The organism is Enterobacter sp. MGH 33, assembly GCF_000534535.1.
Lineage (GTDB): Bacteria > Pseudomonadota > Gammaproteobacteria > Enterobacterales > Enterobacteriaceae > Enterobacter > Enterobacter hormaechei_C.
Genome location: NZ_KI973212.1, coordinates 1,885,254 through 2,000,596, shown reverse-complemented (window position 1 = coordinate 2,000,596; position 115,343 = coordinate 1,885,254). Strand labels below are relative to the sequence as shown.

95 protein-coding genes and 1 tRNA gene (1 of these 96 only partly in view) are annotated in these 115,343 nt (G+C 55.2%); 42 read left to right on the top strand and 54 right to left on the bottom strand.

Features of this window, described 5'->3' with window-relative positions; translation table 11 throughout:
• Positions 1–153, top strand: the end of a protein-coding gene (locus L379_RS14570) for a LuxR C-terminal-related transcriptional regulator (protein ID WP_003858117.1). It extends 366 nt beyond the left edge of the window; the window shows 153 of its 519 coding nt (coding positions 367–519); the start codon falls outside the window, past its left edge; the stop codon is at positions 151–153.
• Positions 154–193: 40 nt separating this feature from the next.
• Here L379_RS14570 and L379_RS14575 read toward each other — a convergent pair whose 3' ends face one another.
• Positions 194–1,807, bottom strand: coding sequence for a mechanosensitive ion channel family protein (locus L379_RS14575; RefSeq protein ID WP_032653172.1), 1,614 nt, complete (start codon positions 1,805–1,807; stop codon positions 194–196).
• A 173-nt stretch (positions 1,808–1,980) separates the two neighbouring features.
• Between L379_RS14575 and L379_RS14580 the strand changes: the two genes are divergently transcribed.
• Genes L379_RS14580 through L379_RS14590 form a run of 3 tightly spaced genes read left to right on the top strand, consistent with a single transcriptional unit; the run spans position 1,981 to position 4,774 of the window.
• A complete protein-coding gene (locus tag L379_RS14580) occupies positions 1,981–2,988 on the top strand; it encodes an ABC transporter substrate-binding protein (RefSeq protein WP_032653170.1) in 1,008 nt (335 codons plus the stop codon).
• A complete protein-coding gene (locus L379_RS14585; RefSeq protein WP_032653168.1) occupies positions 2,985–4,016 on the top strand; it encodes a FecCD family ABC transporter permease in 1,032 nt (343 codons plus the stop codon). Before L379_RS14580 ends, L379_RS14585 begins: the two co-directional genes overlap by 4 nt.
• Positions 4,013–4,774 (top strand): ABC transporter ATP-binding protein, encoded by a 762-nt coding sequence (locus L379_RS14590; protein ID WP_032653167.1) that lies wholly within the window; start codon positions 4,013–4,015, stop codon positions 4,772–4,774. The genes L379_RS14585 and L379_RS14590 overlap by 4 nt, the downstream gene beginning before the upstream one ends.
• A 60-nt stretch (positions 4,775–4,834) precedes the next feature.
• Here the strand turns inward: L379_RS14590 and L379_RS14595 are convergent.
• Positions 4,835–4,922: transfer RNA gene (locus tag L379_RS14595), tRNA-Ser, on the bottom strand.
• A 144-nt stretch (positions 4,923–5,066) separates the two neighbouring features.
• On the bottom strand, positions 5,067–6,695 hold the full coding sequence (locus L379_RS14600) for an ABC transporter substrate-binding protein (protein WP_032653165.1): 1,629 nt from the start codon (positions 6,693–6,695) through the stop codon (positions 5,067–5,069).
• Between the two features lie 270 nt (positions 6,696–6,965).
• Here L379_RS14600 and yccA point away from each other — a divergent pair, with 270 nt between their 5' ends.
• The gene (gene yccA / locus L379_RS14605; RefSeq protein ID WP_003858127.1) at positions 6,966–7,625 is read left to right on the top strand and encodes an FtsH protease modulator YccA; all 660 of its coding nucleotides are present in this window, start codon (positions 6,966–6,968) and stop codon (positions 7,623–7,625) included.
• An 88-nt stretch (positions 7,626–7,713) separates the two neighbouring features.
• Positions 7,714–8,043, top strand: coding sequence for a sulfurtransferase TusE (gene tusE, locus L379_RS14610; protein WP_003858129.1), 330 nt, complete (start codon positions 7,714–7,716; stop codon positions 8,041–8,043).
• Here tusE and yccX read toward each other — a convergent pair.
• The gene (gene yccX / locus L379_RS14615; RefSeq protein WP_017693676.1) at positions 8,040–8,321 is read right to left on the bottom strand and encodes an acylphosphatase; all 282 of its coding nucleotides are present in this window, start codon (positions 8,319–8,321) and stop codon (positions 8,040–8,042) included. The two genes, tusE and yccX, sit on opposite strands and share 4 nt — an antisense overlap.
• Positions 8,322–8,414: 93 nt before the next feature.
• Here yccX and rlmI point away from each other — a divergent pair, with 93 nt between their 5' ends.
• Positions 8,415–9,605: a 23S rRNA (cytosine(1962)-C(5))-methyltransferase RlmI gene (gene rlmI, locus L379_RS14620; RefSeq protein WP_017693677.1), complete on the top strand. Its 1,191-nt coding sequence runs from the start codon at positions 8,415–8,417 to the stop codon at positions 9,603–9,605.
• A gap of 60 nt (positions 9,606–9,665) precedes the next feature.
• Entirely contained in the window at positions 9,666–9,983 is a 318-nt protein-coding gene (gene hspQ, locus L379_RS14625) for a heat shock protein HspQ (RefSeq protein WP_003858136.1), read from the top strand.
• Positions 9,984–10,015: 32 nt separating this feature from the next.
• On the opposite strand, the gene L379_RS14630 is transcribed toward hspQ, so the two are convergent.
• Positions 10,016–10,429: a CoA-binding protein gene (locus tag L379_RS14630; RefSeq protein WP_006809337.1), complete on the bottom strand. Its 414-nt coding sequence runs from the start codon at positions 10,427–10,429 to the stop codon at positions 10,016–10,018.
• Positions 10,430–10,600: 171 nt separating this feature from the next.
• Here L379_RS14630 and L379_RS14635 point away from each other — a divergent pair, with 171 nt between their 5' ends.
• Positions 10,601–11,263 (top strand): curli synthesis inhibitor, encoded by a 663-nt coding sequence (locus tag L379_RS14635; RefSeq protein ID WP_032653163.1) that lies wholly within the window; start codon positions 10,601–10,603, stop codon positions 11,261–11,263.
• Positions 11,264–11,343: 80 nt separating this feature from the next.
• A complete protein-coding gene (gene mgsA, locus L379_RS14640; protein ID WP_003858146.1) occupies positions 11,344–11,802 on the top strand; it encodes a methylglyoxal synthase in 459 nt (152 codons plus the stop codon).
• Between the two features lie 53 nt (positions 11,803–11,855).
• Here mgsA and helD read toward each other — a convergent pair whose 3' ends face one another.
• Positions 11,856–13,910, bottom strand: a complete 2,055-nt coding sequence (gene helD, locus L379_RS14645; protein WP_032653161.1) for a DNA helicase IV — start codon at positions 13,908–13,910, stop codon at positions 11,856–11,858.
• A gap of 122 nt (positions 13,911–14,032) precedes the next feature.
• Here helD and L379_RS14650 point away from each other — a divergent pair, with 122 nt between their 5' ends.
• Complete coding sequence (locus L379_RS14650) at positions 14,033–14,479, top strand: YccF domain-containing protein (protein ID WP_003858149.1); 447 nt, start codon at positions 14,033–14,035, stop codon at positions 14,477–14,479.
• 18 nt (positions 14,480–14,497) lie between these two features.
• Positions 14,498–16,660 carry a YccS family putative transporter gene (gene yccS, locus L379_RS14655; RefSeq protein WP_032653159.1) on the top strand — a complete coding sequence of 721 codons (2,163 nt, stop codon included), beginning with the start codon at positions 14,498–14,500 and terminating at the stop codon, positions 16,658–16,660.
• Here the strand turns inward: yccS and L379_RS14660 are convergent.
• Positions 16,617–17,243 (bottom strand): TfoX/Sxy family DNA transformation protein, encoded by a 627-nt coding sequence (locus L379_RS14660; RefSeq protein WP_017384804.1) that lies wholly within the window; start codon positions 17,241–17,243, stop codon positions 16,617–16,619. The two genes, yccS and L379_RS14660, sit on opposite strands and share 44 nt — an antisense overlap.
• Before the next feature lie 217 nt (positions 17,244–17,460).
• On the opposite strand from L379_RS14660, the gene sulA reads away from it, so the two are divergent.
• Positions 17,461–17,970 (top strand): SOS-induced cell division inhibitor SulA, encoded by a 510-nt coding sequence (gene sulA, locus L379_RS14665; RefSeq protein WP_026094322.1) that lies wholly within the window; start codon positions 17,461–17,463, stop codon positions 17,968–17,970.
• Positions 17,971–18,326: 356 nt separating this feature from the next.
• A complete protein-coding gene (ompA, locus tag L379_RS14670) occupies positions 18,327–19,379 on the top strand; it encodes a porin OmpA (protein WP_017694761.1) in 1,053 nt (350 codons plus the stop codon).
• A gap of 65 nt (positions 19,380–19,444) precedes the next feature.
• On the opposite strand, the gene matP is transcribed toward ompA, so the two are convergent.
• The gene (gene matP / locus L379_RS14675) at positions 19,445–19,897 is read right to left on the bottom strand and encodes a macrodomain Ter protein MatP (protein WP_006809347.1); all 453 of its coding nucleotides are present in this window, start codon (positions 19,895–19,897) and stop codon (positions 19,445–19,447) included.
• A 186-nt stretch (positions 19,898–20,083) separates the two neighbouring features.
• Here matP and L379_RS14680 point away from each other — a divergent pair, with 186 nt between their 5' ends.
• Both L379_RS14680 and fabA read left to right on the top strand, forming a co-directional pair.
• On the top strand, positions 20,084–21,844 hold the full coding sequence (locus tag L379_RS14680; RefSeq protein ID WP_032653157.1) for an AAA family ATPase: 1,761 nt from the start codon (positions 20,084–20,086) through the stop codon (positions 21,842–21,844).
• A 68-nt stretch (positions 21,845–21,912) separates the two neighbouring features.
• Positions 21,913–22,431 carry a bifunctional 3-hydroxydecanoyl-ACP dehydratase/trans-2-decenoyl-ACP isomerase gene (fabA, locus tag L379_RS14685; RefSeq protein WP_000227926.1) on the top strand — a complete coding sequence of 173 codons (519 nt, stop codon included), beginning with the start codon at positions 21,913–21,915 and terminating at the stop codon, positions 22,429–22,431.
• Between the two features lie 71 nt (positions 22,432–22,502).
• On the opposite strand, the gene rmf is transcribed toward fabA, so the two are convergent.
• From rmf to rlmKL, 6 genes are all read right to left on the bottom strand, one after another.
• A complete protein-coding gene (gene rmf, locus L379_RS0123970; protein WP_003858162.1) occupies positions 22,503–22,670 on the bottom strand; it encodes a ribosome modulation factor in 168 nt (55 codons plus the stop codon).
• Positions 22,671–22,924: 254 nt separating this feature from the next.
• Complete coding sequence (gene pqiC, locus L379_RS14690; protein WP_017384809.1) at positions 22,925–23,491, bottom strand: membrane integrity-associated transporter subunit PqiC; 567 nt, start codon at positions 23,489–23,491, stop codon at positions 22,925–22,927.
• Positions 23,488–25,128, bottom strand: a complete 1,641-nt coding sequence (gene pqiB / locus L379_RS14695) for an intermembrane transport protein PqiB (RefSeq protein ID WP_032653155.1) — start codon at positions 25,126–25,128, stop codon at positions 23,488–23,490. The genes pqiC and pqiB overlap by 4 nt, the downstream gene beginning before the upstream one ends.
• Before the next feature lie 4 nt (positions 25,129–25,132).
• The gene (gene pqiA / locus L379_RS14700) at positions 25,133–26,386 is read right to left on the bottom strand and encodes a membrane integrity-associated transporter subunit PqiA (protein WP_017693685.1); all 1,254 of its coding nucleotides are present in this window, start codon (positions 26,384–26,386) and stop codon (positions 25,133–25,135) included.
• A 13-nt stretch (positions 26,387–26,399) separates the two neighbouring features.
• Entirely contained in the window at positions 26,400–28,307 is a 1,908-nt protein-coding gene (locus tag L379_RS14705) for an ABC transporter ATP-binding protein (protein ID WP_023296269.1), read from the bottom strand.
• A 12-nt stretch (positions 28,308–28,319) separates the two neighbouring features.
• Positions 28,320–30,428, bottom strand: coding sequence for a bifunctional 23S rRNA (guanine(2069)-N(7))-methyltransferase RlmK/23S rRNA (guanine(2445)-N(2))-methyltransferase RlmL (rlmKL, locus tag L379_RS14710; RefSeq protein WP_032655570.1), 2,109 nt, complete (start codon positions 30,426–30,428; stop codon positions 28,320–28,322).
• 98 nt (positions 30,429–30,526) lie between these two features.
• Here rlmKL and L379_RS14715 point away from each other — a divergent pair, with 98 nt between their 5' ends.
• Complete coding sequence (locus L379_RS14715; RefSeq protein WP_017384813.1) at positions 30,527–31,636, top strand: YcbX family protein; 1,110 nt, start codon at positions 30,527–30,529, stop codon at positions 31,634–31,636.
• Here L379_RS14715 and zapC read toward each other — a convergent pair.
• Positions 31,633–32,175, bottom strand: a complete 543-nt coding sequence (gene zapC / locus L379_RS14720) for a cell division protein ZapC (RefSeq protein WP_015570906.1) — start codon at positions 32,173–32,175, stop codon at positions 31,633–31,635. The genes L379_RS14715 and zapC overlap by 4 nt on opposite strands.
• A gap of 166 nt (positions 32,176–32,341) precedes the next feature.
• Positions 32,342–33,352, bottom strand: coding sequence for a quinone-dependent dihydroorotate dehydrogenase (gene pyrD, locus L379_RS14725; RefSeq protein ID WP_015570907.1), 1,011 nt, complete (start codon positions 33,350–33,352; stop codon positions 32,342–32,344).
• Between the two features lie 249 nt (positions 33,353–33,601).
• Between pyrD and ssuE the strand changes: the two genes are divergently transcribed.
• Genes ssuE through ssuB form a run of 5 tightly spaced genes read left to right on the top strand, consistent with a single transcriptional unit; the run spans position 33,602 to position 37,842 of the window.
• Positions 33,602–34,177, top strand: coding sequence for an NADPH-dependent FMN reductase (gene ssuE / locus L379_RS14730; RefSeq protein WP_003858180.1), 576 nt, complete (start codon positions 33,602–33,604; stop codon positions 34,175–34,177).
• Positions 34,170–35,132 carry a sulfonate ABC transporter substrate-binding protein gene (locus tag L379_RS14735; RefSeq protein WP_032653153.1) on the top strand — a complete coding sequence of 321 codons (963 nt, stop codon included), beginning with the start codon at positions 34,170–34,172 and terminating at the stop codon, positions 35,130–35,132. The genes ssuE and L379_RS14735 overlap by 8 nt, the downstream gene beginning before the upstream one ends.
• The gene (gene ssuD, locus L379_RS14740; protein WP_017384817.1) at positions 35,129–36,274 is read left to right on the top strand and encodes an FMNH2-dependent alkanesulfonate monooxygenase; all 1,146 of its coding nucleotides are present in this window, start codon (positions 35,129–35,131) and stop codon (positions 36,272–36,274) included. The genes L379_RS14735 and ssuD overlap by 4 nt, the downstream gene beginning before the upstream one ends.
• Positions 36,275–36,283: 9 nt before the next feature.
• Complete coding sequence (gene ssuC, locus L379_RS14745; RefSeq protein ID WP_003858185.1) at positions 36,284–37,075, top strand: aliphatic sulfonate ABC transporter permease SsuC; 792 nt, start codon at positions 36,284–36,286, stop codon at positions 37,073–37,075.
• Entirely contained in the window at positions 37,072–37,842 is a 771-nt protein-coding gene (ssuB, locus tag L379_RS14750; protein WP_032653150.1) for an aliphatic sulfonates ABC transporter ATP-binding protein, read from the top strand. The genes ssuC and ssuB overlap by 4 nt, the downstream gene beginning before the upstream one ends.
• 101 nt (positions 37,843–37,943) lie before the next feature.
• On the opposite strand, the gene pepN is transcribed toward ssuB, so the two are convergent.
• Positions 37,944–40,556, bottom strand: coding sequence for an aminopeptidase N (pepN, locus tag L379_RS14755; protein WP_023296264.1), 2,613 nt, complete (start codon positions 40,554–40,556; stop codon positions 37,944–37,946).
• Positions 40,557–40,810: 254 nt separating this feature from the next.
• Between pepN and pncB the strand changes: the two genes are divergently transcribed.
• The 4 genes from pncB to L379_RS14775 all read left to right on the top strand — a co-directional run bounded on the left by pncB (position 40,811) and on the right by L379_RS14775 (position 46,622).
• Positions 40,811–42,013 carry a nicotinate phosphoribosyltransferase gene (gene pncB / locus L379_RS14760; RefSeq protein WP_023296228.1) on the top strand — a complete coding sequence of 401 codons (1,203 nt, stop codon included), beginning with the start codon at positions 40,811–40,813 and terminating at the stop codon, positions 42,011–42,013.
• Positions 42,014–42,181: 168 nt separating this feature from the next.
• Positions 42,182–43,582 carry an asparagine--tRNA ligase gene (asnS, locus tag L379_RS14765; protein WP_015570955.1) on the top strand — a complete coding sequence of 467 codons (1,401 nt, stop codon included), beginning with the start codon at positions 42,182–42,184 and terminating at the stop codon, positions 43,580–43,582.
• Between the two features lie 606 nt (positions 43,583–44,188).
• On the top strand, positions 44,189–45,247 hold the full coding sequence (ompF, locus tag L379_RS14770) for a porin OmpF (RefSeq protein ID WP_015570956.1): 1,059 nt from the start codon (positions 44,189–44,191) through the stop codon (positions 45,245–45,247).
• 184 nt (positions 45,248–45,431) lie between these two features.
• Positions 45,432–46,622: an amino acid aminotransferase gene (locus tag L379_RS14775; protein ID WP_017384820.1), complete on the top strand. Its 1,191-nt coding sequence runs from the start codon at positions 45,432–45,434 to the stop codon at positions 46,620–46,622.
• Positions 46,623–46,675: 53 nt separating this feature from the next.
• On the opposite strand, the gene L379_RS14780 is transcribed toward L379_RS14775, so the two are convergent.
• The 7 genes from L379_RS14780 to cmoM form a co-directional block, all read right to left on the bottom strand.
• Positions 46,676–47,323 carry an MBL fold metallo-hydrolase gene (locus L379_RS14780; protein ID WP_017693691.1) on the bottom strand — a complete coding sequence of 216 codons (648 nt, stop codon included), beginning with the start codon at positions 47,321–47,323 and terminating at the stop codon, positions 46,676–46,678.
• Between the two features lie 20 nt (positions 47,324–47,343).
• Positions 47,344–47,895, bottom strand: coding sequence for a peptidoglycan L,D-endopeptidase MepK (locus L379_RS14785; RefSeq protein ID WP_003858202.1), 552 nt, complete (start codon positions 47,893–47,895; stop codon positions 47,344–47,346).
• A 175-nt stretch (positions 47,896–48,070) separates the two neighbouring features.
• Entirely contained in the window at positions 48,071–49,894 is a 1,824-nt protein-coding gene (ldtD, locus tag L379_RS14790) for a L,D-transpeptidase (protein ID WP_032653149.1), read from the bottom strand.
• A 179-nt stretch (positions 49,895–50,073) separates the two neighbouring features.
• On the bottom strand, positions 50,074–54,522 hold the full coding sequence (gene mukB, locus L379_RS14795; protein ID WP_017693693.1) for a chromosome partition protein MukB: 4,449 nt from the start codon (positions 54,520–54,522) through the stop codon (positions 50,074–50,076).
• Positions 54,522–55,226, bottom strand: coding sequence for a chromosome partition protein MukE (gene mukE, locus L379_RS14800; RefSeq protein ID WP_017384823.1), 705 nt, complete (start codon positions 55,224–55,226; stop codon positions 54,522–54,524). The genes mukB and mukE overlap by 1 nt, the downstream gene beginning before the upstream one ends.
• Positions 55,207–56,529 (bottom strand): chromosome partition protein MukF, encoded by a 1,323-nt coding sequence (mukF, locus tag L379_RS14805; RefSeq protein ID WP_015570962.1) that lies wholly within the window; start codon positions 56,527–56,529, stop codon positions 55,207–55,209. Before mukF ends, mukE begins: the two co-directional genes overlap by 20 nt.
• Before the next feature lie 3 nt (positions 56,530–56,532).
• Entirely contained in the window at positions 56,533–57,312 is a 780-nt protein-coding gene (gene cmoM, locus L379_RS14810) for a tRNA uridine 5-oxyacetic acid(34) methyltransferase CmoM (protein ID WP_003858212.1), read from the bottom strand.
• 120 nt (positions 57,313–57,432) lie between these two features.
• Here cmoM and elyC point away from each other — a divergent pair, with 120 nt between their 5' ends.
• Positions 57,433–58,212 (top strand): envelope biogenesis factor ElyC, encoded by a 780-nt coding sequence (gene elyC / locus L379_RS14815; protein ID WP_032653146.1) that lies wholly within the window; start codon positions 57,433–57,435, stop codon positions 58,210–58,212.
• Here the strand turns inward: elyC and L379_RS14820 are convergent.
• From L379_RS14820 to L379_RS14880, 13 genes are all read right to left on the bottom strand, one after another.
• A complete protein-coding gene (locus L379_RS14820; RefSeq protein WP_003858216.1) occupies positions 58,189–59,082 on the bottom strand; it encodes a YcbJ family phosphotransferase in 894 nt (297 codons plus the stop codon). The two genes, elyC and L379_RS14820, sit on opposite strands and share 24 nt — an antisense overlap.
• Before the next feature lie 142 nt (positions 59,083–59,224).
• Positions 59,225–59,971 (bottom strand): 3-deoxy-manno-octulosonate cytidylyltransferase, encoded by a 747-nt coding sequence (gene kdsB, locus L379_RS14825; protein ID WP_015570964.1) that lies wholly within the window; start codon positions 59,969–59,971, stop codon positions 59,225–59,227.
• Positions 59,968–60,150, bottom strand: coding sequence for a protein YcaR (gene ycaR / locus L379_RS14830; RefSeq protein WP_003858220.1), 183 nt, complete (start codon positions 60,148–60,150; stop codon positions 59,968–59,970). The genes kdsB and ycaR overlap by 4 nt, the downstream gene beginning before the upstream one ends.
• A 45-nt stretch (positions 60,151–60,195) precedes the next feature.
• Positions 60,196–61,425, bottom strand: a complete 1,230-nt coding sequence (locus L379_RS14835) for a winged helix-turn-helix domain-containing protein (RefSeq protein ID WP_032653144.1) — start codon at positions 61,423–61,425, stop codon at positions 60,196–60,198.
• Positions 61,426–61,468: 43 nt separating this feature from the next.
• Positions 61,469–62,446 carry a tetraacyldisaccharide 4'-kinase gene (lpxK, locus tag L379_RS14840; RefSeq protein ID WP_032653143.1) on the bottom strand — a complete coding sequence of 326 codons (978 nt, stop codon included), beginning with the start codon at positions 62,444–62,446 and terminating at the stop codon, positions 61,469–61,471.
• Positions 62,443–64,191 carry a lipid A ABC transporter ATP-binding protein/permease MsbA gene (gene msbA, locus L379_RS14845; protein WP_003858227.1) on the bottom strand — a complete coding sequence of 583 codons (1,749 nt, stop codon included), beginning with the start codon at positions 64,189–64,191 and terminating at the stop codon, positions 62,443–62,445. Before msbA ends, lpxK begins: the two co-directional genes overlap by 4 nt.
• Before the next feature lie 36 nt (positions 64,192–64,227).
• Positions 64,228–66,492 (bottom strand): ComEC family protein, encoded by a 2,265-nt coding sequence (locus L379_RS14850; RefSeq protein ID WP_032653141.1) that lies wholly within the window; start codon positions 66,490–66,492, stop codon positions 64,228–64,230.
• A 211-nt stretch (positions 66,493–66,703) separates the two neighbouring features.
• A complete protein-coding gene (ihfB, locus tag L379_RS14855; RefSeq protein ID WP_003858233.1) occupies positions 66,704–66,991 on the bottom strand; it encodes an integration host factor subunit beta in 288 nt (95 codons plus the stop codon).
• A 170-nt stretch (positions 66,992–67,161) separates the two neighbouring features.
• Positions 67,162–68,835 (bottom strand): 30S ribosomal protein S1, encoded by a 1,674-nt coding sequence (gene rpsA / locus L379_RS14860; RefSeq protein WP_003858235.1) that lies wholly within the window; start codon positions 68,833–68,835, stop codon positions 67,162–67,164.
• Between the two features lie 111 nt (positions 68,836–68,946).
• On the bottom strand, positions 68,947–69,630 hold the full coding sequence (cmk, locus tag L379_RS14865) for a (d)CMP kinase (protein WP_015570968.1): 684 nt from the start codon (positions 69,628–69,630) through the stop codon (positions 68,947–68,949).
• 185 nt (positions 69,631–69,815) lie between these two features.
• The gene (gene aroA, locus L379_RS14870; protein WP_017384828.1) at positions 69,816–71,099 is read right to left on the bottom strand and encodes a 3-phosphoshikimate 1-carboxyvinyltransferase; all 1,284 of its coding nucleotides are present in this window, start codon (positions 71,097–71,099) and stop codon (positions 69,816–69,818) included.
• A gap of 68 nt (positions 71,100–71,167) precedes the next feature.
• Positions 71,168–72,256 carry a 3-phosphoserine/phosphohydroxythreonine transaminase gene (gene serC, locus L379_RS14875; RefSeq protein ID WP_032653139.1) on the bottom strand — a complete coding sequence of 363 codons (1,089 nt, stop codon included), beginning with the start codon at positions 72,254–72,256 and terminating at the stop codon, positions 71,168–71,170.
• 162 nt (positions 72,257–72,418) lie between these two features.
• Positions 72,419–73,111: a DUF421 domain-containing protein gene (locus tag L379_RS14880; protein ID WP_017384830.1), complete on the bottom strand. Its 693-nt coding sequence runs from the start codon at positions 73,109–73,111 to the stop codon at positions 72,419–72,421.
• Between the two features lie 127 nt (positions 73,112–73,238).
• On the opposite strand from L379_RS14880, the gene ycaO reads away from it, so the two are divergent.
• The 4 genes from ycaO (at position 73,239) to pflA (ending at position 79,540) form a co-directional block, all read left to right on the top strand.
• On the top strand, positions 73,239–74,999 hold the full coding sequence (gene ycaO / locus L379_RS14885) for a 30S ribosomal protein S12 methylthiotransferase accessory factor YcaO (RefSeq protein WP_032655568.1): 1,761 nt from the start codon (positions 73,239–73,241) through the stop codon (positions 74,997–74,999).
• A gap of 405 nt (positions 75,000–75,404) precedes the next feature.
• A complete protein-coding gene (gene focA / locus L379_RS25820) occupies positions 75,405–76,262 on the top strand; it encodes a formate transporter FocA (RefSeq protein ID WP_017384832.1) in 858 nt (285 codons plus the stop codon).
• Between the two features lie 51 nt (positions 76,263–76,313).
• Entirely contained in the window at positions 76,314–78,596 is a 2,283-nt protein-coding gene (gene pflB, locus L379_RS14895; RefSeq protein WP_003858247.1) for a formate C-acetyltransferase, read from the top strand.
• Positions 78,597–78,799: 203 nt separating this feature from the next.
• Positions 78,800–79,540, top strand: coding sequence for a pyruvate formate lyase 1-activating protein (gene pflA, locus L379_RS14900; RefSeq protein WP_003858250.1), 741 nt, complete (start codon positions 78,800–78,802; stop codon positions 79,538–79,540).
• 36 nt (positions 79,541–79,576) lie between these two features.
• Here the strand turns inward: pflA and L379_RS14905 are convergent, their stop codons facing one another.
• The 10 genes from L379_RS14905 to lrp all read right to left on the bottom strand — a co-directional run bounded on the left by L379_RS14905 (position 79,577) and on the right by lrp (position 93,572).
• On the bottom strand, positions 79,577–80,098 hold the full coding sequence (locus L379_RS14905) for an anti-virulence regulator CigR family protein (protein ID WP_017384833.1): 522 nt from the start codon (positions 80,096–80,098) through the stop codon (positions 79,577–79,579).
• 122 nt (positions 80,099–80,220) lie between these two features.
• On the bottom strand, positions 80,221–81,369 hold the full coding sequence (locus L379_RS14910) for an MFS transporter (protein ID WP_003858254.1): 1,149 nt from the start codon (positions 81,367–81,369) through the stop codon (positions 80,221–80,223).
• A gap of 275 nt (positions 81,370–81,644) precedes the next feature.
• Positions 81,645–82,508: a dimethyl sulfoxide reductase anchor subunit family protein gene (locus L379_RS14915; RefSeq protein WP_017693703.1), complete on the bottom strand. Its 864-nt coding sequence runs from the start codon at positions 82,506–82,508 to the stop codon at positions 81,645–81,647.
• A 1-nt stretch (position 82,509) separates the two neighbouring features.
• Positions 82,510–83,127 carry a DMSO/selenate family reductase complex B subunit gene (locus L379_RS14920; protein ID WP_017384835.1) on the bottom strand — a complete coding sequence of 206 codons (618 nt, stop codon included), beginning with the start codon at positions 83,125–83,127 and terminating at the stop codon, positions 82,510–82,512.
• A 10-nt stretch (positions 83,128–83,137) separates the two neighbouring features.
• Entirely contained in the window at positions 83,138–85,582 is a 2,445-nt protein-coding gene (gene dmsA, locus L379_RS14925) for a dimethylsulfoxide reductase subunit A (RefSeq protein WP_032653137.1), read from the bottom strand.
• 211 nt (positions 85,583–85,793) lie between these two features.
• Positions 85,794–87,086, bottom strand: coding sequence for a serine--tRNA ligase (gene serS, locus L379_RS14930; protein WP_003858266.1), 1,293 nt, complete (start codon positions 87,084–87,086; stop codon positions 85,794–85,796).
• Between the two features lie 92 nt (positions 87,087–87,178).
• On the bottom strand, positions 87,179–88,522 hold the full coding sequence (gene rarA, locus L379_RS14935) for a replication-associated recombination protein RarA (RefSeq protein ID WP_032653135.1): 1,344 nt from the start codon (positions 88,520–88,522) through the stop codon (positions 87,179–87,181).
• A gap of 9 nt (positions 88,523–88,531) precedes the next feature.
• Positions 88,532–89,146: an outer membrane lipoprotein periplasmic chaperone LolA gene (lolA, locus tag L379_RS14940; protein ID WP_003858270.1), complete on the bottom strand. Its 615-nt coding sequence runs from the start codon at positions 89,144–89,146 to the stop codon at positions 88,532–88,534.
• Between the two features lie 127 nt (positions 89,147–89,273).
• Complete coding sequence (locus L379_RS14945) at positions 89,274–92,942, bottom strand: DNA translocase FtsK 4TM domain-containing protein (protein ID WP_032653133.1); 3,669 nt, start codon at positions 92,940–92,942, stop codon at positions 89,274–89,276.
• A 135-nt stretch (positions 92,943–93,077) separates the two neighbouring features.
• Positions 93,078–93,572, bottom strand: a complete 495-nt coding sequence (lrp, locus tag L379_RS14950) for a leucine-responsive transcriptional regulator Lrp (RefSeq protein ID WP_000228469.1) — start codon at positions 93,570–93,572, stop codon at positions 93,078–93,080.
• Positions 93,573–94,115: 543 nt separating this feature from the next.
• Here lrp and trxB point away from each other — a divergent pair.
• The 5 genes from trxB to infA all read left to right on the top strand — a co-directional run bounded on the left by trxB (position 94,116) and on the right by infA (position 99,939).
• Positions 94,116–95,084, top strand: a complete 969-nt coding sequence (trxB, locus tag L379_RS14955) for a thioredoxin-disulfide reductase (RefSeq protein ID WP_003858303.1) — start codon at positions 94,116–94,118, stop codon at positions 95,082–95,084.
• 114 nt (positions 95,085–95,198) lie between these two features.
• On the top strand, positions 95,199–96,965 hold the full coding sequence (gene cydD, locus L379_RS14960; protein WP_032653131.1) for a heme ABC transporter permease/ATP-binding protein CydD: 1,767 nt from the start codon (positions 95,199–95,201) through the stop codon (positions 96,963–96,965).
• Positions 96,965–98,686 carry a heme ABC transporter ATP-binding protein/permease CydC gene (cydC, locus tag L379_RS14965; protein WP_003858307.1) on the top strand — a complete coding sequence of 574 codons (1,722 nt, stop codon included), beginning with the start codon at positions 96,965–96,967 and terminating at the stop codon, positions 98,684–98,686. The genes cydD and cydC overlap by 1 nt, the downstream gene beginning before the upstream one ends.
• Positions 98,687–98,731: 45 nt before the next feature.
• On the top strand, positions 98,732–99,436 hold the full coding sequence (gene aat / locus L379_RS14970) for a leucyl/phenylalanyl-tRNA--protein transferase (protein ID WP_032647884.1): 705 nt from the start codon (positions 98,732–98,734) through the stop codon (positions 99,434–99,436).
• 284 nt (positions 99,437–99,720) lie between these two features.
• Positions 99,721–99,939 carry a translation initiation factor IF-1 gene (gene infA / locus L379_RS14975; RefSeq protein ID WP_002211347.1) on the top strand — a complete coding sequence of 73 codons (219 nt, stop codon included), beginning with the start codon at positions 99,721–99,723 and terminating at the stop codon, positions 99,937–99,939.
• Positions 99,940–100,374: 435 nt separating this feature from the next.
• Here the strand turns inward: infA and L379_RS14980 are convergent, their stop codons facing one another.
• The 3 genes from L379_RS14980 to clpS form a co-directional block, all read right to left on the bottom strand.
• On the bottom strand, positions 100,375–100,815 hold the full coding sequence (locus tag L379_RS14980) for a hypothetical protein (RefSeq protein WP_032653130.1): 441 nt from the start codon (positions 100,813–100,815) through the stop codon (positions 100,375–100,377).
• A 469-nt stretch (positions 100,816–101,284) separates the two neighbouring features.
• Positions 101,285–103,564: an ATP-dependent Clp protease ATP-binding subunit ClpA gene (gene clpA / locus L379_RS14985; RefSeq protein ID WP_006809407.1), complete on the bottom strand. Its 2,280-nt coding sequence runs from the start codon at positions 103,562–103,564 to the stop codon at positions 101,285–101,287.
• Positions 103,565–103,591: 27 nt separating this feature from the next.
• Positions 103,592–103,912, bottom strand: coding sequence for an ATP-dependent Clp protease adapter ClpS (gene clpS / locus L379_RS14990; RefSeq protein ID WP_006174393.1), 321 nt, complete (start codon positions 103,910–103,912; stop codon positions 103,592–103,594).
• Between the two features lie 267 nt (positions 103,913–104,179).
• On the opposite strand from clpS, the gene cspD reads away from it, so the two are divergent.
• Positions 104,180–104,401: a cold shock-like protein CspD gene (gene cspD / locus L379_RS14995; protein ID WP_006809408.1), complete on the top strand. Its 222-nt coding sequence runs from the start codon at positions 104,180–104,182 to the stop codon at positions 104,399–104,401.
• 70 nt (positions 104,402–104,471) lie between these two features.
• Here the strand turns inward: cspD and macB are convergent, their stop codons facing one another.
• Both macB and macA read right to left on the bottom strand, forming a co-directional pair.
• Positions 104,472–106,412 carry a macrolide ABC transporter ATP-binding protein/permease MacB gene (gene macB, locus L379_RS15000; RefSeq protein WP_032653128.1) on the bottom strand — a complete coding sequence of 647 codons (1,941 nt, stop codon included), beginning with the start codon at positions 106,410–106,412 and terminating at the stop codon, positions 104,472–104,474.
• Positions 106,409–107,524 (bottom strand): macrolide transporter subunit MacA, encoded by a 1,116-nt coding sequence (gene macA, locus L379_RS15005; protein ID WP_032653126.1) that lies wholly within the window; start codon positions 107,522–107,524, stop codon positions 106,409–106,411. Before macA ends, macB begins: the two co-directional genes overlap by 4 nt.
• 159 nt (positions 107,525–107,683) lie before the next feature.
• On the opposite strand from macA, the gene L379_RS15010 reads away from it, so the two are divergent.
• A complete protein-coding gene (locus L379_RS15010) occupies positions 107,684–108,640 on the top strand; it encodes a VirK/YbjX family protein (RefSeq protein WP_032653125.1) in 957 nt (318 codons plus the stop codon).
• On the opposite strand, the gene L379_RS15015 is transcribed toward L379_RS15010, so the two are convergent.
• Positions 108,637–110,295, bottom strand: coding sequence for an ATP-dependent endonuclease (locus tag L379_RS15015; protein WP_017693708.1), 1,659 nt, complete (start codon positions 110,293–110,295; stop codon positions 108,637–108,639). The two genes, L379_RS15010 and L379_RS15015, sit on opposite strands and share 4 nt — an antisense overlap.
• 291 nt (positions 110,296–110,586) lie before the next feature.
• On the opposite strand from L379_RS15015, the gene aqpZ reads away from it, so the two are divergent.
• The 4 genes from aqpZ (at position 110,587) to hcr (ending at position 115,134) form a co-directional block, all read left to right on the top strand.
• Positions 110,587–111,282, top strand: a complete 696-nt coding sequence (aqpZ, locus tag L379_RS15020) for an aquaporin Z (RefSeq protein ID WP_026080729.1) — start codon at positions 110,587–110,589, stop codon at positions 111,280–111,282.
• A gap of 176 nt (positions 111,283–111,458) precedes the next feature.
• A complete protein-coding gene (locus L379_RS15025; protein ID WP_015570988.1) occupies positions 111,459–112,358 on the top strand; it encodes a LysO family transporter in 900 nt (299 codons plus the stop codon).
• Between the two features lie 144 nt (positions 112,359–112,502).
• Positions 112,503–114,155 (top strand): hydroxylamine reductase, encoded by a 1,653-nt coding sequence (gene hcp / locus L379_RS15030; RefSeq protein ID WP_017384847.1) that lies wholly within the window; start codon positions 112,503–112,505, stop codon positions 114,153–114,155.
• Positions 114,156–114,165: 10 nt separating this feature from the next.
• Positions 114,166–115,134: an NADH oxidoreductase gene (gene hcr / locus L379_RS15035; RefSeq protein ID WP_032653123.1), complete on the top strand. Its 969-nt coding sequence runs from the start codon at positions 114,166–114,168 to the stop codon at positions 115,132–115,134.
• 11 nt (positions 115,135–115,145) lie between these two features.
• Here the strand turns inward: hcr and L379_RS26195 are convergent.
• Positions 115,146–115,343: hypothetical protein (locus L379_RS26195; RefSeq protein ID WP_032653121.1), on the bottom strand; the 198-nt coding region annotated here is incomplete at its 5' end.

Below are 115,343 nucleotides of genomic sequence, written 5' to 3'. Positions count from 1 at the left end.
CTGTTTCATTTGGAAAACCATGAGATCGCGAAAAAGCTGCAACTGTCACAAAAAACGACCAGCACCTACCGCGTGAGGATCCTCGAGAAATTAAATATGCGCTCAAAAAACATTCTGGCGATGACCCGTGTAAAATCGGCGATCGTCGATTAAAAGCTGTAACATATTGCCTTGCCACAAAAAAACCGGGCCGTCACGTTTCGCCCTGAGGGGGTTTGGCTGGCGCGGTATACCAGTTCTCTTTGGTAACCATTACGCTGCCCTCTGGCTGCATAACAAAATTCGGGGACATGATCTGCACGTTAAATTCGTTAAACACATCCTGTATCTGGCTATGCAGTTCATTGCGGGCAACCGCGAGGGACTGTTCGGGCAGCAGACGGACCTGCAATTCGTAAGCGATATACCAGTCCATTAACCCTAACTGGCGTACCAGCGGCGGCTCGGAAAGGTCAATCCCTTTTGCCCGTTTCGCGGCCAGCTCCAGCATGGCATGCACCTGACGCCATGGGGTGTCATAACCGATCGTGACGCTGACCGTCAGATTGAGGCTGCCATCGGGCTGTAGCGCGCTCAGATTGGTGATCTTACCGCTCACCACCACCGCGTTGGGCACGGTAACGACATAATTTTCCCGGGTAATAATTTTGGTCGCCAGCATGCCAATTTCACTGACCTTGCCTTCGTTATCCGCCACCCGAATGACATCGCCTTTGCGCAGAGCGCGGGAGTAAATCAGGACCAGACCGCTCATGGCATGGTTCATCACCCCTGCCGAGCCCAGCGTTAACATCAGGCCAAAGAAGACGCTAATACCTTTAAACGCCAGCGAGTTTGCACCGGGAAGAAACGGCCAGGCGGCGGAGAGAGCAAATAGCCAGACGGCAACGGAAATGAGCTTACGGGTAGCCCCCACGGTTTCCGGATGTACGCCGGGAAGTTGCAGACGACCAGCCTCCACCTGATTGAGCACCATCCTGAGAAGCTTCAGAATAAAAGCGGTAATGAGGAAAATGATCAGCACAATCGTCAGCCCCGGCAAGGCCGAGACAATCGCCAGGGCGATTTGCTGCACCACGCGAAGCGTCCAGTCTCCCAGCGACGTGCCCCACACCCGCGTCCACGGAAACAGACTGAATGCCCAGCTCAGCCAGACGTAAAAGCCGATCAACCCCAGCAGGAACATCAGCAAGGCGTAAAGCCGAATCTCAATGGCGCCAATGTATCGCCGCCAGCTTTGCGGCACCCGGCTGCGATTCTCCACAATACGCCGACGGTAGACGCGCCGGAACCAGCGCCAGGAACGCCACGCGCCATAGCAGAGCAGCAACAGCCCCAGCAGGCCAGCGGCAGTTTTTACCGTAGACAGCGCCAGCCAGCCGGTATCGTATTGATCGCGCAGCGCCATTCTCTGCGCTTCCATGCGCGCCAGCACGCGCTGTGCGGCCTGATCGAGGGTAAGATCGTCGCCTTCGTCCAAATCCCCTTCGGTCAGCAGCATCACAGGTTTACCGTTCATCACTATCAGCCGTCCCTGCTGGTTATAGCGGGTCACGGGGACGATGCTGAGCGGCTCACGCACATCCGCCTCGGTAAAATTGCGCAGGGTGTTGCGGATGCGTAAAACGCGCTCTTCCGGCGTGGTCAGGCCAAATTTCGCCTGTAGCATGACGATGGGCTGATGAAAGATATAGACCGTTCGGGCGCGCTCCTGCTCCGTAGGCGCCTGGCGGGGCTCTGCGGCATACGATGAGAAGGCGCTCAGGGCGGCAAAACAGAACGCAAACGCGAGCAGGATCTTTTTCATCCTTACTACCCCAGGTCAGAAATCTTGTTATTTTTCAGGCAACCCGCGAATGCCAGGTGGGTATGTTGAGAATAGTCCAGCCTTTCGTTTCTGCAACAAGCGACGGTGAGCGTGTTGCTCTCAGTCACAATATATGTATTATGTTATAACATAACAATTTCGGATTGCGTTCTATGTTACTTAAAAATAGGTTATTTCTGGCTTCACTGCTCTCCATGGCGCCTGCCGCTTTCGCCGCAACCACCTGGCCCCTCACGATTGAAAATTGCGGCGTTAAGCAGACCTTTACGCATGCTCCTCAGCGCGTCGTGACCGTGGGTCAGCATGAAACAGAATTACTGCTCGCACTTGGGCTGGAGAAAACGATCGCCGCGACGTCAGTCTGGTTCGGCAAGCTCCCACCCACGCTGGAGGATGCCGGGAAAAACCTCCCCCGGCTTGCGGATAATTCCCCCTCCTTTGAGGCCGTGGTAGGGCAGAAACCTGAACTCGTTCTCGCACAGTATCACTGGCACATTGGTCCGCAGGGAGAAGTGGGAACCCGTGAGCAGTTTGCGTCGCTGGGGATTAATACGTGGATCTCCCCTGCCGACTGCACGGATAAAACGGTAACGGAAACCTCAAACGCAGACGGAGCACGTAGCGCGCCGTTTTCACTGGCGGAAATTACACGGGAAGTGACAGATCTGGCGACGATTTTTGATGTTTCCGCGCGAGGTGAGCAGCTCAATCGTGCGCTGGCGGAGCGTATTAAAAAGGCCCAGGCGCGCGCCTCCGCGAAACCGCTTAGCGTTGTATTCTGGTTCTCCAGCAGCCGTCTGAATGGCGATCCCTGGGTGGCCGGGAATTACGGCGCGCCTGGCTGGATCAGCCGCACGCTGGGGTTGAAGAACATTATTGACTCTCACGACGAATGGCCCGCTGTAACGTGGGAACATATAGCCCGATCGCAGCCGGACGTGATTGTTATCGCCGGGATGTCCCGCAGGCTCTACCCTGCCGATGACGTTGAGGTAAAAAAAGCGTTCTTGCGCAGTGACCCGGTGACAAAGAACATGCCTGCGGTCAGGAACAACCACATCATCGTGGTGCCAGCGATGTCGTTAAACCCTTCATTGCGTAATGTCGATGCGGTTGAGCTTATCAGCGATCGGCTGGCTTCTTTCCAGGATGAACAATGAGTCATTTCGCTTTTGACCGCCGCCAGCAGGGTTTACTGGCAGCCGGTGCCATGGCGCTGCCGCTGATGCTGGTCTTTGCCGCCAGTATCGGTGATATGCCGGTGTCGTATGCCAGTACCGGGAAAGCGATCCTCAACGGACTGGGTTTGACCTCTTATGCGTTGCCGCAAACGGAGGAAGGTATCGTCTGGCAATATCGCATGAGCCGGGCAGTAATGGCCGCGTGCAGCGGCGGCGGCCTGGCGTTGTGCGGGCTGGTGTTGCAGTCGATCCTGCGTAACCCTCTGGCTGAGCCTTATCTGCTGGGGATTTCCGCGGGCGCATCGCTGGGGGCCGTCTGCGTGATGCTTCTCGGCATCGGGGGGAGCGTGATTGGCGTGAGCAGCGGTGCGTTTGTCGGCTCGTGCGCCGCCTTTGCGCTCATCATGGTGATTACAAACGGGATGAGTGAAAGCCCGTCGCGCATTTTACTGGCTGGCATTGCGGGCACCCAGCTCTTCAACGCCATGACCGCGTACGTCGTCAGCACGTCCGCCAATGCCGAGCAGTCCCGTAGCGTCATGTTCTGGCTGCTGGGAAGTCTGAGCGGCGTGCGCTGGCCTGACGCGCTGCTGGCGCTGGCCGTTACGCTTGCGGGTTTACTGGTGGTATTGCTCTTTTCACGGGCGCTGGACACCTTCACCTTCGGGGATGAGGTCTCCACCACGCTGGGGATCCCGGTTACCGCCGTGCGTATTGTCTTATTGCTGACCTGTGCCATTGTTACCGCAACGCTGGTGAGCGCCACGGGCGCAGTGGGGTTTGTCGGGCTGGTCATTCCCCATGTAACGTGCATGCTATGTGGGCCGGGCCATCGTCTATCTATCCCGCTGACGTTTCTTATCGGCGCCCACTTTATGATCCTCGCCGATATCGTCTCACGCACGCTGATTGTGCACCAGGTTCTGCCCATCGGGGTGGTGACTGCGCTGGTAGGCGCCCCCGTCTTTGTGGCGTTGCTTTATCAAAACCGAAAGGAGCATCCATGAATATTACTGTGGCCGGGTTAACCGTAACCCGACAAGCGCAGACGGTGCTTAAGGATATCGATCTCGACCTGCCATCCGGGCAGATTATCGGCCTGTTAGGGCCAAACGGCTCGGGCAAGTCGACGCTGCTGCGCTGTCTCGCCGGGCTGTTTCCACGACTCAGCGAACGCGTGGCGCTTAATGGCACCACGCTCGGCATGATGCCGCTGAAAAAACGCGCGCAGCACATGGCGTTTGTCCCGCAACATGCTGAGGTCGACGGAGAACTGACCGTTGAGGACATTGTCAGACTGGGGCGTACGCCCTACCGGAAAACATTCCAGAAAACCTCGCGCGACGATGAGGCTGCGGTTGAGCAGGCGATTGGCCTGATGCAGTTATGCCGCTTACGCCAGCGGCGATGGCACTCTTTGTCTGGCGGAGAGCGCCAGCGAAGCCAGATAGCCCGCGCGCTGGCCCAGCAGCCGCAGGTGCTGTTGCTCGATGAACCGACAAACCACCTGGACATTCAGCACCAGCTGGAGCTGATGCGGCTCGTTTCACAGCTGCCTCTTACGGTGGTGGTTGCACTGCACGATCTCAATCTTGCGGCCAATTATTGCCAGCGTCTGACCCTCCTGAAGGCCGGGCAGATCGCCGCCACGGGCGCGCCCGAAGCGGTTCTGACGCCGGCAAACATCGAGGACACCTGGTGCGTAAAAGCTCAGGTCTGCAAGGCCGACGCCGGGATCACGATAAGCTACAACATGGTGGCATGACGGAAGACTGGCGCAAAAACAAAAACCCCTGCGATATTGCTATCGCAGGGGTTTCGAATTTGGCGGAAGCGTAGAGATTCGAACTCTAGAACCCTTTCGGGTCGCCGGTTTTCAAGACCGGTGCCTTCAACCGCTCGGCCACGCTTCCTAAGTGAGGCGAACTATAAACACCTCACCGCGCGCTGTAAAGAGTGCGCGCATTCGTTCGCTTTAAAAATAGCCAAAATGCGTTTAATCGGTTGAATAGACGACAGATTGGCCGTTTTGGCAGCATAATATCCACCGCGGATCGTTAGTGCTTTTTGATGTACATATCTTTGGTGTAGTAGTACCCGAGCTTGTCTGGCGTGAACCCCCCTACCCACGGTTTCACCAGGTGCGTGCGCACGTAATGATAGACCGGGATCGCCGGTACATCCCGTCCCAGCAGATCTTCTGCCTGCTGGTAGAATTTACCGCGCTCCTCCGCCGTTTTCGATTTCGCCGCGTTCACCAGTGCCCGATCGTAGTCCGGATTGCTGTACTGAGTGGTGTTTTGGCTGTCCCCGGTACGGAAGTTGTTCAGGAAGGTTGCCGCATCGTCGTAATCGGCAATCCAGGCGTAGCGTACCGCGTCAAAGTTATGGGTGTGCATGGTATCAAGCATGGTTTTCCACTCCTGATTTTGCAGCTTCGCCTCCACGCCGAGGTTCTTCTTCCACATTGAGCTGGCGGCAATGGCAATACGCTGGTGCGATTCCGAAGTGTTATAGAGAAGATTAAAGCTGAGCGGATGGCTGTCGTTAAATCCGGCTTCGGCCAGCAGCTTTTTCGCCTCAGCAATGCGTTTATCCATCGGCCAGCTGGCGTAATCCGGGTTCTGAAGCTTGACGCCGCCAATATCCGGCTGGCTGATCAGCCATGCCGGGCGCTGGCCCTGCCCTAATACTTTCCCGGCGATGATGTCTTTATCCAGGGCCAGGTTCAGCGCCTTGCGCACGCGGGCGTCGTTGAACGGCGGCCGGGTGGTGTTGAACTGATAATAATAGGTGGCAAGCTGCGGTGAAACGTCCAGCTCGCTCCCCAGCGTTTTCTTCAGCTGAGCAAACTGGTTGATCGGCACCGTGTAGACAATGTCGATTTCGCCCGCTTTGTAGCGGTTGACGTCAGCAGCTTCAGAGGAAATGGGCAGATAGGTCACCTTGTTGATGACGGTATGTTCGTTATCCCAATATTTCGGGTTACGCACCGCGACAATGCGTTCGTTAACCACCCACTGTGACAGTTTATAAGCCCCGCTGCTGACGAAGTGCTCCGGTTTGGTCCACTTATCACCGAAACGGCCTACCAGGACTTTATCAATCGGCACCAGAGACGGGTGAGCCAGCATCGCCAGGAAAGCGGCGTTAGGTTGCGTGAGCGTAACTTCCAGCGTGCTGTCATTGATGGCTTTCACCCCCAGCGACTCGGGCGCTTTTTTGCCTTCTGCGATATCAGTGCCGTTGACGATACGCATACTACCGGGATAGCTGGCATACGGAGAGGCGGTTTTCGGGTCGACCAGCCGCTGCCAGCTCCAGACAATATCTTCCGCGGTGATGGGGGTTCCATCGCTCCAGGTAATGCCCGGACGCAGATGGAACGTCCAGACGGTGTTGTCTTTATTTTCCCATTTCTCCGCCAGGCGCGGCTGGATTTCACCTGCCGGAGAGACGCTGACCAGCCCGTCGAATAAATCGCTGATAATATTGAATTCGACATCGCTTTCGACTTTATGCGGGTCGAGCGAGGCGGGTTCACTGCCGTTGTTCCTGACCAGTTCCTGCTTTTCTGCCAGCTGGGTTCCTGCCGGCACGTTAGCCGCCCAGGTTGCCGTGCTGGCGCACAGGATCCCTGCGGTTAACAAAGAGAGTGTAAAGTGCGTGCGTGTTTGTGGTTTCATTTCCTTCGCCTTATTGTCTGTTTTTATGACGATCCGGAAATAACTCTTAGCGGCCTTAGGGAAATAACGCAATATTTTTCAGTGACCTATAAGAGGTTGATCTGAATACGCCCTACAAACCGCACTTCATTCTGAGTACAAAGGCTTTGCCAGAATAAAAAACCAGCATAATCCCTAAGGGGCTGAGTAAAGATGGGTAAAACCACTTTGCGTCTGCCGCGCCGTTTCCTATTCTTTGCGCTAATTACATCTGTCATAAGAGAGTGACTCATGGATCGTATAATTACTTCTTCACGCGACCGCACATCGCTACTCAGCACCCATAAGGTGCTGCGCAATACCTATTTCATGCTCAGCCTGACGCTGGCGTTTTCGGCGATCACCGCGACAGCCAGCACCGTACTGATGCTGCCTTCTCCGGGCCTGATCCTCACGCTGGTAGGTATGTACGGTCTGATGTTCCTGACCTACAAAACCGCGGATAAACCGGTGGGTATTCTCTCCGCGTTCGCCTTTACCGGCTTCCTGGGCTACATTCTGGGGCCAATCCTGAATGCCTATCTGTCTGCCGGAATGGGCGACGTAATTGGTATGGCGCTGGGCGGTACCGCGCTGGTGTTCTTCTGCTGCTCGGCCTACGTGCTGACCACCCGTAAGGACATGTCCTTCCTTGGCGGTATGCTGATGGCAGGTATCGTGATTGTGCTGGTCGGTATGCTGGCGAACATCTTCCTGCAATTGCCTGCGCTGCATCTGGCAATCAGCGCGGTGTTTATCCTGATTTCATCCGGCGCAATCCTGTATGAAACCAGCAACATCATTCACGGCGGTGAGACGAACTATATCCGCGCCACCGTGAGCCTGTATGTGTCGCTGTACAACATTTTTGTCAGCCTGCTGAGCATCCTGGGCTTCGCCAGCCGCGATTAACTCACCGTGCTGTGAACAGGGCCCCGCTTATGCGGGGCTTTGTTTTTTTGGTAGACTTAGGCGGTTTTTGACTAACGTGTGAATGAATATGTTGAGTTTTGAAGGCAAAGAGATCGAAACCGATAACGACGGTTATCTGAAAGAGAGCAGCCAGTGGAGCGAAGCGCTGGCGGAGAAAATTGCGGAAAACGAAGGAATCACCCTCTCTCCGGAACACTGGGAAGTGGTGCGCTTCGTGCGAGAATTTTACCTTGAATTCAACACCTCGCCGGCTATCCGCATGCTGGTCAAAGCCATGGCGAATAAATTTGGCGAAGAGAAAGGCAACAGCCGTTATCTGTATCGCCTGTTTCCGAAAGGCCCGGCTAAACAGGCGACTAAAATCGCCGGCCTGCCAAAGCCGGTAAAATGCATTTAATAGCGAATACTGAAGTCAGCGTATTCCCGGTCGGGTTGATGCGGTTCCGTTAGCACCTTATCAACCCGCGCGCTGCGCGGTCCGCCCGCTTTCAGCCACGCCACCAGCTTCTCTACCCGATCCGCCTCACCGCAGGCCACAACCTCCACGCTGCCATCATCCATGTTACGCGCATACCCTGTCAGCCCGAGCTGAAGGGCTTCGCGCTGGGTGCTGTAGCGGAATCCGACGCCCTGTACAAGGCCATGAACCCAGGCAATGGTGCAAACATTTGACATCATCCTTCTCCTTATCCGACTGGCGCGTTGCATTTCCTCACTGAAGTCGGGAAAATGGCGGCCATTTCATTGGAATCGACAGAATAGCAAATTATGAGTGTACGTTTAGTGTTAGCCAAAGGGCGCGAGAAGTCATTACTGCGCCGTCATCCCTGGGTCTTTTCCGGCGCGGTTGCCCGCATGGAAGGTAAAGCCAGCCTCGGTGAAACCATCGATATTGTTGACCATCAGGGGAAATGGTTAGCACGCGGCGCATACTCGCCAGCATCTCAGATCCGCGCGCGCGTCTGGACGTTCGATAAAGACGAAACCATCGATATCGACTTCTTTGTCCGTCGTTTGCAACAGGCGCAGCAGTGGCGCGAGTGGCTGGCAAAGCGTGACGGGCTGGACAGCTATCGTCTGATTGCCGGAGAGTCCGACGGGCTGCCGGGCGTGACCATTGACCGCTTCGGCAATTTCCTGGTGTTGCAGCTGCTGAGCGCCGGGGCGGAATACCAGCGTGCCGCGCTGATTAGCGCCCTGCAAACCCTGTTCCCGGAATGTGCCATTTACGACCGCAGCGACGTGGCGGTACGTAAAAAAGAGGGCATGGAGCTGACGCAAGGCCCGGTCACCGGCGAACTGCCGCCTGCCCTGCTGCCTATCGAAGAACATGGCATGAAGCTGCTGGTGGATATCCAGGGCGGCCATAAGACCGGTTATTACCTCGACCAGCGTGACAGCCGTCTGGCAACGCGCCAGTACGTTGCCGATAAACGCGTGCTGAACTGCTTCTCTTATACCGGCGGCTTTGCGGTCTCTGCCCTGATGGGCGGCTGTGCTCAGGTGGTGAGCGTCGACACCTCACAGGAAGCGCTGGACGTGGCGAAGCAGAACGTTGAGCTGAATAAGCTGGATCTGAGCAAAGCGGAGTTTGTGCGCGACGACGTATTCAAACTGCTGCGTAAATACCGCGACCAGGGCGAGAAATTTGACGTCATCGTGATGGACCCGCCGAAGTTTGTTGAAAACAAAAGCCAGCTGATGGGCGCCTGCCGTGGCTATAAAGACATCAACATGCTGGCGATCCAGCTGCTGAACCCGGGCGGCGTGCTGCTGACATTCTCCTGCTCTGGCCTGATGACGACAGATTTATTCCAAAAAATCATCGCCGATGCCGCAATAGATGCGGGTCGTGATGTACAATTTATAGAGCAGTTCCGTCAGGCCGCCGATCACCCGGTGATCGCTACCTACCCGGAAGGGCTGTATCTGAAAGGGTTTGCCTGTCGCGTCATGTAACTTGAAAAGAGAAATATTGCCCGCACATAGTGTGTATGTAATGTTTCCCGGGAGGTGACTATGATTGCCAGCAAATTCGGTATCGGCCAGCAGGTCCGCCACACCTTGCTTGGATATTTGGGTGTGGTCGTGGATATCGACCCGGAGTATTCCCTTGATGAACCGTCAGCAGACGATCTGGCCGTTGACGCAGAGCTTCGCGCCGCGCCCTGGTATCATGTGGTTATGGAGGGCGACGATGGTCAGCCTGTCCATACCTATCTTGCCGAAGCGCAGCTGAGTGGTGAACTACAGGATGAGCATCCGGAACAACCCACTATGGACGAGCTTGCTCAGACCATCCGCAAACAGTTACAGGCACCAAGACTGCGCAACTGAAGGTGTAAAAAAGCCCGTCAAACGGGCTTTTTTTATTTTGCCAGCCCCAGACGGGGAATATCGATTGCCGGACAGCGATCCATCACCACCTTCAGCCCGGCATCGCGCGCCAGCACGGCCGCCTGCTCATTAATCACGCCCAGCTGCATCCACAGCGTTTTCGCGCCGATGGCAATCGCCTCCTGCGCCACGCCCCAGGCCGCCTCTGAATTACGAAAAACGTCCACCATATCCACCTTTTCCGGCACGTCCGCGAGCGTCGCATAGCCCTGCTGGCCCAGCAGCGTTTTCCCCGCCACCTTCGGCGAGACCGGGATCACGTGATAACCCTGATCCAGAAGGTATTTCATGACCCGATAGCTTGGGCGATCCGGTTTATCGCTCGCGCCGACCAGCGCGATAGTACGCGTGGACGTCAGAATCTCGACAATGTCGTTCTCTTTCATGCTCTTCCTCCTGGCTTTTTTCAAAGTGTACGTCAAAGCGGACATCTCAACCACGCATCCCATACAGAAGTATGAGGGCAAAACGGCAGAATATGTCTATATGTTAGTAAACGTGTTTGTCGAAAACTTTTGATACATTCTTACCGGGTAGTTTGTCTACAGGAGTCTGCTATGAAAACCGACATTGCCTGGGCTATGGTTGCGTTAATCATGCCGGTTTGTGTTTTCGCAACCACCCTCAGACTCTCAACCGACATTGACCTGCTGGTGCTGGACGGGAAAAAAGTCTCCAGCTCCCTGCTGCGGGGTGCAGACAGTATCGAGCTGGATAACGGCCCGCACCAGGTGGTTTTTCGGGTGGAAAAGACCATTCGCCTCGCCGACAACGAACAGCAGGTGTACATTTCGCCTCCGCTGGTGGTCAGCTTTAATACCCAGCTTATCAGCCAGGTCAATTTTCGTCTCCCGCGCCTTGAGACAGAAAAGGAGTCACTGGCATTTGATGCCTCGCCGCGCATTGAACTGGTGGACGGGGACTCCATGCCCATCCCGGTAAAACTGGATATTCTGGCGCTGACAAAAAGGTCAAAGGGAACAGACTATGAAGCGGACACCGAGACCTACAACAGGGCCAGCAGGCGCGCCTCGCTGCCCCAGTTCGCCACCATGATGGCGGATGACAGTACCCTGCTTTCGGGCGTATCGGAGCTGGATGTACTCCCCCCTCAGTCGCAGACCCTTACTGAGCAACGCCTCAAGTTCTGGTTCCAGAATGCCGATCCGGACACGCGCGCCCGTTTTCTGCAATGGGCGAAGCAACAACCTTCGTCGTAAGCCACATTTTTTCGTCCTTTCTCTTGCAGCATCAGCCAGTTCCCGTCATCGTGTAACGAGGTAACCTCACGGATAAGATTATGGAACTGACAACACGCACACTTCCGGCGCGCAAGCACATTGCTCTGGTTGCGCACGATCACTGTAAACAAATGCTGCTTAACTGGGTTCGTCGCCATCAGCCTCTTTTACAGCATCATGCCCTTTCTGCCACGGGAACAACCGGCAACCTGATCCACCGCGAAACCGGTCTGGAAGTGAATGCCATGCTGAGCGGCCCGATGGGGGGTGACCAGCAGGTAGGTGCTCAGATTTCAGAAGGTAAAATTGACGTTCTGATTTTCTTCTGGGATCCGCTGAACGCGGTTCCGCATGATCCGGACGTTAAAGCGCTGCTGCGTCTGGCGACGGTGTGGAACATTCCGGTAGCCACCAATCTTTCAACGGCAGATTTCATCATTGAATCGCCGCAGTTTAACGATCCGGTGGAGATTTTGATCCCGGATTATCAGCGTTATCTTGCGGAGAGACTGAAGTAGTTTTTTGCCCGGTGGCGCTGCGCTTACCGGGCCTACAGAATTTGCCCGGCGCGTTACGGCTTTCTCGCCACCGGCACGTCAATACTTTTCAAAATATCGACAAACACCGACGGCTCCTCTTTGTTGAACAAGAGCCACACGCGATGGCGCGCGCGGGTTATCGCCACGTACAGTAAACGCCGCTCCTCTGCATCCGGGAAATCTTCCGGAACAGGTAATAACGCCTCTTCCATCACGGATTCCCGCGCCGGTGCAGGGAAACCGTCGCTCCCCTCTTTTAGCCCCACCACAATCACGTAGTCGGCCTGCTGCCCTTTACTGGCGTGAATGGTCATAAAATCGAGCTGAAGTTTTGGCCAGCGCGTCGCCGCTTTTTCCAGCGCCGTCGGCTTGAGGTGATGATAACGCGCCAGGACCAGAATGCGCTCATCCGGTTTCGCATAGCCGCTCAGTTTATCCAGCAGCGGTTCCAGCTGATCGTCCGCCAGCAGCGTGACGGCCTTTTTATCCCCCGACGTCAGGCTGTTAAGCGGTTTCGACAGCTGATGCGGGTTCTGCTGAATAAAACGGTTGGCTATTTCGCCAATCCGCGCGTTGAAGCGGTAGGTGGTGTCCAGATCGCTGCGATCGCCTTCCCCAAAATAGTGGTGGAAGGCCGTCGTGAGGGATAGTTGCGCCCCGCTGAAACGGTAGATAGCCTGCCAGTCATCGCCCACGGCAAACAGCGACGTGTGTTTATTCTGCGCCCGCAGCGCCGAAAGCAGCGCAGCGCGCTGCGGCGAGATATCCTGAAACTCATCCACCAGGATGTGTTTCCACGGGCTGACGAAGCGCCCTTTCTCCAGAATGATAATGGCCTGATGGATCAGCCCCGAAAAATCGACCGCGTTTTCGTCTTTCAGCGCGGTTTTCCACGCTTTCAGCATCGGCGCCATCAGCTTAACCCGTTTAGAAAACACAGCGCGGATCGACTCCGGTGCGCTTTCTATCATCTCCGCCTGAGAGCCGCCGTGCATGCGCATCAGGCTTACCCACCGGTCGAGACGAGAGCCCAGCCGGCGCGCCAGCTTTTCATCCTGCCAGAAGCTGCCCTCCGGCACCTCCCAGTTGAGTTCCTCTTCAAGCCACTGACGCCAGCCTTTCGCCTGCGCCTTTTTTTCACTGCACTGCTGACGCCATGCCTTGATAAACAGCGCCTGGCGAGCCTGAGCGTCGTTCTCCAGCTTGCTGACAACAGGAACTTTTTTGCTGCCCTGTTGAATGATGTGTAAAGCGAGGGAGTGGAACGTGCGTGCCGAGATATCCTGGGTATGCAAACGCGCCTGAATGCGCTCATCCATCTCCTGCGCAGCCTTGCGACCAAAGGCCAGCAGCAAAATCTGGTCTGCAACCGCCTCGCCCGTTGTCAGAAGCCAACCCGCGCGCGCCACCAGCACCGACGTTTTGCCGCTCCCGGCACCTGCCAGCACCAATAAAGACTGCTCGCCATTCACCACGGCGCGCGCCTGGGCAGGATTGAGGGGCGATGACTCCACCGTGCTGAAGAAGTCGGCATATTGCGTAAGCATCGCCTCAGTCCAGGCCTGGTTATGCGCCAGACGGCTTTTCTCGATATCGCTCAGCCAGGCCTGGCACTTTCGCCACGCGTCGCGGCAGTTATCAAATTCCTCAAGCCGCGCCACCGGTAAAGGCAATGCCGTCAGCGCCTGGGCGATTTTTTGCTGAAGCCCGGCGGTTTGCTGGCGCGTCAGCCACTTCTGCTGCGTATTGCTTAGCGCGATATCGTCCAGCACCTGTTGCAGAACCTGTGCGGCAATCACGCTCATCTCCTGGCTCCACTGCTGCCAGCGCGTGTTCAGATGATGGTGGAAGCGTTGGGTTTCCGCCCACTCGGTCCCGTGGAGTCGCACCACTTTGTCTGCCGGCAGGACGAACTCCAGCTCCCCCCATACCAGCCCTCGTTTACAATGAATGGCCAGTAGCTGATTAAACGGAATAAGGTATTCGTGGCGTTCACCGGAGACTTTCACTCCTGCATTGAGCAGGACAATCTTGTCGTAAGGGTGCTGCGCCAGGCGTTTGCCCATTGAAGTTGCTTTCAGTTCCATATCCTGCCGGATCCACGAGGTCATAATTTGTCAGACAGTTTAACTGCCAGTTTTAAGGTGCTCCAGCCCAAAAAAACGTTACAATCACCGGGCGTTAATCATATCGAAGGAAATGAGGGTTTATGCGTACCGTTCTGAATGTGTTGAATTTTGTCCTTGGCGGTTTTGCCACCACCCTTTCCTGGCTTTTTGCCACCCTGGTGAGCATCGTGCTCATCTTCACCCTTCCGCTGACGCGCTCCTGCTGGGAAATCACCAAACTGTCCCTCGTTCCTTATGGAAATGAAGCCGTACACGTGGATGAGCTGGAGCCGGAAAGAAAAAACGCCCTGATGAATACCGGCGGCACGCTGCTGAATATTTTATGGCTGATCTTCTTTGGCTGGTGGTTGTGTCTGATGCATATCTTCGCCGGTATCGCCCAGTGCATCACGATTATAGGCATTCCGGTTGGCATCGCTAATTTCAAAATTGCTACCATCGCCCTGTGGCCGGTAGGACGCCGTGTTGTCCCGGTCGAAGTCGCGCAAGCCGCGCGTGAAGCCAACGCCCGTCGCCGTTTTCAGTAATAAGGACTGGCCGCACTCATGCTAAGCCCCCTGCTTCGTCGCTATACGTGGAACAGTAACTGGCTGTATAACGTCAGGATCTTTATCGCCCTCTGCGGCACCGTCGCTCTGCCGTGGTGGCTAAATGACGTGAAGCTCACCATCCCCCTCACGCTTGGGGTGGTGGCCGGCGCGCTGGCGGATCTCGACGACCGCCTGGCCGGTCGTTTGCGTAATCTGGTCATTACGCTGGTCTGCTTCTTTATTGCTTCCGCCTCCGTTGAGCTGCTTTTCCCCTGGCCCTGGCTGTTTGCCTTAGGGCTGACGGTGTCCACCAGCGGCTTCATTTTGCTCGGCGGCCTCGGGCAACGCTACGCCACTATCGCGTTTGGCGCCCTGCTGATTGCCATTTACACCATGCTGGGCGTCTCTCTTTACGATCAGTGGTATCAGCAACCGGTCCTGCTGCTGTTGGGCGCTATCTGGTATAACCTGCTGACCTTAACCGGACATCTTATTTTTCCGGTTCGTGCCTTACAGGACAACATTGCCCGCAGTTACGAACAGCTGGCCCACTATCTGGAGCTGAAATCCCGGCTGTTTGATCCGGATATTGAAGAGGACAGCCAGGCGCCCCTGTACGATCTGGCGCTGGCAAATGGCCAGTTGGTCGCCACGCTGAATCAGACCAAAGCGTCTCTGCTCACCCGTCTGCGCGGCGATCGCGGTCAGCGCGGTACCCGGCGCACACTGCACTACTACTTTGTTGCCCAGGATATTCACGAGCGCGCCAGCTCCTCGCATGTGCAGTACGCTGACCTGCGCGAGAAATTCCGCTACAGCGACGTGATGTTCCGTTTCCAGCGCCTGCTGTCGATGCAGTCTCAGGCCTGCCAGCAACTTGCGCGCTCAATACTGCTGCGCACGCCCTATCAGCACGATCCTCGCTTTGAACGCGCATTCAGTCATCTGGATGCGGCCCTCGATCGCGTTCAGGCCAGTGGGACATCGCCGGAACAGTTCAAAGCCCTGGGATTCTTGCTCAACAACCTGAGAGCCATCGATGCTCAGCTCGCCACCATTGAGTCTGAACAGGCGATGGCAATGCCGGGCAATGACGCCGACAACCAACTTGCCGACGACAGTCTCAACGGTTTCAGCGATATGTGGCTGCGCCTGAGCCGTCATTTTACGCCGGAATCCGCCCTCTTTCGCCATGCGGTAAGGATGTCGCTGGTTCTGTGCGTCGGCTATGCATTTATCCAGATAACAGGATTGCACCACGGTTACTGGATCCTGCTGACCAGCCTGTTTGTCTGCCAGCCGAACTATAACGCTACCCGCCATCGGCTCGCGCTGCGTATTGTCGGGACATTAGTCGGGGTCGCCATCGGGCTGCCGGTGCTCTACTTTGTGCCATCCGTAGAAGGGCAACTGATCCTGATTGTGATTACCGGTGTACTGTTTTTCGCCTTCCGCAATGTGCAGTACGCCCACGCCACGATGTTCATCACGCTGCTGGTGCTGCTCTGCTTCAATCTGCTGGGTGAAGGCTTTGAAGTGGCCCTCCCCCGCGTTATCGACACGCTAATCGGCTGCGCCATTGCCTGGGCGGCGGTGAGCTTTATCTGGCCGGACTGGCGTTTTCGTAACTTACCGCGCGTGTCCGACAGAGCAATGATCGCCAACTGCCGCTATCTGGATGCTATTCTTGAGCAATACCATCAGGGTCGCGATAACCGTCTGGCCTATCGGATTGCCCGTCGCGATGCGCATAACACGGACGCAGAGCTGGCTTCCGTTGTCTCGAATATGTCAACTGAGCCGCGCGCCACGGCAGAAATCCGGGAGACAGCCTTCCGCCTGCTGTGTCTGAACCACACGTTCACCAGCTATATCTCTACCCTTGGCGCCCACCGTGAGAAACTGACAAATCCGGGCATCCTGGCGCTGCTGGACGACGCCATTTGCTACGTTGATGATGCGCTTCATCATCAACCTGCGGATGAGCCACGGGTTCACCAGGCACTGGATGAACTGGTGCAACGTATCGCACACCTTGATCCTGGCACCGACAACAAAGCTCCGCTGGTCCTACAGCAAATTGGCCTGCTTATCGCTTTGCTGCCGGAAATTTGTCGGCTGCGACAGAAGATCGCTACCTGGCGGAATGATGGCCCTGCGACTCAGGCAGCGCATTAAACCACTCCATAAGCTCCCGGCGAATATCCGCCGGGAGTGCCGCTTCATGTAACCCTTCGATGGCGCCTTCAAGCGCGAACAATACCCGGATACTCAGCGCTTTATTCTTAGAGCGCATTTTCAGCCAGCTCGTCTTCGCCCCCAACTGTCGTAGCGTCTCTTCATTGGTAATGCCCGCCTCCATAAGCAGGACCTCAATCTGAAAGGTCAGGTTCGGCAGATCCTTAAGCCGGTTACGCTGATGGCGCTGGTAGCGCTCTTTCCTGGCGGCATCGAGAGCAAACGAGGAGAGCTGAAGCAGCTTTTCCCTGTTTTGCCACAGACCTTCATCCACACGGTAGTAATTAAGCAGCACTGGCCGTCCTCGTTTCATCAGGGTCAGAAAAGAGGAGGCGTTTTTTACACAGTATTTTGCACTTTGCTCACAGGCGCGAAGGTACAGCTCGCCGTCAGACACCATCGCGAACACCGCTTCATCCACGGCCAGGGTATAACCGCCAAACAGGGCGCGATGATGAATTTCGCCCAGCGGAGAGAGGTATTCCTGAGATTGATAAATCCGATCATAAGATATCTTTTTCATGATAATTCCATTAAAAATCATACAGTAAACACGATATTTCTTACTAACGGATCCGTTAGCAGGAAAATAGGCAACTTATTGCCGTTGGGCAAGATGATTTTTTCAGGTTCACCAGGAATGGATGAAATTTGCGAGTCGCTTTCCGAAAATGAGGTTGATCTTTATGCACACAGGGGTTACTGTATATCCATACAGTAACTACAGGGCTGGAATGAATATGTACACTTCAGGCTATGCAAATCACTTAACACCTTCCACTTCTGCCGCAGGCAATGCTGCGCAGAATTCTATCGGGCGTGTATCGACAGGGCTTATCAGTGAAGTGGTTTACCGTGAAGACCAGCCGCTGTTAACACAACTCTTACTCCTGCCGCTTTTGCAGCAGCTCGGGCAACAGTCTCGCTGGCAGCTCTGGCTGACGCCACAGCAAAAATTAAGTCGTGAATGGGTTCAGTCGGCTGGCCTGCCGTTAGCGAAGGTGATGCAGATTAATCAACTCTCCCCTTGCGATACGGTCGAGTCGATGGTCCGGGCATTACGTACCGGGAACTATAGCGTCGTGATTGGGTGGTTGCCTGAGGATCTGTCGCAAGAGGAACATTTGCGTCTGACTGAAGCGGCTGAAGAAGGTAACGCGATGGGTTTCATCATGCGGCCGGTTCGTGGAGATTCCTATCGCAGAGGACAACATCCCGGGCTAAAAATTCACTCAAATGTGTACCATTGAGTCATTTTAAGAGTTTTCCTGGAATTTTTTTCGACCGCAGTATGCAAAAAAAGTTCAACGCGCCAAAACTGCGGCAAGGCTTGTCTGACGCGGTTCTCGTTAATTTTACTGCACAAAATTCGTTCAAAAATTGTTAAATATTAGGTATACGGAACTTTTTTTTTCATATGCCTGACGGACTTCACACTTGTAAGTTTTCAGCTACGTTGTAGACTTTACATCGCCAGGGGTGCTCGGCCTAAGCCGAAGATATCGGTAGGTTTATATTTGACCACGCCCCCCGGTGAAGGATTTAACCGTGATTCCTCCGATGGAGATATTCATGGCAAATTTTGGATGATAACGAGGCGCAAAAAATGAAAAAGACAGCTATCGCGATTGCAGTGGCACTGGCTGGCTTCGCTACCGTAGCGCAGGCCGCTCCGAAAGATAATACCTGGTATGCAGGTGGTAAACTGGGCTGGTCTCAGTTCCATGACACCGGTTGGTACAACAGCAGCCTGAACAACGATGGCCCTACTCACGAGAGCCAGCTGGGTGCAGGTGCGTTCGGTGGCTATCAGGTTAACCCGTATGTTGGCTTTGAAATGGGTTACGACTGGTTAGGTCGTATGCCTTACAAAGGCGACAACGTAAATGGCGCTTTCAAAGCTCAAGGCGTACAGCTGACCGCTAAACTGGGTTACCCAGTGACTGACGACCTGGACGTGTACACCCGTCTGGGCGGCATGGTATGGCGTGCAGACTCCAGCAACAGCATCGCTGGTGACGACCACGACACTGGTGTTTCCCCAGTATTCGCTGGTGGCGTTGAGTGGGCAATGACCCGTGACATCGCTACCCGTCTGGAATACCAGTGGGTTAACAACATCGGTGACGGTGCTACCGTTGGCGTTCGTCCAGACAACGGCATGCTGAGCGTTGGTGTTTCTTACCGTTTCGGTCAGCAGGAAGATGCGCCAGTCGTAGCTCCAGCTCCGGCTCCAGCTCCAGAAGTACAGACCAAGCACTTCACTCTGAAGTCTGACGTTCTGTTCAACTTCAACAAAGCTACCCTGAAACCAGAAGGTCAGCAGGCACTGGATCAGCTGTACACCCAGCTGAGCAACCTGGATCCTAAAGACGGTTCTGTAGTGGTTCTGGGCTTCACCGACCGTATCGGTTCTGACGCTTACAACCAGGGTCTGTCTGAGAAACGTGCTCAGTCTGTAGTTGATTACCTGGTATCTAAAGGTATCCCAGCTAACAAGATCTCCCCACGTGGTATGGGCGAATCTAACCCAGTTACCGGTTCTACCTGTGACAACGTGAAACCACGCGCTGCACTGATCGACTGCCTGGCACCAGATCGTCGCGTAGAGATCGAAGTTAAAGGTATCAAAGACGTTGTAACTCAGCCTGCGGCATAAGTTATCGTCTTATAAAAAAACCCCGCGATGCGGGGTTTTTTATTATCTGAAGAAAAGTAAAAAGCTTATTTTTTACCTAACAGTGCCTGTAGATCGTTCTTCAGCGTCGACATCTGGCTGGCATACTTCTCTTTGTGCTCGGCATCTTCAATCAGCTGCACCACCGTTTCCGACAGGGTTTTCCCGCGCCGCTGCGCAAGCCCGGCCAGACGCTGCCAGACCATGAACTCCAGGTCGATGGATTTCTTACGGGTGTGCTGATGCTCGGCATTGAAATGCCGTTTACGACGAGCACGGATAGTTTGCTTCATCCGGTTTAACAAGGCCGGATTAATGTGTTTCTCAATCCAGCCGTTGACCTGTACCGGTTCGTTTTCGAGGGTCAGCAACATATCCACAGCTTCTTGTGCCGCGCTGGCTTCGATGTAGCAGGTGATCAGCTCCCCTTCACGGTGCTTTTTGACCAGGTACTTCCATTTCCAGCCGCTTTCGAGGTTTTCCAGTTGTTGATATTTCATTGCGATCTCAGTGTTACCGTGTAACTCTGTTCAGAATATCAGTTTTTTGGCAATCTGCTGAAAAGAAATCATATCCTGTGAAACGCCGCAGGCGATCCGCATGACGAAAACCCGAATCCTGATTGGGCAGAGTGCTCCGCTTACGGTATACTCCACGGTTTTACTTCTGACTAAAAAACATCAACTTTGACCATTACGAAACTTGCATGGCGTGACCTGGTTCCGGATACCGAGAGCTATCAGGAGCTGTTTGCACAGCCAGACCTCACAAAAGAACACGAATTCATACTTAGCGATACACAACCGCGTTTGCATTACGCGCTGGAGCAGATGTCATCCCCATGGGCTACATCTCCTTTCATGCTGCTCAAAGCCCCGGAAGAAGCCGAGTATCTGACGCTTCTCGGTGATGCCATGCGCCAGTTGCATCCAAAAACGAATGCCGTTTTTGGTGGTCAGTATCATATTGCCGGACGTGACGTGACCTTCGAACCTGCCACGCAGGCAGACGGACAATTCGCTGCAAAAGGCGAAGTGATCACCGCCAACTGGGTGGAAGCAGAACAGCTGTTCGGCTGCCTTCGTCAGTTCAATGGCGATGTGTCACTGCAACCCGGTCTGGTACACCGCGCGAACGGCGGCGTGTTGCTCATCTCCCTTCGCACCCTGCTTGCACAGCCTCTCCTGTGGATGCGCCTGAAAACGGTGGTGACGCAGCAACGTTTTGACTGGGTAGGCTACGACGATTCACGTCCGCTGCCTATTTCCATTCCGTCTATGCCGCTGTCGCTGACCGTCGTGCTGACGGGTGACCGTGAATCTCTGGCTGATTTCCAGGAAATGGAGCCAGAACTCGCGGAGCAGGCGGTTTACAGCGAATTTGAAGACAATATTCAGATCGCCGATGCCGATGACATGGCGCAGTGGTGTCAGTGGGTTATGGCCGTGGCGGAACGTTTCGCGCTGCCCTCGCCTGCCGAGGATGCGTGGCCGGGCTTAATCCGCGAGGCCGTACGCTACACTGGCGATCAGGAAACCCTGCCGCTCTGCCCGCTCTGGATCGGTAAACAGCTGCGTGAAGTGGGCGTTATCAGCGGCAACGGTCCGTTTACCGGCGAGCAGCTTAGCCAGATGCTGGCCCAGCGTGAATGGCGTGAAGGTTATCTTGCTGACCGTATGCAGGATGAAATTCTGCTGGAACAGATTCTGGTGGAGACCGAAGGCGAACGTATCGGGCAAATCAACGCCTTGTCCGTCATCGAGTTCCCCGGACACCCACGCGCCTTTGGCGAGCCTTCCCGTATCAGCTGTGTCGTGCACATTGGCGACGGCGAATTTACCGATATCGAACGCAAGGCCGAACTGGGTGGAAACATTCATGCCAAAGGCATGATGATCATGCAGGCATTCCTGATGTCTGAACTTCAGCTGGAGCAGCAGATCCCCTTCTCTGCCTCGTTGACCTTTGAACAGTCCTACAGTGAAGTCGACGGCGATAGCGCCTCGATGGCGGAGCTGTGCGCCGTGATCAGCGCGCTTGCAGACGTACCGATTAATCAGAATATTGCGATTACCGGTTCCGTGGATCAGTTTGGTCGTGCCCAACCGGTGGGTGGACTGAATGAGAAAATCGAAGGCTTCTTCGCTATCTGCCAGCAGCGCGGTTTAAACGGCAAACAGGGCGTGATTATTCCGGCACCTAACGCTCGCCATTTGAGCCTGAGCCAGGCGATTCTGGATGCGGTAGAGCAGGAACAATTCGCCGTCTGGGCCATCGAAGGGGTTGAGGATGCTCTACCCTTACTGACAAACCTGGTCTGGGACGGCGAAGGCCAGACAACCCTGATGCAGACCATTCAGGAACGTATAGCTCAGGCGACACAGCAGGATGCTCGTCATCGTTATCCGTGGCCGTTACGCTGGTTAAGTTGGTTTAGTGCTAACTGATCGGACTTGTTCAGCGTACACGTGTTAGCTATCCTGCGTCCTTCACTAAAATAAGGCTTACTGAGAACATGGTAGATAAACGCGAATCCTATACTAAAGAAGACCTTCTTGCCTCTGGTCGCGGTGAACTGTTTGGTGCGAAAGGCCCGCAGTTACCGGCCCCAAATATGCTGATGATGGACCGTGTCGTGAAAATGACCGAAACCGGCGGCAACTTTGATAAGGGTTACGTAGAAGCAGAACTCGATATCAACCCGGACCTGTGGTTCTTCGGTTGCCACTTTATTGGCGATCCGGTAATGCCTGGCTGCCTGGGCCTCGATGCCATGTGGCAGCTGGTTGGCTTCTATCTGGGCTGGCTTGGCGGTGAAGGTAAAGGCCGTGCGCTGGGCGTAGGCGAAGTGAAATTCACCGGTCAGGTTCTGCCTACCGCGAAGAAAGTCACCTACCGTATCCATTTCAAACGCATCGTTAACCGCCGCCTGATTATGGGCCTGGCGGACGGTGAAGTGCTGGTAGATGGTCGTCTTATCTATACCGCGAACGACCTGAAAGTGGGTCTGTTCCAGGATACCTCTGCTTTCTGATAACGGCATTTAGCCCCTTCCAGAAAGGCGAAACCTCCGCATTGCGGAGGTTTCTTTTTAAAGAGACGGTATCAAGCAAGTACTGCCCTGTCTCCGATGGCTTCTCGCCAGCCCCCTAGCCATTGGGACCTTTGATTCAGGGCCTGATAGGGACACATTTCTTTTGAACGTCCGGCGATGCCAGCCTGATAACCACGTTGATGAGCCCTTTCCAGGCGATCTCGTTTCTGTCTCTTCATGCCTCGTTTCCCTCATTCTTTTGTCTGGTGGAAAGAAAACAGTGATTGCAATATGTGCAAGCACAGTTAACGAATACCCCGAATCGGCGTCAGCGTCAACGTTCAAAATTCATACGGGTGTCATATTTGTGAGCTACATGGAAGATCGTTTGTACAAAAAATGTGACGCGGGACAAGTAACAAACTGAACATAAAACGAAAAAAAAGCCGCAATCAGCAAGAAGCTGAGTGCGGCTTTCGTCGATGAATTTTACTTATGGCAGCCGGGAAATCTCTCTTGCGATAGCAGCCGACTCCTGTGCCCACCCCTGCGCAAGCACTTTCACCATTTCGTCATAGCCATCTTTCTGCTGCTTCAGTTCCAGATGGAAAGGACGCTTAATCAGCTGGCCCTGATGATTCAAGAGCCACTCCCCGCTGATAACAACCGCACCATCATAGCGGCCATGGAATCCCGTCACGTTAACATTCAGGGTATCCTGATCGCTTCCCAGAGGCTGCGAGGCGACTACCCAACCAGGGAGCTGGCTGCTCAGATTCGCCACCAGCGTATTGCGTAGCTGCTGATCCAGCGGGCTGGCCCACAGGTTATTGTTGGCGATAACGTACTGCACATCGCTGGTCTGGTAGACCACCCCGTTGCCCGCCAGATAATCTGGCACGGCAACCTGTTCAACCCACAGCAGACGGCTGCCCTGCGAGGTGCTACTCTGCGCACCGGATTGCGCGCTTAACGGCAACTGGTAGTAGCTTTTGTTATCGCTTCCAGAGCTACAGGCCGTTAATACCAGTGCGCCTGCGATGATTAGCCATTTTTTCATTGTTTCGCCCTCTTAGGCTCAGGATCCTTTTTGTCTTTCGCTTCAAACACCAGCGCGTTGCTCTTTTCATTGAGCGTTTTCAGAACGGGCTGTAGCTCGCGTAAAACCTGATCAAGACGTTGCATATCCGCCACCATCTTGTTGTAAGCCGCTGAGCCCGGCTGTAAGCCCTGCATACTGCGATTCAGTTCGCGCAACGTTTTCTGCATATCCTGCGGCAGCTGCTGCATGGACTGGTTGGCAGTGATCTTGTTGATATTATCCAGCGTGGTTTGCAGACGTTGCATCGTCGCCTGGCTCTGATGCAGTGATCCCGTCGCGGCCTCAAGCATTGGATTCAGCGGCAGATTGTTGATCTTATCCAGCGTTTCCATCAGGCGCTGTTGGATCTGCGCCAGGCCACTGCTGACCGTAGGAATAATTTTGTAGCCGCCAAATTCACGGATCCCCGTCATTGGTGGCGCTTTTGGATAGAAGTCCATATCGACATATAACGCCCCTGTGACCAGGTTGCCAGTTTTCAGCGAGCCACGCAGACCGCGATTCATCAGATCGCTGATATGCTCCCCAATATCCTGGTCCTCGCCTATCTGGTTAATCAAACGCTCAGGCTCAATGCGGATCAGCACCGGAATACGATAATCATCATCAAGCATCTGCTTGAGTCCCGGAACAAAGTAAGGCACTTGTCCCACGGTCCCCAGACGGATACCCCGGAACTCAACTGGCGCCCCAGGCTGCAAGCCGCGTACAGAGTCCTTAAAGAACATCAGGTAGTCGATGTGATCGGTATAGAGCGCATCCTGAATGCTTTTTTGATCGTCAAACAGCCTGAAGGCGGTTTTCTCCGCCACCGGTTGTCCCAGATCGATACCTTCCGGCACATCAAAACTGACGCCCCCACCAAACAGCGTGGTGAGTGAACCCATCTCAACGCGCATCCCCGCAGAGGTCAGATCCACCGCGATCCCGCTGTCTTTCCAGAAGCGAACGTTGCTGGTCACCAGGCGGTCATTAGGCGCATTGATAAAAAGCTGATAGCTGATGGTCCGTTTTTGCGGATCGAAGGTGCTTGTTTCAACCGAACCGACGCGATATCCACGGAACAGTACCGGATCGCCCGGCGAGAGCTGGCCCGCTTTTTTGCTGTCCAGAATAACGCGGATCCCTTTTGCATCCGGTGGCGCAAGCGGCGGTGAATCCAGCAGCTGATAGTTTGCTGGCTGGGCGCCTTTGTTGCCGGGCTGGAGTTCGATGTAGGCCCCTGACAATAGCGTTCCTAAGCCGCTGATCCCTTCTCTCCCGACCTGCGGTTTCACTACCCAAAAAACAGAATCTTCATGGAGCAGTTTTTCCATGCCGGCATTCAGGCGGGCCTTGATTTCAACATGGGTTAAATCATCCGTCAGGGTCGCGCTTTCCACGACACCCACATCCACGCTGCGGCTCTTGATGGTGGTTTTTCCGCCCTCAATCCCCTCTGCATTGGTGGTAATTAGCGTGACTTCCGGTCCCTGATGGCTGTAATGATAAAACAGGATCCATGCACCGATCAGCGCGGTCACGATAGGGAAAATCCACACCGGCGACCAGTTTCTGACCTTCTGCACTTTAGCCTCTCCACTCTTATTTTCCATGCTCTTACTCTTCCTCATGGCTTGAATCGGGCTCACGATCCCACGATAAACGAGGGTCGAAGGTCATGGCCGCAAACATGGTCATAATGACGACCAACGCAAACATCAGCGCCCCCATAGCGGGATAAATACTCATCAGCCCCCCCATACGCACCAGCGCTGAGAGAACCGCAATCACGAACACGTCAATCATCGACCAGCGGCCAACAAATTCCACGACCTCATAAATCAGATGCATACGCTCGCTGTCTCGCTTACCGTGCCCTTTTGCATCCCAGCAAAGCCAGGCAATGGCAATCATCTTTAAGGTCGGAACCATAATACTGGCGAGGAATATGACGCCTGCTACAGGGTAAGACCCCTCGCTCCACAGCAAAATCACCCCGGCCAGTATGGTCGAGGGCATTCTGTCGCCGAGCAGATCGGTGATCATGATCGGCAAGATATTGGCGGGCAGATAGAGCATGACAGAGGTCACCAGCAGCGCCATGGTCCATTGCAGGCTATTTTTACGCCGGACGTGACCTTTTGTTTCACAGCGCGGGCACACCTCGACATCCGCGGGCAGCACGGCGGTGCAGCACGAGCAGGAGCGAAGCCCCTGACGGATACCCGGTACGCCCACCTTTACCGTCTGCGAGAGCGTAGGCGCCGGGGCAATATCGTCCCAGGCCCAGCGTCGGTCCACGCACTGGAACGCGCGCAGTTGTAGCACGCAGTACAGACACCACGGAATAAAGCTGCTGCCAATCCCCACATCGCCGTAGGCCATCAGCTTCACGAAGCTGACCAGGATACCCGCGAGAAAAATTTCCGCCATCCCCCAGCTTTTCAACTGGAACAGGATCCGCGCGAGTTTGATTTTAAGGACAGTGGGCATCCTGACGCGGTTGACCAGCAGCAGAATGACGACCAGGCAAAAAGCCGGGACGATCTGCACGAAAAGAAGAAAGAAGGTGCCAAGGCTGGCGTAATCTTCCGAGAACATCACGCCTGGTATTTCCAGTAAATCCACCTGGCTGGTCATCCCGCCAACTTTCATATAGATGAAAGGGAAGAGATTGGAGAGCAGTAACATGAATAAGGCTGCCAGCGCATAAGCCGTAGGACGCTGCCTTGGCGCGTCCCACTCGGTCGTCAGCGTAGCGCCGCAGCGCGGGCAGGCAGCCTTATGTCCGTGACCAAGCTCTGGCAACGCCACGAGCATATCGCATTGCGAGCATAATATATGCCGATCGGCATGGTGCTGGTCACACATAGATTATCCCTGTTTATGCGCCGTTTTTCAGAGACTCAAGGTACTCCCAGCGCTCAAATGCCTCTTCCAGCGCCTGTTCAGCCTGGGAGAGTTCAGCCAATACTTTCTGAGTATAGTCGTGAGGCTGAGTAAAGAATGACGCATCAGCGACCTGGATTTGCAGTGCTTCCAGTGCAGCTTCCAGCTCTTCCAGACGCTGCGGCAGCCCTTCCAGCTCGCGCTGCAAGTTATAACTCATTTTAGCAGGAGACTTTTTGACAGTTTCTGCCTTTGCAACAACAGGTTCAGCGACATTTTTGGTCTTCGCCTGTTTTTGCGCCAGCGACTGCGATTGCTGTCCACGCGCGTCATGATAGCCGCCCACATATTGCCCGATGCGCCCTTTGCCTTCGAAGATCCAGCACTCGGTCACGGTGTTATCGACAAACTGACGATCGTGGCTGACCAGCATTACGGTTCCCTGATAACCATCAATCAACTCTTCCAGCAGTTCCAGCGTTTCGACATCCAGATCGTTAGTCGGTTCATCGAGAATCAATAAGTTACTGGGTTTCAGGAACAGACGCGCCAGCAAAAGACGGTTACGTTCTCCCCCGGACAGCGCGCGCACCGGCGTCATAGCGCGTTTCGGGTGGAACAGGAAGTCCTGAAGGTAGCCCAGCACGTGACGCGGCTTGCCATTAACCATGACCTCCTGTTTACCCTCGGCGAGGTTATCCATCACCGTACGGTCTGGATCCAGCTCGGCGCGGTGCTGGTCGAAGTACGCCACTTCCAGTTTGGTACCGCAGTGGATACGACCGCTGTCGGCCTGGAGCTGACCGAGCATCAGTTTCAGCAGTGTGGTTTTACCGCACCCGTTCGGGCCGATCAGCGCAATTTTGTCGCCGCGCTGAACCTGAGCGGAGAAATCGTTCACCAGCACTTTGCCGTCAACCGAATAATTCACGTTCTCCATTTCGAAGACAATCTTGCCCGAGCGGGACGCCTCTTCCACCTGCATTTTGGCGCTACCCATGACTTCGCGGCGTTCGCTACGTTCGCGGCGCATCGCCTTCAGGGCGCGAACGCGGCCTTCGTTACGGGTACGACGCGCTTTAATGCCCTGACGGATCCATACCTCTTCCTGGGCCAGCTTGCGGTCGAACTCGGCGTTTTGCAGCTCTTCCACGCGCAGGTTTTCTTCTTTCTCCAGCAGATAGGTATCGTAATCGCCCGGATAGGTCACCAGCTTGCCGCGATCGAGATCGACAATGCGCGTGGCCATGTTGCGGATGAACGAACGGTCGTGGGAGATGAAGATAATGGTGCCGTTAAAGGTTTTCAGGAACCCTTCCAGCCAGTCAATCGCTTCGATATCCAGGTGGTTCGTCGGTTCGTCCAGCAGCAGCACCTTAGGCCCGCTCACCAGGGCACGACCCAGCGCCGCTTTACGCAGCCAGCCGCCGGAGAGCGCCGACAGCTCCATATCCGCTTCCAGGCCAAGCTGGGCTAGCACTTCGTTAATGCGGTTTTCCAGCTGCCACAGGCCGTGGTGATCGAGCATCTCCTGCACTTTTGCCAGCTCGTTGAGATTCTTGTCGCTCGGGTCCGTCATCACCAGATGCGAAATCTCGTGGTAACGCTTGAGGTATTCCGCCTGCTCTGAAATCCCTTCGGCCACAAAATCGTACACGCTGCCGGTGACGTTACGCGGCGGATCCTGTTGCAGACGAGAGACGATCAGATCCTGCTCGTAAACAATACGGCCGTCATCCAGCCCCTGCTCACGGTTGAGGATTTTCATCAGCGTCGATTTACCTGCGCCGTTACGGCCCACCAGACAGACGCGCTCGTTATCTTCGATATGCAGCTCTGCATTATCGAGAAGCGGTGAGTCGCTGAAAGAGAGCCACGCGCCGTGCATACTAATTAAAGACATTTATTTTTCCTTTCAGACCGCGGAGATCAGCCAGCAGTTGTGGATTTGACGGTTACGGGCAAAGTCCTGAGACAGCGTTTTTTGGCTGATTTCTTGTGCTTTCAGTCCCAGTTCGGCCAGGCCGTCGTGATCCATGCGGAATCCGCGCTTGTTATTTGAGAACATAATGGTGCCGCCTTTACGCAGCAGACGCTTCAGGTCGGTCATCAGGCGCAGGTGATCGCGTTGAACATCAAAGCTATCCTCCATACGCTTGGAGTTAGAGAAGGTCGGCGGATCGATAAAGATCAGGTCAAACTGCTCGTCGGTATCGCGCAGCCAGCCCAGCACGTCGGCCTGTAACAGGCGATGCTGACGGCCGGTTAAGCCGTTAAGACGCAGGTTGCGCTCTGCCCACTCCAGATAAGTCCGGGACATATCTACCGTTGTGGTGCTACGCGCGCCGCCAAGCCCCGCATGAACGCTGGCGCTGCCGGTATAGGAGAACAGGTTCAGGAAGTCTTTGCCCTTGCTCATCTGGCCCAGCATGCGGCGGGCGATACGGTGATCGAGGAACAGGCCGGTATCAAGGTAGTCGGTCAGGTTAACCCACAGCCGCGCATTATATTCGCCCACTTCGATGAAGTCACCCTTCTCGCCCATCTTCTGATACTGGTTTTTGCCTTTCTGACGCTCACGTGTTTTCAGCACCAGCTTGTTTGGCGAAATGCCGAGTACGGCGATGGTGGCCGCAATCACATCCAGCATACGCTGACGCGCTTTTTGCGCATCGATAGTTTTCGGCGGGGCGTATTCCTGAACCACCACCCAGTCCGCATAGCGGTCAACCGCCACGTTGTACTCGGGCAGGTCAGCGTCGTACAGGCGATAACATTCGATGCCTTCTTGCTTCGCCCACTTCTCAAATTTCTTCAGGTTTTTGCGCAGGCGGTTGGCGTAATCTTCCGCCACGCCTGACGGTTTGCTATCCGCCGCTACCTCTGCCAGATGGTAGTTTTTCTGCACGCAGTCCAGCGGGCCGTTTTTCGCTTTGAACTGGCGATCGGCACGCAATTGCAGGCAGCTCAGCAGCTCCGGCGAGGCGCTAAACAGGGAGAGGTTCCAGCCGCCGAAATGCGCTTTCATGTTGCGGCCCAGCAGGCTGTGCAGTGCAATCAGCGCCGGCTCGCTGTCCAGACGCTCACCATACGGCGGGTTGCTGATCACCGTACCGTACGGGCCTTTTGGCAGCGGATTGGTCAGATTCGCCACGTCCTTCGCCTCGAAGGTCACCAGCTCGCCGATACCGGCACGACGGGCGTTGCTGCGCGCGCGTTCAATCACCCGTGCGTCGCTGTCCGAACCGTAAAAGTGAGAGGTGTACTCCGCCAGCCCTTTACGGGCGCGGGTCTGCGCATCGTCTTTGACCTCTTTCCAGATGGCTTCATCGTGCTGCGCCCAGCCTTTGAAGCCCCAGTGGCCGCGGTGCAGCCCTGGCGCACGGTCGGTGGCCAGCATCGCGGCTTCAATCAGCAGCGTACCGGAACCGCACATCGGATCGAGCAGCGGCGTACCTGGCTGCCATCCGGAGCGCATCACGATAGCGGCAGCCAGCGTTTCTTTGATCGGCGCCATCCCGGTGCGATCGCGATAGCCGCGCAGATGCAGGCCTGCGCCACTCAGATCCAGGGAAATACTGGCCGTATCGCCGTTCAGCCAGACGTTGATACGCAGATCCGGGTTTTCACGGTCAACGTTCGGACGTTCTTTATTGCGACGCGTGAAGCAGTCCACAATGGCATCCTTAACACGCAGGGCACCGTACTGGCTGTTGCGGATCTCATCGTTGACGCCGTTGAAATGCACCGCAAAGGTGGCGTCCGGGGTGAAGATCTCTGTCCAGTCGATCATCTGTACGCCGGTGTAGAGATCAAGATCGCTGTAGACCTTGCACTCTTTCATCGGCAGCATGATGCGCGACGCCAGACGGCTCCACATCAGGCTCTGGTAAATAAGCCGCGTGTCGCCCTCAAAATGGACACCACCCTGAACCACCCGGCACTCTTTCGCGCCCAGGGCTTCCAGTTCAGTTTTTAACAGCTCTTCCAGCCCACGGGCCGTACTGGCAAACAGAGAATTCATATCGTCACTTTTACTCATAGAAAATTGTCGCGCATTATAGCTAATATGGCGTGTATGTCATAAAGTTGAAGGCTTATTTTCTTTAGCGGGAGTGTGCAGTGGCGACGTTATCCAGGCTTTTTATTCATCCGGTGAAATCCATGCGCGGCATCGGCGTCTCTCACGCGCTGGCCGATATGAGCGGATTCGCCTTCGATCGTATTTTTATGGTCACCGAGCCTGACGGTACGTTTATCACCGCACGTCAGTTCCCGCAGATGGTTCGCTTTACCCCTTCCCCGCTTCATGACGGGCTGCATTTGACCGCGCCGGACGGTTCAAGCGTCGTGATCCGCTTTGCTGATTTTGCGCCGCTTGATGCGCCAACGGAAGTGTGGGGCAATCATTTTACCGCGCGTATCGCGCCGGATAACATTAACCAGTGGCTGAGCGGCTTTTTCTCCCGTGACGTTCAGCTGCGCTGGGTTGGGCCTGCGCTGACCCGTCGCGTGAAGCGCCACGATGCGGTTCCTCTCTCCTTCGCGGATGGTTTTCCCTTCCTGCTGACCAGCGAGGCCTCGCTGCGTGATTTACAAAATCGTTGCAAAGCCAGCGTGCAGATGGAGCAGTTTCGCCCGAATCTGGTGGTGACCGGAGCGAATGCCTGGGATGAAGATACCTGGAAAGTGATCCGCATCGGCAGCGTTATTTTTGATGTCGTGAAGCCGTGCAGCCGCTGTATTTTTACCACCGTCAGCCCGGAGAAAGGTCAGAAACACCCTTCCGGCGAACCGCTGAAAACCTTGCAGTCATTTCGTACCGCGCAGGATAACGGCGATGTCGACTTCGGCCAGAACCTGATCCCCCGCTCCAGCGGCGTGATCCGCGTGGGCGACGAGGTCGAAATTCTCACCCGCGGGCCTGCCAGGGTGTACGGCGCAGGTCAGGAAGAAGAGATGGTTGACGTTGTCACCAACGTCGCTTCCGCGGTGGATATTCACTGGGAAGGCAAAGTTATCCGTGGTAACAATCAGCAGGTGCTACTGGAACAGCTGGAGCAGGCAGGTATCCGCGTACCGTATTCCTGTCGCGCGGGGATTTGCGGATGCTGTCGCATTAAACTGGTCGATGGTGAAGTAAGTGCCCTGAAGAAATCTGCGATTGGCAGTGACGGCACGATCCTGTGCTGTAGCTGTGTCCCGAAAACATCCGTACAGCTGGAAGCTTAAACTGCCTGTTCAAGGCTGAAGGAATCAACGCGCAGCTGTGGCTTCAGCCTGTCATTCATCACTTTGATGGCATCACCTAACTGCATAACTCGCCCGGCAATGGTCACGCCGGGTTGGGCCAGCAAACAGAGCGCAGCGTTTTCACCGGGTTCAACCACCAGCAAATTCACCTCTTCTTCGGTATCGCTCAGATTGACGCTCGCCGCATCGCCGATAGCCGGGGTCCAGCACATGCCGTGGGCGAGAAAATGCCAGCTTTTCGGCATTTGCGGTTTCAGGAAACGGATCGCCACCAGCGCATTTAGTACCAGTTCAGCGCGCTGTTCTTTGGAGAGATCGAACTCGCGGCATTTTTCTTCAAAAGAGAAATAGAGTGCAGCGTCGTCAACGCAAAAGCCTGAGGGAGCAAACGCGTCTGGCGTTAACATTCGGCGCGCAAAACGAGAGCGAAACAACATGCCATTGGCTAAGTCGAGCATCATACGGTCATGCTCGTCACAAAAATACCAGCGCCAGTTATCGTCAGGTTTAATTCGCATGTTTCTCTCCCGTCCCCTAAACGTCCTGTACTAAAAATGTCCTGTTTGCCGCTTCGCTTATAACACTAGTAATAAAAGACTATAATGTTTAAATAAGCAACAATGACGGAATATAAAACAACCAGGGCTGGAAATAAAGCCCTGGTTGTCTGATTAAGAGAAAAGATTAGATATGCGTGACGATTTCTTTAATCAGCGGCGGCCCTTTAAAAATAAAGCCGGAATAAATTTGCACCAGCGATGCACCTGCCGCCATCTTCTCACGTGCAGCGATGACAGAGTCAATGCCACCCACGCCAATAATCGGCAGCTGACCTTTTAATTCTGCGGAGAGTGCGCGAATAATTTCGGTGCTTTTTAATTGTACCGGACGGCCACTTAATCCACCCGCTTCGTCACAGTTTTTCATTCCCTGAACGAGAGAGCGATCGAGTGTTGTATTGGTTGCAATCACACCATCAATATTATGGCGAACTAAACTGTCGGCAACCTGGATCAATTCTTCTGCCGAAAGATCCGGGGCGATCTTAACCGCGACCGGAACATATTTATGGTGGATCGCCTGTAGCGCCGTTTGTTTATTTTTAATGGCGCTAAGAAGATCGTCGAGCGCTTCGCCATATTGTAATGAACGCAGCCCTGGGGTGTTAGGCGAAGATATATTCACCGCAATATAACCGGCATAGGCATAGACTTTTTCCATACAAATCAGATAGTCATCTTTACCCTGCTCGACCGGCGTGTCTTTATTTTTGCCAATATTAATACCCAGCACGCCATCAAAATGGGCTTTCTTAACGTTCTCAACCAGATGATCGACGCCAAGGTTATTAAAGCCCATGCGGTTGATCAGCCCCTCGGCTTCAACCAGGCGAAACAGACGTGGCTTGTCATTTCCCGGCTGCGGACGCGGCGTCACCGTCCCGATTTCGATCGAGCCAAAGCCCATCGCACCGAGTGCATCAATGCATTCGCCATTTTTGTCCAGACCGGCCGCCAGGCCCAGTGGATTTTTGAAAGTCAGGCCCATGCACTGAACTGGTTTTTCCGGCACGTTTTGACGCACCAGCGCGGCCAGAGGCGTTCCTGTAATACGGCGTAACTGCTGAAATGTAAATTCATGAGCGCGCTCAGGATCGAGCTGGAAAAGGGCTTTACGAACGAAGGGGTAGTACATGAACTCTCCTGGATTCCCGGTGTGCAAACCGGGAGGGGATTATGTGCGATTCCGCCCGGAAAGGGAATTGACCTGTGGCAAAAAAAGCCACGTAAAACGCAATCGTTTACTTATCGGTTCGCTTCTTATGCATTTTTCTGCATTCATCCTGAGGATAAATCATTTAGTGGAATAACCACGCAATGTCACACTCCTGAAAATTGTTATGAATGTTAGATAAAAGCAAACAATTAGTTATAAGGAGCAACCATGCGCGTCATTACCCTGGCCGGAAGCCCCCGCTTCCCCTCTCGCTCCAGCGCACTGCTGGAATACGCTCGCGAAAAGCTTAATGCTCTGGATGTCGAAGTGTGTCACTGGAATTTGCACAATTTCGCGCCTGAAGATCTGCTCTACGCCCGTTTCGACAGCCCGGCGCTGAAAACCCTGATCGAACAACTTAAGAGTGCTGACGGGCTGGTCGTCGCGACACCGATTTATAAAGCCTCTTTTTCCGGCGCACTGAAAACGCTGCTCGATCTGCTGCCCGAACGCGCGCTGGACGGTAAGGTCGTCCTGCCGCTGGCCACAGGCGGTACGGTAGCCCATTTACTGGCGGTGGATTATGCCCTCAAGCCGGTTCTGAACGCGCTGAAAGCGCAGGAGATCCTGCATGGCGTCTTCGCTGACGACTCACAGGTAATCGACTACCAGCATAAACCCCATTTCACGCCGAATCTGCAAACCCGCCTCGACAGTGCACTCGAAACCTTCTGGCACGCCCTGAACCGTCGGGATCGCCACGCGGCAGCATTCCATCAATCACAAGGAGTGGCGCATGTTTAAAACAGTTACCCGTATCGGGCTGGCAGGTCTGCTGGCAGTGGCGTCGCTGGCTCAGGCGGCGGAGAAAGCGCCGGAGAGCCTGCGTATCGGTTATCAGAAAGGCAGCGTCAGCATGGTGTTGGCGAAAAGCCATGCGTTGCTTGAGAAGCGTTTCCCGGAGACCAAATTCTCATGGGTCGAGTTCCCTGCCGGACCACAGATGCTGGAGGCGCTGAACGTCGGGAGTATTGATTTAGGCAGCACCGGCGATACCCCGCCGATCTTTGCGCAGGCTGCCGGGGCGGATCTGGTTTACGTTGGCGTTGAGCCCGCCAAGCCGAAGGCAGAGGTTATTTTGGTGCCCGAAAACAGCGAGATCAAAAGCGTCGCCGGCCTCAAAGGCCATAAGGTTGCTTTCCAGAAAGGTTCAAGCTCGCACAACCTGCTGCTGCGCGCGTTGCAGGAGGCCGGCCTAAAATTCACCGATATCCAGCCCGTTTACCTGACGCCTGCCGATGCGCGCGCGGCGTTTCAGCAAAAAAATGTTGATGCCTGGGCTATCTGGGATCCGTACTACTCCGCCGCACTGTTGCAGGGCGGTGTGCGGGTGCTGAAAGACGGCACCACCCTGAAGCAGACCGGTTCGTTCTACCTGGCGGCACGTCCTTACGCTGAGAAAAATGGCGCATTTATTCAGCAGGTGCTGGATACCTTCTCTCAGGCCGATGCGCTGACCCAAAGCCAGCGTCAGCAGAGCATCACGCTGCTGGCAAAAACCATGGGCCTGCCTGAACCGGTGATCGCCACCTATCTTGACCACCGTCCTCCCACCACCATAGCACCGGTTGACGCCCACGTTGCCGCTCTCCAGCAGCAAACGGCAGACCTCTTTTATCAAAACCGCCTGGTTCCAAAGCAGGTGAATATTCGCGAACGCATCTGGCAACCCGCTGGCATTGAAGGAAAAAAATCATGAGTCTGAATCTTTTCTGGTTTTTACCCACCCACGGTGATGGACACTATCTTGGCACAGAAGAAGGCGCCCGCCCGGTCGATCACGGCTATCTACAGCAGATCGCCCAGGCGGCAGACCGCATCGGTTTTACCGGGGTACTGATCCCGACGGGCCGCTCGTGTGAGGATGCGTGGCTGGTTGCCGCGTCAATGATCCCCGTCACCCAGCGCCTGAAATTCCTGGTAGCCTTGCGCCCGAGCGTGGTGTCGCCAACCGTCGCGGCGCGTCAGGCGGCAACGCTGGACAGGCTTTCCAACGGCCGTGCGCTGTTCAACCTGGTGACGGGCAGCGATCCGCAGGAGCTGGCGGGCGATGGCGTCTTTCTCGATCATACCGAGCGCTATGAAGCCTCCGCAGAGTTCACCCGCGTCTGGCGACGTCTGCTGGAAGGGGAAACCGTCACCTTCGAAGGGAAACATATCCACGTTCGCGATGCGCAGCTCTACTTCCCGCCGGTACAGCAGCCGCGCCCTCCTCTCTATTTCGGCGGATCGTCGGACGTGGCGCAGGAACTGGCGGCTGAGCAGGTCGATCTCTATCTGACCTGGGGCGAGCCACCGGAGCTGGTGAAAGAGAAAATTGCTCAGGTACGCGCTAAAGCCGCAGAACATGGCCGTACGGTACGCTTCGGCATTCGCCTGCACGTGATCGTCCGCGAAACCAACGACGAGGCCTGGCAAGCCGCCGACCGTCTGATCGCTCATCTGGACGACGACACTATCGCTAAAGCACAGGCGGCGTTTGCCAAAACCGACTCCGTGGGCCAGCATCGGATGGCCTCCCTGCACAACGGCAAGCGTGAAAACCTTGAGATCAGCCCGAACCTGTGGGCCGGGGTAGGTCTGGTGCGCGGCGGCGCCGGCACGGCACTGGTCGGCGACGGTCCAACCGTAGCGGCACGCATTAATGAATACGCGGCGCTGGGGATCGACAGCTTTATCCTGTCTGGCTACCCACATCTGGAGGAGGCGTACAAGGTGGGTGAACTGCTGTTCCCGCACCTGGATGTCGCTATCCCGGAAATTCCGCAGCCACGTCAGCTTCAGTTGCAGGGCGAAGCCGTGGCGAACGCGTTTATCCCGAGAAAAGTCGCGCAAAGCTAAGGAGCCACCATGTCTGCAACCGCACAAAAATGGCTGCTGCGCGCCGCGCCGTGGTTTCTGCCCGTCGGCATTGTCCTCGTCTGGCAACTGGCGTCTTCAACTGGCTGGCTGTCGAGCCGCATTTTGCCCTCTCCGGAGGGCGTTGTGGAAGCGTTCTGGTCGCTAAGCGCCAGCGGTGAGCTGTGGCAACATCTTGCCATCAGCTCCTGGCGCGCGGTAATTGGCTTTTCGATAGGCGGAAGCATCGGCCTGACGCTGGGGCTGATCAGCGGCCTGTCACGCTGGGGTGAGCGGCTGCTGGATACCTCCGTTCAGATGCTGCGCAACGTGCCGCATCTGGCGCTTATTCCGCTGGTTATCCTGTGGTTTGGCATTGATGAGAGCGCCAAAATTTTCCTCGTGGCGCTGGGAACGTTATTCCCGATTTATATCAATACCTGGCATGGGATCCGTAATATCGATCGCGGTCTGGTGGAGATGGCCCGCAGCTATGGCCTGTCAGGTTTTGCCCTGTTTACCCATGTGATCCTGCCGGGCGCCCTGCCCTCCATTATGGTTGGGGTGCGTTTTGCGCTCGGCCTGATGTGGCTAACCCTGATCGTGGCGGAAACCATTTCGGCTAACTCCGGCATTGGTTATCTGGCGATGAACGCCCGCGAGTTCCTGCAAACGGACGTGGTGGTGGTTGCCATTATCCTTTATGCCCTGCTCGGCAAACTTGCGGACGTCAGCGCCCAGTGGCTGGAACGTAGCTGGCTGCGCTGGAACCCGGCCTACACCGCTCAGGAGGCGAAAGCATGAATACTGCACGACTGAACCAGGGAACACCGTTACTGCTGAACGGCGTGACCAAACGCTACGGCGACAACACCATTCTGAATGCACTGGATCTGCATATTCCTGCCGGACAGTTCGTGGCCGTTGTCGGCCGCAGCGGTGGCGGCAAGAGTACCCTGCTGCGTCTTTTAGCCGGGCTGGAAGCGCCAAACAGCGGTGACATTCTGGCAGGCACTACGCCGCTGGCCACGATTCAGGATGATACGCGCATGATGTTTCAGGACGCGCGTCTGCTGCCGTGGAAAACGGTGATGGATAACGTCGGGCTGGGCCTGAAGGGCAGCTGGCGGGAGGACGCCCGGCAGGCACTCGCAGCGGTAGGGCTGGAGAATCGCGCGGGAGAGTGGCCTGCGGCCCTGTCGGGTGGACAAAAGCAGCGCGTAGCGCTGGCACGCGCGCTGATTCACCGTCCCGGCCTGTTGCTGCTCGATGAACCGCTCGGCGCGCTTGATGCCCTGACGCGGATCGAGATGCAGGATCTGATTGAAACCCTCTGGCAGGCGCACGGCTTTACGGTACTGCTGGTGACGCATGATGTCAGTGAAGCCGTGGCAATGGCAGACAGGGTGCTGTTAATAGAAGAGGGCAAAATTGGTCTGGATCTGACGGTAGATATTCCACGTCCTCGCCGCGTGGGATCGGCCAGACTGGCGGAGCTGGAAGCCGAAGTACTGGATCGGGTGATGAAACGTGGGGAAGCGGAGATTCAGCGGATAAAGGCTAATGCCTGATGCCCTCACCCCCGGCCCTCTCCCACAGGGAGAGGGAGAAAACCGATGCCCCGCGACCCCACGTAGGCCCGGTAAGCGTAGCGCCACCGGGCTTTTTTACATCAGGCCAGCGCCTTAGCAATCTTCTCGTACAGATCGCCAGACAGATTGTCCAGCCCTTTCAGCTGCTCAAGCGCGGCGCGCATTTTCGCCTGACGCTGCGCATCGTAACGTTTCAGGCGGATCAGCGGCTCAATCAGACGAGACGCCACCTGCGGGTTACGGCTGTTAAGCTCGGTCAGCATTTCAACCATGAACTGATAACCGCTGCCGTCTTCGGCATGGAACGCGGCCGGGTTGCTGCTGGCGAAGGCACCAATCAGAGAGCGGACGCGGTTCGGGTTGCTCATGGTGAACGAACGGTGCTTCAGCAGGCTGCGTACTTTGCTGAGTACATCGGCTGCCGGGCTGGTGGCCTGAAGGATGAACCACTTGTCCATCACCAGACCATCCTGATGCCACTTGTCGTCGTACTCCTGCATCAGCGCATCGCGGCACGGTAGCTCGGCGGCAACGCTTGCGGCCAGCGCGGCCAGGGCATCCGTCATGTTATCGGCTTCGTGGTACTGCTTGCTGACCAGCGTGTTCGCCAGCTCTGCCTCACCAAACGCCAGATAGCGCAGGCAGGTATTGCGCAGGGAACGTTTACCGATATCCGCATGTTCCACCCGATACGCGTCCAGCTTGTTGGCGTTGTAAATGGCGAGGAACTCATCTGCCAGTTCGGTCGCCAGCGTGCGGGTCAGCGCTTCACGCACGGCGACGATGGCAATCGGGTCGATGATGTCAAACAGCTCGGCGATTTCAGTCGCAGACGGCAGCGTCAAAATTTCAGCCGCCAGCGCCGGGTCAATGTTCTCATCCAGCAGGATGGCACGGAACGCGTCTGCCACATGAACCGGCAGCGTCAGCGGCTGGCCCTGCTGGTAACGGTTGACGTTCAGCTTGATGTAGGTCGCCAGCAGGCTTTGTGCCGCATCCCAGCGCGAGAAATCGTTGCGCGCGTGACGCATCAGGAACGTCAGCTGCTGATCGCTCCACTTATATTCGAGTTTCACCGGCGCGGAGAATTCGCACAGCAGGGCAGGAACGGGCTGGAAATAGACGTTATCGAAGATAAAGGTCTGCTCTGCCTGGGTCACGTTCAGCACGTTATGCACCGGGTGGCCGCCCTTCTGTAACGGGATCACGTTGCCTTCGTTGTCGTACAGCTCAACGCTGAATGGAATGTGCAGCGGATGTTTCTCTTCCTGCTCGGCCGTTGGCGGCGTGCGCTGGCTGATGGTCAGCGTGTACTGCTCGGTTTCCGGGTTGTAGTCGTCTTTGACCGTCACAATCGGCGTACCGGCCTGGCTGTACCAGCGGCGGAAATGAGACAGATCGACGTTAGAGGCGTCTTCCATCGCCTGAACAAAATCGTCGCAGGTGGCCGCACTGCCGTCGTGACGCTCAAAGTAAAGCTGCATCCCTTTCTGGAAATTCTCTTCACCCAGCAGGGTGTGGATCATACGGATAATTTCAGCGCCTTTTTCATACACCGTCAGGGTGTAGAAGTTATTCATCTCAATGACTTTATCCGGGCGGATCGGGTGCGCCATTGGGCTGGCATCTTCTGCAAATTGCAGACCACGCATGGTGCGCACGTTGTTGATGCGGTTCACCGCCCGCGATCCCAGATCGGAGCTGAACTCCTGATCGCGGAAGACGGTTAAGCCCTCTTTCAGGCTCAGCTGGAACCAGTCGCGACAGGTGACGCGGTTCCCGGTCCAGTTATGGAAATATTCGTGGCCGATAACGCGTTCGATATCGAGGTAATCTTTATCCGTGGCGGTATCGGTACGCGCCAGCACGTATTTAGAGTTAAAGATGTTAAGGCCTTTATTCTCCATCGCGCCCATGTTGAAGAAATCGACCGCAACGATCATATAGATGTCGAGGTCATATTCGAGGCCAAAGCGCGTTTCATCCCACTTCATGGAGTTGATGAGGGAGGTCATTGCCCACGGTGCGCGGTCAAGGTTGCCACGGTCCACGAACAGCTCCAGCGCGACTTCACGGCCAGAGCGCGTTTTAAAGGTGTCGCGCAGGACATCGAAATCTCCCGCCACCAGCGCAAACAGATAGCAGGGTTTCGGGAACGGATCCTGCCACTGTACCCAGTGACGGCCATTCTCCAGTTCCCCTTCAGCAATCCGGTTGCCGTTGGAAAGCAGGTACGGGTACAGCGTTTTGTCGGCAATAATTTTGGTGGTAAAGCGCGCCAGGACGTCCGGGCGATCCAGATACCAGGTAATGTGGCGGAAACCTTCGGCTTCACACTGGGTACACAGGGCTACGCCTGACTGGTAAAGTCCTTCCAGCGCGGTATTGGCGGCAGGGCTAATTTCATTCACGATGCGCAGGGTAAAGCGTTCCGGCAGGTTGTCGATGACCAGCTGGTTGCCTTCTTCTTTATAGTCTGACCAGGCTTCATCGTTAATATGCAGGGAAACCAACGTCAGGTCTTCACCATCCAGACGCAGCGGCACGGCAGTCGCGCTCTGGCGCGTCACCTGGCTTATCGCCGTCACCACGGTTTTTGTGGCATCCAGGTCGAAAGTCAGATCGATATCGCTTATCAGGTATTCCGGCGCACGATAGTCGTGGCGGTATTTAGCTTGTGGCTGTTGTGTCATAGAAAACCTTATGCATCGTTTGTCGAGTAACGATTCAATATATTCCTGTTGTGTAAAACGCGCTATGCAGAATGTTCATCTTTTCAGGCACAACGCCCTTTTTAGCTACATTTTTATAACACGGGGCACGAAATGCTCTCGACCATAAAGTGTGCTTATGTTGTGATCGGGGTTCAATAAATCACTAAACAGGGTATACTCCGGAGTTGTTTATTGTACTAAACGCTCCCGTGAGAGGATGCTACAGCGCACCTATGACTCAATTCGCTTCTCCGGTTCTGCATACGTTGCTGGATACCGACGCGTACAAGCTGCATATGCAGCAAGCCGTGTTTCACCACTATCATGATGTCCATGTTGCGGCGGAATTTCGCTGCCGGGGTGACGACTTGCTGGGTATCTACGCAGATTCCATTCGTGAACAGGTCGAGGCCATGCAGCATCTGGCGCTCACCGATGACGAATATCAGTGGCTTTCAGGCCTGCCTTTCTTTAAAGCGGATTATCTGAACTGGCTGCGTGAGTTCCGCTATAACCCGGAACAGGTCACCGTCACCAATGATAACGGCAAGCTGGACATTCGTCTGACCGGCCCGTGGCGTGAGGTGATCATGTGGGAAGTGCCGCTTCTGGCCGTGATCAGCGAGCTGGCCCACCGCTATCGCTCCCCTGAAACCGGTGTGACGCAGGCGGTTACCGCTCTGGAGAATAAACTCGTTGAGTTTTCCAGACTGACCGAAGGGCTGGATATGTCCCGATTCCGTCTGATGGACTTTGGCACGCGCCGCCGCTTCTCTCGCGAGGTTCAGGAAGCCATTGTCAGACGTCTGCAACAGGAGCCGTGGTTCGTTGGCACCAGTAACTACGATCTGGCACGTCGCCTTGATTTAACGCCTATGGGCACCCAGGCGCACGAATGGTTCCAGGCGCACCAGCAGATCAGCCCTGACCTTGCCAACAGCCAGCGCGCCGCCCTCGCCGCGTGGCTAGAGGAATACCCGGATCGGCTGGGTATTGCCCTTACCGACTGCATTACCATGGACGCGTTCCTGCGCGACTTTGGCCCTGAGTTTGCCGAACGCTACCAGGGTTTGCGCCATGATTCCGGGGACCCGGTTGAATGGGGTGAGAAAGCCATCGCCCATTACGAAAAACTGGGCATCGACCCCATGAGTAAGGTGCTGGTCTTCTCCGATAACCTTGACCTGGCGAAAGCCGTCGACCTTTATCGCCATTTCTCATCGCGGGTGAACCTGAGTTTCGGGATTGGTACGCGGTTAACCTGTGATATTCCTCAGGTGAAACCGCTGAACATCGTCATAAAACTGGTGGAATGTAACGGTAAGCCGGTCGCGAAGCTCTCCGACAGTCCGGGCAAAACCATCTGCCATGACAAAGCGTTTGTCCGCGCATTACGTAAAGCCTTCGATTTGCCTCAGGTTAAAAAAGCCAGTTAACGGCTTCGGGGGAGCCTTCATGGCTCCCCTTCTCTTATTAATTTCTTATTTCTTCTCTTAAGACGGTGAAATTTACTTGTCTGATAGCGGATGGCAGGTAACATAGATATCCCCCCTATAAGGGCGGACAAGTGTTTATTTTTTCCGACTATTAACAGAGAGAATATTATGAGCGTTGTGCCTGTAGCCGACGTACTCCAGGGCCGTGTCGCCGTTGACCAGGAGGTCACCGTGCGCGGATGGGTGCGTACTCGCCGAGATTCTAAAGCTGGCATCTCCTTCCTCGCCGTCTATGACGGTTCCTGCTTTGATCCTGTACAGGCCGTCATTAATAATTCTCTGCCCAATTACAATGATGACGTTCTGCACCTGACAACCGGCTGTTCCGTGATCGTCACCGGTGTTGTGGTGGCCTCTCCGGGCCAGGGTCAGAGCTACGAAATTCAGGCGACCTCGGTGGAAGTGACCGGCTGGGTTGAAGATCCTGACACCTACCCGATGGCTGCAAAGCGTCACAGCATCGAATATCTGCGTGAAGTCGCGCACCTGCGTCCGCGCACCAACCTGATTGGTGCGGTTGCCCGCGTGCGTCATACGCTGGCGCAGGCGCTGCATCGTTTCTTTGACGAGCAGGGTTACTTCTGGGTTTCTACTCCGCTGATCACGGCTTCCGATACCGAAGGCGCAGGTGAAATGTTCCGCGTTTCAACGCTGGATATGGAAAACCTGCCGCGTACGCCGGAAGGTAAAGTCGATTACGACAAAGACTTCTTTGGTAAAGAAGCCTTCCTGACGGTTTCCGGCCAGCTCAACGGTGAAACCTACGCCTGTGCGCTGTCTAAGATCTATACCTTCGGCCCAACCTTCCGTGCGGAAAACTCCAACACCAGCCGTCACCTGGCGGAATTCTGGATGCTGGAGCCGGAAGTGGCCTTTGCCGATCTGAATGACGCGGCAGCCCTGGCAGAAGCGATGCTGAAATACGTGTTTAAAGCCGTTCTCGAAGAGCGCGCAGACGACATGAAATTCTTCGCTGAGCGTGTCGATAACGACGCCATCGCCCGTCTTGAGCGCTTCGTCTCCGCAGACTTCGCGCAGGTGGATTACACCGACGCGGTCGCAATCCTGGAAAAATGCGGTGAGAAATTCGAAAACCCGGTTTACTGGGGCGTGGATCTCTCCTCCGAGCACGAACGTTATCTGGCAGAGAAGCACTTTAAAGCACCGGTTGTGGTGAAAAACTATCCGAAAGACATTAAGGCGTTCTATATGCGCCTTAACGAAGACGGTAAAACCGTTGCCGCGATGGATGTCCTGGCGCCGGGCATTGGTGAGATCATCGGTGGCTCCCAGCGTGAAGAGCGCCTGGATGTGCTGGACGCGCGTATGCAGGAGATGGGCCTTAACCCGGCGGACTACAGCTGGTATCGCGATCTCCGTCGCTACGGCACCGTTCCACACTCCGGCTTTGGCCTGGGCTTCGAACGTCTGATTGCTTACGTAACAGGTGTTCAGAACGTACGTGATGTGATTCCGTTCCCACGCACACCGCGTAACGCAAGTTTCTAACCGACCAAATCATTAATGGCCAGCAAATGCTGGCCATTATTTTATCCTGCAATGTCAGTTTTCGTCAGTCAGAAGTAAGCGTCTTTAAACCACAACCCCGCTATTACCTCTACCTGTTACGTTTTGTTTCCACGAAATATCCTGAGACAAAAAAATAACCCCATTCTTATTGCGCTTAAAACAATCCTTACGCATTAGCATAAAAAACAACCAATTTCACAGCCATCTGGATGGCTTTTATCGATCATAAGAAAAAATGAGCCGTTTAACTTCTGTTTATACGAAAGGCCTTTAGCTAAATTAAACATAAGGAAATCATATATATAAGAATAAAGCGGATGTTTAATTCGCCAGGTGGCACTGAAATTTGAGGTGCTTCACAAAGTTCCCAAAAATACATATTTAGTTACACATATTTTCTTTTGGTAACTGAATCTTGAAGATTGTAGCACTTTCAGTGTAGCGAAACGATTCTATGAATGGAAAGATGCCTGTCAGACACATAAAGACACCTAACTCTCATCAATAGTTCCGGAAATATTTATTGACAGAATTTATTGGCGGCAGTGGCGAGTGTCATAAAAAAACCAATGAGGGTAATAAATAATGATGAAGCGCAATATCCTGGCAGTGGTAGTCCCTGCCCTGCTGGTAGCCGGTGCAGCAAACGCTGCTGAAATCTATAACAAAGACGGCAACAAATTAGATCTTTACGGGAAAGCAGTTGGCCTGCATTACTTCTCTGATTACGCGGGCAACGATGGCGACAACACTTACGCGCGTCTGGGCTTCAAAGGTGAAACTCAGATCAACGATCAGCTGACTGGTTACGGTCAGTGGGAATACAACTTCCAAGGTAACAACTCTGAAGGTGGCGATGCACAGAACGGCAACAAAACCCGTCTGGCATTCGCAGGTCTGAAATTTGGTGACGCAGGCTCCTTCGACTACGGTCGTAACTACGGTCTGGTCTATGACGCAATCGGCATCACCGATATGCTGCCTGAGTTCGGCGGCGACACCGGCGCGAGCGATAACTTCTTCGCAGGCCGTACGGGTGGTCTGGCGACTTACCGTAACAGCAACTTCTTCGGCCTGGTTGACGGTCTGAACTTTGGTGTTCAGTACCTGGGCAAAAATGAACGTGATGACGCAGTACGTTCCAACGGTGACGGCTGGGCAACTTCTCTGAGCTATGATTTCGACGGTTTCGGCATTGTGGGTGCTTATGGTGCAGCTGACCGTACCAACAACCAGCAGACGCTGGATTGGGGTAAAGGCGACAAAGCTGAGCAGTGGGCAACCGGCCTGAAATATGACGCGAACAACATCTACCTGGCAGCTATTTATGGCGAGATGCGTAACGCAGCGCGTCTGGGCAGCCGTGGTTTCGCTAACAAGTCTCAGGACTTCTCTGTCGTCGCTCAGTACCAGTTCGACTTCGGTCTGCGTCCATCCATCGCTTACTACAAATCTAAAGCGAAAGACGTAGAAGGTATCGGTGACGAAGACTACATCAACTACATCGACGTTGGTGCGACATACTACTTCAACAAAAACATGTCTACCTATGTTGACTATCAGATCAACCAGCTGAAAGACGACAACAAGCTGGGCATCAACAACGACGATATCGTGGCTCTGGGTCTGGTTTACCAGTTCTAATCAGCACACCTCGTTGTTATATGCTTAATGAACAGGGCTTCGGCCCTGTTTTTTTATTCCTGAGAGAAAATAATAGCGACTTTTGAAAAGCCGCACGCTTTTCGTCGCAAACGGTTGGCATTTTGTAAATCTACCGTTAACCTGATAGCGGATTTCACTTCTGTAATCACAATGGAACTTCGTCATGTTTGAGAACATTACTGCCGCTCCTGCCGACCCAATTCTGGGCCTGGCCGATCTGTTTCGTGCCGACGACCGCCCTGGCAAAATCAACCTGGGTATTGGTGTATATAAAGATGAAACCGGCAAAACTCCGGTACTGACCAGCGTCAAAAAAGCTGAGCAGTATCTGCTGGAAAACGAAACCACCAAAAACTACCTCGGTATTGATGGTATCCCTGAATTTGGTCGCTGCACCCAGGAGCTGCTGTTCGGCAAAGGCAGCACCATTGTGAGCGAAAAACGCGCCCGCACGGCGCAGACCCCAGGCGGTACCGGCGCACTGCGCGTGGCGGCAGATTTCCTGGCGAAAAACACCTCTGTGAAGCGTGTGTGGGTAAGCAATCCAAGCTGGCCGAACCACAAGAGCGTTTTTAATTCTGCGGGTCTGGAAGTGCGTGAATACGCCTACTACGACGCGGCAAACCACGCGCTGGATTTCGACGGTCTGCTGGCCAGCCTGAGCGAAGCCCAGGCGGGCGATGTGGTGCTGTTCCACGGCTGCTGCCATAACCCAACCGGTATCGATCCTACGCTTGAACAGTGGGAACAGCTGGCTAAGCTGTCCGTTGAAAAAGGCTGGCTGCCGCTGTTTGACTTCGCTTACCAGGGCTTTGCCCGTGGTCTGGAAGAAGATGCTGAAGGTCTGCGCGCATTCGCCGCCGTCCATCAGGAGCTGATTGTCGCAAGCTCCTATTCCAAGAACTTTGGTCTGTATAACGAGCGTGTCGGCGCCTGTACGCTGGTGGCTGCTGACGAAGCAACCGTCGATCGCGCATTCAGCCAGATGAAGTCCGTGATCCGCGCTAACTACTCTAACCCACCGGCACACGGTGCGTCTGTGGTCGCGACGATCCTGAGCAACGATGCGCTGCGCGCAATCTGGGAACAAGAGCTGAACGATATGCGTCAGCGCATTCAGCGCATGCGTCTGCTGTTTGTGAACACGCTGGCTGAGAAAGGCGCTGACCGTGACTTCAGCTTCATCATCAAGCAGAACGGCATGTTCTCCTTCAGCGGCCTGACCAAAGAGCAGGTGCTGCGCCTGCGTGAAGAGTTTGGCGTGTATGCCGTTGCCTCTGGCCGCGTGAACGTTGCAGGTATGACGCCTGACAACATGGCGCCGCTGTGCGAAGCCATTGTCGCGGTGCTGTAACCTGCACCCATAAAAAAAGCCTGCATCGCGCAGGCTTTTTTATTTTACCGGGTTTACCAGACAGGCATTTCATCCTGAAGGAACGGGTTATGCAACCGCTCATCGCCCAGCGTCGACATTGGTCCGTGTCCAGGGATAAACGTCACATCATCACCTAACGGCAATAACTTCTGCTTAATCGACTGAATCAGTTGACCGTGATCGCCGCGTGGGAAATCGCTGCGTCCTACGCCCCCTTTGAAAATCACGTCACCGGAAATCAGCAGGCGCGACACGTCATCAAAGAAGACGATATGGCCGGGCGTATGCCCTGGGCAATGCAACACCTGTAAAGTTACATTCCCTACGTTAACGCGATCGCCTTCGTTCAGCCAGCGGTCCGGTGTCAGTGGCTGACAGTCATCCAGACCAAACATGCGGCTTTGGGCAGGTAGCCCCTGAAGCCAGAACTCATCTTCTTTTTCCGGGCCGATAATCGGCACACCGTAGTGTTCAGCCAGTTCTGCCGCTGCACCCACATGGTCGAGATGGCCATGGGTGAGTAAAATCTGCATCAGCGTTACACCGCTGGCAGCGACTTCCTGCTTGATTGTCCCTGCGTCTCCACCGGGATCGACAAGCGCGGCCAGTTTAGTTTGTTCACACCAGATCAATGAACAGTTCTGTGAGAACGCGGTAACCGGAATAATACGATAGTTCATACTGCTCCTGTGTTTCGTTATTACCAGTGCCGAACCGGCCCGGTATCAATATGCACAAAGTTGCTACGTGGGTAGTATCCTACACCACCTGCGCGCATAGATAACGCCGCTTTGCGAATATTGGCTAACGAAACGCCTTCAATATGGAAATCCATCGCCTGCCCTTTAGTGTGATAGCTTTTTTTCGCTACCCCACGGCTGTGGGCGCGCAGTTCATTGTTGGTATCCAGAGAGCGATAGCCAGAAATGAGTTGCACCGGCCTTTTGGTCCCCAGCAGTCCCTGCAAGCGGTAAAGCTGATCGAATAATCCAGGGTCGATGGCTTTGATTTTATTCGCGCGGAAATCACGGAAAAAATGGTTGAGTCTTGCTAATTCATCCTGAATATAGCCTCTGCCATCGAAAAATTCCGCTTTAAGCGTCTCACCAGTATGCAGATTGTTGAGCGTTAAAATACGCGGACGAGGTGTCGAGAGGGTGGCAAATGCTGGCGTCGGAAGGATGGCTGCTGCGCCCAGCGCAACGCCACCTAACGCCAGCAATTTGCGGCGATTAGCGTCAAATTTGTCCATGATAATCAGGTCTACAGGTAAAAGAAATTGTCAATATGCTTAGCGCACGAAGGGCACCATAACTGGCAAAGCCTGCTACGTCAAGGCACCCAACCCCAGTGAATACGCGGCTTGCAGACAGATCGCCTCATATTCACCATAACTTACGACAATCATTTTTACCGAACTACTTCATTTACCTGATTAATTGTTCCGCTTTTGGCAAAATTTGTGCGCCGGATCGCGCTGTCAGATCATAATTGTAAATATCTGTACGATACTGGGTGCGTCCGTCCGCGCCTACAAACGCCGTCAGATAGTAAAGATTGACCGGAATATTGTGGCGAATATTGACGTAACGCGTATCCCCCTGCTTCAGGGCATCTGATATCCGCGCATCGTTCCAGCCTGCATCCTGCAACAGCATATTCGCCAGCTCGGAGGCCTTGTTCACCCGAACACAGCCCGAGCTGAGCGCGCGTGCATCTTTCTGGAACAGATTATGGTTCGGGGTATCATGCAGGTAGATAGCGTCCGAACTTGGCATATTGAATTTGTAACGTCCCAGCGAGTTATGGGCGCCCGGTGCCTGCTGGAAACGGAACGGCAGGTTCGATGGCGTAATCGTTGACCAGTCGACCATCCAGGGATCAATCGCTTCTTTGCTGTTCCAGCCCCGCATCACCGTATAGTTATGTCGCTCCAGATAACCCGGGTCATTCCATACCTTAGGCAGGATATCTTTGCGCGCCAGCGTCGGCGGCACGTTCCACGGCGGGTTAACCACCACGTTATTCAGCGCGCTGCTCATCATTGGCGTTTTACGGTCAGGTCGGCCGACAATCACGCGGGACGCCAGCACTTCGCTACCGTCCTGATAGTAGACCAGGGAGTACGCCGGAATGTTGACCATAATGCCGGTGGATAACGTGCCCGGCAGCAAGCGCAAGCGCTGGATATTCAACGCCAGCACCCCTGCCCGCTGGGCCGGAGAGACGTTCAGCCAGTCGCGAGTAGATGGACCAATCACGCCGTCAGCGCCAAGCCCCTGCCCAGCCTGGAACTGCTTCACTGCGGCGACCAGCTCGCGATCGTAAGCGGCGGGCTTATTGCTCAACGCAACGGCCGTTTTCTTTTTTACCGGCGCCGACGGGCTGACGACCGCATTTTGCGTCTCGTCACCGGGCAGCGCAATTTTAGGGCCGCTGTCGAGAATGCCGGAGCGTTTCATAATTTCGCGGATCGCAGGCACATCGCTGCTCCACTGCCCCGGACGCAGCGTTGTGGTGCCACGCAGCTGAGGCCACGGGCGGGAATCCGCAACCAGCTCAAGAAGCGACTGATGCATCGTGGCATATTGCGGATGGGCAGGCGCAAGGCTTGCGATAAAGCGCGGCAGTTCGCCGTTATCCAGCGACAGCTGCCACTGATTAATGACGGACAGCGCAGGCGTCGCCAGCTTGTACGGTTTACTGCTGTATAACCAGCGGTTGCCGTTCACCGAAATCCCCGCCACAAACTGTAAGTAGCCCATCATGGCATCAGACAGCACCACGTCACGCGCCTGTCCGGTAACGGCAGGGTCGGTCAGGAGCTCAACCCAGGTCGTGAACTGCGGCTGAAAACCTGCAATCGCCACTTCAGCCAGTTGCTGCTGGAAGGCACGTACCGCCTCGCGATTTTCCCACATCGGTTTCATATCGCGCGCAGCGTAAAGCAGCGTGAGCTGGTTAATATAAGCGGGAGTATAGCCCGAGGGCAGGCCGGTCATAAGCTGCTGGCGTAATGATTCAGTATCGATGCCTTCCGGCAGCGGTTTAATGCCGGCCATGATGGCCGTCGCCGGAGACTGATCCAGCGGTTGTGACAGCGACGTCGGCTGCGCGCCCATCGTCGCGGAGCTGTCAGTCGGTACAATTTCAGGCTCATCGGCCTGAGCGGTAAACAGTGGAGCAAACATCACTGTCAGGCACAAACTCAGCGCAGACAGCTGACGACCACGATTTTTCTTAAGCAACATCCCTTGCCCCCTGTTTTTCACGACATGCCCATTATTCTGGAGCTTTCCTTCAGTATAGAAAGGCATACTCGCTGCTGCCTTACCTTATGTAAAGAAGTTTAAAGATAACGCAGCCCTGAACACAAGTTAAGTGAATAAAAAAAGCGGCGCATGAGCGCCGCTATTTGTCGCACCCCGGGTTAAGAGGCGTCAGCCGTGCCCGGTAATGACTCCGGTGGCTGCGGGGCGAAACCACGCAGGCCCACGACGTGTACGTGTTCACTGTTCTGAAACACCTTACGCACCAGCTTATAGGTTGTCCCTTTTTCCGGACTGATGTTTTCCGGCGCCGCGATGATGAGCTGCATATCGAGTCGCTCGCAAAGCTCAAACAGCGTGGCGATGGAGCGGGCGTCGAGACGCGCGGCTTCATCGAGGAACAGCAGACGGCATGGCGAGATGTCTTTGCCGCGCAGACGACGCGCTTCATCTTCCCAGCTCTGCACCACCATCACCAGAATCGACATACCGGTACCGATGGCTTCACCGGTAGAGAGCGCACCGGATTCCGCGCGCAGCCAGCCGTCTGAGCCACGGTTAACCTCAACTTCCATTTCCAGATAGTTGCGGTAGTCCAGCAGCTCCTCGCCGATGGTTTGCGGCGTACGCTGGCCCATGTCAATCTGCGGATTCAGACGCTGATATAGCTTCGCCAGCGCTTCGGAGAAGGTCAGGCGGTTACTGTTGAACAGATCCTGATGCTGTTCGTGCTGTTCAGACAACACGTCCAGCAGCGTGGAGTGCGCCTCACGCACGTTCACGTTCAGCCGCACGCTGTTGACCTGGCCAAACGACACGCTTTGCAGGCCCTGGTTCAGCTGACGGATACGGTTCTGCTCGCGCTGAATGGTTTTACGAATAATATTCGCCACGCTGCGGGAGCTGATTGCCAGCTTCTGCTCGCGGGAGGTCAGCTCCTCCGTCAGTCGGCCCAGCTCGATCTCCATCTGTTCGATCGCTTCCACCGGATCGTCGGTACGGATGATGTCCTGACGAATACGCTCGCGTAAGTGCTGATAAACCGCCACGAAGAACTGAATTTTGCGCTCAGGACGCTTCGGATCTTCGGACATACGCAGCACGTCGCGCAGGTGTTCGTTATCCGCCACCGCCAGACGCAGCGCCCCCAGCGCCTTATCCGACATAGAGCGCAGTTCATCGGCTGACAGGTACGCCAGCTCGCGACGATGCAGACGACGCTCCACGTTGTTATCTTTCACCATGCGCATCACCGCGCACCACCCCGCCTTCGCGGTCACAACCTGTTCACGCATCTCATGATAGTCACGCTCCAGCTTGCGCAGGCGTCGCGTCAGGTTGTCCATCTCTGCTTCACAGAAGGTCAGCGCTTTTTCCAGCTGATTACGACGCGCGCGGTTGTTACTGAGCTGAGCATGCAGCTCATCGCGGCGAATACGCGCCCGCTCTTCTGCACCGCTGTCGGCGCGCACGCCGATGTCCTGCAACTCTTTATGCAGATCGTTTAACAGCTCTTTCTTGGTGTCGAAGGAGCTTTTCAGCGAGGCCATGACCTGGCTGTACTGGCTCAGCTGTGCGGCGTGAGTACGCATCGCTTCACGGGCGCGCGTACGCTCTGCTTCGGCCTGCTCAAGACGCTCGCGCAGCTTTTCATTAAGATCACTGTTCCCGCTCAGCATTTCTGCTGAATCGGAGTAGCCGAAGTGTGCGCGACGTTGCACCACTTCCGTCAGGGCAAACGCCTGCTGACGCGCTTCGCGCTGCACCTGCTGTGACCAGGCGTAATCTTCTTTTAACTGCTCAAACTGTTCCGGGTCGCTCTGGAGAACGGAAACCATCGGCTCCAGTTTTGCCAGCTGATTGCCGTGCTGCTGCACAAAGCGCGCCGCTTCCTGCGCTTCGTCCAGACGTTCCTGAATTTCGTCCACGCGGTCGGCGAGCGTATCGTCCGCCAGCAGGTTCAGGCGCGGCAGGATGCGGTTAAGGGCCGCAACGCCCTCTTTCGCCTGCTCGAACTGCACGCGGCTTTGCTGGTTGTCATTTTCATGGCTGGCAAGCGCACGCTCCAGCTCTCCACGACGGGTGTTGAGCTTGCGAATTTCAGCTTCCGGATCGGGCTCAAAGGCAACGCCCAGGTGGCTGCCGATAAAGCGGCTGAACGCCTGATGCAGACGCTGCGTTTTTTGAACATCAAACGACAGGGTTGCAAAACGTTCAGAAAGCGTTTCGCGCTCAGCGTGCAGGCTTTCAATACGGTTTTCACGCGCGGCGCGGCCAAACAGCGGCAGTTCCGGGAAGCGCGAATAGCGCCACTGGCGATCGGCGATTTTCACCACCACCGCTTTTTCCAGCTCGTCGACGCTGAATACGCTGTCATCAAACGACTGCGGATCCCCTTCGATGAGGTAGAGATCTTCCGGGCAGTCTTCCAGCCCTGCAAGCTGGTCCGAAATCAGCGACAGATCAGGCACCACAATCGCGTTACGGGATGGACCGTACAGCGCGGAGAAGTACGGCGCATCGTCCAGGCCGACATCGTCGTAAATTTCAGACAGCAGCACGCCGCCGAAACGCTCGGCTAAGGCATTCAGGCGCGGATCTTCTGAGCCGCCAGGCTGGCTTAAACGCTCGATCTCTTCATCGACGTCACGCTTGCGCGCACCCACTTCGTCACGCTCAACAATCGCTTCACGCTCGCGCTCCAGCAGCTGTTGCATGTATTCGGTGACGTCCTGGCTGGAGGCAAACTCCTGGCCACACTGTTCGCTGAGCTGGTTCAGGCTGCTTTGTGCAGCCAGCCAGATCGGCGCACGCTGTAAGAGCGTCTTCGAACGCGACTGAAGCTGTTCCAGCTCCTGACGCAGCGTCATGCGCTGTTCGCTGGCGTTCGATACGGTATCCGACAGGGCCGCAATACGCGCTTCCAGCTCCTGGTGCAGGGCCTCAAGCTCGTCGAAATCGTAATTTTTACCCTGACGCTTGCAGAATTCCGCCAGCAGACGCTCGGCTTCCTGCTGTTCACGCAGACGCTGTTCCAGCTCGTTCAGGCGCATGCGCAGCGGCTGCACCTGTTCGGCCAGATGGCGTTGATTGACGCCGTCGCGCAGCAGCTCACGGGCAACGTCCCACGCTTCGTTACGCGCCAGCGGACCGTTAATCGCCACCACCAGCTGGTACGCCTGCTCAAACTGGCTATGCGCCGTTTGCGCCACGCTCATTTTCTGATCGAGAGAAAGCAGTTTCTCAGTGGCTTCCTGCTCTTTGGCCTGGAAGGTATCCAGCCATTCGTCAGCGCTTTCCGGGGTCAGGTCCGGCAGATGGCACAGCTCTTTGGCACGCTGCAACGCCTGCAACGCCTGGTTGTACTGAATCGCACGCGTCTGCTGCACGTCCAGCGCCTGCTGGTAATCAGCAAGCTGGCTTTTCAGCTCATCCACTTCCAGCTCGGCGGCTTCCGCGCGGGCTTCGTTCTCTTCCTGCAATTCGGCAGCTTCGGCCACCACTTCATTTTGCTCTTCAAGACGAATTTGCAGCTCATCCAGATCGGCTTCATAGCGCTCGATTTTTTCCTGCTGACGCAGCGCGGTCTGCACCAGGTTCAGGTGATCGCTGGCCGCCTGGTAATCGGCTTCCAGATCCCCTTCCGCACCGTTGTGCTCGCCCAGTTCGCGCGCCATTTCGACATGCTTATACTGCTCAGCCACCAGCTGTTTGCGGGAGGTAAACAGCTCGCGGCGATACTCCAGCGCCTGGTCGAGATGAATACGGCGCTCGTTGGCGTGGCGCATATAGTCCGCCGCCACGTAGTTGGTGGCTTCGCTGATCAGATGCTTAAACAGGTCGCGATCAGACTGTGTGACGCGAATCGCTTCCAGCGTCATGCGGTTTTCACGCAGCGCGGCTTCCATATCCTGGAAGGCCTTACGCACGCCGCTGTTTTCCGGCAGCAGGTAGTCGCGCAGGGAGCGAGTAATGGCGCTGGAGATACCGCCGTACAGGGAGGCTTCAATCAGACGGTAGTATTTACTACGATCTGACGCGCTGCGCAGACGACGGGCTACCACACCGAGATCGAACATCAGAGAGTGGTAGTCGGTAATGGAGTTAAACTGCTTAAACTGCACGCCTTCGATAGCTTCCAGCTTGTCTTTCAGCTCCTGGAGCGTGAGGACGCGCGCCTGACGTTCATTCAGGGTTTCCGTCAGCAGCGCGGTCGGCTGTACGGAGGTTGGTAGTCCCTGGATCGCAAACGGTTTGATATCTACTTTACGGTCGCGGCCAGCAACCTGTTGCAGACGCACGCCTACAACCACGCGCTGATGACGGGAGTTGATCACGTCCAGTACGGAATAACAGACGCCCGCTTTCAGCTTACCGTGCAGACCTTTATCTCGGGAGCCGCTCGTGGCGCCCGCTTCGGTGGTGTTACGGAAGTGCAGCAGGGTCAGGTCAGGGATCAGCGCCGTCACGAAGGCCGCCATGGTGGTGGATTTACCCGCCCCGTTACCGCCGGAGAGCGTTGTCACCAGCTCATCCAGATCGAATGTTCGGGCAAAGAAGCCGTTCCAGTTGATCAGCGTTAGTGAGCGAAATTTACCGCGTTCAATCATTACTCTTCCTCCCCGCTATCCGGCTGATTCTCTTCGTGCTCGTCATTGAGCTGCAAATGGTTTTCCACCGGCATCGCTTCACCGTCACGGATCATGCGCAGCTGCGCTTCACGCGCATCGTCACCCGCACGCACATCGGCGCCAAAACGGAAGACCGATTCGGTAATACGGAACTTGCTGCTGTCGTGACCCATGAACCAGACCATTCCCAGACGGCGCAGACGGTTCAGGGAAGAGCGAACTTTTTCCTGTAATTTCTGACGGTCCAGATCGGACCCCGTTGAGCGGTTATTCACCAGCTTGAGCAGCTTGCTTTCATCCGCCAGCGACAGCAGCTCATCGTAAAGCTCCTGCTGGGTGAAGATCCCTTCATTCGCCAGACGTTCCGGGCTGAGATAGAGGTAGCAGAGAATTTTGCCGACCATCATATCCAGTTCGGAAAGCACCGAGCGCGGAATAAGCGTGGTAGAGCGCGGACGCAGGTAGAAAAAACCTTCCGGCGCGCGGATCAGCTCAACGTTATAGCGAGCGTAAAACTCTTCCAGGTACTCCTGAAAGTCCATCAAAAAGGCGTGATTATCCAGCTCGTCAAGGCCAATGTGACGACCGGCACGCAGCTGGCTATCCAGCGCCGGAAACAACGGATTCGCCAGCGCCTGTGCCAGCTTAACTGGCATCACGTGTTCAATATTTGTCAATGACATGCGCCTGTACCTTGGCTCCGTAATCGTTAATCGGCTGCCACTTCGGCGGCAGTCCGGTGAAATCGGCTTGTGCGATGCCCAGGCGCACCGCCTGGTCTACAACAATGCGGGCAACATCGAAGTGGCGCGCGCGCGGATACTGCGCCAGATAGTCGCGTACCACGAGGCCAAGATCCAGCGGTGCTTGTCTGGTTTTGTAGACAGCGAGCTGTTCTTCGATCATCGCCGCAAGCTGCTCGCGAATTTCGTTAAATTCTTCGTATTCCAGATCCGGCGGCAGTTCACCGGTGACCTCTTCATCACGCAGCGCCATCTCTTCGTCGCGCATATCCAGCAGACGATCGGCGTTGGCGTAGGTCAGCGCCCACGGCGCATCGAAGTAGGTCTGTACCGACTGGCGCAGACGTTGAGCAAAGACGCGATTCTTATCCATATCGATGGCGGTACGGATAAATTTATGCACGTGGCGGTCGTAACCGATCCACAGGTCGATCGACTGCTGGCCCCAGCTGATAATGCGGTCAAGCTTGCTCTGCAAATCAAACACCAGACGGTCGATAAAATGCAGATCGTCGTGCGCCATCGTCGCGTCCTGGATGCGCAGCAGATTGGCCTGTAGCTTATCTCCCGCCGCCTCCAGCGTATCCTGCAACTCACGCAGCGTACCCGACGTTTCTGACAGCAAGAGTTCACAGCTGGAGATGGCCGCACGCCAGTCTTTATTAAGCAGTTGAGCGATATCGTCTTTCACCTGCTGCTGCTGTTCGTCCATCAGACGTTGAGTCAGATCGATACTGTCGAAAATCTCGGCAACCGAATATTTCAGCGGCGCGTAAACGTTGCGATGCCAGTGGAATTCATCACCGTTTTCATCAGCCGCGTCGGCGGCACGCTTCAGCTCACCTGCAACAATAGAGAGCTGCATGGAGAGACGCAGCGTGGAAAATTCGCGCTGGCGGATGTAATAGTCGGTAATGCCAATGCCCAGTGGCGTAAGACGATAGATGGCGTTTCCTTCCGCCTGCTCGCTGGTAAAGCGGTTCAGCAGACGTTGACGCACCATATCATTGATTGCGTTGTTGGCACGCACGCTAATGGTTTCGCTGGTTTGCTCAAACGCATCACTGACGTGGCGGAACGCATCCACCAGTTCGCCTTCACTCATTTCGCCATCCAGGCGTTCGCCGTTTAGCGTCGCAACCGCCAGCAGGAATGAGAGTCTGTCTACCGGCAGCGAGATGGAGAAATCATTTTTCCTGGCCCAGGCAACCAGTTCGGGGACTGTCTGGGAAAATTCACTCATAGATTATCCTTGCATCTGCGGCTTGCGCGCGGTGACGTGTATATAGCGGCCAAGGCTCAGATAAGGCTCCTGGCGGCAGTACCGCGTCTCTATTTCTGTTAAGGCGTCTAAACAGTCATCCTGTTTTTGTTTATCACGCAGATAATCATGAAACACCCTCACGCCGGTTTTGCCGGTAATTTCCCAACCGATCTCCTCCAGCCAGCCATAGACCTGCTGCGGTTCACGAGGGAAATCCGGTGAAAGCGTGCGTCGTTTCTTTTTATACATGCCCTGCTGTACATAGCCAAAATTGCCGACCAGCACGTTTCGCATTAGCAGGCCGTTGGCATTGTAAAACATCAGCGATAACGCACCGCCCGGGCGCAACATCGACCACAGCGTTTTTAACATCGCTTGTGGTTCGGCGATCCATTCGAGCACAGCATGAAACAATATCAGATCAACCTGCGTTTCCAAATGCTGCGGAATGTCCTGAGCGGCGCAATGTATAAAATGCATGTTGTCGCTCACACCTTTCTCTTCTGCCGCTCGCCCTGCGCGCGCAACCATCTCGGCAGAAAGATCGCAAAGCGTGACGTGATGTCCCCGCTGCGCCATCAGAATTGCAGTCTGACCTTCCCCACCGCCAGCATCCAGCACGCGCAACGGTCGGTCACCGAATTCAGCCAGCAGCTTGTCCAGATCCTGCCAGAGGATCGTCTGACGAAGCTGACCTTTGGTGGTGCCATAAATGTTGCGCGAAAACTTTTCCGCGATGTCATCAAAATTGCGATCCCGCATTGGGAGGGTTCCACTCACTACAAAACCGCTATTTTGTCACACCCGCGCGGAGAATGAACCACTCTGGTGTAATATCACCGACAATCGCCTGCTGTATGGTTAAAAAAGGAACCAAAAAGGATGCTTTTTACCCTAAAAAAATATATCGGAGGCATGATGCTTCCCCTTCCCCTGCTGTTGCTTCTCATCGCGCTGGGGCTGGCATTGATATGGTTTAGCCGCTTTCAGAAAAGCGGTAAATCCCTCGTTACCGTGGGCTGGCTGGCGCTGCTGTTACTCAGCCTGCAACCGGTCGCTGACGGTTTATTACGTCCGATTGAAAACACCTACCCGACATGGCAGGGAAATCAGAAGGTGGGCTATATCGTGGTGCTGGGCGGCGGGTATACCTGGGATCCGAACTGGGCGCCCAGCTCGAACCTGATCAACAACAGCCTGCCTCGCCTGAACGAGGGGATCCGCCTGTGGCTGGCCAATCCGGAATCGAAGATGATCTTCACGGGCGCTGCGGCAAAAACCAACCCGGTCAGTACCGCTGAAGCAGGAGCAAGAGTGGCTGAATCGCTTGGCGTACCACGTTCCGCCATCATCACGCTGGATAGCCCAAAAGATACCGAAGAAGAGGCGGCGGCGGTGAAACAGGCCATCGGTGATGTACCGTTCCTGCTGGTGACCTCTGCTTCACACCTGCCGCGCGCAATGATTTTCTTTGAGAAGCAGGGCCTGCATCCGCTTCCTGCTCCGGCAAACCAGATGGCTATTGACGCCCCGCTCAATCCGTGGGAACGGATAATCCCGTCCCCGGTATGGCTGATGCACAGCGATCGCGTCGGCTACGAGACGCTTGGCCGCCTCTGGCAGTGGCTCAAAGGTTCGTCAGGCAAGCCAGGGCAGGAGTGATTTTGCGGCCAGATCGAAACTGGCGCGATTAAAGCGCCCGGTGTTGACCAGCTGCGCCACCTCATCCCAGAGAAGATAGAGCCAGCGTCGCCAGAGAAAGGCCTCCGCAACAGGGGCGCGCTGAAGATAGTGCCAGAGCAAATCTTCCGCCGCCCCGCCCTCGCTCAGCCTGAACAGTTCGTACTCGCGCGGCGCCCAGAGCATGATCCCCGGCCCGACCATCGCCAGCAGCTGGTCGCTGCGCGAGTCTTTAAGCATACTGCGCAGCGTGAAATTGCCGTGAACCAGCACGCAGTTGTCGTTAAAGCCCTCAAACAGCGTCGGCAGACACTCCCGGGTGCGGAATAAAATACGTTTGTCCTGCATCGTTAAACCGGTGTTGTTGAACTGGTTCAGCGTGCCCCACAGCACTTCAACACGCTGGCGATACCACAGCGGCCACAGGTTTTCCTGCGTGCTGTCCACCGCGCCAACAAGACCCCGGCTGTCCTGCCGATGCCAGGCAAGCAGAGCCTCGACAATCTGATCTTTCAGCTGTTCCCAGCGCTCCGGTGTACGCGTCGGGGCTTCAACAGAAACCCCGCGTAAACGCTCGATAAGCAGAACATCCGGGCCGGGATGCTCCTCATGGGTCATCACGCCGTAGACCGTCGGCATGCGGACAGTCCCTTCCCGCGCCAGCATCGACATTTTCCAGGCCAGCTGTCTGGCGACGCCCGGCGAGGTAAAACTTCTGGCCATCAGCGGCATGGGGTTTCCCTGACTGTCGTACAACGACCAGAGTGCGGTGTCGGCCTTTTCATTCACGCATTCCACCCGGCTTAGCTTTTCGCCAAGGAGATGGCTGAGTTCAGCACGCAGCTGTTCCATATGAGATTACCCCCATTAAGACTACTGCTTTTATAATGAGCGCGCGAAACCCGGATGTCACCCGGTAGAGATCAATAATGAAAAAGAAAAGGAAAATAGCCTGGCGGGAGAGCATCCCCCCAGACGAGGGGATGCCAGCGAATTAACGCATTTCGACGCGTACGCGCTCGAGATCTTCAGGGGTATCCACGCCGGTGCCAGGGATTTCCTGGGCAACCGCAACGTGAATTTTCTCGCCGTACCACAGCACGCGAAGCTGTTCGAGCATTTCAATATGCTCCAGCGGGCTTGGTGCCCAGGCGACGTAGCGACGAATAAAGCCGGCGCGGTAGCCGTAAATACCGATGTGGCGCAGGAAGGTTTCGCCGATTGTCTCTTTCGATTGCGCAAAACGATCGCGATCCCACGGAATGGTAGCGCGGGAGAAATAGAGCGCGTAGCCCTCTGCGTCCATGACCACTTTCACCGCATTCGGATTGAACGCCTCTTCAGCGTGGTGAATCGGCACCGCGAGGGTCGCCATCCCGACCTGACGCTGTGCCAGGTTGTCGGCCACCTGACGGATAATCGCCGCCGGGATCATCGGCTCATCACCCTGCACATTCACAATCACCGTCTCGTCGCTGAAACCGCATTTTTCGACGACTTCCGCCAGGCGCTCGGTGCCTGACTGATGATCGGCACGGGTCATGCACACTTCCCCACCCGCGGCCTCAACCGCGCGCGCAACATCCGGGTGATCGGTGGCGACGATGACGCGTCCGGCGCCCGATTCGCGTGCCCGTTCAAGAACATGCACAATCATCGGTTTGCCATTGATATCCACCAGCGGTTTACCTGGCAGGCGCGTTGAAGCATAACGCGCAGGGATAATGACAACAAAACTCATGGTTTGATCTCTTCTGCCACCAGGGAACGGGCTTCATTTTCCAGCAGTACCGGAATACCGTCACGCAGCGGGAACGCCAGGCTGTCCAGTTTGCAAATCAGCTCTTGTTTATCCTGGCTGTAATACAGTTTGCCGTTGCACACCGGGCAGGCAATAATTTCAAGTAAACGGTGATCCATAGTTCCTCCGTATGGGTAATCGCTAAAGCTTATCACATTCCCTTTTCAGGGAGTGCCTGTTTCCCAGCCACCTCGACAGGTCGTAAACAGCCCCGCAGGCACGCGACCGAGTACAATTTCATGCGCCCCCTGCCAGCGGGCAAATTCACCGAGCGCAGTCGTTAACCCTTTTTCCAGGCCAGCCGTCACCTTTATGCCCTCTTCAAGCCAGAGCGCGATAATTTCAAGCATGCCGGTTTTACGGTGCATTTTAGCGTCCATGCGCCCGACTAGCTGGCCTTTGTGCAGCAGCGGCAAAACAAAATAACCATACTGCCGCCTGGGCGCCGGAGTGTAGCATTCCAGACGGTAGCTGAAATTAAACAACTGCCCGGCCCGCTTTCTGTCCCAGACAACGGGGTCGAACGGCGACAGCACGGCACTGTGGGTCGCCTGGAGTTTGCCCTCCTGCGCCTGCGCCAGCAGAGGGAACAAATCCGCATGCAACCACATTTCACCTAACGACTCTACCGAGACCGGCATGACGCGCTGTTCGCGCTGCCACGATTCCAGCAGTGGTTTTAGCTGCGGCTGACGCAGACGATAATAATCCGCCAGCCACTGTGGACGGAAGATGCCAAGGCTGCGGGCGCTATTCCCGAGCATGATGGCTTCGGCAGCGTCCTGAGACAGCAGGTCACGCGTATCGTCCCAGTGAGGCATAACGCGGTGTGTGAGGTCATAGACGCGCTGAAAGTTGCGACGCTCGACCACCATCACTTTGCCCGACGTAAACAGCCCTTCAAGATGGCGTTTGTGCGGTTTCCACTCCCACCATCCGCTTGCGCCTTTTCGCGGGTGTTCAAAATCCGCGGAGCGTACCGGCCCGTTTTCCTGAATATGGGCAATCAGTTGCTCTATTTCATCCGCGTGTTCCACCATCCACTCCTGACGGTATTTCCAGCCCATTTTGTCCGGGGCGAGCATGCGGTGACGCACCAGTGCAAAATCGCTGCGCGGGAGAAAACAGGCTTCGTGCGCCCAGTATTCCATCAGTTCGCCCTGACTTAGCGCATTATCCAGCCACTGCGGAGGATAGTTTCCCAGGCGGCTAAACAGGACCAGATACGGGCTACGCGCCACGATGTTAATGGTGTCGATTTGCAGCAACGACATGCGTTGCACGGTAGAGAGGATATCCGCTGGCTGCGCGCGGCGACGGGGCTTTTTCAGAAGCCCCTGGGCGGCAAGATGCAAGTTTCGTGCGGCTGCAAGTGAGAGTTGCGGTAGAGACATGCGTTTTCCTGTCAGTCAAAGCGCCACCGGAACCGCGTAGAAGTTACTGCACTAACGCGAGCAGTTCCTTGAGCAAATGTTCCGGCTGTTCGCCGCTGAGTTCAGCGTCAACCGGCAGATACCACCAGTTTTCTTTCGCAAAGGCCCGGCATTTTACCGCGTCTTTTTCCGTCATGATCAGCGTCTGTCCCGGCGCTGCCAGCCTTTCAACCTCTTCGGCAACTAACGCCTGGTGATCGGCGAGCGGCACCCGTTTATCAAGCTTTGCGCCGCACTGCTCCAGCGTTGCGAAGAAACGCGGCGGATGACCTATACCGGCCATCGCAACCAGATGTTCCAGTTGCGCGACGTCTTTACGCACGCCGGTCAACATATTCACGGCCTGTCCGGGACGAAGATGCATCGGGATTTCGCCCGCTCTGGCTTCACCACCGTTTACAATCACAGCATCGACGCTCTTCAGGCGCGACGCACGCTCACGCATTGGACCGGCTGGCAGCCACCAGCCGTTGCCAAAACGCCGCACGCCGTCAATGACCACGATCTCTTTGTCACGCGCCAGCGCGTAATGCTGCAAACCATCATCGGTAATAACGATTTGTACGTCATGCTCCGCAAGCAGTGCCTTCACGGCATCACTGCGCACCGGCGATACCGCAACCGGCGCGCCGGTACGCTGGTAAATGAGTACCGGCTCATCACCGGCTTCAGCGGTTGTCGTAGCTGGGCTCAGCACCAGTGGATACTGCGCCGCTTTACCACCGTAACCGCGTGAGACAACTCCCGGGCGGATACCGCGCCTCTGGAGCTGTTCTACCAGCCAGATCACCACCGGGGTTTTGCCGTTTCCACCCGCCGTCAGGTTGCCGACCACCACCACAGGTACCGGTGCGCGCCAGGCGCGCTTGATCCCGAGGCGGTAAAGCAGACGAATAGCATCGCTCACCAGGCCATACAGCCAGGAGAGCGGGAGAAGCAGCACCCACAGAGGGGATTCACCCGACCAGATGCGTGCAATCATTGACCGAACTGCATTTTATGAAGCTGCGCGTAAACACCACGCTGTTCCAGCAGGTCCGCATGGCTGCCGCGTTCAACGATCACGCCATCTTCCACCACCACGATTTCGTCAGCCTGTTCGATGGTCGACAGACGGTGCGCGATAACCAGCGAGGTACGGTTTTTCTGTAATTCATCCAGAGCAGACTGGATAGCGCGTTCAGATTCCGTATCCAGTGCGGACGTTGCTTCATCGAGGATCAGAATCGGGCTGTTGCGCAGCAGCGCACGGGCAATCGCGATACGCTGACGCTGACCACCGGAGAGCAGCACCCCGTTTTCGCCAATGATCGTATCCAGACCGTTATCCATTTTGTTAATGAAGTCCATCGCATAGGCCATACGCGCCGCATTCTCAATCTCTTCACGGCTGTACTCTTCGGTACGGGCATACGCAATGTTGTTCGCCACCGTATCGTTGAACAGATGCACGTTCTGCGAGACCAGCGCGACCTGGTTACGCAGCGACTGGAGGGTATATTCCCGCAGGTCGTGACCATCAAGCAGGATCTCGCCCTGGTCGATATCGTAGAAACGGGTAATCAGGCTGGCAATGGTCGACTTGCCCGAACCGGAACGACCGACCAGCGCAACGGTTTTACCCGCCGGGATGGACAGGCTGATATCACGCAGCGCCGGCACTTCACGGCCTGGATAGGTAAAGGTGACGTTACGGAATTCCAGGTCGCCTTTAGCGCGCTCGATCACGCGTGTACCTTCATCTTTTTCCTGTTCGGAATCGAGGATGCTGAACAGCGTCTGACAGGCTGCCATCCCGCGCTGGAACTGGGCGTTGACGTTAGTCAGCGATTTCAGCGGACGCATCAGCGCAATCATGGATGAGAACACCACCGTAATGGTACCCGCAGTCAGGGTTTCCATGACGCTCGGGAAACTGGCGGCATACAGGACGAAGGCCAGGGCCAGAGAGGCAATCAGCTGAATGATCGGATCGGAAATCGACGAGGCCGATACCATTTTCATTCCTTGCAGGCGCATTCTGTTGCTGACCTTGTCAAAGCGTTTGGTTTCGACTTCCTGACCGCCGAAAATCAACACTTCCTTATGGCCTTTCAGCATCTGCTCGGCGCTGGTAGTCACCTGCCCCATCGTATTCTGCATATTTTTACTGATGTTGCGAAAACGCTTTGATACCACGCGGATCGCGATGGAGACAATCGGCGCCAGCACAATAAGGATCAGCGACAGTTGCCAGCTGTAATAGAACATCATCGCGAACAGGCCGATGATGGATGCGCCTTCACGCACAACGGTAATCAGTGCGCTGGAAGAGGACGACGCCACCTGCTCTGAATCGTAGGTAATACGCGACAGCAGGGTGCCGGTTGACTGTTTGTCAAAGAATGAGACCGGCATCCCCATCATATGGCTGAACAGCCGGCGGCGCATGGTCATCACCACTTTACCGGATACCCAGGAGATGCAGTAGCTGGATACATAGCTGGAGATTCCGCGTAAGATCATCAGCCCAATAACCACCAGCGGCATCCATAGCAGCACTGAACGATCCGTTTTACCGAAACCGTCATCCAGTAACGGTTTGAGAAGCGATAACATAAACGTATCGCTGGCTGCGTTGAGGATTAACGCTACGCCCGCCACGATCAAGCCTGCTTTGAAAGGAGCAATCATCGGCCAGAGCCGGCGGAACGTTTGCCACGTGGAGAGATCTTTGTCGTTATGCATTCAAAAAACCAGCATTTGTTGAAATAGCCGCATATTCTACCCGTTATCTACGGGCGCGCCAAACCACTGATGATACCAACGCGGTAAATAGTGTTCGCGTAAGCGACGAATTTGCCGACTATGGTGCGAAAAGGTCACAGATATCTGCCCGGAATGCGGGGTATCAAGCCAGAGATATCCCTCCGTTCGATAGCGCCGGACCACTTTAATAGAAGGGAAACGCCACGCGTTATAGCGAGCCGTCGAGGCCAGCGAAACCTGCCCCTCTACGCGCTGTAGCAACGGTGTTGAAGATGACGTGTTACTTCCATGATGTGGCACCTGGATCAGTGTAGACGCAAGCTGACGCCAGCGATGGCTTAGCATTGCCAGTTCTGCCTGCGCTTCAATGTCTCCGGTCAGTAAAACGCTCTGTTCGCCGTCATCGATTTTTACCACACAGGAGCGGTTGTTACCTTTCGCCGAGGTGTTTTCGGGTGGCCAGTGCACGGAGAACGTTAAACCCTGCCACTGCCATCGCTGTCCTCGAAAGCACGGAAGATGTCCGGACCAGGATAAGGGGCTCCTGATCCACATTGCGGGCCAGGCAGCTTTTAGCGATGCCAGTCCCCCCGCGTGGTCGAGATGTTCATGGCTCAGGATCACCCCTTCCGGTCTCAGATGATGCCAGCGTAGCCAGGGGATAATCAGCTGTTGCGCACTGTCCCCACCGGGCCATGCCAGCCCGGTGTCGTACAGAATGGCCTTGCCGTGACGCTCAATGACCATCGCCAGCCCCTGCCCTACATCCAGCATATGCAGGGACCAGCTGTCTGTTTTAACCCTGTGCCAGAGGGGAAAGGCCAGCACCATGCTGCCTGCCAGACAGACTGCGGGTGCTGCGCTGAAGGCCCTGAATCGCCAGCCAATGACCAGCAGCCACGGCAGTAACGTCAGGTATTGCCAGCGTTCATCAACGTCCTGCCAGCCATTCGGTAAACGCATCAATAGCCAGAAAAGCCCTGCCAGAGATTTATCAGTAGCCAGCCAGACGATACTTTCCAGCACAGCGACCGGAAACAGATGCAGAAACATGCCGAGCAGGATCAGCGGAACTGAGATAAACGTGACCAGAGGAACGGCAAACAGGTTCGCTACCAGCGAGGAGAGGCTGAAACCATGGAAAATCAGGACCTGAAGCGGCAACAGAAGCAGCAGCATTCCGACCTGCAAATACACTAGCGTCGCCAGCGGCCGCAGGCACCGGCCACGTTGCCAGTGCGGGAGAGGCAACCACTGATACCAAAAAATAAGCGCGGCGACCGCAAACGCTGACAACGCCAGGCTTTGTGACAGGACCGCCAGTGGATCGAAAACCAAGATCGCCGCCACGCAGGTAAGCCATACCTGCCAGGGCGACCACTGGCGACCACTCATTTTTAATGCAGCCAGTACCACAAGCGCGATAACCGTGCGCAGCGCGGGCGGCTGCAAGCCCGTTAGCCATGCGTAAAACGCGGCAAAAATCAGCCCTGCCAGCAAGGGGATTTGCCAGATAATCCAGCGGCCCGGCAGGAAGAGCTGGATGCCCCGCGCCAGAAACCAGATGACAGAAGCGGCCAGCGCAATATGTAATCCCGAGATTGCCATCAGATGCATCGTTCCGGTATCACGCATCAGGTTTTTTATCTCCCGCGAGACCGACAGCCGCTCCCCCATCCCCAGCCCCAGGATCACGGGTCCCCACTGATATGCTGAAAGAGTATTCTGTAGTGATGTCAGGTATTGCGCACGCAGACTACAGCCTTCGTCAACGAGCGCCGCATGGGTAAACCGTCCACTCAGCGTCTGGTGTCGGGCAAAGGCATTTTTCTGTGAATCATAGCCGCCATCGTTGAGTTCTCCGTGTACCGCCCTGAGCCGCAGGGTCATTGCCCAGCGTTGACCCACGCAGACGTTATGCGGCAAATAGTTGCCATACAGCGCCACGCCCATGGCAGCCCACACGCGTTCTCCATTGAGGCTGACAATCCTTCCCTGATGCATCGTTGCGCCGTCCGTTGCGGTAATGACCACCTCGGCCTGCTGCGGTGCTTGCGTTAAATAGTTCATCTGCCACACGCTTTCCTGAGCGGCCAGGATCCCCCAGCACATAAAAAGCAATGCGAGGCCTGAAAACCTGAGCCATTTTCTCTGCTGTACGGATAACGCAATTCCTGCGGCAATCAGCAACCAGACAATATGCAAATCAGGCAAAACGGCTAACCAATAGAGCGGGATTATGGCCAGAATGGCGCACATACTGATAACGTGGATCCCCATCTTCACCTCCATGTTTCAGGCGATTATGCGGCGGGACTGATGCGTCGTCAGACAGAAAAAACGTGATTTACAGCGGGCGCTGCAACGTTTTAAGCGCTTACAGCAAAGAGAAAATTTAAATGCGGCGCGTATTCAGAAATGCAGGGGCGGGATACAAAAAAAGCACCCTAAGGTGCTTTCTTTAAACTCAGTTTAACCCTGATGATTAAACTCAGTTACCGTAAATATTGGCGCGATCGCGCAGTTCTTTACCCGGCTTAAAGTGCGGAACATACTTTCCTTCCAGCTCCACTTTATCGCCAGTCTTCGGGTTACGCCCGGTACGTGGTGCACGATAGTGCAGAGAAAAACTACCGAAACCGCGGATTTCAATGCGCTCGCCCTGGGCAAGAGTGGTAGCCATATGCTCCAGCATCTCTTTAACGGCATCTTCCACAGCCTTGGCAGGGATATGCGGTTGCTGACTGGCAAGTCTTTCAATCAATTCTGACTTGGTCATGATTCCTCCGGTTCCTTTCAAACCCATTAGCTGAACAGCTTATTAAACAAGGGCGGCCGTAGCCGCCCTTTGTTATTGATTACAGGACGAATCCTGCAATCTGTCAAGTCTGCTCTCCATCCTTCGCGCTGTAAATGCGTTACAGCTCAAATGATGGTGCGAACCTGAACTTACTCGCCTTTAGCTGCTTTGAAAGCTTCAGCCATTGCGTTGTTAGAGAAGTTTGCATCTTCCTGTTTGTTCACAGTTGCGATTGCATCTTTCTCATCAGCTTCGTCTTTAGCACGAACAGACAGGCTGATTGCACGGTTCTTACGGTCAACACCGGTGAACTTAGCTTCAACGTCGTCACCAACGCTCAGAACCAGAGTTGCATCTTCAACGCGGTCACGTGAAGCTTCGGAAGCGCGCAGGTAACCTTCAACGCCGTCAGCCAGTTCTACGGTTGCGCCTTTAGCGTCAACAGCAGTCACTTTACCGTTTACGATTGCGCCTTTCTTGTTCAGTGCAACCCAGTTGTTGAACGGATCTTCTGCGAGCTGTTTAACGCCCAGGGAGATACGCTCACGCTCTGCGTCAACTTGCAGAACAACTGCTGCGATTTCGTCGCCTTTTTTGTATTCACGAACTGCTTCTTCGCCTGCAACGTTCCAGGAGATGTCAGACAGGTGAACCAGGCCATCGATGCCGCCGTCCAGGCCGATGAAGATACCGAAGTCAGTGATAGACTTGATTTTACCTTCAACACGGTCGCCCTTGTTGTGGGTTTCCGCGAACTGCTGCCATGGGTTGTTTTTGCACTGCTTCAGGCCCAGGGAGATACGACGACGTTCTTCGTCGATATCCAGAACCATCACTTCCACTACATCACCAACGTTAACAACTTTGGATGGGTGGATGTTTTTGTTGGTCCAGTCCATTTCGGAAACGTGCACCAGACCTTCAACGCCTTCTTCGATTTCAACGAAGCAGCCGTAGTCAGTCAGGTTGGTAACGCGACCAGTCAGTTTAGTACCTTCTGGGTAACGCTTAGCGATAGCTACCCATGGATCTTCGCCCAGCTGTTTCAGGCCGAGGGATACACGAGTACGCTCGCGGTCGAACTTCAGCACTTTAACAGTGATTTCGTCGCCCACGTTCACGATTTCGCTTGGGTGCTTAACGCGTTTCCACGCCATGTCGGTGATGTGCAGCAGGCCATCAACGCCGCCCAGGTCAACGAATGCGCCGTAGTCAGTGAGGTTCTTAACGATACCTTTGACTTCCATGCCTTCCTGCAGGTTTTCCAGCAGCTGATCGCGTTCTGCGCTGTTTTCGGATTCGATAACGGCACGACGGGAAACAACAACGTTGTTACGCTTCTGGTCCAGCTTGATTACTTTGAACTCAAGCTCTTTGCCTTCGAGGTGCAGGGTGTCACGGACTGGACGAACGTCTACCAGAGAACCTGGCAGGAACGCACGAATACCATTCAGCTCAACAGTGAAGCCACCTTTAACTTTGCCGTTGATAACACCGACCACAGTTTCAGCTTCTTCGTAAGCTTTTTCCAGCGTGATCCATGCTTCGTGACGTTTAGCTTTCTCACGAGACAGCAGGGTTTCGCCGAAGCCGTCTTCTACTGCGTCCAGAGCAACGTCAACTTCGTCACCAACCTGGATTTCCAGCTCGCCCTGGGCGTTTTTGAACTGCTCAGCCGGGATGGCAGACTCAGATTTCAGACCGGCGTCAACCAGTACAACGTCTTTGTCGATAGCAACAACAACGCCACGAACGATGGAACCCGGACGGGTTTCGATTTCTTTTAAGGATTCTTCAAACAGTTGAGCAAAAGATTCAGTCATGTTTAATCTTCAGGTTAATATTAACGTCCACCTGGCTCCGTGCCGGATGGGGTTGTTTCACATACCCGCCGTCAATCCATTGCAGCGGGGGTACTGCTAAATCGGTCGCGATTACGCGAGTGCCAGTTTTTGGCGCGCATATTGTAGCGCTTTTTCAATCACTTGCTCAATAGTTAAACTGGTTGAATCCAGCACTAATGCGTCTTGCGCGGGAACAAGTGGTGCGACGGCGCGGTTACGATCGCGGTCATCGCGCTCTTTTATCTCGGATAAAAGGCGATCAAAGTTAACACTAAACCCCTTTTCCTGCAACTGAAGCATGCGGCGTTGAGCACGTTCTTCTGAAGAGGCGTCAAGGAAAATTTTCACTGGCGCATCGGGGAATACCACGGTTCCCATGTCGCGGCCGTCGGCGATCAGCCCCGGCGCTTCACGGAAACCGCGCTGGCGACGTAACAGCGCTTCACGAACGCGTGGGAAAGCCGCCACCTGAGAGGCCGCATTGGCCACTTCTTGCGTACGGATTTCACCGCTGACATCTTCCCCTTCCAGGATCACTTCAAGGTTGCCATCGGTCGAGACAAAGCGCACATCCAGATGCGCAGCCAACGGTACCAGCGCTTCTTCAGACGCAACATCCACATGATGATGCAGCGCAGCCAGCGCCAGCACGCGATAGATTGCTCCCGAATCTAAAAGATGCCATTGCAATGCTTCCGCCATCGCTTTGCACAGAGTACCTTTCCCTGCGCCACTTGGCCCATCAATGGTGATTACCGGGGCAATTGCCGTCATCTTTTTCTCCTTAATTAAGGCATACCGTTTACATGAACGCCGCGCATTATACGCGCCAACGTGCGCAACTGTTACCTTTGCGTGCAAATTACGGAATGATTGAAGCAGAGTGTAGAAGAAATGAAAGAGGATGAGTGTCAGAAAGCGTAAGGAAATGCCGCATCAGGTGATGCGGCATACGATCATCAGGCCAGGGTGCTAATGCGCGCCAGCTGTTCGAAGTAGTCCGGGAACGTTTTTGCCGTACACTTCGGATCAAGGATAGTGACTGGCGTATCTGACAACGCCACCAGCGAGAAACACATCGCCATGCGGTGATCGTTGTAGGTGCCAATTTCTGCAAATTGCAGTTTTGCCGGCGGCGTGACGCGAATGTAGTCTTCGCCCTCTTCTACCTCGGCCCCCACTTTACGCAGCTCGGTTGCCATCGCGAACAGGCGGTCCGTCTCTTTCACACGCCAGTTGTAAATGTTTCGCAGCGTGGTGGTGCCTTTCGCAAACAGCGCAGCGGTGGCAATGGTCATCGCCGCATCCGGAATATGGTTCATATCCATATCGATGGCGTTCAGCTCACCGTGGGTGCAGGAGATGAAGTCATCGCCCCAGGTCACCACCGCGCCCATTTTTTCCAGCACGTCAGCAAAACGGATATCGCCCTGCACGCTGTTGCGGCCAATGCCCGTCACTTTTACCGTACCGCCTTTAATCGCACCTGCGGCAAGGAAATAGGAGGCGGATGAAGCATCGCCTTCAACCAGGTAGTGGCCCGGGGACTGATACTGCTGCGCTCCGCGCACCACGAAACGCTGATAAGACTGGTTTTCCACCTCAACACCAAAGGTGTTCATCAGGTGCAGGGTGATATCAATGTACGGCTTAGAAACCAGGTCGCCTTTAATGTTGATGACGGTGTCCTGTGGTGCCAGCGGTGCGGTCATCAGCAGCGCGGTCAGGAACTGGCTGGAAACGCTACCGTCAACCTCAACATTGCCGCCAGTGAATCCCCCGCGCAGACGCAGGGGCGGGTAATTTTCCTGCTCAAGATAATCAATCTGCGCGCCGCCCTGACGCAGGGCATCCACCAGATGGCCGATCGGACGCTCTTTCATTCGCGGCTCACCGGTCAGCACAATATCGTTACTCCCCAGACACAGCGCAGCGGCCAGAGGACGCATCGCGGTACCGGCGTTACCCAGGAAAAGCTCCAGCGCTTCAGCAGAATGTAACGCGCCGCCGTTACCGGTGACTTCACAACGGGTACGATCGTCAGACAGCGCGTACTGAACGCCCAACGCTTTCAGTGCATTGAGCATATGGCGCACGTCATCGCTGTCCAGCAGATTAGTGAGGACGGTGGTGCCGTTTGCCAGAGCTGCCAGCAGCAGAGCGCGGTTCGAGACACTTTTTGAACCAGGCAGATTAATGGTGCCATCTACCCGCGCGATAGGTTGTAACGTCAGGGATTCCATGAAACTCAACTCTCAACTCAACATAATAAAAACCCCGCAGGAACGCTGCGGGGGTGAAAAACAGCCAATTAACCGTGACGACGTTCGAAGTCGATCATGAAATCAGTCAGGGCTTTAACGCCTTCCAGTGGCATGGCGTTATAGATAGAGGCGCGCATTCCGCCTACCACACGGTGGCCTTTCAGCGCATGCAGACCCGCCGCGAAGGACTCTTCCAGGAACACGTTATCCAGGTTGCTGTCCGCCAGCTGGAACGGCACGTTCATGCGCGAACGGTTAGTTTTGGCGACATCGTTACGGTAGAAATCGCTCTTGTCGATCACGCCGTACAGCAGTTCAGCCTTTTGCTGATTGATCTTATCCATCTGCGCCACACCGCCTTTTTGCTTCAGCCATTTGAAGACCAGGCCGGAGAGATACCAGGCAAACGTTGGTGGGGTGTTGAACATGGAATCGTTGTCGTTCAGGACGGTGTAATCCAGAATTGACGGGCAAGACTTATGGGCTTTCCCCAGCAGGTCTTCACGCACAATAACGATAGTCAGACCCGCAGGACCGATGTTTTTCTGGGCACCCGCGTAGATGACGCCGTAGCGGCTGACATCCAGCGGGGTGGACAGAATGGTTGAAGAGAGATCCGCCGTCACAATGACATTTTCGCCAAAGTCTGGCTCTTCGTGAATGGCAATACCGTCGATGGTTTCGTTCGGGCAGTAGTGAAGATACGCGGCGTTGTCAGAAAGCTGCCACTCACTCATCGGCTTCACGGCGCGCAGACCGTCAACGGTCACTTTGGCATCGATGACATTCGGCGTGCAATATTTGTGCGCTTCTTTTACCGCACTGGCCGCCCAGTAGCCGGCATCAACGTAATCAGCGGTGGTTTTGTCGCCCAGCAGATTGAGCGGGATACCCGCAAACTGGCCGCGTCCACCGCCGTGACAGAACAATACTTTGTAGTTCGAGGGAATATTCAGCAGATCGCGAAAATCCTTTTCTGCTTCTTCCGCCACCTGAATAAACGCTTTACCCCGGTGGCTGACTTCCATCACCGACGTACCCAGACCGTTCCAGTCACACAGCTCCTGTTGAGCCTGTTTGATCACGTCTGCCGGTAACATTGCCGGACCTGAACTGAAATTAAAGACTTGAGCCATTTCCCCTCACCACGCTAAAAGCCATAAGTTATAACTGTGGATATCGGTTTTATCATTCAGTGACACGCGCCGCAATGTCTAAAACTGATGGCCGAAGAAATGTGCCCCTCGTCACACAATACAATCTGCCGTACCGTTGTCACAAAACCGACAAAATCGCTGTCAGGTGTTACGTTTAGCCCGGCTAACCTTCGTCCATTCTGGATTCGTACAGCGGGGGCATAATTGATGTTCGCCCGCCTGCATAACCACGACATGACTACATTTTATGCAGGCGTACTCGCCCGCTTCAGGTACAGTTTTGTATCGCTCGATGAGCATATCCGGCAGGATGCACAGGCCGGGCTTCACCTCATCGTCGGAATAGTAATAGACGCTGATTTGACCATTCGTTTCCATAATCGCCAGACGCACCTGCCCCAGTTGCTCAACGCTGCTCAAACGGAGTTCCATAAAGAACTCAAACTCCGTCATATTGGCGCTTTGCACATTCTCCCAGGCCAGTTGACCATCTTCGACAATCACCACCGGCTTCCCTTCGAGCAGATCTTCCAGTTTCTCACTTTTCGACATCAGCCACATGACCAGCCGGTACAGCAGTGCAAGCGTCACGAAGACGATAAAGACCGGCACCATCGGCACATCGTCATAAAAGGCAACGTCCCCTGCCGCCGACCCCAGCGTCAGGATGATCAGCACTTCAAACAGCGACATCTGCCGCACGCCGCGACGTCCGGTGATTTTCAGAAACAGGAAAACGAGTACAAAGGTGTACAGGCTGCGCAGCGCTACTTCGCCTAAAAACTCAGGAGGGACTTTATCAAACGCCATCCGCTGGAGATCGAAAGCTTTCATTTTTCTATGCCTTAACAGTAGGTTACTGCTTATAAGCATAGTCCAGCCATTTATTTTCGCCGGAGATAGCACCCGTCACGCAAAACCCGTATCATTGCGCGCTTTACGTACGATAAAAGTGAACGCCATGACTCAAACGTTTATCCCCGGCAAAGACGCCGCTCTGGAAGATTCCATCGCTCGCTTCCAGCAGAAACTGACCGACCTGGGCTTTAATATCGAAGAAGCCTCCTGGCTGAATCCGGTGCCTCACGTCTGGTCCGTGCATATTCGCGACAAAGACTGTGCGCTGTGCTTTACCAACGGTAAAGGCGCGACCAAAAAAGCGGCGCTGGCCTCTGCACTGGGTGAGTATTTTGAGCGTCTGTCCACCAACTACTTCTTCGCCGACTTCTGGCTGGGCGAAACTATTGCCAACGGTCCGTTCGTTCACTATCCGAACGAAAAATGGTTCCCGCTGACCGAAAACGATGAACTGCCGGAAGGCATTCTCGATGCCCGCCTGCGCGCGTTCTACGATCCGGAAAACGAACTGACCGGCAGCATGTTGATCGACCTGCAATCCGGCAATGAGGATCGTGGGATCTGCGCCCTGCCGTTCACCCGTCAGTCTGACGAGCAGACCGTTTATATCCCGATGAACATCGTCGGCAACCTGTATGTGTCTAACGGCATGTCTGCCGGTAATACCCGCAACGAAGCGCGCGTGCAGGGATTGTCTGAAGTTTTCGAGCGTCATATCAAAAACCGCATTATTGCTGAATCCATCAGCCTGCCGGAGATCCCGGCTGACGTGCTGGCGCGCTACCCGGGCGTGGTGGAATCCATCGCCAAACTGGAAGCAGAAGGTTTCCCAATCTTTGCTTATGACGGCTCTCTGGGCGGCAAATATCCGGTTATCTGCGTGGTACTGTTCAACCCGGCAAATGGCACCTGCTTCGCCTCCTTCGGCGCGCACCCGGACTTCGGCGTGGCGCTGGAGCGTACCGTAACCGAACTGCTGCAAGGTCGTAGCCTGAAAGATCTCGATGTCTTTACTCCGCCAACCTTTGATGACGAAGAAGTCGCCGAGCACACCAACCTCGAAACACACTTCATCGACTCCAGCGGTTTGATCTCCTGGGATATGTTCAAACAGGACGCGGACTATCCGTTCGTGGACTGGAGCTTTGCCGGTACGACGGAAGAAGAATTCGCCACCCTGATGGCGATCTTCAACGCGGAAGATCAGGAAGTTTACATTGCCGACTATGAACACCTCGGTGTTTACGCGTGCCGTATTATTGTGCCAGGTATGTCGGACATTTATCCGGCAGAAGATCTGTGGCTGGCGAACAACAGCATGGGCGCGCATCTGCGTGAAACCCTGCTGGCCCTGCCAGGCAGCGAGTGGGATAAAGAAGATTATCTGAACCTGATCGCCCAGCTGGACGAAGAAGGACACGATGATTTCACCCGCGTGCGCGAACTGCTGGGTCTGGCGGCCGGAAAAGATAACGGCTGGTACACCCTGCGCATCGGCGAGCTGAAAGCGATGCTGGCGCTGGCGGGCGGCGATCTGGATCAGGCTTTGGCCTGGACCGAGTGGACGATGGAGTTTAACCAGTCCGTCTTCTCCGCCGAGCGCACAAACTATTACCGTTGCCTGCAAACGCTGCTCCTGCTTTCTCAGGAAGACGACCGCGAGCCATTGCAGTATCTGAACGCATTTGTACGTATGTACGGTGCGGATGCCGTTGAAGCTGCCAGCGCGGCGCTGAGCGGTGAAGAACCATTCTACGGCCTGCAAGCGGTTGACAGCGATCTGAAAGCCTTCCCGGCGCATCAGTCACTGCTGAATGCGTATGAAAAATTGCAGAAGGCAAAAGCCGCTTACTGGTCAAAATAAGCGCATATAACATTAATGGCTGTAGGCGTATTCAATCGCCTGAGCTATATTACGGGGCAATTTCATTGCCCCTTTTTTTTATTTTTCCGCAATGACGTTTAATTGTAATAATTAAGTTAACCACGGGTAAATATAAAAACGCTTACCTGAGCTTTACTGTTACTAATTATAATAAATACTCCATTTTAATTAACTGTTCCACGGGAGGCTGAAGGAAAAAATTCAACTCTTTTCATAACTTTTAAAATTTATTTTTACACGGATAATCAAATACTTACTCCGCTTTTGCTGTAAAACCATACACACTGCGGGCCTATAAGCCAGGCGAGATATGATCTATATCAATTTCTCTTCTATAATGCTTTGTTAGTATCTCGTCGCCGACTTAATAAAGAGAGAGTTAGTGTGAAAGCTGACAACCCTTTTGATCTATTACTCCCCGCTGCGATGGCGAAAGTTGCCGAAGAAGCGGGTGTCTACAAAGCCACGAAACATCCGATGACGACGTTCTTTCTGGCCATTACGGCTGGGGTGTTCATCTCCATCGCTTTCGTCTTCTATATCACAGCCACCACCGGCACTGCCGGGATGCCTTTCGGCATAGCGAAACTGATTGGTGGTATTTGCTTCTCACTGGGCCTGATTCTCTGCGTCATCTGCGGCGCCGACCTCTTCACCTCAACGGTGCTGATTGTGGTGGCAAAAGCCAGCGGAAGAATTACCTGGGGTCAACTGGGGCGCAACTGGCTCAACGTTTACGTTGGCAACCTGATTGGCTGTCTGCTCTTTGTTCTGTTGATGTGGCTCTCTGGCGAGTATATGACCGCCAACGGCGGCTGGGGGCTTAACGTCCTGCAAACCGCCGACCACAAAATGCACCATACATTTATCGAAGCTGTTGCTCTCGGCATCCTCGCAAACCTGATGGTCTGCCTGGCGGTCTGGATGAGCTACTCTGGTCGTAGCCTGATGGATAAAGCCATGATTATGGTTCTGCCGGTTGCGATGTTTGTTGCCAGCGGCTTTGAGCACAGTATTGCGAATATGTTCATGATCCCGATGGGTATTGTTATCCGCAACTTTGCAAGCCCGGAGTTCTGGACTGCTGTAGGTTCAACCCCGGAAAGTTTTTCACACCTGACTATTATGAACTTCATTACTGATAACCTGATCCCCGTCACTATCGGGAACATTATCGGTGGGGGTCTGTTAGTTGGGTTGACATACTGGGTCATTTACCTGCGTGGCGGCGATCATCATTAATGGTTGTCTCAGGCAGTAAATAAAAAATCCACTTAAGAAGGTAGGTGTTACATGTCCGAGCTTAATGAAAAGTTAGCCACAGCCTGGGAAGGTTTTACGAAAGGTGACTGGCAGAATGAAGTCAACGTCCGTGACTTCATTCAGAAAAACTATACCCCGTATGAAGGTGACGAATCCTTCCTGGCTGGTGCGACTGACGCAACCACCAAGCTGTGGGACAGCGTGATGGAAGGCGTTAAACTGGAAAACCGCACTCACGCGCCAGTTGATTTTGACACCTCCGTTGCTTCTACCATCACTTCTCACGATGCTGGCTACATCAACAAAGCCCTTGAGAAAATCGTCGGTCTGCAAACTGAAGCACCACTGAAACGCGCAATCATCCCGTTCGGTGGTATCAAAATGGTTGAAGGTTCCTGCAAAGCGTATAACCGCGAGCTGGACCCAATGCTGAAAAAAATCTTCACCGAATACCGCAAAACCCATAACCAGGGCGTATTCGATGTTTACACCAAAGACATTCTGAACTGCCGTAAATCTGGCGTTCTGACCGGTCTGCCAGATGCCTATGGCCGTGGCCGTATCATCGGTGACTACCGTCGCGTTGCGCTGTACGGTATCGACTTCCTGATGAAAGACAAATACGCGCAGTTCGTCTCTCTCCAGTCTGACCTGGAAAACGGCGTAAACCTGGAAGCGACTATCCGTCTGCGTGAAGAGATCGCTGAACAGCACCGTGCGCTGGGTCAGATCAAAGAGATGGCGGCTAAATACGGCTGCGATATCTCTGGTCCTGCTACCAACGCTCAGGAAGCTATCCAGTGGACCTACTTCGGCTACCTGGCCGCTGTTAAGTCTCAGAACGGTGCAGCAATGTCCTTCGGCCGCGTATCCACCTTCCTGGATGCGTACATCGAACGTGACCTGAAAGCAGGCAAAATCACTGAACAAGACGCTCAGGAAATGATTGACCACCTGGTCATGAAACTGCGTATGGTTCGCTTCCTGCGTACCCCAGAATATGATGAGCTGTTCTCTGGTGACCCAATCTGGGCAACCGAATCTATCGGCGGTATGGGCGTAGATGGTCGTACTCTGGTAACCAAAAACAGCTTCCGCTTCCTGAACACCCTGTACACCATGGGTCCTTCTCCGGAGCCGAACATCACCGTTCTGTGGTCTGAAAAACTGCCTCTGAACTTCAAGAAATTCGCCGCTAAAGTGTCCATCGACACCTCTTCTCTGCAATATGAGAACGATGACCTGATGCGTCCTGACTTCAACAACGATGACTACGCTATCGCTTGCTGCGTAAGTCCAATGGTTGTTGGTAAGCAAATGCAGTTCTTCGGTGCGCGTGCAAACCTGGCGAAAACCATGCTGTACGCAATCAACGGCGGCGTTGATGAAAAACTGAAAATGCAGGTTGGTCCTAAGTCTGAACCGATCAAAGGCGACGTGCTGAACTATGACGAAGTCATGGACCGCATGGACCACTTCATGGACTGGCTGGCTAAACAGTACGTGACCGCGCTGAACGTTATCCACTACATGCACGACAAGTACAGCTACGAAGCCTCTCTGATGGCGCTGCACGACCGTGACGTCGTTCGCACCATGGCGTGTGGTATCGCAGGTCTGTCCGTTGCGGCTGACTCCCTGTCTGCAATCAAATATGCGAAAGTTAAACCAATTCGTGACGAAGATGGTCTGGCTATCGACTTCGAAATCGAAGGCGAATATCCGCAGTTTGGTAACAACGACGCTCGCGTTGATGACATGGCGGTTGACCTGGTAGAACGTTTCATGAAGAAAATTCAGAAACTCACTACCTATCGTAACGCTATCCCGACTCAGTCTGTTCTGACCATCACCTCTAACGTTGTGTATGGTAAGAAAACCGGTAACACCCCAGACGGTCGTCGTGCTGGCGCGCCATTCGGCCCAGGTGCTAACCCAATGCACGGTCGTGACCAGAAAGGTGCGGTTGCCTCTCTGACCTCCGTTGCTAAACTGCCGTTTGCTTACGCGAAAGATGGTATCTCTTACACCTTCTCTATCGTGCCAAACGCGCTGGGTAAAGACGACGAAGTGCGTAAAACTAACCTGGCGGGTCTGATGGATGGTTACTTCCACCACGAAGCGTCCATCGAAGGTGGTCAGCACCTGAACGTGAACGTGATGAACCGTGAAATGCTGCTCGACGCGATGGAACATCCTGAGAAATATCCTCAGCTGACCATCCGCGTATCTGGCTACGCAGTACGTTTTAACTCCCTGACGAAAGAACAGCAGCAGGACGTTATTACCCGTACTTTCACTCAGTCCATGTAAGTGGAATTGACTGAAATCACGCGTTAAAAAGCGTACAATAAAGGCTCCACGCAAGTGGGGCCTTTTTAACACCCTCGCTTCATCAGTCTCTTTTGTCCGCTATCTATACTTAATGGATAACAGCCAAAACAGACTCGACATAGCCTTTGAGCTGTGCATCTACATAGGCCCCCGGATGGGCCAAATTCGGAGATATCACCGCAATGTCAATTATTGGTCGCATTCACTCCTTTGAATCCTGTGGCACCGTCGATGGCCCGGGGATCCGCTTTATCACTTTCTTCCAGGGCTGCCTGATGCGCTGCCTGTACTGCCATAACCGTGACACCTGGGACACCCATGGCGGTAAAGAAGTCACCGTTGAAGATCTGATGAAAGAGGTGGTGACCTATCGCCACTTCATGAACGCGTCCGGCGGTGGCGTGACGGCATCCGGCGGTGAAGCCATTCTTCAGGCTGAGTTTGTGCGCGACTGGTTCCGCGCCTGCCACAAAGAAGGCATTCATACCTGCCTCGACACCAACGGCTTTGTGCGCCGTTACGATCCGGTTATTGATGAACTGCTTGAAGTGACCGATCTGGTCATGCTCGATCTCAAGCAGATGAACGATGAGATCCACCAGAATCTGGTTGGCGTTTCAAACCACCGTACCCTGGAATTTGCCAAATACATTGCCAACAAAGGCGTCAAGACCTGGATCCGCTACGTGGTGGTGCCGGGCTGGTCAGATGATGATGACTCTGCACATCGTCTGGGTGAATTTACCCGGGATATGGGTAACGTGGAGAAAATTGAACTCCTGCCCTATCACGAGCTGGGTAAACATAAATGGGTGGCGATGGGTGAAGAGTACAAACTCGATGGCGTGAAGCCGCCGAAAAAAGAGACGATGGAGCGCGTCAAAGGTATTCTTGAGCAGTATGGCCACAAGGTCATGTATTAACGAAAAGGCCCGGTGAAAACCGGGCCTTTTTATATTCTATTTAAAGACGCCATTAATAACGGAAGTCACAATCGCCGTACTCAGCGCAATTAAGACCAGGTCGTCACCTACTACGCGCCATTCATAGCCCGGATAGGAAGGAAGCTGACCCAGCATATCGGCTGGCACGGTTTTCTTCGCAATGCCCGGAGGCAGTGGCTTACCGCGCGCCAGGTTTTTCGCAATTCCCGGAGGCAGAGAGTCGTAGCCCGTTAAGCCGTAATTCAGTGCCAGATGGCGGGCATGATCGAAGCTCACGCGAGCATCCACATCATTACCGACATCTTTGCTGTTTTTAAAGCTCTTATCCGATTTCCCAGGGTTATCCTGACCGTTATTGTGTTTATTACCATGGTTACCAGCGTTCCCGTTACCATGATTGCCGCTATTACCTTGTCCGCCACCGTTTCCGTGACCACCACCATTCCCGTTTCCAGGATTAGCCATGGCCGGAGCCGTTGCAAACGTTAAAGCCAACACTACGGCAAGTGCGGTAGTGGAAAAACGACGAGTAGACATGATTGCTGCCTTTTAGTGGTAAACTCATTTGAATTATCGCCAGGCAGTAAAAACTCACAATAAGTAAAAGTCTTATATGTGACAGGGACAAAAAAGCCTGTCATCGACAGGCTTTTAATAAGTCATGCATGGGCCACTGGCGTTGGATGTTCGCCCACTTTGCGCAGCAGCATTAACAGATAAATAAACGACACGCTGGCGATCATAATAAACAGCAGATTGTCAGAATAATTTTGCATGAGCATAGCGGTAAACGTCGGACCCAGTAAACTGCCGATGGTGTAACTCAGCAACAAAGCCTGGTTCATTGCAACCAGCTGGTGATGCTCAACTTTCTCACAGGCCCAGGCCATCGCGACCGGATAGAGCGTAAAGCCCGCAGCTCCCAGAATGAACAGCGCAGGCGCCATTGCGGCGTTGCTGAGCATGGCGAGACAGCCCATGATGACCACGAAAACCTGGACGCGCAGCACCAGCAGACGACCAAAGCGGTCCGCCAGGCGGCCAATCGGCCACTGGCCGACAATCCCCGCGCTGACCATCACCGCCATCCAGAAACCGATCCCGGAATCACTGACGCCCTGATGGTTAAGATAGAGCGGCATCAGGCCATAGAGCGAGCCCAGCACAATCCCGGAAATAATGCAGCCGTTAACCCCCAGACGCGCCTGGCGCAGTCTCAGCATCGGCCAGACGTGGGTAGCTTCCTGATGCTCGCTGTTTTGATTCACAATGCGGGTAAAGAGCAGCGGCAGGATCGCCGCCAGAACCATGCCCGTCACCCACGGCAGCACGCTCATCAGGTCTGTTGGCAGTTTGCTGACCATCAGCTGTCCCAGAACGGTACCGACGTAGTAAACCATCATATAGGCCGCCAGAAGACGCCCGCGATTACGGGACGTTCCGCTGCACATTAGCGCACTTTCAACCACCACCCAGATCATGGCGCAGCCGACGCCCGCAATAAAGCGCCAGACCATCCAGCTCCAGAAGCCGACCATGAGGCCTAAACCGGCGCAGCCGACGGCAAAGATCAGCGACGCCAGATAATAACTGCGGTTAAAACCAAAGCGCTTAATAAGGCTGCCCGTTAATAAGGTGCCCAGCAGATTGCCCGTAAAAAAGGACGAGCTAACCATACCCACCTGCCAGGTCGGTAAGTTTTCATGGGCGAGCCATAGCGGGACGAGTGTGTTTAACACCGCGATCGCCAGGGTCAGCAAAAGCAGGCCACAGAGCAACAAAAGCACCGGGCGGGTATAGGTGGTCATGGATTAAAAACCGTGAGGAAGTTCAGATTTCGTGCGCATCATGCCACTGGCAAAAACAAAGTCAATCCACCGGTTCAGGCGTCACGCACGTTATGCGCCTTGTCGATTTAAAAAACTCATCCTGCTAATGCAAAGCCTGCTACTGATATTAATTATCTATTTGTTTTTATTTATTTCCGGGAATTTTTACAACGAAACATCAGTCGAAAAATTTCATGAATGAAAAAAGAAAAGCCGGGCGCTATGTCCCGGCTTTTTATAACAAAATCTAAAAATTAGCTGGCGATAGCCATACCGACCGTCATATGCAGACCGTAAAATACGCCGCGACCAATTAACTCCCCTGCCAGCACCAGCACAAAGGCCAGGGACAGTAACGGCAGCGCAGGCGAGTAACCTTTAAGCTGAGGGGCAATCCAGCACACCAGCGCCGCCGTCAGCAGCACCACACGCCAGGCCATCAGCGAACCGTAATCCGGCACCAACGCCGAAGCCTGCTGGATAGAGCTGTGAATGGTCGCCAGCTCCGCTCCCTGCATGAGCGCGACAACGGTACTGATTACCAGCGCCAGCAGCGAGACCGCGGGCAGCAGGCGCATCGCCCAACCATTAATGCCAGCCACACGCAGCAGCAGATAACCCAGCAGCGGCCCGCCAATAAACATGGTCAGGAAGAAGCTCATCGGCGTCCAGACGCTGTACCAGGTCGGAACGGTATCGATGGTGTTGTACACCCGGACCATCATCCAGACGAAGACAACGCCCAGTACCATGGTGACGATGAGCCACAACGCGCGTAACCCTGACGGCAGCTTTTTCACCGCTGCCAGTAACCACCCCAGCCCGCCAACGGCAAAGAAGATTGCCCCGCTGGCAATCTCGTTACTCAGCGAAGAGGCACCTACGCGGTTCAGGGAGTTGAACGCGCGCATCGGTGAGCCCAGGTGCAGCGTAGAGGCGATAAACCCAATGCCCATCAACACCCACAGGCCAAACATGCTTAACACCAAACGCTGCTGCTGTTCAGCATTGAGGTTCCCTTTTAACAGCGCCAGCGCAAGGACGATAAACCCGCCCGCCACGCACTGCCCAAAGACCGTGAAGATCATTAGCGGCCATTCATGCCATCCACTTCCCATCTCACACCTCCTTCGGGTTTGCCAGGTAGCCGGTGGTGTCACCCGTCGGACGGCTGTTGGCGTTAGGTTTAATCACAATACTCGGCTTCGTGAAGTGCGCAGACGGCAGCGGCGCGACGGCAGCAAGCTGACCGTGTTTTTTGCGCAGCTCTTCAATCGGGCCAAAGTCCAGCGCGCGCAGCGGGCAGGATTCGACGCAGATGGGCTTTTTGCCGTCCGCCACGCGGCTATGGCAGCCGTCGCACTTGGTCATGTGGCCTTTGGCGGCATTGTACTGCGGCGCGCCGTACGGGCAGGCCATGTGGCAGTAGCGACAGCCGATGCAGACATCCTCGTCCACCACCACAAAACCGTCGTCGCGCTTGTGCATTGCCCCGCTCGGGCAGACCTTGGTGCAGGCCGGATCTTCGCAGTGGTTGCAGGCAATCGACAGGTAATAGGCGAAGACATCCTGATGCCAGACGCCGTTGTCCTCCTGCCAGTCGCCGCCCGCGTATTCATAAATACGACGGAAGCTAACGTCCGGGGTCAGATCTTTGTAATCCTTGCAGGCCAGCTCGCAGGTTTTGCACCCGGTGCAGCGGCTGGAATCAATAAAAAATCCATACTGGGTTGTCATCGGTTACTCCTTACGCCTTTTCAACCTGAACGAGGTTTGTGTGGGATGGGTTGCCCTTCGCCAGCGGCGACGGACGCTGCGTAGTGAGAACGTTGATGCAGCCCGCCTGATCGATACGGTTCGCATCCGGGTTATACCAGGCCCCTTCCCCCAGCGCGACAACGCCAGGCATCATACGCGGAGTCACTTTAGCTTCGATATGCACTTCGCCACGTCCGTTGAAGATACGTACGCGATCGCCATTACTGATGCCGCGCGCTTTCGCATCCATCGGGTTGATCCACATCCCCTGTCGGCAGGCCGCTTTCAGTACGTCAACGTTGCCGTAGGTGGAGTGAACACGCGCTTTGTAGTGGAAACCGGTCAACTGAAGCGGGAATTTCGCCGTCAGCGGATCGTTGTAGTTTTCGAAGCCTGGCGTATAAATCGGCAGCGGATCGATAACATCCCCTTCCGGCAATTCCCACGTTGCAGCAATTTTTGCCAGCTCTTCGGAGTAGATCTCGATTTTGCCCGACGGCGTGGTCAGCGGATTGGCCTGCGGATCGTCGCGGAAGGCTTTATACGCCACGTGATGCCCTTCGGGATCGCGCTGCTTGTACATGCCCTGCTTGCGGAAGGTATCGAAGTCCGGCAGGTCAGGAATGGCTTTGCGTGAGAGCTCGTGCAGATGGCGCATCCACCCTTCCTGAGTACGTCCTTCAGTGAACTGCTGCTCAACGCCAAGACGTTTCGCCAGCTCGGAAGTCATCTCATAAATGGTTTTGCACTCGAAGCGCGGTTTGATGGCCTGGTCAGTGAAGATCACATAGGACATGTTGCCGCAGGAGGCGTCCAGCGCGAAATCCATCTGCTCAGACGCGGTGCAGTCTGGAAGCAGAATATCGGCATACTTCGCCGATGAGGTCATGTGGCAGTCGATCACCACAATCATTTCGCACTTCTTGTCGTCCTGCAAAATTTCATGGGTGCGGTTGATTTCAGAGTGCTGGTTGATCAGGCAGTTACCGGCGTAGTTCCAGATCATTTTGATTGGCACGTCCAGCTTATCTTTGCCCCGAACACCGTCACGCAGCGCGGTCATTTCCGGGCCGCGCTCGATCGCGTCCGTCCACATAAACATGGAGATGCTGGTCTGAACCGGGTTATCCAGCGTTGGCATACGTTCAAACGGGACTTCATACGAGCCTTCACGCGCCCCGCTATTACCGCCGTGAATACCAACGTTGCCAGTCAGAATCGAGAGCATAGAAATAGCGCGGGTGGCAATTTCGCCGTTCGCGTGACGCTGTGGTCCCCATCCCTGGCTGATATAAGCCGGTTTTGCTGAACCAATTTCACGGGCCAGCTGAACAATACGCTCGACTGGAATGCCGGTAATGGTGGATGCCCACTCAGGGGTTTTCGCTACCCCGTCGCTGCCCTGACCAAGAATGTACGCTTTGTAATGCCCGTTAGCCGGTGCGCTGGCTGGCAGGGTCTTCTCGTCATAACCAACGCAGTATTTATCAAGGAACGGCTGATCGACGAGGTTTTCAGTGATCATCACATACGCCAGCGCATTGACCAGCGCCGCATCGGTACCAGGGCGAATAGGGATCCACTCGTCTTCACGTCCCGCGCCGGTATCGGTATAGCGCGGATCGACGATGATCATACGTGCGTTGGATTTGGCGCGCGCCTGCTCAAGATAATAGGTTACCCCACCGCCGCTCATCCGGGTTTCGCCTGGGTTGTTACCGAACAACACCACCAGTTTACTGTTTTCGATATCCGACGGGCTGTTACCGTCTGCCCAGCCGCCGTAGGTGTAGTTCAGACCCGCAGCAATCTGTGCGGAAGAGTAGTCGCCGTAATGATTGAGATAGCCGCCGCAGCAGTTCATCAGGCGCGCCACCAGCGTTTTACCCGGCGGCCAGGAGCGGGTCATGGTACCGCCCAGCGTCCCGGTGCCGTAGTTGAGGTAGATGGATTCGTTGCCATACTCTTTGATCAGGCGCTGCATGTTAGTCGCGATAATATCGTAGGCTTCGTCCCAGCTAATACGCTCGAACTTCCCTTCCCCACGCTTACCGACGCGCTTCATTGGGTATTTCAGACGATCCGGGTTATAAACGCGACGGCGCATTGAACGGCCACGCAGACAGGCACGAACCTGATGTAACCCTTCGTAGTTATCATCTCCGGTATTGTCTGTTTCGACATATTTGATTTCACCGTCCACAACATGCATACGCAGAGGACAACGGCTACCACAGTTAACGGTACAGGCACTCCACACCACTTTTTCCGGGGCTGAAGCGGGAGACAGAGCCTCCGCCGCCGACGCCAGACGGGTAAAAGGGAGCGTAAAGGCGCTGCTGGCAACCGCCAGACCGCCTATTGCCGTGGTTTTCATCAACCCACGGCGAGTGACCTCGGCAGCCATTAACGCTTCAGGCGCTTTGATTTTCATAAAGACTCACTTTGGTTGCTCACAAAGAAATAAAGGGCGGCATACACCGCTATATAGTTTTATGTATAACGATATTTTTGGTTATCAGTGTTTTATGCTGACTTTCGTTCGGAGGAGTATTACTACTTTAGAGGGAGGGGTTATTGCTTCGTATCAAATCAGAGGCATAAAAAAAGCGCCCTGAGGCGCTTTTTTGTCTTAGAGCAAATAATTAGCCGATGAACTGCTGGCCTTTCATGTAAGGGCGCAGCACTTCAGGGATCTCAATGCGTCCGTCAGCCTGCTGGTAGTTTTCCAGCACAGCAACCAGCGTACGGCCTACTGCCAGACCAGAACCGTTCAGGGTATGAACCAGACGGGTTTTCTTGTCAGATTTGCTGCGGCAACGCGCCTGCATACGACGCGCCTGGAAATCCCAGACGTTGGAGCAGGAGGAGATTTCACGGTAGGTGTTCTGCGCAGGCACCCAGACTTCAAGGTCGAAGGTTTTGCAGGCACCGAAGCCCATGTCGCCGGTGCACAGCGCCATACGGCGGTACGGCAGGCCCAGCAGTTCCAGCACTTTCTCAGCATGACCGGTCATCTCTTCCAGCGCGTCCATAGACTCTTCCGGACGAACGATCTGCACCATCTCAACTTTATCGAACTGGTGCATACGGATCAGACCGCGCGTATCGCGACCGTAAGAACCGGCTTCAGAACGGAAACATGGAGAGTGCGCGGTCAGTTTGATTGGCAGATCGTCTTCGTCGATGATCTCATCACGCACGAGGTTGGTCAGCGGCACTTCCGCGGTTGGGATCAGCGCGTAGTTGCTGCTGTCTGCTTCCTCGTCCAGCGGACGGGTGTGGAACAGATCGCCGGCAAATTTCGGCAACTGGCCGGTACCGTACAGCGTATCGTGGTTAACCAGATACGGAACGTAGGTTTCGCTGTAGCCGTGCTGCTCGGTGTGCAGATCCAGCATGAACTGCGCCAGAGCGCGGTGCAGATGGGCAATTTGACCTTTCATGACCACAAAGCGAGAACCCGTCAGCTTAACCGCAGCCGCAAAGTCCAGGCCCGCGTGCATTTCGCCCAGCGTGACGTGATCGCGCACCTCAAAGTCAAACTCGCGAGGCGTGCCCCAGCGTTTCACTTCAACGTTGTCGTTTTCGTCTTTGCCGACAGGCACGCTGTCGTCAGGAATGTTCGGGATCGCCAGAGCGATATCACGAATTTCAGCCTGAAGAACGTCAAGTTCAGCTTTCGCCTGATCCAGCTCTTCACCCAGTTTATTCACTTCCAGGCGTAATGGCTCAATATCTTCCCCGCGCGCTTTCGCCTGGCCAATGGATTTCGATCGAGAATTACGCTCTGCTTGCAGATTTTCAGTTTGTACCTGCAAAACTTTACGACGCTCTTCAAGAGCGCGCAGCTTATCTACATCCAGCTTAAAGCCCCGGCGTGCCAGTTTTTCAGCGACTGCGTCTGGCTCATTACGCAGCAGATTGGGATCGAGCATGCTTATCCTGTGCTTATCGAATTAAAAAAGGAAAAAGTGACCACAGCCTGCGGCCACAGAGATATATTGCCAACATTACCGCAACGATTGAACTAACGGTAGCGTTTTATAGGGCTATTTTGATCCTGTCCGGCAAGCCAGGCGAGCTTTTCGCCAATCTTACCCTCAAGACCTCTGTTTGTGGGGTGATAATAGCGGGTTTGTGCCATCTCCTGCGGGAAATACTCCTCGCCGGCGGCGTAGGCATTGGGTTCATCATGGGCGTAGCGATACTCCTGCCCGTAACCCACCTCTTTCATCAATTTGGTTGGCGCATTGCGCAGATGAACCGGCACATCGTAGTCCGGACGTTCACGTGCATCTGACATCGCCGCTTTGAAGGCGGTATACACCGCGTTACTTTTCGGCGCGCAGGCCAGATAGACAATTGCCTGCGCAATGGCACGCTCACCTTCCGCGGGTCCGACGCGGGTAAAGCAGTCCCAGGCGGAAATAGCAACCTGCATGGCGCGTGGATCGGCATTACCGACATCTTCTGACGCGATGGCCAGGCAGCGACGCGCGACATATAACGGATCGCCACCGGCGGTAATTATACGCGCGTACCAGTAGAGCGCCGCATCCGGGGCGCTGCCGCGCACGGACTTATGTAATGCAGAGATCAGGTCGTAAAAACGATCGCCTTTATTATCGAAGCGTGCGCTGCGCTCACCGGCTATTTCGGTCAGCAGCTCCTGCTTTAGCACCCGCTTTCCGGCATCATCCACTTCGGCCATATCGGCCATCATTTCCAACGTATTCAGCGCCCGACGCGCATCGCCGTTGACCAGTTCAGCGATCGCACGACGCGTGTCGTCCGGCAGAACGATATCCTGTCCGCCGTAACCCCGCGCTTTGTCCTCCATCGCCTGGGTCAGAACCTTTTCGATATCCTCTGTGGTCAGGGATTTAAGCAGGTAAACGCGGGCGCGGGAAAGGAGCGCAGAGTTCAGCTCAAACGACGGGTTTTCCGTGGTTGCGCCGATGAAGAAAATCGTGCCGTCTTCAATGTGCGGCAGAAACGCATCCTGTTGGCTCTTGTTGAAGCGGTGGACTTCATCGACAAACAGAATGGTGCGGCGCCCGGCATTACGGTTTTGCCGCGCGCGCTCGATCGCCTCACGAATCTCCTTTACGCCGGAGGTAACCGCCGAGATGCGCTCAACGTCCGCGTTAGCATAGCGGGCGATCACTTCAGCGAGGGTAGTTTTACCGGTTCCAGGTGGGCCCCAGAGGATCATGGAGTGCAGATGCCCCGCCTCAATAGCGCGCGGCAAGGGTTTCCCCGCAGCAAGCAGGTGTTGCTGGCCGATGTACTGCGCTAAATTTTCTGGCCGCATACGGGCGGCCAGAGGTTGAAACGCATTATCTGAAAAATCGAGCGACAGGTTGCTCACTCATGCCTCTTACTTATTACGTTGGTCGTCCACCGTTACGCCCTGCGGCGGGGTAAAGGTGAATTTCGAAGCATCTACAGCGCCGTTTTGCTGAGACTTAAGCTGATAGCTACTGCGCTGATCGTCCTGCTCAACCGCACCGAACTGATTAATGGTACCGTTGCTGCTCACGTTAATGGTGAACTGCTTCAGGTTACCGTTGCTGCCTTTTGGCGTCAGGACGAACTCATCTCCGTTTTGTTTAATGTTGTACTGCTGCCAGTCGCTGGACTGGTTACGGGCAATGAGCATAAACGGCGTATTACTGGTCGCATCTTTCAGCCAGGTGGCGGTCGCCTGCTCAACAAACGGGTTGTAGAACCATAAGGTTTTCCCGTCGGACACCAGCACGCTTTCATCCGGCTGGGTCATGTGCCAGTTGAAGAGATTCGGGCGTTTCACCCACAAATCCCCCTGACCTTCCTGCACCGCGTTGCCACTGCCGTCAGTCACTTTTTGCGTGAAGCTGGCGTGGAAGCTGCTCACTTTATCCAGTCGGCTTTTAAGGTCGCTGGCTGCATCAGCCCAGACGCTGCTGGCAACAAAACTGGAGAGTAATGCACAGGCGATGGCGATTTTTTTCATTGTTATTCCTTAAAATACGTCTTCCCGATATGGGGGTTCCGTTTCTATTCTGGACCTGCCCGAAGGCAGGCGACAGAAGAATATGCTTAATTTTTGCTGATTTACCCTTCTTTGCAATCGCTGAAGGTTAATCAAACGGCGGTGGCGCCAGCACCTCACGGTTACCGTTATGCCCCTGTTCGCTCACAATACCCTGGGCTTCCATCTGCTCGATAATACGCGCCGCGCGGTTGTAGCCAATACGGAACTGGCGCTGGACGCCGGAGATGGACGCCTTACGTTTTTCGGTAACGAAATTAACCGCCTGGTCAAATAACGGATCCAGCTCTTCGCCGCCGTCAAAACCACCGCCGCCACCTTCGCTTTCACTGTCGGAGGTGATGCCGTCAACGTATTGCGGCCGACCGCGCGCTTTCCAGTCCTGCACCACCGCATGCACTTCCTGGTCGCGAACAAACGCACCGTGTACGCGCACCGGCGAGGTGGAGTTCGGGCCGGAATAGAGCATATCACCCATACCCAGCAGCGACTCTGCACCGCCCTGGTCAAGGATAGTACGCGAGTCAATTTTACTCGACACGGTAAACGCGATACGGGTCGGGATGTTTGCCTTAATAAGACCGGTGATAACGTCTACGGACGGACGCTGCGTTGCCAGCACCAGGTGGATCCCCGCCGCACGCGCTTTCTGTGCCAGACGCGCAATCAGCTCTTCCACTTTCTTGCCAACGGTCATCATCAGGTCGGCGAACTCATCCACCAGCACCACGATGTAAGGCAGTTTTTCCAGCACCGGATGCTGGGTATCCATGCTGTCCCCCGGCTTCCAGTATGGGTCCGGAATCGGACGGCCCATACGTGCCGCCTCAGCGATTTTCTCGTTATAACCGGCCAGGTTACGCACGCCCAGCGCAGACATCAGCTTGTAGCGACGCTCCATTTCATTGACGCTCCAGCGCAATGCGTTGGCGGCGTCCTTCATGTCGGTCACTACTTCCGTTAACAGGTGCGGAATGCCTTCGTAGACGGACAGTTCAAGCATTTTCGGGTCGATCATGATGAAACGCACATCTTCAGGCTGCGCTTTGTAGAGCATACTGAGGATCATGGCGTTCACCCCGACCGATTTACCGGAGCCGGTGGTACCCGCAACCAGCAGGTGCGGCATCTTCGCGAGATCGGCAACCACCGGATCGCCAGCGATATCTTTACCCAACACCACGGTCAGAGGGGACGGGTTGTCGCGGAATTTGGTGTTATCCAGAACTTCACGCAGATAAACGGTCTGGCGTTTCTTGTTTGGCAGCTCAAGGCCAACGTAAGGCTTACCAGGGATCACTTCCACCACGCGTACCGCCACGGTCGACAGAGAACGCGCCAGGTCACGGGACAGGTTAGAAATACGCGCCGCTTTTACGCCTGGCGCCAGGTTCAGTTCGAAACGAGTGATCACCGGGCCAGGGGAGTAGTTCACCACGTCCGCTTTAATACGGAAGTCAGCCAGACGCGCTTCCACCAGACGGGCCATCTGCTCAAGAGCAAAAGTATCCACCGGTTCGACTTCCGCTGGCGGCGGCGTTAACAGATCCAGCGACGGCAACGGCGTACTTGGTCGTTGCAGCGGACGGCTGTCTCCGTTACGCATCAGCAGCGGGTGAATCAGGCTTTCCTGCGGCTGTGGTGCTGGCTGCTGGAACTGCGGCTGCGGCGGTTGGGCCGGCGGTGTATGCGGCTGCGCATAAGCCTGCGGCGCTGGCTGTTGTGGCTGCGCATTAACCTGCGGCGCTGGCGCCTGACGCACCGGTTCCGCTTCTGGCATCACGCTCGGCGTGAACAGCGGTTCGCTCGGACCGTCATCCACCAGATCTTTCATCGGTGAAAATTCAAAATCCGAGAGCGAGAACGGGTTTGCCCCCGAAGGCTGCTCACCGGAATAACGTTGCTGTTGCGTGGCCGCAAACTGACGCGCTAATTCCGCTTCGGCAGCATCATCTTCATCCTGCTGAGAATGAACATCGTGTTGGTACTCATTCCCGTAGCGTTGAGTCTGCTGGGCGGCAAACTGACGCGCCAGCTCATCCTGATGCAGTTCGTCGGCATCATCTTCGTAGTCGGACTCACGGGCTTTCTCTTCCGCCATACGCTGGGAAGGCAGTTTAATGCCATAAGAGGCCAGCTCCCGGCGCGTCGGTACGCGCACGCGATTAGGACGCGGCAATTGTGGACCAATGCCCTCTTTTACCTGAGGACGCGGCGCACCATCGGTTGCCGGGCTGAATAGCGGAGCGGACGCGGCAGCGGCTGCCGTTGCCTGCTTCACGGTTTCCGCTCTCGACGCAACGGCTGGCGCTGGGTCTACAGGTGCAACGCTCGCAGAAGGCGCTTTTACAACAGGCTCCTGCACCGGCTCAGGCACGGGCTGATACCAGGCGGCAAGCTGCTCGCGCTCTCGGGCACGGCGCTCTTCCACCTCTTCAAAATAGTACAATGGCGGACGGGATGGCTTCGCTTCCTCCACCATTTCGGGTTCAGACACCGGCGCAACGTATGGCTGTTCAGGCTCAGCAGGTTCGGGCGTATAGGCCTGATACGGCTGTTGCGGCTCGCTGGCAGGCTCAGGCGGCTGATACGGTTGCTGCCACTGTTCCTGCTGCACAGGAATATAGCTTTCAGGCTCCGGCGCAATGGTCGGTTCAGGCGTATGGACGCCTGGCGCAGTCTGCCAGTCCACCTGCGGTTGCTGGATCGCGGACTCCGGTGCCGGAACAGGCGAGGACGGCATCACGGCTTCAACAGGCGCAACATGGGCCTGCGCAGCCGTCGTTGCGGCAGCAGCAGCGGCTACCGGTTCAGTCACGGAATGACCATGCAACAGCGGATCGTATTCGTCATACTCACCCGGCGTAGCTCGATGACCAGAGAACAACACATCATCAGGATCGACGGCCGCGCCGCGATACTCAATCTGCTCCTCTTCATCCATACGTTTGCCGGAGAAAAGCGCGGCATCCGTTTTACGGCCTAACGGGTTAGCGAATTTTTCAGCAACGCGCTGGCGGCGCGCCAGAGCACCGCGCAGAATACGGGCACGGCGGGATTCACGACGCTGCACGGGTGCCTCGTCTTCCTCTTCGTACTCATCTTCATATTCATCTTCATCGACCCACGTATCGTCACGACGGGTGCGATTGCTGGCAAACGTCAGCAGAGTCAGAATAAAGCTGCCGATTTTTTCGGCAATGCTCACCCAGGACCAGCCGGTAAACAGCGTCAGGCCCGCTGCCCAGATACAAAGCAGCGCCAGCGTGCCGCCGCTGCTGTGAAGCATCGGTTGCAGCGCGGAGCTCAACAGGCTGCCAATCACCCCGCCGGAGGCGAAGTACCAGATGTCATCGGCGTTGATCGCCGCCAGTCCGCAGGAGGTGAGGATCAGCGCCAGGGCGCCAATCAGGCGCAGCGAAACGGCAAAATAATCGATGTAGTCGTCGTTCTGTCGATGACGCCAGGCAAACCAGCATCCGCCAATAATGATGACGGGAAGGGTATAGGCCATCACACCGAAAATGAAGAAGAGTGTGTCCGCAAGCCAGGCACCGGGAACGCCACCTAAATTATGGATAGGCTCATGCCATGCGGTTTGCGACCAGCTGGGGTCTGAGGGGTTGAAACTGAGTAAGGCAGCCATCAGCCAGACGGCAAAAAGGGCAATAACAATCAGTAACGCCTCAAGGAGACGACGTCCGCTGCTTAGCTTAGATAATGTGACTTCTTTGTCTTCAGTGTATTCCTGGCTCAAGAAAGGCTCTCCAGGTATCAGGCATGTCCTGCCTGTGTGCTAAAACGGACAACAGCGCCGGGACTCCCCGGCACTGTTGCTGTATGGATTAACAGGAGTGTAATCAAACTACACTGATTTTGCACCTGTTCCGTGTTAGCGCGTCTTAATAACCAGACGATTGCTCTGTTTGACCTCTTCCATCACCACATAAGTACGGGTGTCGTTCACGCCTGGCAGACGCAGCAGGGTTTCACCCAGCAGCTTACGGTAGGCGGACATATCAGGCACACGGGTTTTCAACAGGTAGTCAAAATCACCGGAAACCAGATGACACTCTTGAATTTCTTCAAGTTTTTGTACAGCGGCGTTAAATTGCTCAAACACATCTGGTGCACCACGATTCAGAGTAATCTCAACAAATACCAGAAGTGAGGCATCCAGATAATGCGGGTTCAGCAGAGCCGTATAGCCCTGAATAAAACCCTGTCTTTCCAGTCGACGCACACGCTCAAGGCACGGCGTCGGGGAAAGTCCCACACGTTTTGAAAGCTCGACGTTGGAAATACGCCCATCCTTTTGCAATTCATTAAGAATGTTACGATCGATACGGTCGAGATCTTTGCCAGGGCGCTTCTTGCTATCTACCATTATTATTGTCTCTCTGTATTCCTTCCCTACTCCTGCCTGGACCCTGTGCACATCACTGTTCAGAGCCTGGACCCGTTATTCATCACATCGCCTGGTTATGTATTAGACGCGATGTAGATTCGGGTTCTGCGGTAAGAAGACCGTTGCCCGAAAGCAGTCACAGACATCACGTATGGCGTCTGTCCACACCATGCGTAGATTTCACTGACCCGGTAAAAATGGCATTTCCGTGCATGTCTATGCGGCATGCAGTTCGTGCGTCTTTTTTTCTTCCTTGAATGTTTTCGCAAAAGCGCAGGGGATTGTCAAAGCAAAACATCGATTTTTAGTACAACATGCCGGATATTCATTACGGAGGGGTATTAATCCTCATTTTATTGCCTTATAAACGCGCGGTTTTCAGTAGCAGAAGTGATGTGACCGCCTCTGACCTATAGGGCGCGTCTATTGCATATATCGGAAGCAAAACTCTCCTGCTCTTTTTTTACGGCAACAAATTCCCTACAATCCAGCCCATTGCCTGCCAACAACAATGGGGATCTCATGGGCACGACCAAACACAGTAAGCTGCTAATCCTTGGTTCTGGACCTGCGGGATATACCGCAGCGGTCTATGCTGCACGCGCTAACCTGCAACCGGTACTGATCACCGGGATGGAAAAAGGCGGTCAGCTGACCACCACCACGGAAGTGGAAAACTGGCCTGGCGACCCGAACGACCTGACCGGGCCGCTGCTGATGGAGCGCATGCACGAGCATGCCGCCAAATTCGAAACCGAAATCCTGTTCGACCACATCAATAAAGTGGATTTGCAGAACCGTCCGTTCCGCCTGACGGGTGACAGCGGCGAATACACCTGCGATGCGCTGATCATCGCCACCGGCGCCTCTGCCCGTTACCTTGGTCTGCCATCTGAAGAAGCGTTCAAAGGCCGAGGCGTATCTGCCTGCGCTACCTGCGACGGTTTCTTCTATCGCAATCAGAAAGTCGCCGTGATCGGCGGCGGTAACACCGCAGTGGAAGAAGCGCTCTACCTGGCAAACATCGCCTCTGAAGTACACCTGATTCACCGTCGCGACACCTTCCGCGCGGAGAAGATCCTGATTAAACGCCTGATGGACAAAGTGGCGAGCGGCAACATTGTGCTGCATACCAACCGTACGCTGGAAGAAGTGACTGGCGATCAGATGGGCGTGGCGGGACTGCGTATCCGTGATACCCAGAACACCGATAACGTCGAAACGCTGGAAGTGGCAGGCCTGTTTGTGGCAATCGGTCACAGCCCGAACACGGCTATCTTTGAAGGCCAGCTGGAGCTGGAGAACGGCTACATCAAAGTGCAGTCTGGCATTCACGGCAACGCCACCCAGACCAGCGTTCCGGGTGTCTTCGCAGCTGGCGACGTGATGGACCATATTTATCGTCAGGCGATCACCTCTGCGGGCACCGGTTGTATGGCCGCGCTGGACGCAGAACGCTACCTGGACGGGCTGGCTGAACAAGGCAAATAATCTTTACAAGTCAGTAACAAACGTAAATAAAGGCGGCCACTGGTCGCCTTTATTTTTGCTCGCGTGTAACATGCAGAGGTCTAATTTCTTATAACGTCACCTGCAAAGTACGCAATGGAAAAAACCCGTCAACAAGAGTTAACCCGCTGGCTGAAACAGCAAAGCGTTCTGTCCCGCCGCTGGCTTATGATTTCCCGCGTTCTGGGATTCATCAGCGGTCTGTTGATTGTTGCCCAGGCATGGCTGCTGGCCCGCATTCTCAACCATATGATTATGGAGAACATCCCGCGCGAAGCGCTGCTGTTGCCGTTTATCGTTCTGGTGCTGGTTTTCGTTCTGCGTGCGTGGGTGGTCTGGCTGCGCGAGCGGGTTGGGTTCCACGCCGGGCAGCACATCCGCTATGAGATTCGCCGCAAGGTGCTCGATCGGCTTTCGGAAGCCGGGCCTGCGTGGATCCAGGGTAAGCCAGCCGGCAGCTGGGCGACGCTGATCCTTGAGCAAATCGACGATATGCACGATTACTACGCGCGTTATCTTCCCCAGATGGCGCTGGCGGTGTTTGTGCCCCTGATGATTGTTATCGCCATCTTCCCTGTTAACTGGGTGGCGGCGTTGATCCTGCTAGGCACCGCCCCGCTCATCCCGCTGTTTATGGCGATGGTCGGCATGGGTGCGGCAGATGCTAACCGTCGTAACTTCCTGGCGTTGGGTCGGTTGAGCGGTCATTTCCTGGACCGTCTGCGCGGAATGGAAACCCTGCGGATCTTCGGTCGTGGTGAAGCGGAAACCGAAAACATTCGCCTGGCGTCGCAGGATTTTCGTCAGCGCACCATGGAAGTGTTGCGCATGGCCTTTCTCTCATCTGGCGTGCTCGAATTTTTCACCTCCCTGTCGATTGCGCTGGTGGCGGTTTACTTTGGCTTCTCCTACCTCGGCGCGCTGGACTTTGGCCACTACGGTACGGCGGTCACGCTTTCCGCCGGGTTCCTGGCGCTGATCCTGGCCCCGGAATTTTTCCAGCCGCTTCGCGATCTCGGCACCTTTTACCATGCCAAAGCGCAGGCGGTGGGTGCTGCCGACAGCCTGAAAACCTTCATGGAAACGCCGCTGGCGAATCCGGAGCGTGGTGAGGTAACGCTGAATACGAACGATCCGGTGACCATTGAAGCACAGGATTTTTCTGTTCTGTCGCCTGAAGGCAAAGTGCTGGCCGGTCCGCTGAACTTTACCCTGCCTGCCGGGCAACGTGTGGTGCTGGTGGGTACCAGCGGCTCAGGTAAAAGCTCATTGTTGAATGCGCTGTCAGGTTTTATGGCGTACACCGGATCGCTGCGTATCAACAAAACGGAGCTGCGCGAGCTCGATCCTGATGCCTGGCGTAAACAGCTGAGTTGGGTGGGGCAAAACCCTCAGCTGCCAGCTCCGACGCTGCGCGAGAATGTGCTGCTGGCACGCCCGGATGCGCGTGAAGATGAGCTGCAATCGGTCCTCGACCGCGCCTGGGTCAGCGAGTTTCTGCCGCTGCTTGCGCAGGGTGTCGATACCGTCATTGGCGATCAGTCTGCCGGGCTGTCAGTTGGCCAGGCACAGCGCGTCGCGGTCGCCCGTGCGCTACTGAATCCCTCTTCGCTAATGCTGCTGGACGAACCTGCGGCCAGCCTGGACGCTCACAGCGAGCAGCGCGTGATGGATGCGCTTAACGCAGCCTCACGCCAGCAAACCACCCTGATGGTGACTCACCAGCTGGAAGGTATTGCCGACTGGGATCAGATCTGGGTGATGGAAAACGGACACATTGTTGAACAAGGCGATTACGCCTCGCTTGTTGCCGCGCAGGGGCCGTTTGCGACCCTGCTGGCGAACCGTCAGGAGGATATCTGATGCGCGCCCTGCTTCCGTATCTTGCACTGTATAAACGCCACAAATGGATGCTGACGCTCGGGATCGTGCTGGCGATCGTTACTCTGCTGGCCAGCATCGGTCTGCTTACGCTTTCCGGCTGGTTCCTCTCCGCGTCTGCGGCCGCAGGCTTTGCCGGGCTGTACAGCTTTAACTACATGCTGCCTGCCGCCGGGGTGCGCGGCACGGCCATTACGCGAACTGCCGGACGCTACTTCGAACGTCTGGTCAGCCACGACGCGACCTTCCGCGTGCTGCAACACCTGCGTATTTACACCTTCAGCAAACTGCTGCCCCTCTCCCCTGCCGGGCTGGCACGTTTTCGACAGGGCGAATTACTCAACCGCGTGGTCGCAGATGTGGATACGCTGGATCACCTCTATCTGCGCGTCATTTCACCTATGGTGGGCGCGTTTGTAGTGATTGTCGTGGTCACGCTGGGGTTGAGTTTCCTGGATGTTCCCATCGCACTGACGCTCGGCGGCATCATGCTGATGACGCTGATTATTCTGCCGCCCCTGTTTTATCGTGCAGGTAAAACCACCGGGGAAAACCTGACGCGCCTGCGAGGGGAATATCGCCAGCAGCTCACCGCCTGGTTGCAGGGACAGGCCGAGCTCACCCTTTTTGGTGCCAGCAAACGGTACCGCGCCCGCATGGAAAATACGGAGCTGAACTGGCATGAAGCCCAGCGGCGCCAGTCTGAACTGACCGCGTTCTCCCAGGCGCTGATGATGTTAATTGGTGGGATTGCCGTTATCGCCATGCTCTGGATGGCCTCCGGTGGCGTGGGCGGTAACGCGCAGCCTGGCCCGCTGATTGCGCTGTTTGTTTTCTGTGCCCTGGCAGCCTTTGAAGCCTTAGCCCCGGTCACGGGCGCCTTTCAGCATCTCGGCCAGGTGATTGCCTCTGCGCTGCGCATTACGGATATTGCCGAGCAGGAGCCGGAAGTGAAGTTCAGCGCGGGTCAAACCGCTGTGCCAGAGCAGGTCGCGCTGACGCTCAGCAATGTCACTTTCGCCTACGACAAGCAGGCGCAAAACGCGCTGGAAGACATCACCCTTTCTGTTGATGCCGGGCAGCGCATTGCGATCCTTGGCCGTACGGGATGTGGGAAATCGACACTTCTGCAACTTCTCACGCGCGCGTGGGATCCACAGCAGGGCGAGATTCGGTTTAACGACGTTCCGCTGTCTGGTTTTAGCGAAGCGGCCTTGCGTAAAACGGTCAGCGTCGTGCCCCAGCGGGTGCATCTGTTCAGCGCTACGCTGCGCGATAATCTTCTTCTGGCGGCACCAGACGCCTCCGACGATACGCTGCGGGCAATGCTGGAGCAGGTTGGGCTGCACAAGCTGCTTGAAGACGACGGGTTGAACAGCTGGCTGGGTGAAGGGGGTCGACAGCTTTCCGGCGGCGAACTGCGTCGTCTGGCCATTGCGCGTGCGCTGCTGCACGATGCGCCGCTGATGCTGCTGGATGAACCGACAGAAGGACTGGATGCCACGACAGAGAGCCAAATCCTTGATTTACTGGCGAATGTGATGAAAGGTAAAACCGTGCTGATGGTCACGCACCGTCTGCGCGGGCTGGTGAATTTCGATCAGATAATTGTGATGGACAACGGACACATAATTGAGCAAGGTAGTCACGCAGAGCTGCTGGCAAAACAAGGTCGCTACTACCAGTTTAAACAGCGCCTGTAGACTATATTTGTAGCGTCCTCTCTCGCGTACTGGAGTTCTGTTGTCATGCGCCTGGTGCAGCTTTCTCGCCATAATATTGCGTTCCCTTCTCCGGAGGGGGCGCTGCGTGAACCTAACGGCTTGCTGGCTCTGGGCGGCGATCTCAGCCCGGCACGGCTCTTAATGGCTTACCAGCGCGGCATCTTTCCGTGGTTTTCTCCTGGCGACCCGATCTTATGGTGGTCTCCTGACCCGCGAGCCGTACTGTGGCCTGGGCAGTTTCACCTGAGCCGCAGCATGAAGCGTTTTCATGCAAAATCACCCTTTCGCGTCACGCTTAATCACGCCTTCGGCCAGGTTATCGAAGGCTGCGCTGAAGATCGTCTAGAAGGCACCTGGATAACCCGCGATATCATTATCGCCTATCACCAGCTTCATGAGCTGGGTTACGCGCATTCGATCGAAGTGTGGAGCGGCGACGACCTCGTCGGTGGCATGTACGGCGTGGCGCAGGGTACGCTGTTCTGCGGCGAGTCGATGTTCTCCCGCTCCACGAATGCGTCGAAAACCGCGCTGCTGGTTTTTAGCCAGGAATTTGCCCGACGTGGAGGACAGTTAATGGATTGTCAGGTGCTGAATGAGCATACCGCCTCGCTCGGCGCCGTTGAAATCCCCCGCCGACACTATATCGAACACCTGGAACAGTGCCGAAAGGAGACCCTACCACGCGATTTTTGGGTTCCCAGAACGCTCTTTATACCCAATGCCTAAATGTTTTCCGCATATTTTTTATGAGGGTGTTATAATTACGCCGCAGAGTAGCTTCTGCCTGTTGCCCCGCCGCCGTTTGGGACCCTCGCTTCAGATAACGTCCTTACGTTTATCCTGTCGTCTCCCCTTTACGAATGCGCTTTCCGTTCGGTTGTACCGTGACGCTTGGGCAATACGCTGAGACTGTTTTGCTGCGTTTTAAACGCGCAATTCTTTACTTAATTGAGGAATTTCGGCATTATCTTGCCGGTTCAAAACTTGGTAGTGATACCCCAGAGGATTAGATGGCCAAAGAAGACAATATTGAAATGCAGGGTACCGTACTTGATACGTTGCCTAATACCATGTTTCGCGTAGAACTGGAAAACGGTCACGTGGTAACTGCGCACATCTCCGGTAAAATGCGCAAAAACTATATCCGCATTTTGACGGGCGACAAAGTGACTGTTGAGCTGACCCCGTACGACCTGAGCAAAGGCCGCATTGTCTTCCGTAGTCGCTAATTGTTTTCGCCTGTAATGGCAGATGAATATTAAATAAGGCCGGGATATTCCCGGCCTTATTTTTTTGTTAGTACAGTCGATTATTTGAACGATTGGTTGGGTTGTTTCGGCTTTTGTGTTGGTTGTACGGTGGTGCACACAATAAAATCACACAGCCTCATACTCGATGATTTCTAAGCTGCCTGTATGGCAGTGCACGGGCTTGGGTTTGGTACTCAGATCGTTAATAATTTCTAAGCTGCCTGTACGGCAGTGAACTGGAAGAAATCTTCGCCATCTTATTGTTCGAAAAGAAATTAATCAACATATCTACTTCAAACCCTTTTTTCTGCGGCCTTTATTCGCATAATAAAAATCAATAACTTAAAGAACCACTCGAAAAAAGGGTTTCGCCATACCGCGCCGGATCTCCTCCCCCGACGCGCGACACTAAACTTAATTAATGATATGAATTACAGGCTTTCCACATTCAGGTGCAGCCACGTCTGCCGCCATCGAATGTGTAATGTCATGCAGCAATCCTGTCAGATGGGGCAGCATCTCGCGGTCAAAATGCGACACCAGCAGCACGTTGTTTAATGCCCGGCAGTAATCGCACTTGGTTTCAGTATCTTCCAGAAGCCACTCTTTTTCCTTCGGCCGTTCCGCCTCGTCGTCAAATTCAACCACCCGGAAATCACACATTGATTCTGCGAGTTCGGTTTTGACTACGTCCAGATAAGCACCGAGACAACGGCAAACGGGCTGCGTTTGCGGGAGCGAATTGCAGTCCAGCAGGATTTCCGTGAGCAGATTACAGCGCTCGACGAGGGTTGGGAGATCGGGATTGAGAGAAAGTTCGCTATAGAACTGGGAGAAATTGATTTCTGTATTCATTGGGTAATTCCTTCACACACATGAATTTACCACCGCAGGAAACGCCAGATTCGCTGGCGGCGGACGAAAAGGAATTGGCGTACCAGTGTGTGCACCTGGCGCTTCAAAAGAAGCTTCCGATTCGCCCGCCAGATGCAGAATTATACCCTTTTCCTTAGGGCGAACGAAGCCTACAGCAATACTGCTGGTCACACACTTTCAGGACGCCAATCCCGACACCTGATTTTGCAGGTGCGCCGCCATTTTAATACTGTGGTTTTATCCAGCAACAGACATCGAAAGAAACTGGAAAGCGCCTCGCAAAATTTCATTGCGGCCTGATGCCCTCACCCCAGCCCTCTCCCTCAAGGGAGAGGGGGCCGTCTGTGCAGGCATTATTTTGTGGGGATCCCTCAGCCCACAGGGAGAGGAAGAAAGGCACGCATAAAAAAACCGGGCATTTGCCCGGTTTTTTAGCCTAACGTTCAGCTTAGTGAGCCGCTTCCGGCTTGTGCTTCGCCGCACTCTGGAAATCGTACGTCAGTTCGTTCTTCGCCTGATCCAGCCCCACCGTTACCTGGCCGCCGTCCACCAGCGAGCCAAACAGCAGCTCGTTCGCCAGCGGTTTCTTCAGGTTGTCCTGAATCACGCGCGCCATCGGACGGGCGCCCATCGCACGGTCGTAGCCTTTCTCAGCCAGCCAGTTGCGGGCCTCCTGGCTCACTTCCAGCGACACGCCTTTCTGATCCAGCTGAACCTGCAACTCGACGATGAACTTGTCCACCACCTGATGAATCACCTCGGTAGACAGGTGATCGAACCAGATAATGTTGTCCAGACGGTTACGGAACTCCGGCGTGAAGATCTTCTTGATCTCTTCCATCGCATCGGTGCTGTTATCCTGGTGGATCAGGCCGATGGATTTACGCTCGGTTTCCCGCACCCCGGCGTTGGTGGTCATCACCAGCACCACGTTGCGGAAATCGGCCTTGCGCCCGTTGTTATCGGTCAGCGTCCCGTTGTCCATCACCTGCAACAGGATGTTGAATACGTCCGGGTGCGCTTTCTCGATTTCATCGAGCAGCAGTACCGCGTGCGGGTGCTTGATAACCGCGTCCGTAAGCAGGCCGCCCTGGTCAAAGCCCACGTATCCCGGAGGCGCACCAATCAAACGGCTGACGGTATGACGCTCCATATACTCGGACATATCAAAGCGCAGCAGCTCAATGCCCAGCGCTTTGGAGAGCTGAACCGTCACCTCGGTTTTACCCACCCCGGTCGGGCCGGCGAACAGGAAGGAACCGACAGGCTTGTGGTCATGCCCAAGACCAGCACGGGCCATCTTGATCGCTTCGGTTAAGGCCTCAATGGCTTTATCCTGACCAAAGACCAGCATTTTCAGGCGATTGCCGAGGGTGCGCAGCGTATCACGGTCGCTCTGAGAAACGCTCTTCTCAGGAATACGCGCGATGCGGGCCACCACGGACTCGATATCCGCCACGTTCACAGTTTTCTTACGCTTGCTGGCTGGCATCAGGCGTGCACGCGCACCCGCCTCATCAATCACGTCGATCGCTTTATCCGGCAGATGACGATCGTTGATGTATTTCACCGCCAGTTCCACCGCCGCACGGACCGCTTTCGCGGTGTAACGCACGTCGTGGTGTGCTTCGTACTTGGTTTTCAGGCCGTTGATGATCTGCACCGTTTCGTCAACCGACGGCTCGGTAACGTCGATTTTCTGGAAACGACGCGCCAGCGCACGATCCTTCTCAAAGATGTTGCTGAACTCCTGGTACGTCGTGGAGCCCATCACGCGGATCTTGCCGCTGGAGAGCAGCGGTTTGATCAGGTTAGCGGCATCCACCTGGCCACCGGAGGCCGCACCTGCGCCGATGATGGTGTGGATCTCATCGATAAACAGGATGCTGTTGGTGTCCTGCTCCAGCTGTTTTAACAGCGCTTTGAAACGTTTTTCGAAATCACCGCGGTATTTGGTGCCCGCCAGCAGCGAGCCAATATCCAGCGAGTAGATGGTACAGTCGGCAATCACTTCCGGCACGTCGCCCTGCACAATGCGCCAGGCCAGCCCTTCGGCAATCGCGGTTTTACCCACGCCAGATTCCCCCACCAGCAGCGGGTTGTTCTTACGGCGACGGCACAGCACCTGGATGGCACGCTCCAGCTCTTTGTCGCGGCCAATCAGCGGGTCGATACCGCCAACGCGAGCAAGCTGGTTAAGGTTGGTGGTGAAGTTTTCCATACGATCCTCCCCGCCTGCTTGCTCTTCATTGCTGTTGATCTGTCCGCTGGGATCCGATGCCTGGTTAGGCTCGTCTTTTCGCGTTCCGTGAGAGATGAAGTTGACCACGTCGAGCCGGCTGACTTCGTGTTTACGCAGCAGGTAGGCCGCCTGGGACTCCTGCTCGCTGAAGATGGCGACCAGGACATTGGCACCAGTCACTTCGCTACGTCCGGAAGACTGGACGTGGAAAACCGCGCGCTGCAACACGCGCTGGAAGCTGAGCGTCGGCTGCGTGTCGCGCTCTTCTTCACTGGCTGGCAGCACCGGTGTAGTTTGTTCGATGAAGGCTTCGAGTTCCTGACGTAGCGCCACCAGATCCACGGAGCAGGCTTCCAGCGCTTCGCGGGCAGATGGGTTGCTAAGCAGTGCGAGCAGCAGGTGCTCGACGGTCATAAACTCATGTCGGTGCTCACGCGCTCTGGCGAAAGCCATGTTTAAACTGAGTTCCAGTTCTTGATTGAGCATAGGCACCTCCCCCAATTTTATGCCTTATCAGGCCTTTTCCAGCGTACACAGCAACGGATGCTCGTTCTCCCTTGCATAGTCGTTCACCATCGCTACTTTGGTTTCCGCAACCTCGGCAGTAAAGATGCCGCAGATCGCTTTGCCACGATAATGAACGGTAAGCATCAGTTGCGTTGCACGTTCAACATCATAAGAAAAGAACTTTTGTAGCACGTCAATAACAAATTCCATCGGCGTGTAATCATCGTTCATTAACATAACTTTATACATAGATGGCGGTTTTAGCGCGTCGCGCACTTTATCTTCCGCCAGCTGGTCAAAATCCAGCCAATCGTTGGTCTTACCCATTATGCATAACCACTTTGAATCTACCTCAGATGTTAGATAACAATCATCTATTACTGTCATCCGCGATGTCTGTCACAAACTGTTGCAATAGCGTTAACTGCCTCAAATTTTGGTTGATTATTGTCCCAACTCCAGCGCCAAACGCTTGACGGCTTCTTCCGTTTCTCTAAATTGTACAAGCGTGAGTTGGCGAGGTTTTGAACAGCCCCCACTCCACCACCGGTTCATTCCATCTTAATTTATAAGATTTACGAAGGATGTCGAAGCATGGAAATGGGTACTGTTAAGTGGTTCAACAACGCCAAGGGGTTTGGCTTCATTTGCCCCGAAGGCGGCGGCGAGGATATCTTCGCTCACTATTCCACCATTCAGATGGATGGTTACAGGACGCTCAAAGCCGGGCAGTCCGTCCGGTTCGATGTACACCAGGGGCCAAAAGGCAATCACGCCAGTCTTATCGTGCCCGTTGAAGCAGAAACGGTTGCATAGCTCTCTGATTCATTGTGTACACCCCGCAGGCAAAATGCCAGCCCGATCGGCTGGCATTTTTATTTTCGGGTTATTCCCGCGCCAGCGCATCCACCGGATCCAGCCGCGCCGCGTTTCGTGCCGGCAGCCAGCCAAACAAAATGCCGGTAAAGGTGGAGCACAAAAACGCGGTGAGGATCGCCATCGGTGAGAAGCCAATCTCCCACCCCGGTAAAAAGAGCTGGAGCGCGAAGGCGATCATCATCGAGAGCGCAATCCCCATTGCGCCTCCCACCAGACACACCAGCACCGCTTCAATCAAAAATTGCTGGAGCACATCGCTGGCTCTGGCCCCGACCGCCATGCGAATGCCGATCTCCCGCGTACGTTCGGTCACCGACACCAGCATAATGTTCATCACCCCTATCCCGCCGACGACCAGCGAAATCACCGCCACCAGCGTCAGGAACAGCTGAAGAGTACGTGTGGTCTTTTCGGCCGTTTTCAAGAGGCCGTCCATGTTCCAGGTGAAGAAATCCTTTTTCCCGTGGCGCAACGTTAACAGCCGCTCGAGCTGCTGTTCCGCCAGCGCGCTGTCGTAGCCCTCTTTCACTCGCACGGTAATGGAGTTGAGCCAGGACTGTCCCATAATGCGCCCGGAAATGGTGCTGTACGGCAGCCAGACGCGCAGGATCTTGCTGCTGCCAAACATGGACTGTTTCTCTTCCGCCACACCAATCACCGTGGCGGGCATGTTACCCACCAGGATCACTTCCCCCACCACACGGGTTTTATTGGGGAAAAGCTGTCTGCGCGAGTTAGCGTCTAACACCACCACCTGCGCCCTGCCCGCCAGCTGTTCCGCGTTGAAGGTCGCCCCTTCGCTGAAGGTCATGCCGTAGACGTTGAAGTAATCTCCGCTGACGCCGTTAGCGCTGGCCGCCACGTCGATGTTGCCGTAGCGCAGACGCAGGTTTTGCGACACGGCAGGCGTGGCGGAGTTCACCCACGGCTGCTTCTGAATAGCCGCCAGATCGTCGTATTTCAGCGCCTGCTGATACTGCGGCTCGTCGTCGCCAAAATCTTTGCCGGGGTAAACGTCGATGGTGTTAGTCCCGATGGCGCGAATATCCGCCAGCACCAGCTGTTTCGCCGCATCGCCCACCACCACAATCGACACCACCGAGGCAATACCGATAATGATGCCGAGCATGGTCAGCAGGGTGCGCATTTTGTTGGCCGCCATCGCCAGCCAGGCCATGGTCAGCGCTTCACGAAAGCCGCTGGAGAACTGTCCCCAGCCGGTGGACGCAGGTAAGGCTTCTTTCGGCGCCGCCGCTCTGGACTGACGTGGCGGCGGGTTGCTGACCAGCTCGCCGTCGTGGATCTCAATGATGCGTTCCGCCTGCGCTGCCACCTGCGGATCGTGGGTGACAATAATCACCGTATGCCCCTGATCGCGCAGCTGATGCAGGATCGCCATCACCTCTTCACCGGAATGGCTGTCGAGCGCACCGGTTGGCTCATCAGCGAGGATCACCTGTCCGCCGTTCATCAGCGCACGGGAAATACTCACGCGCTGCTGCTGACCGCCGGAAAGCTGCGAAGGCTGATAATCAACACGCTCCGCCAGCCCAAGACGCGTTAACAGCGCCTTCGCGCGTTCAAGGCGTTTTTTGCGCTCGACGCCCGCATACACCGCCGGGACCTCCACGTTCTGCGCCGCGCTCAGGTGTGAAAGCAGATGGTAACGCTGAAAAATAAAGCCAAAATGCTCGCGACGCAGCTTCGCCAGCGCGTCGCCGTCCAGGGTGGAAACATCCGTCCCGGCCACGCGATAGGTGCCGCTGGTGGGCTTATCCAGACAGCCAAGAATGTTCATCAGCGTTGATTTACCCGAGCCCGACGCCCCGACAATCGCCACCATTTCACCGGCTTCAACGCGCAGGGAGATGCCCTTCAGCACCTCCACCGGCCCGTCGCCGGACGGATAGCTGCGACGAATGTCATTCAGCTCAAGCAGCGCCGTCATTGCGCGGCTCCGGGCAGGGTTTCGCTGGTGACCACTTCCTCACCCTCTTCCAGCCCTTTTACCACCACCACATCGGTGTCGTTACGTGCGCCAATCACCACTTCCCGCTCGCGGGTTTCGCCGTTGCGCAGCACTTTCACCTTGTAGCGATTGTCCCCGGCGGATTCACCCAGCGCGGAGAGCGGAACCGTCAGCACGTTTTTCACGCCGGTCAGCTGGATATGCACCTGAGCGGTCATGTCCAGACGCAGCACGCCCTGCGGGTTTGGCACCTCAAAACGCGCATAATAGAAGATGGCGTCGTTGACCTTCTCCGGCGTCGGCAGGATATCTTTCAGCACCCCTTCATAGCGGGTTTGCGGATCGCCCAGCACCGTAAACCAGGCTTTCTGCCCCGGCTTAAGGTGAATGACGTCCGCTTCGGATACCTGGGCTTTAACCAGCATGGTGCTCATATCCGCCAGGGTCAGAATGTTCGGCGCCTGCTGCGCGGCGATGACCGTCTGGCCTTGCAGGGTGGTTATCTGCGTCACTTCCCCGGCCATTGGCGCAACGATTTGCGTGTAATCGAGGTTGGTTTTTGCCGTATCCAGCGAGGCCTGATTCCGTTTGATTTGCGCATCGATGGTGCCAATCTGCGCCTGCTTCACCGCCAGCTCCGTGGCGGCTGTGTCCAGATCCTGTTTCGAGATAGCCTGCGTTTTCGCCAGCGCCTGCTGGCGCGTCAGGGTGACCTGAGCGAGATTACGCTCCGCCTGAGCCTGCGTGCGCTGGGCGCGGAGCTCCATCAGCGTCGCTTCCACTTCGCGGATCTGGTTTTGCGCCTGCTCAGGATCGATCACGCCCAGCAGTTGGCCTTTTTTAACCTTATCGCCAATCTCAACTGACAGGGTTTTAAGCTGACCGCTGACCTGTGCGCCCACGTCAACCTTACGCAGGGCATCCAGTTTCCCCGTCGCCAGCACGTTTTGTTGCAGTTCACCCGGACGAACAATCAGCGTTTGATACTGTGGTACCGGCGCGTTCAGGACCTTCCATAACCAGAATCCGCCCGCTAACACCACTACCGCCAGCAGCAGAAACAGCTTTCTGCGTTTTCCCTTCAGGTTCATAAATATTCCAAATAATTGTTCTGGCTATCATCACCGTTGATTTTATCTAAACCACTCCTCAACGAAACCCCCGATCCCCGTAATCGTCGGGAATTGTTTACCCGATGTTGATAAAGCGCCTGCTGAAATAGCGATATTCCACCAGAAGCAGGATCTAAAATGTCTTCCATCGTCGATACACCTTATTCAACGCTGCCCCAGCCTAAATCGGGCTGGCAACTGTTTAAAAGCCTGGCCTCGGGTTCCCTCACGCCGGGGCTGGCGTGGCAAAATCCGGCCTATCGACGTAAGTTTATGTTGCGCTCGCTGGCAACGCCGTTCATCACTGCGCGCCTGCTCGGAAACCTTGCAAAACAGCCCCGTCTGATGCAGATCCTGCGCGTGCAGCCCGGCCTGCCGTGCCGCCTGCACCGGCCGTGGCTGACCGTCAATATGGGCCGTCAGACTACGCTGGACGCATTGAACGATCACTATGAGATGATGAGCCACCATCTTCCGGCGTCGCTGCTGAACGGTTACCTCTCCAGCCAGGGCATTATGCTGGTGACGTTAACGGGCAAAGAGGAGCAGCAGTTTAGCGTTCGCCTGAGCGCGGATGCGTTTCTGGACAAAGAAGGGGAAGCGACCCTCACTTTTTGCGACCACCAGAACACGGTGCTGGCCGAGCTGACCTTTACGCTGTGCACATACCAGGGCAAGCCAACGCTCTTCATCGGCGGAATGCAGGGGGCGAAAGCGCATGTCCCGCACGAGCACATTCAGCTGGCGACCAAAGCCTGTCACGGACTGTTCCCAAAACGTCTGCTGGTTGAAGCGGTCATGACGCTGGCAGGCGCCTTCCCGGTCGAGCAGATCCTCGCGGTGAGTAACGCCACCCACATCTACCGCAGCTGGCGCTATCGCAAGAAAAAAGAGGGAAAATTGCTGGCTGACTATGACAGCTTCTGGCGCTCCCTTGGCGGACAGCAGCAGGATAACGGCAACTTTGCCCTGCCGCTGACCATGCCACGCAAACCGATGGAAGAGATTGCGAGTAAAAAACGGTCCGAATACCGCCGCCGCTATGCCCTGCTTGATAGCCTGATCCAACAGGTTTCGCAGGCGACTGCCCGTTAATCGGCCCTCCCGCGAGCCAGCCAGAGGACGCGGGAGAACATTTTACGCAGCAGCGTGGGCACCGACTCCACGCCTCGCCTGCCCGCTTCCGTCGCAACTTCAATGGCCAAATCCGGTTTTGACGACCGATGGATAGCTTTGGCAATCACCCGGCGCATATTCATGGGCACATCTACCGGGATCATCGCTACGCGGTGAAAGACGTCGTCAAATCCCTGGCGGTACATAAAGTGCTCCATGTCCATCGCAGGCAGCGCGGTCAGATGTTCCCGCTCCTCTTCACGATCGTTATTGAGCAGGCTGCGCACGGTCGCCGCATATTTTTTACCCGCCTCATCGCCATCCACCAGTACGTGCCACTCTATCCCCATCCGGCGCGCAAATTTGATCAGCGGTTTTAAGCCAGACTGAGCAAATTCGATCACTTTGATCCCTTCGGCGTCAAAGTGGTGTCCGCACTGGCGAGCCAGCTCGTTTATCACCCAGGTTTCCGTTTCCCCTTCCACCAGCAACCAGCAGCGGGCAAACAGGGAAGAGGCACGGTTAAAACGGATATGAAACGCAATTCGTCGGCCATCTTCGGCATTTAACCCGCCGGGCCCGAGCCGGTAAGCGGTGACCCGCGACGATTCACGCACCAGGCGGCAGACATACTCCACCGGCGTCAGAGAGAGCAGCTCTCCGGAATTCGTGGTGGTGACTCGCTGCAACGGCAGCAAATTAAGAAGATGCCACGCCACGGAAAGCATAATCGGGTGCAGCCGCGTTTCCGGATCTTCCACCAGCAGCAGCGGGCGCGCGTCCCGATCCAGGCGCACCGTCCCTTTCGCCTGTAAAAGCGTGGAGAATAATCCCAGCAGGATCACCCGATGCGTGCGCCCGCCGGGGCGGTCGATCATGCGGTTGATAATATCGAGATAGCGCCAGCTTCGTTGTTCATCGTGCGAGCGGCGACGCATCAGACGGTGGCGCGCCTGCCCCGTTCCCTGCTCGGAGAAATAGTGCTCCAGCAGTTGCACCATGGCAGACAGTCCCTGACGGATCTGGCCGTCGGTGAGGTTCTGCGGCCGTGAGACCAGTTCACGGGCGAGGAAATCCAGTTCGCGGGCGGTCACCTCCACCTCGGGCATATTCGGCACGGTGCCGTTACGGATCCGCCGCATAAAGCGCGCGTCTCGTAAGCGCAGCACGGGGGAGAGGCGGATAAGATGGCGGGCAAGCTCGTCAATATTATCGAGCGGGATCGGATTTCCCTTCTCATCAAGAAATTCACGCAGGGTTAACACCCCGTCGTTTTGCGCCATTTCGCCCTCAAGGCGATAGAAAATACGCTGGAAACCATCTTCACAGGGCACCCAGCAGGGCGACATAGGGCGAAAACGACGCACGCGATGGCGGCCGGGCTCGGATTCGCGGAAGGTCAGAATGATATGCAGGTGTTTCTCGCGTCCGTTGACATCCCCTGGCGGAAACCAGAAGTCATCATGAACGAAGTGGTACAAGTTCTCTTCGGGCGAAAGTAGCAGCGTCAGGGCATCCAGCAGGCTGGATTTACCCCAGGCATTTTCGCCTATCAGGACGTTGTTCTGTTCCAGTTGCAGCGACAGGCGGTTAATCCCGCGAAACCCGACAATCTCCACACGTTCGAGTAGCATACATCCCCCGCAATTCGGCCACTTTTTCCTTCAAGTTATCAGCAGTATAGCGGCAGGCTGTGGGTCACGACAGCAGAATATACGCCCCCTTAATTATTGGGCTATGCTCTTATTACCTCCGATCTGAACAAGGATTGACATCACATTGCCTTAAATCAAATTTAGTGAATTTATTTGAGTGGCGAAGGGATGTTGATGGTTTCAAAATACTGGCTCTTTGAGTCGTCATCCCTTTATGGCGATATAACCCGCGCGCAGGAATGGGCGCGGACGTTTATTATTGAGGTGGTTATGTTCAGAAAATTAGCGGCAGAATGCTTTGGTACATTCTGGCTGGTGTTTGGTGGCTGCGGTAGCGCAGTACTGGCAGCCGCATTTCCGGAATTAGGTATTGGCTTTGTCGGCGTCGCGCTGGCATTCGGCTTAACTGTATTAACCATGGCATTCGCCGTGGGGCATATTTCCGGCGGTCATTTCAACCCGGCCGTCACATTAGGATTATGGGCGGGCGGACGTTTTCCGGCGAAAGATATTATTGGCTATATTATTGCCCAGGTTATTGGCGGTATTATTGCCGCGGCGGTGCTGTACGTAATTGCCAGCGGAAAAGCCGGGTTTGACGCCGCGGCCAGCGGATTTGCGTCGAACGGCTTCGGCGAACACTCTCCAGGCGGCTACTCGATGCTGTCTGCCATCGTGATTGAAATTGTGCTCACCGCAGGCTTCCTGTTGGTGATCCACGGCGCAACGGACAAATACGCGCCTGCGGGCTTTGCCCCCATCGCTATTGGTCTGGCGTTGACGCTGATCCACCTCATCTCCATTCCGGTGACCAACACCTCCGTTAACCCGGCGCGCAGCACCGCGGTGGCTATTTTCCAGGGCGGCTGGGCGCTTGAACAGCTGTGGCTGTTCTGGGTGATGCCTATTATCGGCGGTATTCTGGGCGGCGTGCTGTATCGCACCCTGCTGGAAAAACGCGATTAATTAAGTGCGGCCTGTAATGTCGGGTGGCGCTAAAGCTTACCCGACCTACGTTAGTGTGCACTTTGTAGGCCGGGTAAGGCGCAGCCGCCACCCGGCTTTTTTTGTAGCTTTACCTCACAGCCTTTATTGGGTAGTGTCTCTGGCGCTTAACTGATACTCAAAAGGACCGGCTGTTCATGTTCTCAGGACTCCTCATCATTCTTCTGCCCCTGATTGTGGGCTACCTTATTCCGCTGCGTCATGAATCGGCCTTAAAGCTTATTAATCGTTTTCTCAGCTGGATTGTTTACGTCATTCTGTTCTTTATGGGGATCAGCCTGGCCTTCCTGGATAATCTGGCGACGAACTTGCTTTCCATCCTGCATTATTCTGCGGTTACGGTAGTGGTTATTCTGCTGTGCAATATTGCTGCGCTGTTCTGGCTGGAACGCACTATTCCCTGGAAAAATCACCACCATCAGGAAAAGCTTCCCTCCCGTATTGCGATGGCGCTGGAATCATTAAAACTGTGCGGCGTGGTGGTACTCGGTTTTTTACTGGGTCTGACCGGCTGGGCATTTTTACAGCACGCAACGGAGGCCAGCGAATATACGCTTATTTTCCTGCTCTTCCTGATTGGTATTCAGCTGCGAAATAATGGGATGACGCTGAAACAGATTGTCCTTAACCGCCGGGGCATGATGGTTGCCGTTATCGTTGTGGCCAGCTCACTGGCGGGGGGAGTGATTAACGCCTTTATTCTCGATCTGCCGCTGAAAACCAGCCTGGCGATGGCGTCCGGTTTCGGCTGGTATTCGCTCTCCGGTATTCTGCTGACCGAATCGTTTGGTCCGGTGATCGGCAGCGCCGCCTTCTTTAACGATCTGGCGCGCGAGCTGATAGCCATCATGCTGATCCCCGGCCTGGTACGCCGCAGCCGCTCTACCGCGCTGGGCCTGTGCGGGGCCACCTCAATGGACTTTACCCTGCCGGTGTTACAGCGCTCGGGAGGACTGGAGATGGTTCCTGCCGCCATCGTACACGGCTTTATTCTGAGCCTGCTGGTCCCCATTCTGATGGCGTTCTTCTCAGCCTGATACTGCTTTGGCGGTAGTGAACCTGCCGCCAAAATTGCGCTAAATCAATAACCCTCCACTTAGTATAAGAAAGCACTTTTCTCTGCTGTGGCACAGGCATAACCTTAAACATGTATCTCAAATATAACTTTAACAGGTGTGATTATGTTTTGTGTGCAATGTGAACAAACCATCCGTACCCCAGCAGGCAACGGCTGCTCTTACGCGCAGGGTATGTGCGGCAAAACCGCAGAAACATCCGATCTCCAGGATCTGCTGATTGCGGCGCTGCAAGGCTTGTCCGCCTGGGCCTTCAAAGCCCGTGAATATGGCATTGTTGATCACTATGTCGACAGCTTTGCGCCGCGCGCATTTTTCTCCACGCTGACCAACGTTAACTTCGATTCTCCACGCATTGTGGGCTATGCCCGCGAAGCGATTGCCCTGCGTGAAGCCCTGAAAGCGCAGTGCCTGAATGCCGACGCCAGCGCCCGCGTGGACAACCCGATGGCGGAGCTACAGCTGGTGAGCGACGACCTGGGCGAGCTACAGCGTCAGGCCGCAGAATTTACTCCCAATAAAGACAAAGCGGCGATTGGCGAAAACATCCTCGGCCTGCGCCTGCTGTGCCTGTACGGTCTGAAAGGTGCTGCGGCCTATATGGAACACGCGCACGTACTCGGCCAGTACGACAACGCTATTTACGCCCAGTACCACAAAATCATGGCCTGGCTGGGCACCTGGCCTTCCGATATGAACGCCCTGCTGGAATGCTCGATGGAAATCGGCCAGATGAACTTCAAAGTGATGAGCATTCTGGATGCCGGTGAAACCAGCACCTACGGCCACCCAACGCCAACGCAGGTCAACGTCAAAGCGACCGAAGGCAAATGCATCCTGATCTCCGGTCATGACCTGAAAGATCTCTACAACCTGCTGAAGCAGACCGAAGGCACCGGCGTTAACGTTTATACCCACGGCGAAATGCTGCCCGCGCACGGTTACCCGGAGCTGCGTAAATTTAAGCATCTGATCGGTAACTACGGCAGCGGCTGGCAGAACCAGCAGGTGGAGTTCGCCCGCTTCCCTGGCCCAATCGTCATGACCTCTAACTGCATCATCGACCCGACCGTCGGCGCGTATGACGACCGTATCTGGACCCGCAGCATCGTCGGCTGGCCGGGCGTGAGCCACCTTGAAGGCGACGATTTCGGTCCGGTTATCGCTCAGGCGCAGCAGATGGCAGGCTTCCCGTACAGCGAAATTCCGCACCTCATCACCGTCGGTTTTGGTCGTGAAACCCTGCTGGGTGCGGCGGATTCCCTGATTGACCTCGTCAGCCGTGAAAAACTGCGTCACATCTTCCTGATCGGCGGCTGTGACGGCGCGCGCGGGGAACGTAACTACTTCACCGATTTCGCCACCCGCGTACCGGAAGACTGTCTGATCCTGACCCTGGCCTGCGGTAAGTACCGTTTCAACAAGCTGGACTTCGGCAACATCGAAGGTTTGCCGCGCCTGGTGGATGCGGGTCAGTGTAACGATGCATATTCAGCCATCATTCTGGCGGTCACGCTGGCAGAGAAACTGGGCTGCGGCGTGAACGATCTGCCGCTGTCGCTGGTGCTCTCCTGGTTCGAGCAGAAAGCGATCGTTATCCTGTTGACCCTGCTCTCTCTCGGCGTGACCAACATCGTCACCGGGCCGACCGCGCCAGGCTTCCTGACGCCGGACCTGCTGGCCATCCTGAACGAGAAATTTGGTCTGCGTTCTGTGACCAACGTTGAAGATGATATGAAGCAACTGCTGAGCGCGTAAGGAGTAACTCATGACCATGCCAACCTCACAATGTCCGTGGCGGATGCAGGTTCATCACATCCGTCAGGAGACGCCGGATGTGTGGACGCTGTCGCTGCTGTGCCATGACTATTATCCGTACCGCGCGGGCCAGTATGCGCTGGTGAGCGTGCGTAATTCGGCGGATACTCTGCGCGCCTACACGATCTCCTCCACGCCGGGCGTGAGCGAGTACATTACGCTCACCGTTCGTCGTATTGATGACGGCGCAGGATCCGAGTGGCTGACCCGGGACGTGAAGCGCGGGGATTACATCTGGCTGTCTGACGCGCAGGGCGAGTTTACCTGTGACGACAAGACGGAAGATAAATTCCTGCTGCTGGCGGCGGGTTGTGGCGTGACGCCGATTATGTCGATGCGTCGCTGGCTGGCGAAATACCGACCTCAGGCCAACGTGCAGGTGATTTTCAGCGTTCGTTCCCCGGAAGATGTGATTTTTGCCGAAGAATGGCGCAACTATCCGGTGACGCTGGTGGCCGAGCACAACGCGACGCACGGTTTTGTCGCGGGGCGCCTGAGCCGCGAGCTGCTGCAAAGCGTGCCGGATATTGCGAACCGCATCGTGATGACCTGCGGCCCGGCGCCGTACATGGAGATCGTGGAGAAAGAAGTGAAAGCGCTCGGCGTGACCCGCTTCTTCAAAGAGCAGTTCTTCACGCCTGTAGCGGAAGCGGCGACCAGCGGGATGAAGTTCACGAAGCTGCAACCGGCGCAGACCTTCTTTGGGCGGGTGGGCACCACGCTGCTTGAAGCGCTGGAAAGCAACAACGTACCGGTGGCGGCGGCCTGTCGCGCCGGGGTGTGCGGATGTTGCAAGACCAAAGTGGTTTCCGGTGAGTACACGGTCACCAGCACCATGACGCTGACCGACGCAGAAATCGCAGAGGGCTATGTGCTGGCATGTTCGTGCCATCCGCAGGGCGATCTTGTGCTCGCATAATCTGTCGCGGTTCACCTGTAGGCCCGGTAAGCATCAGCGCCACCGGGCTTTTTGCCCATGCAGGCCAGCGCATTTGCCTTTGGAACCCTGTAGGCCCGGTAAGCGTCAGCGCCACCGGGCTTTTTGCCCATGCAGGCCAGCGCATTTGCCTTTGGAACCTCTGTAGGCCCGGTAAGCGTCAGCGCCACCGGGCTTTTTGCCCATGCAGG

Excerpts from the sequence above, each read along its gene's own strand:
- L379_RS14575 (WP_032653172.1), bottom strand. The coding sequence starts at position 1,807 with ATGAAAAAGATCCTGCTCGCGTTTGCGTTCTGTTTTGCCGCCCTGAGC.
- L379_RS14580 (WP_032653170.1), top strand. The coding sequence starts at position 1,981 with ATGTTACTTAAAAATAGGTTATTTCTGGCTTCACTGCTCTCCATGGCG.
- L379_RS14585 (WP_032653168.1), top strand. The coding sequence starts at position 2,985 with ATGAGTCATTTCGCTTTTGACCGCCGCCAGCAGGGTTTACTGGCAGCC.
- L379_RS14590 (WP_032653167.1), top strand. The coding sequence starts at position 4,013 with ATGAATATTACTGTGGCCGGGTTAACCGTAACCCGACAAGCGCAGACG.
- L379_RS14600 (WP_032653165.1), bottom strand. The coding sequence starts at position 6,695 with ATGAAACCACAAACACGCACGCACTTTACACTCTCTTTGTTAACCGCA.
- yccA (WP_003858127.1), top strand. The coding sequence starts at position 6,966 with ATGGATCGTATAATTACTTCTTCACGCGACCGCACATCGCTACTCAGC.
- tusE (WP_003858129.1), top strand. The coding sequence starts at position 7,714 with ATGTTGAGTTTTGAAGGCAAAGAGATCGAAACCGATAACGACGGTTAT.
- yccX (WP_017693676.1), bottom strand. The coding sequence starts at position 8,321 with ATGTCAAATGTTTGCACCATTGCCTGGGTTCATGGCCTTGTACAGGGC.
- rlmI (WP_017693677.1), top strand. The coding sequence starts at position 8,415 with ATGAGTGTACGTTTAGTGTTAGCCAAAGGGCGCGAGAAGTCATTACTG.
- hspQ (WP_003858136.1), top strand. The coding sequence starts at position 9,666 with ATGATTGCCAGCAAATTCGGTATCGGCCAGCAGGTCCGCCACACCTTG.
- L379_RS14630 (WP_006809337.1), bottom strand. The coding sequence starts at position 10,429 with ATGAAAGAGAACGACATTGTCGAGATTCTGACGTCCACGCGTACTATC.
- L379_RS14635 (WP_032653163.1), top strand. The coding sequence starts at position 10,601 with ATGAAAACCGACATTGCCTGGGCTATGGTTGCGTTAATCATGCCGGTT.
- mgsA (WP_003858146.1), top strand. The coding sequence starts at position 11,344 with ATGGAACTGACAACACGCACACTTCCGGCGCGCAAGCACATTGCTCTG.
- helD (WP_032653161.1), bottom strand. The coding sequence starts at position 13,910 with ATGGAACTGAAAGCAACTTCAATGGGCAAACGCCTGGCGCAGCACCCT.
- L379_RS14650 (WP_003858149.1), top strand. The coding sequence starts at position 14,033 with ATGCGTACCGTTCTGAATGTGTTGAATTTTGTCCTTGGCGGTTTTGCC.
- yccS (WP_032653159.1), top strand. The coding sequence starts at position 14,498 with ATGCTAAGCCCCCTGCTTCGTCGCTATACGTGGAACAGTAACTGGCTG.
- L379_RS14660 (WP_017384804.1), bottom strand. The coding sequence starts at position 17,243 with ATGAAAAAGATATCTTATGATCGGATTTATCAATCTCAGGAATACCTC.
- sulA (WP_026094322.1), top strand. The coding sequence starts at position 17,461 with ATGTACACTTCAGGCTATGCAAATCACTTAACACCTTCCACTTCTGCC.
- ompA (WP_017694761.1), top strand. The coding sequence starts at position 18,327 with ATGAAAAAGACAGCTATCGCGATTGCAGTGGCACTGGCTGGCTTCGCT.
- matP (WP_006809347.1), bottom strand. The coding sequence starts at position 19,897 with ATGAAATATCAACAACTGGAAAACCTCGAAAGCGGCTGGAAATGGAAG.
- fabA (WP_000227926.1), top strand. The coding sequence starts at position 21,913 with ATGGTAGATAAACGCGAATCCTATACTAAAGAAGACCTTCTTGCCTCT.
- rmf (WP_003858162.1), bottom strand. The coding sequence starts at position 22,670 with ATGAAGAGACAGAAACGAGATCGCCTGGAAAGGGCTCATCAACGTGGT.
- pqiC (WP_017384809.1), bottom strand. The coding sequence starts at position 23,491 with ATGAAAAAATGGCTAATCATCGCAGGCGCACTGGTATTAACGGCCTGT.
- pqiB (WP_032653155.1), bottom strand. The coding sequence starts at position 25,128 with ATGGAAAATAAGAGTGGAGAGGCTAAAGTGCAGAAGGTCAGAAACTGG.
- pqiA (WP_017693685.1), bottom strand. The coding sequence starts at position 26,386 with ATGTGTGACCAGCACCATGCCGATCGGCATATATTATGCTCGCAATGC.
- L379_RS14705 (WP_023296269.1), bottom strand. The coding sequence starts at position 28,307 with ATGTCTTTAATTAGTATGCACGGCGCGTGGCTCTCTTTCAGCGACTCA.
- rlmKL (WP_032655570.1), bottom strand. The coding sequence starts at position 30,428 with ATGAATTCTCTGTTTGCCAGTACGGCCCGTGGGCTGGAAGAGCTGTTA.
- zapC (WP_015570906.1), bottom strand. The coding sequence starts at position 32,175 with ATGCGAATTAAACCTGACGATAACTGGCGCTGGTATTTTTGTGACGAG.
- pyrD (WP_015570907.1), bottom strand. The coding sequence starts at position 33,352 with ATGTACTACCCCTTCGTTCGTAAAGCCCTTTTCCAGCTCGATCCTGAG.
- ssuE (WP_003858180.1), top strand. The coding sequence starts at position 33,602 with ATGCGCGTCATTACCCTGGCCGGAAGCCCCCGCTTCCCCTCTCGCTCC.
- L379_RS14735 (WP_032653153.1), top strand. The coding sequence starts at position 34,170 with ATGTTTAAAACAGTTACCCGTATCGGGCTGGCAGGTCTGCTGGCAGTG.
- ssuD (WP_017384817.1), top strand. The coding sequence starts at position 35,129 with ATGAGTCTGAATCTTTTCTGGTTTTTACCCACCCACGGTGATGGACAC.
- ssuC (WP_003858185.1), top strand. The coding sequence starts at position 36,284 with ATGTCTGCAACCGCACAAAAATGGCTGCTGCGCGCCGCGCCGTGGTTT.
- ssuB (WP_032653150.1), top strand. The coding sequence starts at position 37,072 with ATGAATACTGCACGACTGAACCAGGGAACACCGTTACTGCTGAACGGC.
- pepN (WP_023296264.1), bottom strand. The coding sequence starts at position 40,556 with ATGACACAACAGCCACAAGCTAAATACCGCCACGACTATCGTGCGCCG.
- pncB (WP_023296228.1), top strand. The coding sequence starts at position 40,811 with ATGACTCAATTCGCTTCTCCGGTTCTGCATACGTTGCTGGATACCGAC.
- asnS (WP_015570955.1), top strand. The coding sequence starts at position 42,182 with ATGAGCGTTGTGCCTGTAGCCGACGTACTCCAGGGCCGTGTCGCCGTT.
- ompF (WP_015570956.1), top strand. The coding sequence starts at position 44,189 with ATGATGAAGCGCAATATCCTGGCAGTGGTAGTCCCTGCCCTGCTGGTA.
- L379_RS14775 (WP_017384820.1), top strand. The coding sequence starts at position 45,432 with ATGTTTGAGAACATTACTGCCGCTCCTGCCGACCCAATTCTGGGCCTG.
- L379_RS14780 (WP_017693691.1), bottom strand. The coding sequence starts at position 47,323 with ATGAACTATCGTATTATTCCGGTTACCGCGTTCTCACAGAACTGTTCA.
- L379_RS14785 (WP_003858202.1), bottom strand. The coding sequence starts at position 47,895 with ATGGACAAATTTGACGCTAATCGCCGCAAATTGCTGGCGTTAGGTGGC.
- ldtD (WP_032653149.1), bottom strand. The coding sequence starts at position 49,894 with ATGTTGCTTAAGAAAAATCGTGGTCGTCAGCTGTCTGCGCTGAGTTTG.
- mukB (WP_017693693.1), bottom strand. The coding sequence starts at position 54,522 with ATGATTGAACGCGGTAAATTTCGCTCACTAACGCTGATCAACTGGAAC.
- mukE (WP_017384823.1), bottom strand. The coding sequence starts at position 55,226 with ATGTCATTGACAAATATTGAACACGTGATGCCAGTTAAGCTGGCACAG.
- mukF (WP_015570962.1), bottom strand. The coding sequence starts at position 56,529 with ATGAGTGAATTTTCCCAGACAGTCCCCGAACTGGTTGCCTGGGCCAGG.
- cmoM (WP_003858212.1), bottom strand. The coding sequence starts at position 57,312 with ATGCGGGATCGCAATTTTGATGACATCGCGGAAAAGTTTTCGCGCAAC.
- elyC (WP_032653146.1), top strand. The coding sequence starts at position 57,433 with ATGCTTTTTACCCTAAAAAAATATATCGGAGGCATGATGCTTCCCCTT.
- L379_RS14820 (WP_003858216.1), bottom strand. The coding sequence starts at position 59,082 with ATGGAACAGCTGCGTGCTGAACTCAGCCATCTCCTTGGCGAAAAGCTA.
- kdsB (WP_015570964.1), bottom strand. The coding sequence starts at position 59,971 with ATGAGTTTTGTTGTCATTATCCCTGCGCGTTATGCTTCAACGCGCCTG.
- ycaR (WP_003858220.1), bottom strand. The coding sequence starts at position 60,150 with ATGGATCACCGTTTACTTGAAATTATTGCCTGCCCGGTGTGCAACGGC.
- L379_RS14835 (WP_032653144.1), bottom strand. The coding sequence starts at position 61,425 with ATGTCTCTACCGCAACTCTCACTTGCAGCCGCACGAAACTTGCATCTT.
- lpxK (WP_032653143.1), bottom strand. The coding sequence starts at position 62,446 with ATGATTGCACGCATCTGGTCGGGTGAATCCCCTCTGTGGGTGCTGCTT.
- msbA (WP_003858227.1), bottom strand. The coding sequence starts at position 64,191 with ATGCATAACGACAAAGATCTCTCCACGTGGCAAACGTTCCGCCGGCTC.
- L379_RS14850 (WP_032653141.1), bottom strand. The coding sequence starts at position 66,492 with ATGGGGATCCACGTTATCAGTATGTGCGCCATTCTGGCCATAATCCCG.
- ihfB (WP_003858233.1), bottom strand. The coding sequence starts at position 66,991 with ATGACCAAGTCAGAATTGATTGAAAGACTTGCCAGTCAGCAACCGCAT.
- rpsA (WP_003858235.1), bottom strand. The coding sequence starts at position 68,835 with ATGACTGAATCTTTTGCTCAACTGTTTGAAGAATCCTTAAAAGAAATC.
- cmk (WP_015570968.1), bottom strand. The coding sequence starts at position 69,630 with ATGACGGCAATTGCCCCGGTAATCACCATTGATGGGCCAAGTGGCGCA.
- aroA (WP_017384828.1), bottom strand. The coding sequence starts at position 71,099 with ATGGAATCCCTGACGTTACAACCTATCGCGCGGGTAGATGGCACCATT.
- serC (WP_032653139.1), bottom strand. The coding sequence starts at position 72,256 with ATGGCTCAAGTCTTTAATTTCAGTTCAGGTCCGGCAATGTTACCGGCA.
- L379_RS14880 (WP_017384830.1), bottom strand. The coding sequence starts at position 73,111 with ATGAAAGCTTTCGATCTCCAGCGGATGGCGTTTGATAAAGTCCCTCCT.
- ycaO (WP_032655568.1), top strand. The coding sequence starts at position 73,239 with ATGACTCAAACGTTTATCCCCGGCAAAGACGCCGCTCTGGAAGATTCC.
- pflB (WP_003858247.1), top strand. The coding sequence starts at position 76,314 with ATGTCCGAGCTTAATGAAAAGTTAGCCACAGCCTGGGAAGGTTTTACG.
- pflA (WP_003858250.1), top strand. The coding sequence starts at position 78,800 with ATGTCAATTATTGGTCGCATTCACTCCTTTGAATCCTGTGGCACCGTC.
- L379_RS14905 (WP_017384833.1), bottom strand. The coding sequence starts at position 80,098 with ATGTCTACTCGTCGTTTTTCCACTACCGCACTTGCCGTAGTGTTGGCT.
- L379_RS14910 (WP_003858254.1), bottom strand. The coding sequence starts at position 81,369 with ATGACCACCTATACCCGCCCGGTGCTTTTGTTGCTCTGTGGCCTGCTT.
- L379_RS14915 (WP_017693703.1), bottom strand. The coding sequence starts at position 82,508 with ATGGGAAGTGGATGGCATGAATGGCCGCTAATGATCTTCACGGTCTTT.
- L379_RS14920 (WP_017384835.1), bottom strand. The coding sequence starts at position 83,127 with ATGACAACCCAGTATGGATTTTTTATTGATTCCAGCCGCTGCACCGGG.
- dmsA (WP_032653137.1), bottom strand. The coding sequence starts at position 85,582 with ATGAAAATCAAAGCGCCTGAAGCGTTAATGGCTGCCGAGGTCACTCGC.
- serS (WP_003858266.1), bottom strand. The coding sequence starts at position 87,086 with ATGCTCGATCCCAATCTGCTGCGTAATGAGCCAGACGCAGTCGCTGAA.
- lolA (WP_003858270.1), bottom strand. The coding sequence starts at position 89,146 with ATGAAAAAAATCGCCATCGCCTGTGCATTACTCTCCAGTTTTGTTGCC.
- lrp (WP_000228469.1), bottom strand. The coding sequence starts at position 93,572 with ATGGTAGATAGCAAGAAGCGCCCTGGCAAAGATCTCGACCGTATCGAT.
- trxB (WP_003858303.1), top strand. The coding sequence starts at position 94,116 with ATGGGCACGACCAAACACAGTAAGCTGCTAATCCTTGGTTCTGGACCT.
- cydD (WP_032653131.1), top strand. The coding sequence starts at position 95,199 with ATGGAAAAAACCCGTCAACAAGAGTTAACCCGCTGGCTGAAACAGCAA.
- cydC (WP_003858307.1), top strand. The coding sequence starts at position 96,965 with ATGCGCGCCCTGCTTCCGTATCTTGCACTGTATAAACGCCACAAATGG.
- aat (WP_032647884.1), top strand. The coding sequence starts at position 98,732 with ATGCGCCTGGTGCAGCTTTCTCGCCATAATATTGCGTTCCCTTCTCCG.
- infA (WP_002211347.1), top strand. The coding sequence starts at position 99,721 with ATGGCCAAAGAAGACAATATTGAAATGCAGGGTACCGTACTTGATACG.
- L379_RS14980 (WP_032653130.1), bottom strand. The coding sequence starts at position 100,815 with ATGAATACAGAAATCAATTTCTCCCAGTTCTATAGCGAACTTTCTCTC.
- clpA (WP_006809407.1), bottom strand. The coding sequence starts at position 103,564 with ATGCTCAATCAAGAACTGGAACTCAGTTTAAACATGGCTTTCGCCAGA.
- clpS (WP_006174393.1), bottom strand. The coding sequence starts at position 103,912 with ATGGGTAAGACCAACGATTGGCTGGATTTTGACCAGCTGGCGGAAGAT.
- cspD (WP_006809408.1), top strand. The coding sequence starts at position 104,180 with ATGGAAATGGGTACTGTTAAGTGGTTCAACAACGCCAAGGGGTTTGGC.
- macB (WP_032653128.1), bottom strand. The coding sequence starts at position 106,412 with ATGACGGCGCTGCTTGAGCTGAATGACATTCGTCGCAGCTATCCGTCC.
- macA (WP_032653126.1), bottom strand. The coding sequence starts at position 107,524 with ATGAACCTGAAGGGAAAACGCAGAAAGCTGTTTCTGCTGCTGGCGGTA.
- L379_RS15010 (WP_032653125.1), top strand. The coding sequence starts at position 107,684 with ATGTCTTCCATCGTCGATACACCTTATTCAACGCTGCCCCAGCCTAAA.
- L379_RS15015 (WP_017693708.1), bottom strand. The coding sequence starts at position 110,295 with ATGCTACTCGAACGTGTGGAGATTGTCGGGTTTCGCGGGATTAACCGC.
- aqpZ (WP_026080729.1), top strand. The coding sequence starts at position 110,587 with ATGTTCAGAAAATTAGCGGCAGAATGCTTTGGTACATTCTGGCTGGTG.
- L379_RS15025 (WP_015570988.1), top strand. The coding sequence starts at position 111,459 with ATGTTCTCAGGACTCCTCATCATTCTTCTGCCCCTGATTGTGGGCTAC.
- hcp (WP_017384847.1), top strand. The coding sequence starts at position 112,503 with ATGTTTTGTGTGCAATGTGAACAAACCATCCGTACCCCAGCAGGCAAC.
- hcr (WP_032653123.1), top strand. The coding sequence starts at position 114,166 with ATGACCATGCCAACCTCACAATGTCCGTGGCGGATGCAGGTTCATCAC.